We start from the raw sequence: 115343 nt of genomic DNA, 5'->3' as shown, positions 1-115343 counted from the left end.
GCGATCAAGCGGAGCATCAACATCTCAAAGCCAGAACGTGCCGTGTGCGCCAAATGCAAATCACGACGACCTATCAATAAGCTTTGGTACATCATCTGAATTTCTTCAGCGCTCACTGTCGCGGCGATATGTTGAATACGAGCAAGGTCGCCCAACTGATCCAACAAGGCACCAGGCACTTGCTGCTCAATCGCCACACGGTGCAAGACGTCCAGCAAACTGCCACAAATGGCGGAAAAGTCCGGCTGATAGTCGGCAAGCAATTCCACTCGTTGTAATACGTCAGCGGCATTCTTAGCGGCCACACTTTCCAGCAAATCCATCACTTGGGACTGATTCACCAACCCTAACATGGCCGTTACACCGGATTCCGTAATCGTTCCATTACCAAAGGCAATGGCTTGATCCGTCAAACTTAGCGCATCGCGCATACTGCCGTTCGCAGCTTGACCGATTTGCCATAACGCAGGCATATCAAAGGAAACTTGTTCGGAATTCAGCACCGTTTGTAGATAGTCCACCACTCGCTGTGGCGACATATTTTTCAGATTGAACTGCAAACAGCGCGACAAAATCGTCACAGGAAGCTTTTGTGGATCCGTCGTCGCTAATAAGAATTTAACATGCGGCGGCGGCTCTTCCAGGGTTTTTAACAAGGCGTTAAAAGAATGGGTCGATAGCATGTGCACTTCGTCGATCAAATAGACTTTAAAGCGGCCACGAGTGGGCGCATATTGCACATTTTCCAGAAGTTCGCGGGTATCTTCGACCTTGGTTCGAGACGCCGCATCGACCTCAATCAAATCGACAAAACGCCCTTCAGCAATTTCGACACAACTGTCGCACGTGCCACAAGGCTCAGGGGAAATACCATGGGTTTCGCAGTTTAAACATTTAGCAAAAATACGGGCGATGGTGGTTTTCCCCACACCGCGAGTGCCACTAAATAAATAAGCGTGATGAAGACGCTGCTGGCGCAAAGCATTGACCAACGCTTGAAGGACATGGTCTTGCCCAGCCATTTCAAGAAACGTCTGCGGACGCCATTTACGTGCTAAAACTTGATAACTCATGATAGATACTGGCTAATAAAAAGCGATTTTTTATTGTACGGCAGTCCGAGCAATTTCGAAACCATTCAAACTCAAGTTTTGCAGCGTTAAGATGGGGATAATACTAAAAATATCATTTTATAGATCAGTAGCTTAGCATTTAATCAATCGACTCACCCAGAGGCTCTGAGTGAGTCGCAGGCAATTAATTTACCTTTTGCTCATGAATTTTACGCTGGCGCTCACGCTCTAGCTCTTTTTCACGACGGTGTTTTTCCACGGCATCCATGACTTCCGCCCCAATATGGGCTTCGCCGCGCTCTTTGGCCAATTGCACTTGGCGTTCACGCTCAATAAAACGCTGGCGCTGCTCATCCGTGTATTTGTCAAAACAATGTGGGCAACTTACCCCTTGCTGGTAGCGCTCGTCTTGTTTTTCTTCTTCGGTAATCGGCATACGACAAGCATGACACTGGTCATATTGTCCTTTTTCCAAGCTATGATTTACCGATACACGGTTATCAAACACAAAACAGTCGCCTTCCCATAGGGACTCTTCTTGTGGCACTTCTTCTAAATACTTAAGAATACCGCCCTCAAGATGATAAACCTCTTCAAAGCCTTGCTCTTTTAAGAAAGCAGTAGACTTTTCACAACGAATCCCCCCAGTACAAAACATGGCCACTTTTTTGTGCTTCGCCGGGTCTAAATTTTCTTCCACATAACTTGGGAATTGACGGAAAGTGTCCGTTTTAGGGTTTACTGCGTTTTTGAAGGTACCGATTTGGTATTCATAATCGTTACGGGTATCGATCAACACCACATCTGGATCAGAGATAAGATTGTTCCATTCCGTTGGCTTGACGTACGTTCCCACCACACGCTTAGGATCGATGCCTTCAATCCCCATGGTGACGATCTCTTTTTTCAGCTTCACCTTGGTACGATAGAAAGGCATGTCATCATCGAAAGACTCTTTATAGCCAATGTTTTCTAAGCCTGGCTGTTGATCCAACCACGCCAACATCGCATCAATACCTTCGCGCGACCCAGCCACCGTACCATTGATGCCTTCGCTAGCCAACAATAAGGTACCGCGAATCCCGTTGTCTTCTAACACCGTCTGTAGCGGTTCACGTAAAGATTCAAAATGGGGCAACTCGACAAATTTGTAGAGCGCACAAACAACAACTTTAGACACTTTCTTTCTCCTATGCGGTCTGGAACGTAAAACCAGAGCAATTAAACAAGCGGCGCATTATAGAGATTTTTTCAGGACATTTCGAGTCTGATTTGCAGCTTCGAATACGGGGCGACCTAAACGATAAATAAAGTGAAAGTGATTATTGATCTGGGTCGAGAGTCTTCGCAGTGGTGTTATTAACGCGAAACCACCCGGCAATACTGTGGCGAGTGCGTTTCGCCACCTTGACCTCGTGGTAAAAATTCTCACTTAAAAACACCGCCAGCCGACCCTTTTTCGGGAAAAAACGCCCAATTTCCATATCAGGATTATGCTCGTCGTACACCACAAGCTCACCGCCATCCCCATCTTGCCAATCGTCGTTAAGATACAAAACCGTAGATAACACGCGGTTGCTTTTCCCCTTAAAGGCATCAAGATGCTTTTCGTAAAACGCGCCTTTTTCATAGCGGGCAAAGTGTGCCTCGTAATCAAACAACCCCAAGAAGAACTGACGATTCAACACAACGCGCAGCGCTTCCATTTCATCCAAAAAGGTTTTACGGGTGGGGGTTACTGGGTCAATCCATTGGATATAATCACGGCGGGCATCCAAAGCGACTTGGTGATCCTGTTTACGGCCAATACCCGCTTGCAGCATGGTGGCATTGCGAATACTTTCCGCTTCTTCCATCAGCTTTTCCGTAAACGCCTGCGAGAAAAAATCGTCCTGAATACTCCAGCCTTTGGCCTGCAAATCGTTCAACAACAAAGCAAACGGCTCAATGCGACTAAACGCAGGCAACAATTTTTCAGGTAAATCATCAGGCAGCAGCTCAGCCGCATCAAGCTGAGAAAGGGTCGTATCACAAGTCATATCAATTTCATTCGCATTAAAAACGGCATTATTGCCAAAGCATTATGATACTGTAGCACACGCCATAACACACGAATTTCGTTACCGATAAGTGACTGGTGTCATGCTTCCCAACAACATTGAGACGTGCTATTTTTCGCAGCCATGAAACAGCCTTACGTTCTTCGCGATTATCAGCAACAAGCGGTTAACGCGACCTTATCCCATTTTCGAAAAAGTGCCGATCCAGCTATCATCGTCCTACCTACCGGTGCTGGCAAAAGCCTAGTCATTGCCGAGCTCAGCCGCTTAGCACACGGTCGCGTGATTTGCTTAGCCCATGTAAAAGAATTAGTCGAGCAAAATCACGCCAAATTTCTCGCGACAGGCTTATCTGCAGGCATTTTCTCCGCTGGACTCAATCAAAAGAGCGCTACGGAAAAAACCACGTTCGCCAGCATTCAGTCTATTTCGGCTCATTTGGATGCGTTTCAACAGCCTGCTAGCCTCATCATCATTGACGAATGTCATCGTGTTGAAATGGCAGAAGACAGCCAATACCAAAAAACCCTAGCCCATTTTTTAGCATTAAACCCCAACACCAGAATATTGGGGTTAACCGCCACCCCCTATCGTTTGGGTTCTGGTTGGATTTATCACAGCCACTATCATGGTTTTGTCCGTGATGCCGTCAATACATTTTTTAAACGCTGCATCTATGAATTACCGCTCCAACATATGGTGAAAAACGGTTATTTAACCAAACCCATTCACTATGATGCAGCCATTGCCCATTATGACTTTAGCTTGCTCACCGAAAGCTTAGATGGTGAACAAGACACCGATGCCATCGCGTTAAATGAACTCATCCACAAACACCCGCGAGTCACACAAGCCATTACAGAACAGATCGTGCAGCTCAGTCAGGATCGCCAAGGCGTAATGATTTTTGCTTCCACCATTGAGCACGCCACCGAGATCGTAGGCTATTTAAAGCATCTAGAACACAAGCAAGCAGACACGACAAAAGAATCGTCCATTGCTCTCATTACAGGTAAAACCCCCAATAAAGAGCGAGACAGATTAATCAATGAATTCAAAGCCAAGCACATTAAATATTTGGTGAACGTATCGGTACTGACTACAGGGTTCGATGCCCCCCATGTGGATGTGATTGCCATTTTACGTCCGACCCAATCCATTAGTTTATTTCAACAAATTGTCGGCCGAGGCTTGCGCTTAAGCCCAGGCAAAAAAGACTGCTTGATTTTGGATTACACCAACAATAGCTACAACATTTTTCAACCTGAAGTGGGCGAAAAGAAACCCACCAAAGACTCAGAAGCCGTCTTAGTACATTGCCCTGAATGCGACTTTGCCAACATATTTTGGGGCAGAAAAGACAGTGAGGGCAATATCATTGAGCATTTTGGACGTCGCTGCCACGGCTTGATGGACACACCCCATGGCGAAGAAGAATGCACCTATCGGTTTACCTTCAAACGTTGCCCACACTGTAATGAAGAAAATGACATCGCCGCACGCCATTGCACCCACTGCCATGAGCGATTGATCGATCCAGACGATCAGCTGCGCAACGCACTCAACTTAAAAAATAACAAGGTCCTACGCTGCTCCGGTATCACACTCACCTTATTAAAGGCTGAGCAAGCCATCAAAGTGACCTACCACGATGAAGACGGCAGCACGCTCAGTGAATCTTTCTTTTTTAATCAGAAAAAATCCCGACAACGCTTTAATGAGCAGTTTGGCCGACGTATTGCCAATGGCACTCATCCATTGACGTTTGACACGCCAGAAGACGCTATCAAATTTGAGTCCTACTTTCCTGCGCCAGATTTTGTCATCGCCAAGAAGCAGAAAAATTACTGGCAAGTCAGTGAACGGTTATTTGATTACCAAGGACCATATCGAAAGGCAAACGAGCCCCACTAACCCGCCTTCTTTTGTGCATTTTTAAAAGACACATCAAAGGGCAAGTTTAAATTACTCAAACGCTCAATCGCTTTAACACCCAACACACCAGAAGGCAGAGCATCAAACAACACCATGCAAAAATTCGCGGCCATATTTTCGGCAAAAATGACGGCCGTTTTTTCATCGACACCCACGGACTTAAAGCGCCGAGTAACCCCCTCCGTCATCACTGACAGTTGTTTACTGTGATAACCTCCATGGGCCAAACTATCAAACAATGCCAAACGGGCAAACTCAGAGTACTGATCATAAAAAACAAAGAGAACTTGGGCCATTTGCAGCAAGTAATCGGTTGGGGATTGAGAATGTGTTTGTGCGTCCGCGGCCTCGCGAAGGGCAACGTCCATTTCGTCGAAGAAAATATCTTTTACTAGGGAAAGCTTATCAGGGAAGTGAACAAATAAGGTGCCAACAGACACACCAGCCTGAGCGCTTAAATAACGCGTGCTCGTATTTTCTATGCCATTGTCTAAAAACGCTTGTTTGGCGATACGTTTAATTTTGGCGCGAGTATTGGCCTTTTGAGTTTGACGCAAGCTCACAAAACATCCCTCTTGATATCAGTATGTTTTGGAGTTTATCCTGTCCCAATTATGAACACGAGTCTATTTTTCACTCAAAAGACCACAAAGATAATTTTTCACTTAACTTTTAGCTTTCGTCATTAATTAATAAAACGCAGCCGCTGCATTTGATCGGGATTAAGACTCGCCGACAACGAAGACATAAACCTAACAATGCGCTTTGCATTGACACCAAAATCCCCCTTGCCAACACGGGAACAAGAACGCATATCCACGCGAGTCTTGCCATTTTTTGTCGTCATAAGGCGTATCACCACATCATCACGAAAACCAAAAATAGGCGTTCTTGCCGTCGCTTCGATTAACCCCACTTCCGGATAGGAGGCAACCAGAAGCCAATCGTTATCCAACACCAACTTTAGTGCTTTTTGAAACACCACGCTTTTGCTCTTGGTGGTGAAAAGAGGCTTCACATTGGGATAAAACTTTTTCTGAATACTCGCCCACTTTTTATTATATGAAAGGCTATTCTCGCCAGCGTGTCGCAAAAAATCGACATTTATATAGGCAGGAGGTGTCACCGTATCGGTCGTGATATCGTTAATTTCAGGCAACCCAGAGCGTTGCACGTAAAAAACAATCCACATGGTGCTGTATAACACCGTTAGTACCAGCACCAAATAAAAGAAACGGGTCGTCGCGGCATTGCACTCTTTACGACAGACGATCAAGGAAATCACCGCCAACAAAGACAATACAAGAGAAGCGATGACACTCTTTTTTAATAATGCAAACCCTGTTACAGGGTCAAAAACACCCACTCTAACACCAGCGATGGATATAAAAGCTAAGCAACCAACCAACATCAGGAGTACGTATAACACGGGCGAGATGTAGCGACTCATAAAATACTCAGACAAAAGATATATACCTCACACCTTAGCCTGCTAACGCCGCCTCGAACAGAACAACCCTTAACCTTTAATTCTTATTCCTCAATTTTTGCTTATTTTTCGTCAATATATACGCAAATCATAGCAAAGAACGTCGCCTAGTTATTGATTTTCAATGACTCTGTCGAAAAATACGCTAGAATAACGCCCTCAAAAAATCATTCGCATCTGTGCAAATTAACAACAAACTATGCCCTTAAAACACCCTCCCCACTGTGTTGATAGACTCCGTCAACAATGTCAGCAAAACGCGATGCGCCCTTTCATCGCTCGTGGCTCTAACGCCACCCGCTGCCCCTCCTGTTTGATGGCGGAATTTGCCTGTTTTTGCCAGCATAGAAAGACCAGTGAGGCTCCCTTCCAGTTTATTTTGCTCTTCCATCGTGACGAGATACATAAACCAACCAACAGCGGTAGACTGATTGCCGATTTGTACCCCAACGACACTCAAGCCTTTATTTGGGACAGAACACAGCCACCAGAATCTCTTATTAAGCAACTTAAAGCCGCCCAAGGGCATTGCTCCATCTTGTTCCCCAACACCCCTACCGCGCAATCACAAAATCGACAACCCCAAACCTTACCACTGCCTACTCCGCCAGAGGGCAACAAACACACCTTTATTGTGCTAGATGGCACTTGGAAACAGGCCAGTAAAATGTTTCATCAAAGTGAATGGTTAAAAGCCGTTCCCCACCTCGAAATCAACAGCGAAGCGCAACGGTCTTTTTTAGTCAGGCACTCCAGCCACCGCATGCAATTTGCCACCGCCGAAGTGGTCGCTCTACTGATGGACAGTCTCGGACACCAACAGGAGGCAACCAATCTATTAGCCTATAACGGCCTCTTCAATACCCATTGCCTTAACAGTCGAAAACGAGGCAACGAGAAGACAGGCGACTTAACGGCGTAATAACAAGGTCGCCATGCCATCAGAATGAAATTGTACCGCTTGATTTTTTTTGCGTCCCACGAGAATCGGACCATTATCCAAAAATAGAAAAGCCTTCCAAGTACGTTTAAATACTGCCCAAGGCATTTCGAACACTAACTCGTTATGACAGCAGAAAAAGACTTTTGTCTCCTCTCCCCAAGTAGCAACATGAGCCAGAATCTCCTCGGGCAATTCCTCCTCTGTGGAGTCCCAACGCTTTTCCCATGCCACTTTCTCCCCTTGTCGCTCAGCTTGGTTCGGCCAGTCTTGCTCCGTGAAATGATCGGGGTGAATTTGGTTATCACTAATATAATCACGCCACACCGACGCCGCGCCTTGCTCATCCTGCAAGCGAATCTCAGCAAGATCCTGAGCCGTGACTTTTGGGTCTTCGCGCTTAAAAATCCAATTTTTTGAAAAACTGTCTAACGATGTGTATGCCATTATTTCCTTCGCAAACCGTGAATGATGAAAAAAAGTAACCAAATAGATGAAAAAGGATCGTTTGTTCGTAACCGCATCCCCCTCTATTATTATAATTGTTGTAATAAAACAACATTTTGAAGCAAGAGCACGAACAAGTGCTCATCAAAAAATACTTAATAAGGAGTACATTATGGATTCTCAAGAACAATACGAAGCACTATTAAAATCATGGGGCTTTGAAGACCGCAGTGTAGAACGCCAAGCGCGTCGTGAAAAAATGGTTCGTGCAGCAAAAGTTGTTATCGCTTTCTGCAAAGATATGATTCTTCACGCTCGCAAACCACGTTCTCACGCAACAAGCCACTAATGCTGAACGGCACATTGAAACAAATAATAATACTTAGACCCAATTTTCGGGCAACAGTATAACCTATTTGATACATTTTAAGGGGAGAAAAACAATAAAACCCCCTCCCTTCCTCTTCGTTACCCTCACACCTTTTATCTTAACCTTACACCTTCTTTCATACTTTGAAATTCGCTATCATCCAAGCTCACACATAACCTAAATTGTTTTTTTATGACTGAACAATACAAAGCCATTCTTTTTGACTGCGACGGCGTCATCGTTGATACAGAAAACATCTCTAACCAAATATTAAAAAAACAATTTGCCCGCTATGGCCTCATCGTTGACGATGCCATGCTGCACGAGCGCTTCTCAGGCTATAGCAGCAAGAAGAACATTGAGACAGCCGAAGAAATGCTTGGTAAGGCTTTACCAGAGTCATTTGAAAGAGACTTCAGAGAAGAGTTTCAAGACACCATTAACCATCATTTAGAACCTATTGATGGGGTACGTCAGTTATTAAGCAAAATAACGGTACCCATCGCCATGGCGACAAATGCGCGACGGGATGAAATGGAGTTCAAACTCCACAAAATTGGCCTAGCAGAACGCTTCGCAACCCGTTTTAGTTTTGATGATGTGGCCAATGGCAAACCTTTTCCCGACCTCTACCTAAAAGCCGCCGCGGCATTGGGGGTTGCCCCAGAAGATTGCATTGTCATTGAAGACTCCATTGCCGGAATTACCGCAGGGCGAGCCGCCGGTATGCGTGTTTTTGCCTTTAGCGAAACACTATCCGCTGACAAACAAACCGCCGCTGGCGCAACGGTTTGTTTTGATACCATGGAAGAACTCGAAAAGCTGCTCGGTTTGCACTAGCTTGGCGGCGATTATTGCTCACCAAACCAGCAACAAGACCGACTAGCTCATGGATTTTAATTGCTTTAGCAGACTCTTTGGCAACTCTTTAATAGTAAGAGTGCCAGTGTCTGCATCAAAGTGAACCGTCTCACCAAGCAGATCACTGTCAAAACTCATGGTGAGTGCTCTTGAACTCCCTGAAAGGCGCGTTAGTTTTTTCAACCCAGCCTTCTCGACGAAAATCTCTTTTTCCATTTTAAAACTGTCTGAATCAGCGATTTCCAAAAACTTATTGGCCTGTTCTACGGAAAAGCGCGTTTCCACTTCATGGGCAATGTCCTTAATCTCCAACGGCTCCCGCTCTTCCGCTTTGCTTTGACAATGCTCTGACACCACACGCTTAAAATCATTTGCCTGCTTCGATGGCAAGCCTTCAGATTGACAAAACGCCGAGGTCAGATCCACCAGCTTGCGGGTTTCTTTGGCGGCTGCCTTTGGCTCATCGCAACCAATAAATTGTGTAAAATACTCACTTTCAAATTTAGGGGCCCGACCAAAACGAAAGGCAATGTAGCGCCCTTCATCCTCTGCCTGCCAGGCGCTAAGGTTAATGCGTAACGCCATATGGAGCTTTTCCATTTCAATTTGTTCTACTTGCGACAAGCTCAAATCCGCCCCGAGACCAATGCCTTGCTTGCGCTTTAACAAGACAATGTATAAAAAATGCGTGTCATGCAGCTCATAATGGTTAAACCACAACAACCCGCCTTCCGCTTCTTCAACATTTTCTAAATACTTTAAGTACTCGGCCGCACACTCCTTAGAAAAACCAGCAAAATCTAGAAATGCCTCGTCTTTAAAGTGCTTCGTCAGCAGCGCTGGCAGCTGTGATCCCTCCTCACTGCCATGTGGATTCGAAAAGCGCCCCGTATTCATTCCGGAGCGATTAAACAAATTAGTAACCTGTTCAGAGAGCGCTTGGGCCTGCATATCGACCGGATTTTCATTAGGACGCGCAATCAATATTGCTTTTCGCTCACCTTCATGCTTTTGAATTTCATGAACAATTAAGTTGGTAATAGACACCAGCAACCTCTTACGTTTAGTATGAATAGATTATGACCACGCCTTTAGAGAAGGCAATTCAACACCGATAGCACGACTTATGATCAAACCTAAAAGCACAAAGAAAGACACACGCAAAGAGATTGATTCTCTCGTCGAGGAATTTATCAAAGCTAAAGGACAGATCCAGCAAGTTGAAATGGGAGAATCTGGTCTTGTTGATGGCAAGTATAACACGAGCCATATAGGCTTTACCGAGCCAAAAAAAGAGCGTACACCACTAAATCACATTGTGGCCGCTTTAGATGAGCGCAAACACCCAAAACACAAATCATCCAGCATTAAAAAACGTCCTAAAAAGAAAATCATCTACGATGATTTTGGCGAACCGATACGCTGGGTATGGGAAGAATAGTGCAAATATTTCCCGCGAGGTGTTCTTCATTGTCCAATACCTTTATTATATCGATATATCTCAATATGGGCATCTTAATAGAGACCAACAAGGAGCACTCATGTCAGTACGATATCTACACGCCATGATCAGAACCGACAAGCCTGAAGAAAGTCATACCTTCTACACCCAAGGTCTAGGCCTTATTCAGACTCGCCGCATGGACAGTGAAAAAGGACAATTTTCGCTTATCTATTACGCAACAGAAAAAGGGGCACCGGAAGTGGAGCTCACTCACAACTGGGACGATCGAACCTATAGCGGCGGCGATCAATTTGGTCACCTTGCTTTTGAAGTAGACAATATCTATGACGTCTGTGCCAATTTGCAGTCCATGGGTGTCACCATCTTGCGCCCCCCACGGGATGGTCACATGGCATTTATCAAAGACCCGAACAACATCTCCATCGAGCTATTGCAAAAAGATGGCAGCCTTGAACCCGCAGAGCCTTGGTTATCCATGGAGAACACTGGTTCTTGGTAACATTCCTATTTGAATAAACAGCCTGATTACAAAACATTTATTTTGATTACATTCGATTACAAAAAATGTTTTGTAACAGGCCTTCACTACATTTGCACTACAGTCCAGCCCACCTAAATCTCCTAACCTGTATAGAGTCAGAAGTTGAGCAGTGCTTTTTCTTCTAGAAACAAACCAAGAGAACACTCTCAAAAAATATGAGCCTAGTCATTTAGGAGACTCTAATGGACCGCTATCGTTTTATGACGCTTTGCGTCATAACCAGCTTATTTACTCTTGCACAGAATGTCTTTGCTGAGACAGATACTAAACTGTTCCCCAAAGATAGTACCTATAACAACAATGCCAGACTTTATAGCAGCGCGATTCAAACAAGACTCAATGACCAAGATGGAGATGGTGTCATCAATGCTCGCGACCTATGTCCGAACACACCACCCAATGCCGTGGTTAACAACGATGGCTGCTCGATTCAATCCTCTAAACTGCTCACCTTAGACATGAAAGTCCTGTTTGATTCAGGTAAAGCGATTGTCAAACCTAAATTTTATCCGCAAGTCAAAAGACTGGCCGACTTCTTGAAAAAATACCCGAAAAGCCACGTCAAAATTGAAGGCTACACAGACAATGTTGGCAACCAAGTATACAACTTAAACCTATCTCAACGACGGGCGTCTGCCATCGCTGATGTATTGGTCAACACTTTTGGCATTTCACCCGCTCGAGTGGAATCCATCGGATACGGTCAGAGCAATCCTATTGCTTCTAATAAAACAGCGGCAGGAAGAGAGCGTAATCGCCGGGTGGTTGCCGAAGTCTTCGCGAAACAAAAAGCTAATAGCGTTCGCTGGAACATCTACAGCGTCGATAAAAATCAAAATACCGCTTTTAATACAAGAAATTAGACACGTCAGCCACCTTTTAGACTTTGCGAGCTGCTAAGGGCATGACCATAACCACCACATAAAAAAACAACAAGCGTTATAAAGGCGGTTAAGCCTTTATAACGCTGTGTGTTATCCCTCTCTACACAATCCACCCATAACTCAAAGACATATCTTAAAATCTACTTAACCAAGAGAAACAAAGTTACCTCTCCCTTACTGACGATAATCATGCTTGCCCCCCTCGACTTTTCTTTAACCACTTGTTCAAAAGATAACCTTTAGAATAAGTGACGAGAGCAAAAAGCGCGTCTATACTACTTCTTTGCGGTTTCTTTAGTTTTTTGTTTCTAGTAGGTTGTCATGGTCAAAGCATGTTGTTACCAAAAAACCATATCAAACAATAAAGATATAAACAAAATTTATATCATATTATTACCCATCTTCACTATCATCATGATGCTATCGTCGCCAAGTGCCGATGCAATGACCGTCCAAGCGGTTTATGACTCTCCCTCTAAAGACACCACCCCCATTTTAGAACTGGGTCTTCCAGAGCACACAACCATTCTTTCTATGGCCGATATTGAAAGCTTGCCGATATACAAAACGGACAACATGACACATTTTGACGGCCCCTCCGGGCAATTCTATGGTGTCTGGCTGAATGACCTGTTAGCAAAATACCATCTTGAGAATGCGCCGCGACTACGCTTTACGGCACTGGATGGTTACGAAGTGTTTATCGATCAAGCAAACCGCGAAAAACGGCAATATTTTTTAGCCACTCGATTAAATAACCGCCCCATTACAACCGACAACCTAGGCCCATTGATGCTTCTGATCCCTTATGATCTCAACCTACCAGCCACCCAAGCCGAATCTAAAAGCCGCTGGATTTGGGCCCTTCATACCATAATCGCCCAATGAAAATAGCCACTTCCGCAAAAAAAATGCACCTTATTGTCTGGCTGATTTTTATTTTCTTTTTAATTCTGTGTATTGGATCCTTGTCTTATTTCCAAAAACAGTCACGCCAATTACTGGGGTCTAACTTTACCGCGCTGGTCATTGATGTAATGCAGGCAGAGGAAGACTCTCACTTATTAAAACGCGCCCTATTACAACTAAAAAGCAACAGCCCCTATTTTGAAATTAACGACCTAAAAGCGATTCGTTTAAGGCTGCAATATCGCTTTCCAATCATTGTCAGAAAAATGCAGAACAGCTCATTTGATCCGAAAACTTACATGCCTTATATAAAAAAGCTGCAAATGTTAAAAGGTTTGCTGCCAGAACTCGCTAATCGCATTGAGACCTACCAAAAAGACCCAAGCACCAAAGTATCCCTTGTCAGTTTATTAACAACATTTGATGTCAATATGAGCTTTGCCTATAACGAATTACATACCATGATTCAGGTCAATTCGGACATAGAGCGCCGTTTAAAAAACAAATTGACCATGCTGATTTGGGGGTTAGTCTTTGCGTTCCTTTGCACGCTATTTGCCCTATGCATCGCCATTACTCGTTTATATTCCAAAAGAGAAGAGCTCACCATACAAAGCAACGTGGACCATCTTACTCAATTACCCAACCGGCGTTTTATTGCAGAAAAGACCCAAGAGATTCTATCCGAAGCCCCGGATTTTATTGGTCTCGCCATTTTAGACCTTGACCACTTCAAAAAAGTGAACGACTTATTTGGTCATCCAGCGGGAGACGAAGCACTCAAAGCCATCGCCAACCTCCTCAAGCAACACATCACGGCCCCTCATGTTGCTGCACGCCTTGGTGGCGAAGAGTTTTGTATCTTATTTACCAATATTTCAGAAAGGAAAGCCAATGCCATTTGTGAAGACATTCGACAGGCCGTCGAAGAAAACAACATCCCAATCAACAACACCACCACCCACGTAACCATTAGTATTGGCCTGTATTGCCAAGCCACACCTTGTTACGGTCAAGCCTTTCGCCATATCTACCAGCTGGCCGACAATGCTCTCTATCTAGCGAAGAAACAGGGAAGGAACCAAGTCGTCATGTTTCAAAAAGAAGTAATGGATCACGCTTAACCGCGCCCTCTCTAAGTAAAGAGAGAAACAGCAAATCGACCTTGACAGGAAAGTGAATCGTTACGATTCACTTCTAACCATGGAAAAACAGCATAAAGTTAAGCATAATACTGCCCATAAGGTCAGGGTTCTTGCTGTATGGAAGCAGAATAACGAACGTAGAGAGACCTTTACACGATGTCACGAGCGGCGCCAAGACGCAGCAAAAACAGACGAGAAAGCGGAGTTTATCGCTATAAATGAGCATTTTGAGTCTGTTTTTAACAAAGTATTGGCAAGCGCAATAGTCGTGCAAAAGTCTCGTAGATTTTTTAAATGGCACTCCCCCCTAATGCCAGTAACATGCCAAGCAAACACTAATACCCGATGGTAATACATCCAGTATTAGCGAACGTGCTTGAATTTCATAACTTATCAGTGGAAAGACTATGCTTCCGATATTTCACTTTATCTTTGCGTTATTGGTTATCTTTGCCTTAGCCGCACTAGTCAGTTACGACCGTAAAAAGATCCGTTTTCAATACATCGCCCTCATGATTATTATTGAGCTTGCCATTACCTGGTTTCTGCTCAACTCATCATACGGCCTAGCCTCTATTCAAAGCGTTGCCACAGCGTTTGAGAAATTGATGAAATTTGCCGGAGAAGGCACCGACTTTGTCTTTGGCAATATGAACAAACAGGGGTTGGCATTTGTCTTTATCAACGTGCTTTGTCCTATCATCTTCATCTCCGCGCTCATTGGCATTTTGCAGCACTTTAAAATCTTGCCTTGGATTATTCGCATCATCGGCACCATTTTGTCCAAAGTGAATGGCATGGGGAAACTGGAATCCTTTAACGCCGTTAGCCCATTATTGCTTGGTCAATCAGAAAACTTCATTGCCTATAAAAGCATTTTGAGCAAACAGTCACCGCGTCGCATGTACACCATGGCAGCAACCGCCATGTCGACCGTGTCCATGTCCATCGTAGGGGCCTACATGACCATGCTAGAACCCAAATACGTGGTACTGGCACTCATTCTTAACCTCTTCAGCACCTTCATTATTCTGTCCATTATCAACCCATACCGCCCACACGAAGAGCCAGAACCCGAACTAAACGACATGCATGAATCGCAAACCTTCTTTGAAATGCTTGGCGATTACATTCTAGCGGGCTTCCGTGTGGCCATGATTGTCGCGGCCATGTTAATTGGTTTTATCGCCTTAATCGCCCTACTAAACGCAATATTTAGCAGCCTCTTCGGCTTAAGCTTTCAAGACATCATGGGCTACCTGTTCTACCCACTTGCTTGGGTCATCGGCATTCCCGCACACGATGCGTTGCAAGTTGGCAGCATCATGGCAACCAAACTGGTGTCCAACGAATTTGTCGCCATGTTAGAAGTGCAGAAAATTGCTTCACAACTTGAACCCCGTAGCCTTGGCATTCTGTCAGTCTTCCTGGTTTCCTTTGCTAACTTTGCCTCCATCGGCATTGTGGCTGGCGCGATCAAAGGTGTCAGTGAAGAACAAGGTAATGTGGTCTCTCGCTTTGGCTTCCGTCTTGTTTACGGTGCAACGCTAGTGAGCTTGTTGTCTGCTGCTGTGGTGGGCGCGATTTTATAATCGCCCATAATAAAGACACAAAAAACCATTAAAAAAGAGGTCAAGCGACCTCTTTTTTTTGATAAATACATTATGGAATTTACAGATAAACAGAGCGTTTACCTATAAGAGAGCTGACTCAGCGCTAGAATAAACGCACTAGAACGAGAACACGATTAGAAAGACACGCACTCAGGTGAATCCACACGCATCACAGACTCTTGCTGAAATTGCTTTCTGTACAAATTACGCAACGCTTCAATCTTCTTATTACTGGCTTTGTCATTGGTAGGATAAATCAGCATCAGCGCACGACTGTCTTCTTTCGCCACCTTACCGTCATTTCCCAACCATTGGCCTTTCGCCGCAAACACCGTTAAACCATCACGAAAACGCGGTGTGACTTCTTTATCAACAAACCCTTGCCACTGAGCCTCAGTAACCACCCCGCCCGCAGGACGACTCATACCAAAATACAAGGTTGTCTGCTGCATTTGATCACCTACTGTACACGCCATAGTGGGCGCCGCAGACGCCTCTTTAGAACCCATCTGCGCACAGCCAGACATACTCAAAACCGCTACCGAGAAAACACCAACCACCACACTACGGCGAAAATAAGACTTCTTCATACTGTTTACCTTTTAGCCAAATACAAAGCGCCCGAAAACGCCAACAACGAAAATAAGAGACCTTACCGTTCCGTCGAAAAGCCACCCACTAAGAAATGAATTTGAGGAGCATTTTACTGTAAACCGTATAAAATTTGCCAGCAATAAGGAAAACAGAGAAAGCCAATAGCAAGCTCCCTGCTCAAGCACCACATCTTGTCCAAAAATAAAAATGAAGCCTAAGAGCACTTTACGGTAGAATAAACAAAAGTTTGCCAGCATTAAGGAAGAGCATGATCCCTAACTACCAAGACTGCATGAGGCCTTTTTTGGAAGCCGTCAACAATGCATCGGATGCGGAAGTAAAATTAAGAGACATCATTACGGCCATTAGTGATCATTTCCAACTTTCAGAAGCGGAACGCGCTGAACCTTTGCCCAGCGGCAAACAACCCATCATCGACAATCGTGTGGGTTGGGCACGCACCTATCTGAGCAAAGCAGGTTTAATCGAGAGCCCACGCCGCGCCCATTTTCAAATTACTCAACGTGGATTAAACGCCCTAAGCGACCCAAACGCAGAGATTAATACCCAATATTTAAAACAGTTTGAAGAATTCATCGACTTCACTAACACCAGTGCGAAAACAAACGATGCCACACCACTAGAACAACAAAACGTCGACGCCAACGACACCCCCGACGAAGTATTGCGTAATGCCTACAAAACCATCAACGACGCCCTCGCCCAAGATATTCTAGAGCGCACTCGCAACGTCACGCCGGCTTTCTTTGAACAACTGCTTATCAATCTACTGATTGCCATGGGTTACGGCGGCACAGAAGAAGGCACAGCCCACGCGCTGGGCAAGTCAGGAGACAATGGCGTAGACGGCGTTATCAACCAAGACCCGCTCGGCGTAGATCAAATCTATATCCAAGCCAAACGTTATAAACAAGGCAATAACATCAGCTCTGGCGACATTCGCGACTTCTTCGGCGCACTCAACCTAAAAAATGCTCAGAAAGGTATTTTTATCACCACTTCAGACTTTACCACCTCAGCCGTAGAAACCGCCCAACGCCTGAATACACGCATTGTTTTAATCAATGGAAACGAACTCGCTAAGCTTATGTTGCGGTACAATATCGGCAGTCGAAACGAACAGACCTTACAGATCAAAAAGATAGACGAAGAATTTTTTGACCAAGTTTAAACCGTCATTGCAACAGCATAAGATTAAGGGCACTCAAGATGCTATTGGACAATAAACTCAATATCACTGACCAAATAGAACTCTCGAAAGCAGAGGAAAAAATCAGTAAGCAAAAAGCCAAGCAGCTATTTGACTCCAATGACATAGAAAAAATTGAGATTGGCACCTTTAAAGGCCTCGCCTATATCCATGCCTACTTGTTTGAGGATATCTACCACTTTGCGGGTAAAATTCGCGAGGTTAATATAGCCAAGGGAGGCTTCCGCTTTGCCCCTCTGATGTATTTAGAGCCATCACTCAAACACATCGACGCCATGCCCCAAAGTAATTTCGATGAAATCATCGAAAAATACGTCGAAATGAACATCGCCCACCCATTTCGAGAAGGCAATGGCCGCGCTACCCGCATCTGGCTTGATCTTATACTCAAAAGAGAAATCCAACAGGTCATCGACTGGAATGCCGTCGATAAAGACGATTACCTTTCTTCCATGCAGCGCAGCGTCGTCAAAGACGTTGAAATTAAAGTATTACTTAAACAAGCCCTAACCGACAAAATCCACGACCGTGCGTTATTTATGAAAGGTATAGACGTAAGTTACTACTACGAAGGCTACAGCGAGTTTAAGACCGAAGAGCTATAGCAACAGAATTTTTGACATTTAAATTATCACGCACTTATTAGAAGACCTATATGAACAACCAAGAACAGGAATACTTAAAAGAGTTAGAGAAAAAACTCTGGAACGCCGCCGACAAATTGCGCGCTTCACTAGATGCTTCACAATACAAACACGCTGTACTTGGGCTGATCTTCGTTAAATACGTGTCTGATGCCTTTACCATTCGTCAGGAAGAGATCAAAGCCGACCTTGCCAACCCTGAACACGAATACTACCTAGACCCAGAAGGCTTTAGCGCGGAAGAATTGGCCGAAGAAATCGCCATCGAGCTAGAGCAGCGGGACTACTACACCGAGAAAAACGTCTTTTGGCTACCAACCGAGTCGCGTTGGTCGTTCCTTCAAGATAATGGCCCAGTGGTAATCGGTGGTGCAGATCTAGAAATTGACGGCAAAACCAAGAAAATCACCTCAGTCGGTCACTTGATAGACAATGCCCTAGAGGGCATTGAGCGCGAAAACAAAAAGCTCAAAGGCGTACTGAACAAACATTACGCTCAGCTGCGAATTGATCAAGCCAAGCTTAACGAGCTGATCAACCTGATTGCCACCATTCCGTTTAACCACAAATCGCTCAACAGCAAAGATATTCTTGGTCATATTTACGAATATTTTCTGGGGCAATTTGCTCTAGCAGAAGGTAAAAAAGGTGGTCAATTCTATACACCCGCTTCCATCGTTAGCTTAATTGTAGAAATGATCGAGCCCTTCGAAGGTCGCGTCTACGACCCTGCCATGGGTTCCGGTGGCTTCTTTGTGCAATCGGAAAAGTTTATCGAACGTTATGCCAATCAATACGATATCGACCCGATCACGCAAAAACAGAAAATTTCCATCTACGGCCAAGAGTACAACTACACCACTTGGCAACTGGCGGCCATGAACATGGCGATTCGCGGTTTAGACTATGACTTCGGTAAAGAGCCAGCCAGTACCTATACCAATGACCAGCACCCCGATTTACGTGCTGACTTTATCATGGCGAATCCCCCCTTCAATATGAAGGAATGGAACACGGGCGTAGACGACAACGACCCACGCTGGAAATACGGCACGCCACCCGCTGGTAACGCCAACTTCGCATGGCTACAACACATGCTACATCACCTAGCGGCGGATGGTTCCCAAGCCCTATTGCTTGCCAATGGTTCGATGAGTTCCACCACCAATAACGAAGGGGAAATTCGTAAAGCGCTGATCGAAAATGACCTTGTGGAGTGTATGGTCGCCCTACCCGGCCAGCTCTTTACCAATACACAAATCCCCGCCTGTATTTGGTTCCTCACCAAAAACAAAGGTATGCGTACCGACAAAGCTGGACGCAAACTGCGTGATCGCTTGGAAGAAGTGTTATTTATCGACGGCCGTAACCTTGGTTATATGAAAGACCGCGTACTACGCGACTTTACTTGGGACGACATTCGCAAAGTCGCCAATACTTTCCACGCTTGGAAGACCACCAAGGATGGTGGAAATATTGAAAATGCAGGAGCAATAAGCGACGAGGGAAGCGACCTTACACCCTATTCCGACATCGCCGGTTTCTGTAAATCCGCAACGCTCGCAGACATCCAAAAGCACGATTACGTTCTCACACCAGGCCGTTATGTGGGCGCAGCGGATGTGGAAGATGATGGCATTCCCGTTGCCGAGAAAATGGCCAACCTGACTCAAAAACTCAGCGAGCAATTTGCCGAATCCGCCAAGCTAGAAGCGGAGATTAAAAAGAACCTAGCGGGGTTGGGTTATGAGTTGTAACTGGCCTACAGTTCGTTTAGGAGACTACATTGATTCATGTCTAGGAAAGATGTTGGATCAGAAAAAGAATAAAGGAACATTTCATAAATATCTTGGTAATAGCCACGTTAGGTGGGGAGTATTTGACTTAAAAGATCTTCCAGAAATGAGATTCGAAGATGCTGAGCATGATCGTTATAGCCTCAAGAAAGGAGACCTTGTTATATGCGAGGGCGGTGAACCTGGCCGTTCTGCGATTTGGGAATGTGATGAAAGCATTAAAATCCAAAAAGCTCTACATAGAGTGAGACCACACGATTCTCTAAACAACTATTATCTATTTTATTGGCTCTTAGATGCGAGCAAATCAAGTAAACTTGAGCCATATTTTACAGGTACAACGATCAAACACTTGACGGGGAAAGCATTAGCTAGCCTTCCAATAGAGCTACCTCCAATTGATGTTCAGAAAAATATCGCTAAGGTGTTAAAAAGCCTAGATGACAAAATACATTTGAATACTCAAACCAACCAAACCCTAGAAGAAATTGCGCAAGCCATCTTTAAATCATGGTTTGTCGATTTCGATCCCGTCAAAGCCAAAATGAACGGCCAGCAGCCAGTCGGTATGGACGAAGCCACAGCTGCACTGTTTCCAGATAAGCTTATTGAAAGTGAGCTGGGACTGATACCGGAGGGGTGGGATGTCGGCACTCTTGGTGATGTAGCTCAGTATTGCTCATCGCGCATATCTATGGAAGATGTTTCCTTAGAAAACTATATTTCAACAGAAAATATGCTTGCTGAGAAAAATGGTGTAACCACAGCATCTAAGTTACCTACCGCGAAAATGATAGCTGAATATAAGACTGGTGACATTCTTGTTTCAAATATCCGACCCTATTTTAAGAAGATTTGGTTGGCTGAAGGTAATGGTGGCCGCTCAAATGATGTCCTTGGGTTTGAACCGAAAGCTGCAAACACATCATTATTCCTGATGAATTTGCTCTACCAAGATTCGTTTTTCGAGTATATGACGAGAACTGCCAAAGGTGCAAAAATGCCTCGTGGCGACAAGACTTCGATTATGAATTGGGAAATGCCAATCCCATCTGTAGAGCTTCGTGAGGCATTTTCAACTATCGTCGATAAATTTTACAAACTGATTAATCAAAATCGTGCTCAGAATGAATCGCTGGAAACACTTCGCGATACACTACTTCCTAAGCTTCTTTCCGGTGAACTTTCATTAGACCAAGCTCAAGAATTGACCGAGGTATCACCATAAACACCCGAGTTAAGATGATTATTAAAATCTTAAGAGATAACCCCGATCAGAAGTTTACCGCTTGGGAGTTAGCAAATCCCGCAGAAATAGCGGAGAACATAGACTTTCACCACTATGTTACGCAAGTTGGCATCTACACCCAAACAGGTACAATCACAGAACAAGCTTGGAACCAATAGAACTAATTATAAAAAGGATTTATATATGTACGAAAGCTTACTTGTTAACATCAGTAAATATGCAGCAAGCGACAAAAACTCTCCTATTGAAAACTTCATAACAGAAGCTTTTGCTTGGTTATTACGTAACGACGATTCAGTAAGAGAAGCCATCGCTACGTTCTTACACAACAAATCAAAAGAACAAAGTTTAGAAATCCCACTCGTTGGAAACTCAGGGCGTATTGATACCCAAGTTAATTTCAATGGTAAGTATCCAGATATGTGCTGGGAGTCTAAAGACCATTCTTTTCGCATTATTTTTGAACATAAGATTTGGTCAGAGCTTCACGATAAGCAGCTAGATAACTACCGTAAGTATGCCGAAGAAAAATTCTACGAAGCTTATGCTCTTGTGCTGATCACTGCTCATATAGGACAACACAAACAAAGCCCAGATTTAGCGCTATGTTGGTATCAAATCGCCGAAGAAATCGAAAAAGTCACAGACGGTAATGACAAGGAAAAATGGGTTCGAGGAGAGTTTATCAACCTTTTAAAAAGTAATGGGTTAATAGATATGTCACCGATCAATCCCCTGTCTATCTCCTACTACAACGATGTAAAAAAACTAGATAAGCAGCTCTATGATATCGCCATAAGAACGGCAAACAAAAGCTGGCCCATCCAGCAATTAGCTGATGAACATATTTCATACAATAAAATAGCACTTCAACGTAAGGTAGGTATAAACGAAAGGATCGGTAGGTACGATGCTTGGGGCCGTATTGGCTTAGAATTTAACAATGTCACTGAAGAATACGAAGAAGGAGGTTGGGCTCCCGGATTCTTCTGCGGTTTTGTCATTGATGATGAGGATCACTGCATAAATGACCTTATGTCAACAGAGCCATTAGCCGTTTTAATTATGGACATTGATGAACCGCTACACCCAGCAATGAACTCTAATGTTTATTATAAGTCCTTAGTTAATGAACTCATTTTACCTAAGGGTTGGCATTTTAGTGACCGTACTACTAAAAATAAGAACGAAAACCCATGGCACCCTCTTATTATTTATCAAGGTCTCACAGACTTTATTGGTAATGCGACCACACTTGAACAACAAAGTGACATATTTTTCCAGCAGATGACAGAACTCCAACAAGCGCTACTCAATTGCGCGTCTTTTGTCGCTTTCTGTAAAGACATGCATCGCCTGTATGGGGAAAAACAATAATGATCAACGAAGATCAATTAGAACAGCTGTGCCTTGATTGGTTTAAAGAGCTTAACTACCAATATGTGAATGGCTATGACATCGCGCCCGATGGCACTTCTCCTGAACGAGAAGACTTTCAGCAAGTCACTTTGCGCCAGCGTTTCATTGATCGACTGGTAAAGCTAAACCCTTTTGTGCCTTACGATAATCTAATTGAAGTCGCTAAAACGGTGGCGACCCCGGAAACACCTATCCTCATTAAAAACAACCGTATCTTTCATAAGTATTTGATCGAAGGCGTGCCGCTTGAATATTCCATTGAGCAAGATGGCGAGCAGATTACCAAGCATACTCATGTTCGCTTGATCGACTTTAATGAGCCAGATAACAACGAATTCTTAGTCGTTAATCAGCTCACCATTACAGGGACTAAAGGCAACCGCCGCCCGGATATTGTCGTGTTTATCAATGGTCTGCCAATGGCGGTGATCGAGCTTAAAAATCCCGCCAACGAACAAACCGATATTTGGAATGCTTTCAACCAGCTGCAAACCTATAAAGACGAAATCTCAGACTTATTTGTCTTTAACGAAGCCTTAGTGGTAAGTGACGGTTGGGTGGCACGTGTTGGTTCTCTTACCGCGAATCAAGAGCGTTACTTACCTTGGAAAGCCATCAATAACGAAGACGATAAACCCTTATTAGAGTTTCAATTGGAAACCTTAATACGAGGCTTTTTCAAACCTGAGCTTTTGTTGGATTATTTACGATACTTTATCTTGTTTGAGAACGATGGCGACAAAGTAATCAAAAAGATTGCTGGCTATCATCAATTCCACGCTGTTCGTGCAGCGGTTAAAGCAACCGTCATCGCGGCAGATAGCCAAACGGGGCTTGGTGAGCGTCGCGCCACTTACCTTGAAAAAGTCAAACCTGGCAGCCGTAAAGCGGGAGTGGTTTGGCACACTCAAGGCAGCGGAAAAAGTATTTCCATGGTGTGTTATGCCAGCAAATTGTTACAACAGCCCGAGCTTAATAACCCAACGCTTGTGGTAGTAACGGATCGTAATGATTTGGATAGTCAGCTCTTCAACACCTTTTCCATGGCAAGTGAAACCTTAAAACAAATGCCACTGCAAGCCGATGGACGCGACGAATTGCGTGAATTGCTATTAGACCGCCAATCCGGTGGCATTATCTTTACCACGGTTCAAAAGTTCTCATTATTGGAAAAAGAAACCGAGCACCCAAGGCTCTCTGAACGCTCAAACATTATTGTCATTTCAGATGAAGCCCATCGTAGCCAATATGGTAACAAGGCGCGTTTAGTCGATGTAAAAGACGAGAAAGGTGACGTCATCGGCAAGCGCTATGTTTACGGTTATTCCAAGTACATGCGTGATGCCCTACCCAATGCATCCTTTATCGGTTTCACTGGCACACCAATTGATAAAGATGACAAGGACACTCGAAGTGTCTTTGGTGATTATGTTTCGATTTATGACATTCAAGATGCCGTAGACGACGGCGCGACTGTGCCTATTTATTATGAATCACGTTTAGCGAAGCTTGATATCAATCAAGACAAGATAGAAGCACTGAACGATGAAGTGGAAGACGAAATCGGTGAGGAAGAAGAAACCGCTAGCCGAGAGAAAATTAAATCCCAATGGTCTGCTCTCGAAAAACTGGTCGGTGCGCAACCGCGCATTGATGCAGTAGCAAAAGACCTTGTGGAGCATTTTACCACTCGCTGCGAAACCTTCCCTGGTAAAGCGATGATTGTTGGTATGAGCCGTGAAATCTGTGTCGATTTATACGATGCCATTATTAAGCTTAAACCAGAATGGCACGATGATGATCCCAATAAAGGCGCCATTAAAATTGTCATGACAGGCTCAGCATCGGATCGCCAGAAGATGCAGGCCCATATCTATGATAAGAAAACCAAAAAGCTCTTTGAAAAGCGCTTTAAAGATACAGACGATGAGCTAAAACTCGTCATTGTGCGGGATATGTGGCTTACTGGTTTTGATGCGCCTTGTTGTCACACCATGTACATCGACAAGCCAATGAAAGGCCATAATCTGATGCAGGCCATCGCCCGTGTAAACCGCGTTTTTAAAGACAAACCCGGTGGCTTAGTAGTGGATTATCTCGGCATTGCCAACGACCTTAAAGATGCACTAAAAACCTATACCAATAGCCAAGGTAAAGGCCAGCCTACCGTTGATACCGCAGAGGCGTTCGCTTACCTAGAAGAGCGCATAGATATTATTCGCGGTATGTTTGCCACACCGTCTGATAACGGTGCGGTATTTACCTACCTCAACCAGATAGAAAGCCCCCTACTGCCTCTGTTACTGGGAGCCGTCAACCATATATCCGGTTTGAGCCACACTAACCGAGAAGGCAAAGAAGTACGTGACGGAAAGCGCCGCTTTCTTGATGCAATGGCACAGCTAAACAAAGCTTATTCCTTATGTAATACCCTTGACGAAGTCGAGCCATATAAAAGTGAAATTGCCTTTTACGGTGCCGTTAAAACGGCGTTTTTGAAGCACTCGAATGTGGATCAAAAACGCAGTGATGAATTACGTAATTCGGCCCTTCGCCAGATTTTAAATAACGCCATTGTTGCAGATGGTGTGGACGATATTTTCAAAGCGGTTGGTTTAGACAAACCCAATATTAGCTTGCTGTCTGACGAGTTCTTAGAAGACATGAAGCACATGAAAGAGAAGAACCTCGCCGTTGAATTATTAGAGAAGCTTCTTCGGGATGAAGTCAAAGCCAGAATGAAAACGGACAAAGTACAAGAGAAAAAGTACTCTGACCGGATCATGGCAACCCTTCAGAAATATCATAATCGCAGCATCGAAACCGCTCAGGTCATTGAAGAACTGATTCAATGGGCGAAAGAAATGCAAGCTGATGCTGAGATGATGAAGAAAATGAATCTAACGGCTGATGAAATCGCCTTCTATCGCGCCTTAGTTGCCAATGAAGCCTCTGTCAGAGAATTAGGTGATGACAACTTGCGCAAACTCGCTATTGAGCTCACACACCAGCTAAGAAAATCAGCAACGGTTGATTGGTCGAAACGAGACAGCGTTCGCGCTCGTATGAGAAACCTCGTACGCCGTCTGCTGCGTCGTTTTAAATATCCGCCAGACAGGTCTGATGAAGCCATTCGTTTAGTGCTAGAACAAGCTGAGGCACTGTCCGACAGCTGGGCTTAATAAAGAGTATATGGAAGGCATGAGTATCATAATTCCTCTAATAGCCAGTTACTTATTCTTCGTTGGTTGCCTGGGCACTTTCACTTGGCTTGGAATCGTCATTTATTTAAAGAAAAAATGGCTCTCTGAACTAGAAGATATATTGGATAATGGCTGTCGAACTTTCAGCAGTTTAGGCTTATTCTTTGCCGGACAAGGCGTCCTTCAATACGCCACGGTGTTCCTATGCCGCTTTCACGCCAAACGCTTCGGTATGTTGGAAAAAAGAAATAAGGTGCCTAAACATATCCAGCGATGGTTTATCTTTGCTTTTTGCTGGTTAATGACAAGTGGCCTACTTATGTTTGGCTCTGGTGCGGTTTTGCAGATTTACTCTTAAGCTTATTAGTTTGCGCCTTTGGATCGCCAATCCAATACGCTGAGGTCAGTGGCTCAATCACCCAAATCACACTAGTCATAGAAAAATCCAACGGTGAATGATGAGTTTCTGCTTTCTTCCCTAGGCCAGCATGGGTATGCTGGTAAGCAAAAATAAATTGGGATCCGCTGTACCACTTTAAGGATTGATAATGACCGCTTTGTTGAGCTTCTTCACTACCCGCATTCACTCCAATGCCTATATCTTACTGATTTTATGCACTCTGTTTTGGGGTGGGAATACCATTGCAGGCCGTCTGGCGATTGCTCAGGTCTCACCACTGTCCGTGGTGTCTCTACGCTGGCTGATTGTCAGTGCCGTGATGTGGTTATTTTATGGCCGTCAGGTACGTCAGGAATGGCACATAATACGCCCCCATTTGTTAAAAATGATACTGATGGCGACCTTGGGCTTCACCTGCTTTAACTCCCTGTTTTACATTGCCGCTTACCAGACCACCGCCATTAATATTGGGATCATTCAAGGCAGTGTGCCAGTATTGGTTCTACTCGGAGCCATGTTGCTGTTTCGGGAAAAAGTCCATCTTTTGCAGGCAATTGGCATTATTCTCACTTTACTGGGAGTAACTCTAGTGGCCACCCAAGGTCACTTAACCAAGCTGTTAGAACTGTCCATTAATCCGGGGGACGGCTATATATTGATAGCCTGCCTCTGTTATGCCATCTACACTCTGGCCCTACGTAGTAAACCAAACGTCTCCGCCATGGTGTTCTTTACGGTTCTGTCCTCTATCGGTGCGATCACGGCGCTGCCCGCGCTGGTCTATGAAATAGCCACTGGAGCGGCTTACTGGCCCACTCCGAAAGGCTGGCTGATTGTGTTGTATATTTCGTTCTTTCCCTCTCTGATTTCTCAGGTATTTTTTATGCGTGGAGTGGAGTTGATTGGCCCCGCCAGAGCCGGAGTGTTTATTAATTTTGTGCCGATTTTCGCCCCCATTTTAGCGGTACTACTGCTACACGAGACATTCCATTTTTACCATGCTATCGCCTTGGCCATGGTGTTGGCAGGGATCTGGCTGTCGGAAGGCAGAAAAAGAGCAGTCAAATAGACTTACCGAGACTTTAAATTTACCTTACCAGCATCACCCAGATGCCCGCCAACACAAAGCTTATCAGGGTAACTGGCACGCCAATGCGGGCAAACTCGCCAAAGCTAATATGAATATCATGGGCTTTGGCTTGCTCGATCACAATAATGTTGGCCACGCTGCCGACGATCAGCAAGTTACCCGCCAGGGTACTGAAAATAGCCAGACTGTAGAGCAGATGATCCGGCCAATGCCCCATGGGCAATAGCAACATGACCCAAGGAACGTTACCGATGGTATTACTTCCCACTAGGGACAGGCCCGCCAGCACGGCGGTATGATCAATATTCATCGCACTGAGCAGATGCTGAAAGTCGCCAGCTAGCACCGGCGCATTGGCCAAGGCACCGGTAACAATAAACAAACAGGTAAAGAGCGCCAGTAGCTGCCAGTCCACCTGTTGCAGCAGACGCTCGGTTCCAAGCTTTCGGTTAAGCAGTAACAACGCCACAATCAGTAAGGACCAGCTCCCTCTATCTTCTACGAAAATAAAAATCGCAATGAGCGCTATGGTTGCCAACACGGCTTTCAGCAACAGACGTGGCTTAAGCTGACATGGCTGAGACGATTTGTGTTCTCTTGGTGCAATCGCGTGGTTGGCATCCATGAACCTAGAACGGCTGATCACCAGATACACCACCCCCATGGCTAACAAGGCCGGTACAATACAGCGCCCTACGAAGGTCAGAAAATGCAGGTCCCCCACATGGGCGATCAGCAAATTTTGCGGATTACCAATCATGGTGGCCACCGAGCCGGCGTTGGCAGCACAAGCTAGAGCGATTAAATAGGGTTTGGGGTCCAGCCCTCTTTCCAGTAGGCCTCGAATCAACACTGGCGTGGTGGCCCACACCACCACATCATTCGTCATTAAAGCGGACAACACGCCGGCGATGACAATGACCACACCTAATAGATAACCGGATGATAAAGGCATATGTGTGATACGGTCGGCCACCCAATCAAAGAAACCACTGGCGGCGTACTGACCGGACAACACCATCAGGGTAAGTAACACCGCTAGAGTGGAAAAGTCGATCGATTCAAGGGCCTGGGAGCCGGATAAGGCCTGTGTCACCATCAACACCACGGCGCCGATCATAGCAACACCCGTACGGTTAATGGCAAAACCCGGCCAGCGGCCCAGGGCCATACCAAGATAAACGGCAACAAATACAGCGATAATCAGGCCATTCATTGGTGGTTCCTTAAACAAAAAGTGTTAGTAAATTAACCTGTGGTGTATTTGCATGACAAAACGAACGTTAAAAGGAATATAAACGCCCTAATTTCTTCAACCCCTCCCCTTAAATAAGGGAGGGCTGGGAAGGGGTTATAAGGGTTCAATGCATTGGCTTTGCTTTATCGTTTACGAAAACTGTTTAAATGCACCATGGGGTTAGCAAATTCATAAATTGTGGAAGAGCATATCACTGATTCTCTTAGCAACGTATGAGTCCGTGACAATTTCGTGAACACACGAAATAGAGGATGACTAAGCCATCCAAGCCGCATCTTGACCCCCCCGCTAAAGCCGTGAAGTCTTCATTAAATATTTACAAAATATTCGTGAAACATTCGTTAAATATTCGTTAAATATTCGTAAAGAACCTCGTTCTAATGATTCTTTAACAAAAATGGAGTATTTTATACATCTCTTCACAAGTAATCCGAATACATTAAGGATATTAATAACATGGCCAACCCTATCCCCTTACGAGATAGAAAACAAACTCTCGAACTGGATCGTTGGCTCAAAAATCAGGCTAAAGCCGTTAAAAATCCGCTTAATATCGCCATCACGCTGGGTAGTGTTAATGGCTTTTTCTTAATTGCTCAATGCTGGCTGTTGGCTCATGTACTGAACGCCACCGCCATCGAACACCAACCTATTATGGCCGTTTGGCCGTATTTGGCTGGGATTGTTGGAGTATTTTTTGTTCGCGCCCTCCTCAATTACGGCAACCAACGATTCACTTTTGAAGCCGCTGCTCGGCTGCGTACGGATCTAAGGGCCAAGCTCTTCCATCATATTCATCATTTAGGGCCAGCATGGAGCCGAGAGCAGCGCTCTGGTGCTCGTGCAACCGAGTTGGTAGATGGTGTCGAGGAACTAGAAAAGTACTTCAGCCTATATTTGCCACAAAAGCAGCTGGCTATCATTATTCCTGTGGCTATTTTAGTGTTTGTCTTTCCATTTGACTGGGTCTCTGGGCTTATTTTGGCCATTACCGCCCCCTTGTTACCCATCTTTATGATTATCATAGGAAGTCAAACAGAAAAGCTGAATCGCCAACAATGGCGTAGCCTGACACGTATGGGCGCCCACTTTTTTGATATGATTGAGGGCCTGACCACACTCAAGTTATTCAACGCGGCCCAAAAAGAAGCCCGCTTTATAGGTCAAATAGCCGAAGATTACCGTCTACAGACTATGAAGGTGTTACGCATTGCGTTTCTCTCCTCCATGGTATTGGAGTTCTTTGCCGCCATTAGCATTGCTATGGTCGCTGTGTACGTTGGCTTTCGGTTGATGTACGGCGATATCCATTACCTTAACGGTATTTTTGTCCTATTACTTGCGCCCGAGTTTTACCTACCTTTACGTAGCATGGGCACTCAGTTTCATGCTCGAATGGACGCATTAGGTGCCATTGAACCCATCATTGAGCTCCTGAATACTCAAGCCCCTACTGAGCATAACGGTAAACTTGAGTTGTGCTTGGAGCAGGCGCCGAATATTACCTTTTCCAATCTCGTGTTTGCTTATCCAAAACGAGACCCCGTTCTTTGCGGTGTCAATCTTACTCTGCCAGCCAGTAGTCGCACGGCGATTATTGGTGTGAGCGGCGCGGGGAAATCCACGTTAGGACAATTGCTGCTGGGCTTTTTGAATCCGACGCAAGGTGACATCATGGTTGATGAAACTCCCTTAGCACACATTGCCCCAAGCAGTTGGTATCAGCATGTATCATGGTTACCTCAAAACCCCACCTTATTTCATGGCACTATTGAAGAAAATATTGCCCTATCGCCTCGTTTAGAAGGTCACGAGACCGCTCTAAAGCAAGCAGCAGAGAATGCACACGCATTGGACTTTATTAATCGCCTTCCGCAAGGCTTTCAGACCATTGTAGGAGACCGAGGACAAGGCCTATCTGGTGGCGAAATCCAACGAATTGCCTTGGCTCGTGCGTTTTACAAAGACGCGCCTGTCGTACTGCTTGATGAGCCTTCGGCCAGTTTGGACCCTCATAGTGAAACCCTGATTACCGCCGCCATCGCGAGGCTAGCGGTTGGGCGCACCCTACTCACCATTGCTCATCGGCTAACGACTATTGAGCAGAGTGATCAAATTGTGGTGTTGGACAGTGGAAAAATCATCGAACAAGGATCGCACGATGCATTAATGGCGTTAAATGGAGCTTACACAGAGCGCTATAACCAGTATCGCAAGGCCGGATTATGAAGCGTAAACGCAATAATAGAGAGCTCCGCTGGCTTATTAACATCAGCCGTCCCTACCTTGGTTGGATGATGGCTGGGGTTTTGCTTGCCACCACTGTGATTCTTGCCAATGTCGCCTTGCTTTCTGTGTCTGGCTGGTTTATTACCGCCATGGCAATTAGTGGCCTGACAGGGGCTGCAATCAATTATTTTACTCCCGCCGCCGCCATTCGCGGGTTAGCGATTTTACGAACTGCGGGGAGATATCTTGAGCGATTGATTACCCATGAAGCGACGTTTCGCTTGCTTGCAGGGTTACGCCAATGGTTTTTTGAGAAACTGGAACCTTTAGCGCCAGCACGACTTCAGTATTATCAAGGAGGCGATTTATTAAGCCGCATACGCGCCGATATTGATAGTTTGGAAAATGCTTACTTACGGTTATTCACTCCCTCTTTAGCGGCACTGCTTGCTAGCTTTTTAATGATCATGTTCCTTTTGTTTTGGAGCCCGACCATTGCTCTAACGAACCTTATAGGGTTATTGATTGTTGGCATTGCGCTACCTTGGGCTGCCCTGCATTTAGGAGCAAACAGCGGTCAGAGAATTGTTGAAGCAAGATCTGTGTTGCGACAACGCGTCAGTGAAACCGTACGAGGCTTGGCCGAAATAACGCTCTATGGCGACAGCCAACAACGTATCGACAGTATTCAACAAGAGAACAAGGAACTGGTTGCACCTCAAAGGCAACAAAACCGCATTAATGCCAGCAGTACCTCTTTGAATGGACTTTTCAGCCAATTGACTTGGCTGGCAATGATCGTCATTGCCATTCCCTTGGTACAAAGTGGGCAGCTGGATGGACCAGAACTGGTCATGCTGGCTTTTTTTGGTATGGCCAGCTTTGAAGCGGTTACCACTTTGCCCGCCGCTTTTCTTGCTCTAGGCGAGACTCGAAGTGCCGCACGGCGCATTTTGGATCTAGTCGATGCAGAACCTGCGGTAAGCGACCCTATTGAGCCTTGTGCAGCCCCTGAGCAGTTTGATATACAATTTGATGCTGTTTGTTTTAGTTATCCGCAAAACACACAACCTGCACTTCGCGAAGTCAGCTTCCATTTAAAGCAAGGAGAAAAGCTGGCGATTCAAGGGGCAAGTGGTTCAGGTAAAACCAGCTTGACACAACTATTGCTGAAATTTTGGGCGGCCGATAGTGGACAGATATCCATCGGCGCAACGAAGCTAGAAGAGCTAACGGGCGACACGGTCCGTAAGCTCTGTTCCGTCGTTTCTCAGCAGGTTCATTTATTCAACACCACTCTGGCAGCGAATTTACACCTTGCTAAACCCAATGCCACCCATGAGGAATTGGTTGAGGCTTGTCGTGCCGCAGCGATTCTTGACGATATTTTGGCTTTGCCTGATGGGTTTGATACCGAAGTAGGCGAAGCGGCAACACGTTTGTCCGGTGGACAAATCAGGCGCATCGGCATTGCTAGAGCCCTTCTTAAAGATGCTCCTATTGTCATTTTGGATGAACCCACAGAAGGCTTGGATGCGGCAACAGAACAACAAGTAACCCAAGCGTTGGCGAGATTATTGCAGGGTCGTACAGCCATTATCATTACGCACCGTCCGCAGTTACTGACACTCGCCGATCATCGCTTGATGATGGATAACGGCCGTATCGTCTCGTAATTTTACTTTAAATTGCGATGAGTATATTTAAGAAAACAAGTGACTTTTTAAACGTTGAATAGAAAACTTTATGAATATAATATGAATTATAGTCATAAGGTTATATCCGTATCGTATAATAAGTCTATACAGATTTTACATTTGCTCTGGTTTTAATATGACCAATGCACCCTTATACACGCTGCCTCAGGACAGTTTTTTAGCTTCCAACTTTTGGAGAAAAAAATGATAGATCCATCTCTCATGACTGACCTTGCAAGACTTGATTTTGCTTGGATCACGTCAATGCATATACTTTACCCGCCGTTGACCATAGGTTTGGCCACCTTCCTATTTTTTAGCGAATGGCGTTGGCTTAAAACCAATGATGATGAATGGTATCGACTGACGCGTTTTTTTGAAAAACTCTTCATCATTAACTTTGGGGCAGGTGTCGCCACAGGGATTACCATGGAAATGTCTTTTGGTATTCTCTTTGCGCCCTTTTCTCAGGCGGCTGGGCCGTTTTTTGGTAATATTCTTGGCTATGAGACCATTACCGCCTTTATGTATGAGGCTGGTTTCATCGGGCTAATGATTTTTGGCTGGGGCAAAATCGGCAAGAAGATGCACCTTTTCGCGACATTTAACGTGGCGTTTTCTTCTATGCTGTCTGCCATGTGGATCTTGGTGGCCAACTCTTGGATGCAAACACCTACCGGTGTTCGCCTCGAAAAAGGCTTATATGTAGTTGATAATTGGACACACGCCATTTTCAACCCTAACTTCTTGACTGCATTCCCTCACATGCTGGTTGCATGTCTTGAAATTGGACTCTTCTTTGTGGCGTCTATTTCGGCTTGGATGGTGTATAAAGACCGTCACGCCAAAATGTTTATGCGTACTTTGACGGTCTCCATTATGGCATTGGTAATTGTCGCGCCATTACAGGTCTTCATGGGAGACACTCTAGGACGGACCGTCGCGAAATATGATCCAGCAGCCTTAGCCGCAATGGAAGGACATTGGCATACTTACAATGCCGATGGCAGCCCAAATACAAGCTGGAATGTCATCGCTTGGCCTAATGAGGAAAAAGGAACAAACGATTTCCAAATTTCCATTCCCCATGTTCTTAGCCTACTCGAAGACCATAAATGGGTCAGTACGGTGCCAGGTCTTGATCAATTTAAGAAAGCAGATCGACCTCCTGTCGTGATTCCATTTTACTCCTTCCGCATCATGGCTGCGGCTGGAGCAGCACTTATGCTAGTGGCTTTTTGGGCACTCTATTTGCGCATACGAGGACAATTCACCGCAGAAAGACTAAGACGTCATCCTTGGTTTTTACGTATTGTTATCGCAAGTTCTATCCTACCTTATATTGCCGTTTGGACGGGATGGTGGACTCGTGAAGTCGCACGCCAACCTTGGATTATCCATGGATTGATGCGTACCTCCGAAGGGGTAAGCCAAATGAGTATTGTCGCAGAAATCGTTTGGTTTATTGGTTTTATGCTCTTCGATGTTCTCGTCTGGTTTGGGGCTTGGTACTTCTTCTCCAAAGTAATCCGTAAAGGTCCTGATATGAATAGTAAGGTTATCCATGGCGTCACTCCAGAACCTATGGTCTTGGGCGATATGCCCAGTAAAGAAGACGTGTCTGAAGGAAAACCTTTGTTTGAGCGGCCTACCCTCTAATCGATATAGAAGAGAATTAATATGCAACATATTATGGATATTACAGACGGCAACCAGTGGATAACCCTTCTTTGGTGGGCTCTAATTGGTCTATTTGTCGTGATTTACATTATTCTTGATGGTTCCGATCTGGGGGCTGGCATCTATTCTTTATTCCATTCGGACAGTAAAGAAAAAGGTGACATTATGGCCTCCATGGCAGGGACTTGGGATGCCAATGAAACCTGGCTGGTGATTGTAGGGGGCGCGCTTTTTGGCACCTTCCCTATGGTGTATGGTTCGGTGTTCCACTATTTAATGATTCCTCTGATGTTTGTGCTTTGGGGGATCATCATCCGAGCCGTGTCTTTGGAGTTCCACCACTACTCAAAAACCAGTAGAAAATATTGGGATTGGGGCTTTGGGATTGGCAGCCTAATGGTGGCATTTTTTGCGGGCGTTGCCTTAGGAGCATTCCTGCAAGGCTTCCCAATGACGAAAGGCGAAGTACCTACATTTGGTGGTAGTTACTTGGAGTTCTTATCCCCATTTAGCCTTTGGACTGGGGTAACCGCAACGATTGCCGCATCACTGGCAGGCGGCGTTTACATTCGTGCTCGTTTTGATCGAGAAAGTGACACCTACCATAAAGCCTTAAAATGGACCAATTTGATGTTCTATCTAGCATTAGTGGCCATTCTTAGCACCGTCATCTGGACATTCGTTCAGTTTCCATGGGCTAGAAGCAAATGGTCTGGACCTTTCTGGTGGTTTTTTGTCCTCTCTGGTGCTATGGTCCTTTTTGCCACTTGGTCGATGCGTCGTGCATCACATCAAAGACGAGATGTGGCGGCTATGGTTTGGCTCGCAATCATTGTCTTCATTAACTTTGCTATCATGATGATCACGATCTTCCCTTGGTTTGTACCGAATACCATAACGATTTTCGATGCGGCTAACCCATCCAACTCAACGGGTGCGTTTACCTATTCGATGCTGTTCTTTATCCCCGTTATGCTTTCGTACAATTTCTATCAAGCTTGGGTCTTCCGTGCTCGTCTTGGCAAATTGGCAGGCTATGGTGACCACGACTAATGTAACGGTAGGGAGGCTATTCTAATGGCCTCCCGATCATCATCTCCTAGCATACAGGCGTTATGGCGATTACGCGCCATGGCGCTGTTTTTGATCGGACCTGCCGCTGGGATTATTCTTGTGCAATGCATCTTCGGGCTACCCGTGGTTCTATGGTGGTCCGCTGGTGGCATGAGCCTATTCATGTTTGCTATTTTCTTTACCCTGTTTTTGAAAGAGCGTACTTTGATTGTCAATCAAACCAAAGACAAGCAAACGAAAGCCAACTAGCAAAAACAAAGCGTCACATAGGCGTTTCTAATAAAGAACTTATCAATCAATAATCCATAAGCGAATAACGTGGATGGATCAAATCAACACTTCCTCATCCAGCAAATAGTGACCAAGATTAATTTGGTTACTATTTTTTGACCAAACTAGCTTTGGTCAAAAGTTTATGCTTTGATAGTCTATCTGAAAAGCCATTAGATTAGGTTTTGCCATATAAGAGGCTGTCGTAGGAGGAGAATTCGATGACATCACTCAACAGTATTGAAACAGCCAATGATGCTACCTATAGTCTGAGTACAGGCGGTGTTGTCACAGGAGACATCGTCAATTCCAGCGCCCTATCGGATGCAGAGCACCAAGCGTGTTTGCAGCAAATTGAACAGACGATTACTGTTTTACAAGAAACCTTCCATGCCCAAGGCGATGTGTTTCGCGGCGATGAATTTCAGGTGTTTGTCCCCAGCCCAAAAGAGGCCCTACGCTGCGCAGTGCTATTAAGGCTCACCCTGATGAAAACCGTTAAAGGTGCGGATGCCCGTGTCTCTGTAGGCATTGGTGGCTATAAACAGATCGAAAGCGAACTGAGAAAAACCGCCAAGGGCGAAGCCTTTCAACTGTCTGGCAGAGCGTTAAAAGACATGAAAGAAGAGCGGCTCAAAATCTCTTTGTCGACAGCCCATAATATGAGCCCCAGCGATGAATTATTGGTACGCTACTTAGACTCTATTCTCACTGGACTGAGTGAAAAACAGGCTGAAGTCTTGTTCCCTCGCCTCCTCTACCCCGACTTAACTCAAGATGCGTTGTCAGACAAAACAGGCATTCATCGCCGTTCACTCGCCTCACGGTTACAACGGGCGAATGCCACCTTGATACTAGACACCTTGGCGGTATTAGAAACTGGCTTATAAAGGAGATTGGGATGCTTCAGGTCGATGGTTTGTCTGTGTTGCTTATGTTGTTGCTCGGTCATGTGCTTGGCGATTTCTTTTTACAGCCCGATTCTTGGGTGAAAGATAAAAACGTGCGCCAAGGCCGCTCGCGCTCTTTGTATTGTCATGCCCTTGTTCATGGGGTGATTGTGTTGCTAATCTTGGCATGCGCGACCACTACCAGCCTCTCAGCTTCATTCCTTATCGGTGTCATCGTTGCCCTCGCCCATGGTGCAATCGATTACGCAAAAATCAAAATAGGCCGAGGTTTTCGCTGGTTCCTGCTTGACCAGTTTCTCCATGTCGTCACCCTTGTGTTCGTATGGCTCTATCTATACGAGAACGCGCTTTCGCAACTCACCATGCTCGCGGATAAAGTCGATTACAACCACTTTTTCCTTATCACCTTAGCTTATGTAATGATGCTCAAACCTGCCTCTATTGTGGTCGGTGAGATTCTGTCTAAATGGTCGGCGGATTTAAACACCACCGGCGCCATCACCCATGACAAAAAAACAGAATCCTTAAGTAACGCTGGCCAATATTTAGGTTACATTGAGCGCGTGTTGGTCCTGACCTTTGTGTTAAACGGTCAATACACGGCGGTTGGCTTTGTGCTCGCGGCTAAGTCCATTTTTCGTATGGGGGACCTACGGGAAGCCCACGATAGGAAGTTTACCGAATACGTTATGCTGGGCTCGTTATTTTCCATGAGCATCGCTTTATTTACTGGCTTTGTGATAGCCAAGCTATTGCCCTGAACGGTCAAGCCCGACCATTACTCCACCCTACTCAATACTGAAAATCAATAATCCCTAGAGAAAATTTCGTAATTGAAGCCACCGCTCAAAAAAACAATGATGAAGATGAGATAAGAACAAAAAATTCATCAGGAGTTCAACATGAGCGAGATCTTCCAAAACATCCCTTTTATACAATACGAGGGGACCGAGTCACATAATCCTTTTGCTTTTAAACATTATGATGCCAAAAGGGTCATCATGGGCAAAAGCATGGCGGAACACCTAAGAATGGCAGCCTGTTATTGGCATAACTTCTGTTGGTCTGGGAGCGATGTGTTTGGTGCGAATACCTTTGACCGCCCTTGGAATAAGCCGTCTAATCCAATGGAGGCTGCCAAGCTAAAAGCGGATGCAGCCTTTGAGTTTTTTAGCAAACTGGGTATTGGTTACTACAGTTTTCACGATGTGGATGTCAGTCCAGAAGGATCGTCTCTAAAAGAATACATTCGTAATTTTTCCGAGATGGTAGAAGTACTACAAGCCAAACAAGAAACAACGGGCTTAAAGCTGTTGTGGGGCACAGCCAATGCCTTTTCTCATCCACGCTATATGTCTGGCGCGGCCTCTAACCCAAACCCAGACATTTTTACCTATGCCGCAACACAAGTCTTTCATGCGATGAATGCGACTCATGCCCTTAACGGTGAAAACTACGTGTTATGGGGTGGCCGCGAAGGCTACGAAACCCTGCTCAATACCGACCTAAAACGAGAGCGGGCTCAGTTGGGACGCTTTATGCAAATGGTGGTCGAACATAAACACAAAATAGGCTTTGCTGGCACTTTACTGATCGAACCCAAACCCGCTGAGCCAACCAAGCACCAATACGATTACGATACCGCCACGGTTTATGGCTTCCTAAAAGAGTTTGGGCTTGAGAAAGAAATCAAAGTCAACATTGAGGCCAACCATGCCACGCTGGCGGGCCACAGCTTCCACCATGAAATCGCCACCGCTTGTTCATTGGGGATTTTAGGCTCGGTGGATGCCAACCAAGGGGATGCGCAACTAGGCTGGGATACCGATCAATTCCCAACCAGCGTGGAAGAATACACCCTAGTCACTTATGAGATTCTCAAAGCGGGAGGATTTAAAACCGGTGGCTATATGTTCGACACCAAACTGCGTCGCCAATCCACTGACCTTGAAGACATGTTCCACGCACACATTGGTGCCATGGATACCCTCGCCTTGTCTCTGCAACGTGCGGTGAAGATGATCGAAGGGGAAACCCTGTCTAAGCTTGTTGAGCAACGCTACGCCAAGTGGAACGACACACTCGGCAGCGACATTCTCAGTGGCAAGCTCTCGCTACAAGATCTTGCCAACTACGCCGTTGAACATGATCTCGACCCTAAACCTGTCTCGGGCCGTCAGGAGATGCTAGAAAATATGGTCAATGGTTATATTTATCCTTAATTAGAAAGCGTCCAGCACGATTTGTGTGTTAAACATCGTGCTGGATCTCTTTTAAATAATAAAAAAAGAAGACGACAACTATGACTCTTTCCGTAGCGCAACCAAAAGATACGATTCTTCCTACCTACTCTCATAAATTGTCTGTGATTGAGAAAGTGGGCTATAGCCTTGGCGATTTAGCGGCTAACTTGATTTTTCAGACATTATTAACCTTCTTGGCTTTTTTCTATACCGACGTTTATGGCATTTCGGCAGGAAAAGCCACGGCCATTATTGCCTTTGGCGGTATGTTTGGTGCCTTTTTTACGCCCGTCATGGGAATCATTGCAGACCGTACACAAACTCGTTGGGGAAAGTTTCGGCCTTGGATTTTGTGGACATCCATTCCTTTTGGCGCGGTGGCTTTGTTAGCCTTCAGCACCCCCGATTTCGGAGACAATGGTAAAGTGATTTACGCGTTTGTCACGTATATTGCTCTCTTAATGATCTACGCTGCCAACAATTTACCTTACTCCGCATTGAGTGGTGTATTGACCAGCCGTATGACGGAGCGCAATAGCTTATCGTCTTACCGTTTTGTCGCCGTTATGGTGGCGCAATTTGTTATTCAGGTACTGCTGTTACCATTAGTACTCATTCTAGGCGATGGTGACAAAGCCACAGGCTTCCACAATACCATGTTATTGTTTTCCATCGTCGGTACCATTTTCTTTTTGATTACCTTTGCGACCACCAAAGAACGCATTCTTCCCGTTAGTACGAAAAGAAATGCCATTTTGGTCGATGTTACCGATCTCTTTAAGAATATGCCTTGGGTGATTATGTTGTTGGTCACCATATTGATTTTCATCACGCTTGCCTTAAAAGGTGGCATGTATATTTATTACTTTGAGAACTATCTTAACGAAGCTCAATTGACTTTATTTTTACAGAACATTGGATTTAATGATCTTATTACCAATCTAAATCATGTACTCAATACTCTCGGGTTATCGTCATTTAAGTGGCCTAAAGATGCTCCAACCTCAGCTTTCAGTGTGTTTAATGGGGTTGGCATTATCATGATGATCGTTGGTATTGGCTTTTCCAAAAAACTGGCGGACACCTTTGGCAAGCGTAATGTCTTCGGTAGCGCCCTGTTTCTTTCCACCTTATTTGTTTTAGTGTTCAAATTTCTCTCTGCAAATAGCATTGGCTTGGTGTTTCTTTCTCAAATACTCCATGGCTTTTTCTATGGCATTACCATCCCACTGCTTTGGGCGATGATTGCCGATGTTGCTGATTATTCTGAATGGAAAAACAACCGACGAGCAACCGCCATTATTTTTTCTGCCATGATTCTTGGCCTAAAAGTCGGCTTAACCATTGGCGGCTCTTTAGTGGCTGGGCTTTTAGCGCATTACGGCTACGATGCATCTCTTCATGTGCAAAATGCAGACACCATAGAAGGCATTAAAACCGCTGTCAGCCTGTTTGCCTCGCTGCCCTTCTTTCTTGCGGTTGGCTGCTTAGCTTTCTACGGCATAAATAAACAGGTAGAAAATCAAATCGAAGAAGATTTGAATGCCCGCCGTCGATCCGCTCAATAACGACTGTTTTGCTTTACCAACAAGGATGAATCATGTCTGAAGAACAACTTGCTCCAGAAATCGTTGAAGACTTAAAACAACGGGCGCTATCGCAGCCCCTCGTTGAACACATCTACACGGCGGACCCATCCGCTCATGTGTTTGACGGAAAAATCTATATCTACCCTTCCCATGATATTGAGGCGGGCATTCCATTTAATGACAATGGCGATCATTTTGGTATGACAGACTATCATGTTATTTCATTAGATTCGCCACAAAGCCCAGCCGTAGACAATGGTGTTGCTTTGGATGTAAAAGACGTACCTTGGGCTAGCCGACAAATGTGGGCCCCCGATGCAGCCCAAAAAGATGGCCAGTATTACCTCTATTTTCCTGCCAAGCGTGATAACGGCCTTTTTCAAATTGGTGTGGCCATCAGTAATTCACCAAAAGGCCCATTCAAAGCGGAACCAGAAGCGATTCCAGGCAGTTATTCGATTGATCCGGCGGTATTTGAGGACGATGACGGCCAATACTATATGTACTATGGCGGGATTTGGGGAGGACAATTACAGCACTACAGAAACAACCAATATAGTGTGGAGTATGATGAGCCGACGGATAACAGTCCGGCTCTGTGCCCAATTGTAGCCCGCTTAGACAGCGATATGACTTCCTTTGCGGAGACACCACGTCATCTACAAATACTGGATGAAGACGGTGAGCCATTACTCGCGCAGGACCATGATCGTCGTTTCTTTGAAGCCTCTTGGATGCACAAACATAACGGCAAATATTATTTCTCTTATTCTACGGGGAATACCCATTACATCTGCTATTCCATTGGAGACAACCCGTATGGTCCCTTTACCTACGCAGGTAGAATTTTAAACCCCGTGATTGGCTGGACGACTCACCATTCCATCTGTGAGTACTACGGACAATGGTATCTTTTTTACCATGACTCCGTGCTGTCAAAAGGCATTACCCACTTGCGCTCCATTAAAATGACCCCTTTAACTCACAATGACGATGGTAGCATTGAGACCATCACGCCTTACCGCTCAGAATAAGCTTTGACTCCGCTTTCTTTATAGCCAAAGGGTTATAGAGAAAGCGGATCGAATGCCACTTAACGTCGCCTTTACTCCTTAGCAAGCCGCGACAACACGTGATATTTCAATCCACCCAAGTTACGCTTTTTCATCATCAACAAGGATTTTAAATCATGTATTTATGAAGCTATTGCCTTGGTGATACCAGTGGCGCATAGCAAATCTCCCGGTACGATTATTGTTATTAGAGGGCGCTGACCTTGATGTCTCGTCAAGCAGTTATTCAAAACGCAAGCATCATGCCTGTTACATTGGAAGGCGCTAAACGGTTGGATTTGCGAGAGTTTAGTTTAGTCGAGCGTACGTCAACTTGATCTTTGTTGATGAACATGGGAAAGTTTGATGATCGAAATTAATGTCTCTCATCCTCTCGCAGCAATCGCTGCGTACAACAAAAATAATAGGAGAAAGCATGAGCCATTCAACCCTGCCCCCCGTAGTCGAGCCCTTTATTAGAGCCATGCAAGCATATGAAACGAGCCCCCCAACACCCGCAGACCTCCGGCGTTATCTACGTTTCTCTGACGAAGATGCTCGTATTTGGTTCGATGATCAGAGCATGGTTATGCTGCGCTCTACTGCATTCGGAGCATTACGCCATGAGCTGATTGAGAGAGTGGGGGTCGAGGGTGCTAAATGTATCATGATGCGCATAGGCTACTCGGCTGGCTCTCTGGACGCTGAAAAGCTTGGCGTAGTATAAAAACGCTAAGCTTTTTTGATTATATAATTATAATATTATTTAAAATCATTATTTAAAATCATTATTTAAAATCATTATTTAAAATCATTATTTAAATAGGATTTAGATATGTCATGGAGCACAGATCTATTATTTTTGATTACCGTTTTACCATTAATTTTCACTCCTGGCCCTGATATTATGTATGCCATATCTCAAGGCTTATCAGGTGGTTACTCTAGCATGATGAAGGCAGTATGCGGGCTGTTGTTAGGTTACTCTGCTCACGCTGTACTATCTGCATTTGGTGTTGCCGCTATTGTCGCCGCTTCACACACATTGTTTACTATACTCAAATGGGCTGGAGTGGTTTATCTGTCTTATTTGGCATTTCAAATGCTGAAATCGGCCTGTACCGCTAAATTGGTTACTGATGTGCCTAAATCGCCACCGGCTTCCTTATTCCGTGGTTTTCTCACCAGCTTTCTAAACCCCAAAGGCCTTTTGGTGTATTTGACTATCCTGCCACAATTTATGACCTCCCATAACCATATTGTATTCCAATCTTTAACTCTCTCAGCCATATTCATTATCTGTTGTGCCTTTGCTTACAGTGGTATTGGACTGATAGCAGTTAGAGCCACTTCGAGAAAACAGATGTCAGATAAATCTCGCAGAGGGCTAGAAGCGGCGTCGGGAGGCCTCTTAGCCATCGCTGCGATAAAAATGGCGTCTTAGTATTACCCTACTCCTTGGCAAGCCGCGACGACACGCGATATTCCCCTGGTGTCATGCCAAGGTTTTTCCTTGTGACTGTGTACATGTATTGCACGGAAGGGTAACCACAAGTGCGGGCGATTTCATCAAAGGGCAAATCGGTAGAAGTGATCAGTTCACAGGCGCGGTAAAACTTGGTCATGTGCAGCTGTTCATGCATAGAACAACCTATTTCTTCGGTAAAGCGGGTTTCTAGGTTGGTACGGGAGATGCCCACAAAGTCGACGACTTGTGCAACTTTCACCCCTCGACAAGCATTATGACGAATGAAGTGCATCGCTTGCATGACAAAAGGGTCTTTTAACGCACGAAAATCCGACGACTGACGATCTTCTATGCCCACAGGGCTGACCACCACGAGCGCCTTTTCAGCGGCGTATCCTTGCAGATTTCGATGCAGTATTTTGGCCGCCTCGTAGCCCATTTTCTTACAACCCTGCTGCACCGATGACAAAGCCGTACGGTTTAAATATCTGGCCATGTTTTCGTTGTCTATGCCGACCACCGCCACTTCTTCAGGTACAAGAATATTCAGGTGATCACAGGCTTGTAATAGATGACGGGCACGGGAATCCGTAACAGCAATGATGCCAATGGGTTTTGGCAAGCTCATCAACCAGCCTTCTAAATCCTGCTGGGCGCTTTGCCAACACTCCGCCGAGGTACAAAGCCCCTGATACACATAAGGCTCAAAGCCATCCGCACTGACCTGCTCAACAAAGGCGTATTCCCGCTCATTGGACCAACGGGTGAACGGGGTACTCGGTACGCCGTAAAAAGCAAACTGAGGCAAACCTTTGCGCTTTAAGTGGTCATAAGCCAGCTTGACCAAGGCTCCATTATCGGTCGCCACATAGGGAAAACGTGGATAGTCTTCTTTGTGATGGTAGGAGCCTCCCACGGCGACCGTCGGAATTGTTGTGTCCTTAAGGAGTTCTTCCACTTCTGGATTATCAAAATCAGCAATAATTCCGTCTCCTTGCCAATTTTTTAAACCATCTAAGCGATAACGAAAATCGTCTTCAAAGTACACGTCCCAATCACATTGAGCCGCTTGCAAATATTCGCCAATCCCTTCGATTACTTGTCGGTCGTATACCTTATTGGCATTGAACACCAAGTTAAGTCGATAACGTTTTTCAAACATATTCCATCTCTTATTTTTATTAACGTCGGTGATAGATAGTTGAATTTCTCAGCTAAAGCAAACTTATAAGAGTCCTTTTACTCCTTGATATAAAGACTGAAAACGAGCCCGTTTTTCCTCGTATTGATCCAGCATATGAACACGAGGTTCATAACGTTTTATCAATTCCGGCTGAAAGCAAACCTCATGAACAGACGCCAAACCTTGCACGCCAAGGGCCGCTAAACGGGCCGCCCCTAAAGACGGGCCAACATTACCCCCTTGTCGGTAATCCATGGGCACAGCCAATATATCCGCCAGCAGTTGCAACCAATAGGCACTTTTTGCCCCACCACCAATCACATCAATACTGTCCCCAATACTTTGTACCGAGCGCACGGCATCCAGACCGTCCAGTAAAGCAAAAGTCACGCCTTCTAATACGGCATTGACCAGATCCAGCGCTTCAGTTTCGTGAGTCATCCCCCAAAACACGCCTTTGGCATTAGGGTCATTATGGGGCGTTCGTTCGCCACTCAAATAAGGTAAAAACGTTACTGGGCGAAAAGCCCCTTGATGCGCTTCTAGGGCTTGAAATGCCGCAGGCACACTCGTAAAACCTGTGAGTTTTGCGACCCAGTCCATACAGCTGGCAGCACTTAAAATCACCGACATAGTATGCCATGTATTGGGTAACGCATGCCCAAAGCTGTGAAGCGCCATTGCAGGGTTCGCCGTAAAACCATCACTCACAGAGAAGATCACCCCAGAGGTACCCAGAGACAACATGGTTTGTCCCTCTGACACCACGCCCATGCCCACCGCGCCGGCGGCATTGTCACCTCCTCCAGCGACCACGGGCACCACGGGTAAAGACCAACGCTGGGCCAAGGTTTTATCCAACTCTCCGGTGATTTCTGGCCCTTCAAATACCTTTGGCATCTGCTCTACTGTAAGACCCGTTGCTGCCAGCATGCGCTCACTCCAGGCTCGCTGCTCCATGTCTAGCCAAAGGGTGCCTGAGGCATCCGACACATCTGTGGCAAATTCCCCTGTCATGCGCAGGCGCAAATAATCTTTGGGTAATAATACCTTCGCGGTTTGTTGGTAAATCTCCGGCTCATGCTGTTTAACCCAAAGCAATTTCGGTGCGGTAAAGCCCGGCATGACTAGATTGCCAGTAATCCCCTGAACATCGGGACAATGTTGCTGTAATCGTTGACAGGCTTCAAAGGCACGACCATCGTTCCATAAGATGGCGGGCCTTAGCACCCTATTGTCTTTATCTAGCAAAGTGGCTCCATGCATTTGCCCCGACAAACCAATGGATTTAACCTCCTGCAAATTATGTTCAGCCGCCAGAGCCAGCATGGCGTCATCAGTAGCCTGCCACCAAGCCTCTGGGTTTTGCTCAGACCATAAGGCGTGGGGTCTTGAGACACTTAATGGGGCGGAGTAACTGGCGGCGACACGCCCTGCTTCTGTCAATAAAATCACTTTAACGGCGGAGGTACCAAGGTCGATTCCTAAATACATAATTGTGCTCTCTTCTCAAATAGTTAAACGTGGCTTAGCGGGCTTTTTTGGTTTTTACATCCAGCCAAACGGCCAATAATAAAATCGCCCCTTTTACGATCAATTGCCAAAAAGTTGGCACATCTAACATACTCATGCCGTTATCCAAGCTCGACATAATAAGCGCCCCCATAATGGCACCGAAGACGGTACCAACTCCGCCCGCTAAACTGGTTCCGCCAATCACACACGCGGCAATGGCATCCAGTTCTGCCATGTTTCCTGCCGCTGGCGAGCCTGCCCCTAATCGAGAAGTTAAAATTAAGGCGGCCACCGCCACCATGATGCCATTTAGCCCAAACACCAACATTTTAGTGCGCTCAACATTCACACCAGACATACGTGTCGCTTCGATATTACCGCCAATGGCATAGACTCGACGACCGAAAGCCGTACGTTTGGCAACATAGGTCAGGATTATGATCAAACCACCCATAAGCAAAATAGGCGTTGGAATGCCCCGGTAATGGTCCAAAATAAAGACTAAAGCCAATAGTGCCACCACCATGGCAATGGCTTTGCTGTATTCAAACTTGGCGGATTGATTGCGCACACCGTGCTGTTGTTTAGCCTTACGACGCGAATATACTCTAGCTAATAGCCCCAAACATAATAGGCTGACCACGCTGATGCCCCAGCTAAATGGGATATAACTTTGACCAATCACAGACATGGCGCTGGATGTCGGTGCCACCGTCACGCCATCGGTAAAACCAACTAGGACACCACGAAAAGCCAGCATGCCTGCCAAGGTCACAATAAACGATGGCACCCGTTGATAGGCAACCCACCAGCCGTTAAATAGTCCCAGAAGCAAACCGATTCCCAAGGTCAACAAAATGGTGAGCGCAATGGGAAAGTGAAACCAAACATCGAAAATCGCGGCAATACCGCCCAACAAGCCCATCATGGAACCGACGGACAAATCGATTTCCGCACTGACAATAACAAACACCATGCCAATCGCGAGTACGCCGACAATGGCCGTTTGACGCAGTAAATTGGAAATATTACGAGGAGAAATAAAAGACCCATCGGTCATGATGGTAAAAAACACGACAATAAACAAAATCGCCGCCACCATGGCGAACAGCTGTAGCTGGTTGGTTTTTATTTTTATAAACATCCTAGGCACCTTCTTTGATAGCACAATTCATAATGATTTCTTGAGTTAACCCTTGGTGATCAAATTCCCCTTTTAATTTCCCTTCGTGCATAACCAACACGCGATCACTAATACCGATCACTTCCGGTAACTCAGACGACACCATGATGATGGACACGCCCTCTTTCACCAGTGAATACATCAGCTTGTAGATTTCGTATTTCGCCCCCACGTCGATGCCACGTGTTGGCTCGTCTAAAATCAAAATCTTGGGATGGGTTAACAGGCATTTGGCAATGATGGCTTTTTGTTGATTGCCACCGCTGAGATGTTTGATGGCCAGTTCAGGAGAGGCCGTTTTGACCTTTAAGCGAGCAATGTACTCTTCTATGTCTTGATATTCTTTGTCTTCATCCACGCCCCCAAACACTGAGCTGAAATGATTCGCCTTGTAGTTATCCAATACTGACAAGGTCATATTGCGTCCAACACTCATAATAGGAACGATGCCGTGGCGCTTGCGATCTTCTGGCACCATGGCAATGCCCGCGGCTAACGCACTACGCTGGGAACGAATCTGTTTTGTCTGCCCCTCTAGCTCAATGCTGGCTCGATACTGACCGTTATAGCAGCCATATAAGCACTGCATTAACTCGGTTCGACCGGAACCAATTAAACCAGCAATACCCAGAATTTCCCCACGATGCAGTTCAAAACTGACCTCATCAACTTGCGGTCGCGAGGCGCCAGCTTGTATCGCAGTAGCATTATTAACTCGTAATACCACCTCACCTATTTCATGGCCCTCACGGGGAAACAGCTCCTCTAGCTGACGTCCCACCATCATCGCGATGATGTCATGTTGCGTTAGCTCAGAAGCCGCCTTGGTGGCAATGTGATCGCCATCTCGAATCACCGCCACCCAATCAGACAACGCCAACACCTCATCCAATTTATGGGAAATGTAAATGCAGGCAATCCCTTGGGCTTTCAGCTCACCAACAATATTGAGCAAAATGCGAATATCAGCACTGGTCAAAGAGGACGTCGGTTCATCTAAAATCAACAGTTTGACGTTTTTATTCAGTGCCTTGGCAATTTCGACTAACTGCTGTTGGCCCACACCTAGCTCACGCACTAAGGTATCGGGTTGTATATCTAGCTTCACGCGCGCTAATAGTTCACTGGCGCGATGATGCATGGCCTCGTCGTTCAAACGTGCAAACGAACCGATCTCATTGCCTAAAAAAATATTCTCCATCACGGAAAGTTCTTGGACCAGCGCTAGTTCCTGGTGAATGATTACAATACCTAGAGCTTCGGTATCTCGAATACCGTTTGCCTGAATAAGCTTACCTTGAAAATAGATCTCGCCTTCATAGGAACCATAGGGCCAGACACCACTTAACACTTTCATTAAGGTCGACTTGCCCGAACCATTTTCACCGCAAACCGACAATACCTCGCCTTCTCCAAGGGTTATGCTGACACCGTTTAACGCCCGCACACCGGAAAAACTCTTCACTATATCGCGCATATCCAATAGGGGTTGTTTCATATCGACACTCTCTTGAAAGCAAAGGCGCCCAGATGAGCGCCTTATTATCAATAAATTAAGGGTTGTAAACGTCTTTATGAGAATGGAAGCCGTCAGCAATAACGGTACTGTCGATGTTGCTCTTATCCACTGCGATAGGAGTGAGCAAGACGGAGGGCACGTTCATTTTGCCGTTATTCACTGTGCCAGTGGTTTTGATTTTTTCACCTTTTGCCAGCTTCACCGCCAACTCAGCACTGATGGTCGCTTCTTTTTTAATGGGCTTATAAACCGTCATGGTTTGCGTACCAGCGACAATACGACGCACTGCAGCTAAATCGGCATCTTGACCGGAAATCGCCACTTTGCCCGCCAAGCCTTGTGCATCAAGTGCTTGAACCGCTCCGCCCGCCGTTGAGTCATTGGAAGCAACCACCGCATCAATCTTGTTATTATTGGCGGTTAACGCATTTTCCATGATATTCATTGCTGCTTGCGCCGACCATCCGGTGGCCCATTGATCTCCGACAATCTTGATATTGCCATCATCGATAGACGGTTGAAGCACCTTCATTTGTCCTTCACGGAACATTTTGGCGTTATTATCCGTTGGGGAGCCGCCTAGTAAGAAATAGTTGCCTTTAGGAACACGATTCAACAAGGCTTGCGCTTGCATTTCCCCCACACGAACGTTATCGAAGGACACATATAGGTCAACATGAGCAAACTTAATCAGTCGGTCATAGGCGAGTACTTTGATGCCTGCCGCTTTGGCTTCAGAAAGAACACTGCCTAGCACTTCGCCATTTTGCGGTACGATCACTAGGACGTCCACGCCCCGTGAAATCATGTTTTCGATTTGAGAGATCTGGGTAGTGGCACTGCCATTGGCAGATTGGGTATATACCTTAGCTCCTAAGGATTCCGCTTCTGTGGTAAAAAAATCACGGTCTTTTTGCCAACGTTCAAGACGCAAGTCAGACATCAGCAAACCGATCTTTTCACCTGCCGCCATCACTGGCACAGAAGCAACAAGGCAACTGGCAATCAAACTCATAGAAAGGATCTTTTTCATCGTCTTCATTCCTTTTATTTTTATTCATTGAAGGATCTCCATAAGAGAGTAAGCAGACTGTAAATTGATGCTTTCACGAGAAGTATTATCTTTTTTTGTTTTGGTTTAGCGTTTTTACAAAAAAGCCCTTTGAGAGGATTTTCAAAGGGCTTAAAGATGATGTGTGTCAATAACAACACTGACATTAAAAGAGGATAGATCTAACCTGGCAATAAAGCTCTTACCGCCAAGAACAACACAGAAGGCCCTAAAAGGCAGCCCAAAGCAGTATAGAAAGCCGCCGTTAAACAGCCATAAGGCACCAGCTTCGCATCTGTTGCCGCCAATCCGGCTGCCACACCGCTCGACGTGCCCATTAGCCCCCCAAAGATCACTGCTGTTCTCGGGTTATTAAGTTGAATAAGGGGAGCAACAAACGGCGTCACCACCATCACTAAAATAGATTTAACCAAACCGGCGGCAATGGAAAGCGCCATCACCTCGGAGCTAGCGCCAATAGCCGCTCCTGTCACCGGGCCCACAATATAAGTAATCGCCCCCGCGCCAATGGTTGTGATGCTAACGGCATCTGTATAACCAAACGCCATGGCAATGGCTGCCCCAGCGATAAAGGAAGAAAAGATGCCAAAGAAAAGTGCCAATACGCCACTTTTCCCTGCGCGTTTGATTTCTTCTATTTTGACGCCAAAACCGGTCGCGACAATAGCAAAGTCACGCAGCATCGAGCCACCCAGCAAACCAATCCCCGACAACAGGGGAACATCCACCACCCCTTTGTGCCCACCCGTAAAGGCACCACTGAAGTACGCCATGGTTAAACCTAAGAGAATCGCGATGGCGGAGCCATGAACCCGTCCACGGGTGAACTTTGCGGACAGCCAGTAAGAAAACCACATGGTCAAACCGATTACGGCAAAACCGACGATTAAGCTGTATTTTGTGCTAACTAACAATAAAGACTCAAACATAGTGTCACCTTAGACGCGGTCAGTAGAGGGAGACGAAATGGACGTTGACGCTTGCGTCTTCTCTTTGCCCATACGATCAAGCACTGGCACCAAGGCAAAACCAAGGACAACCGCCGTCACACCTGCACTAATTGCCATGGCACCGCCACTAAAGGCACCAAATACATTCTGCTTTGCCGCCATCGCCACCACGACGGGAATATACACCGCACTCCAAAATTCAACACCCTGTTCCGTTTTTGGATCGATCACTCCTTTTTTATTGAGATAACTGCCAGACAGAATCAATAAAATCATCGCGATGCCGACACCCCCAACATTAGCAGGAAGGCCCAATAAGTGCCCTAACACCTGCCCAATGCTAATACCAACTAACGTACAGATTGCTAATAACGCCACTCCATAAATAATCATACTGCTCTCCAATTTTGTAATTTTTGTTTTACTGGATAAAAAGGTTTTCTTTTTCGCTACCCTATCTTGAGTCCATTACCGTTTATCTTTGCTTTCTCACTCCATTTACTGTCTTCCTCCAAAACATAAAGTATTCAACTTGGTATTTTCGACGCTATAACACACACCCTGACGAAGCGTGTTACGAAACAAACTGGTTAATGTGCTCCCTGGCGGCATTTCAATGGCTTTGGTCACGCCGCGTTCGACGAGCATTTCGCAGCTATCATGCCAATGCAGTTGTTGCGCCATATTAAGCGCTAGATCTTCCTTTATGGCGCCCGCTTGTTTGATCACTCTGGCTTTGGCGGCGCTGACATAACGTACAACAGGCTCGTCTAGCTCGATGTGCTGAAATGTTTCCAACAACTGCTGAGATTCCGCACTGAGTAAAGGACAATGTGACGGGACGGCCACATCAAGCAGCGAGCTGGTCCCCGAACCTTTTTTACGAACCCTCTCCGCCGCTTGTTTGAGTGATGCTTGATCACCAGCTAACACAAATTGCTTCGGAGCATTTAAGTTCGCTAGATAAATACGTTTGCCCTGATCTTGGAGTGCTTCTACCACCGCTTGCACTTGTTCAAACACCGTACCTGTGATGGCGAGCATGCCATAGCCAGACGGATAAGCGCTTTTCATTAATTCTCCACGCGTTTTCACCAGAGATAGGGCATCCGTAAAACGCAAACAGCCAGCCACAACGGCGGCAGGATAGGCACCAATAGACAAACCCAAAACATAGGCGGGTGTGATGTCATTCGCTTGCAGGTAACGACCCCAAGCAACCCCACAGATAAGCAAACTAAGCTGTACATTCACCGTGTCTTTTAATGCCTCAGCAGAATCTAGAGCGCCTAACGAAACGCCTAACCCCTCTTCCGCTTGCTCAATCACCTCCCTCACTTGTGGATGCTTGGGTAAATGTTGCAGCATCAATGGCCGCTGCGCCCCCTGCCCGGGAAAAGTAAATACCGTGGTCATAAGCTCACCTCTTCTCGCCAAGGATCTCTCACCAAAAAGGGGCCAGTTTCCGATTTCAGCAATACCGTTTGACTCTGCCCCGCCCACTCCAATAACGCGATGGCCCCCGTGGGGGTTTCGATTTGAATATCCAAGCGACAGGGTAATTCACCGAAGTTTTGCCATATGTCCCGAGCGCAAGATTTGGTTAATGGCTCAGGGGATTGGATCACTAAATCAAGATCACTGTCCGCGTGTATTTGCCGCTCTCCTGTCGCTAACTCATGGCCAAGGCTGCCCGTTATTCCCCATGATAAATCGTATCCATCCAGCACTGGGGCGACGCTTGCCAACGCCTGCAACACGGGCATGGTGAATCGATCCGGATGCTCCATCCAAGCTTGCCGTTTGGTTATGTCATAGGGGGTGACGCTTGATTGCACAGCAGCCACAGACGCATAGGCGGCGCAACGCTGGCGTTTATTGGCACCACGCACACCAACGGCAATCAACTTGGTTGTTGCCATTTTTTCGCGGCGCACGACAACAGGGCCATTTCCCTCGGTTACCCAATAAGGCAAGCCCTGTGTTTCGTCTTTGGCAATCAACGAAGAACGATCAAGCCAAAGTAAATCGTGCGCCTGCCAAGTCATCATTTTGATGCCGCGCCTTTCCATTGGGCACGAAGCCGTTCACGTACCAAACGGGATGCCCCTCGATTTTCCCCTTGCAATCGCTTGGTGATTTGGGTGTCACCACCAAGTTTTTTCACCGCTTGAACCAATTGTCTTTGTACTAACTCAATGTCTTCAGGTGAGGGAGCAATGGCACTGCTAACATCGATAAAGTGGTCGATAAGCCCCAAGGTGGCAAAGCTTTTAAGATCGTAAGCCATAGGTGGTACGGTTTTGGCCAGCTCGTCCAGCGCGTCTTCCGAGCGCATAGTGATGCGTGCGGCGGCCGCTTTGCCCATGGCATGCACCATGACACCTGAGTCATTCAACGCCAAAATACTATTGGCCTGATAACCGTGTGCTAAAAATGCCCCCGACATGGCTTTCCCCACTAATAGAGAAATAACCGGATGGCCTGCTTGCCTCGCTTGGGCGTAAGCGGATACCGCACCAGCCAAGGCTTGATGAATGCCCAATGCTTCTTCTCTACGCCCATAAGCTTGGCTAGGCACATCAACGATAGCGATAATGGCCGATTTATGTACTGGCTCAACCGTCGCTTCTTGCGACACAATATGGCTAACCGCCTCTGCTAAAGCCCAGCCTTCTAATAGCCCCACTTCCCCATGACGTGCTCGCGGATAGCGATTATGGGCATCGGGCTGAATCAACAATAGAGAACAGGTTCGTCCGGACAGCTCACCCTCACCAATCAAAAGAGAAGGCACCGCACCTTCTTTGACGGTCATTTGTGCTGCGAGCAAATCAAACCAAATACGGCCTCGATGGGATGCCAACATATTCATAGGGACGCCTCCTTAGACAAGATCGCACGGGCCATTTCCGCTGTTATTTGTGAGCGGGTGTCCACCTTTTTCAGTCGATCTAAAGAGGATTGAATTGCTTCGCTACGAAATGCCTCCGGCACACCTTTACTCAGGTATTCTTGGACTTTTTCGCGCACTTCCATGACATCCGAGTCAATAAAATCGTCAATCAAGCCCGTTGCATCGCGTTGTTCGCCTCCTGTTAATCCCCAAATAAAGGGGCGATCCTGAGAGTCGTACTCGCTAACTCCTGCTTCTTGCTCAATCACCTGAGGCCCATTCAAACCAAGGCGACCTTCGCGGGTCATTAATAGATAGCTACATAAGCCTGCCGTAATAGACATGCCGCCAAAGCAACCCACAGGACCTGTAATCAAAGCGACAACTGGCTGGAACTGACGCAAGGCAACAATCGCCGATTGAATTTCAGCAATCGCCGCCAAGCCTAAGTTGGCCTCTTGAAGCCGCACGCCACCGGTTTCTAATATCAGTACTGCTGCAATGGATTCCCCTGCTTGATTCGCCTCGACCGCTAACTCAAGTGTGCCGGCTATTTTTGCCCCGGCCACTTCCCCCAAGCTACCGCCCTGAAAACTGCCATCGACGGCGATGGCAACCACCGATTTTCCATCGATCGAACCGCGAGCCGTCACTACACCATCATCAAACTGCGGCACTATACCTTGCATTTCTAACCAAGGAGAGGTGACACGATCGAACGGCGTCACCATTTCCTGCATGGAACCCGCATCCAGTATGTGTTCAACGCGTTTTCTCGCACTTTGCTCAACAAAACTGATGGCCAATCTTGGATCATTTCCATTACTCATAAGACAACTCCTTGGCTAAGGCTTGCTCTAAAGCCTGCTCTAGACGCAAACGAATCACCCCCGGTGTGGCAGAAAAATCATGGATATCCATGCGCATCGCAGGTAATGGATGTGCCACTTCAAGACGCTCAATGATGCTTAACCAACGTTGCTCCCCCTGCTCAGCGGATGAATGGATATAAATCTCCGCTTGGGGCTGATCGCTGTTGTCGATCATGACTTCTAGGTCTCCTGATCCCACATAGCCAACTAGGGCTCGATCAATTGGCACGTTACGGGCCGGACGAGTAAAATGAAAAGTATTCATAGAAGCTCCTAAATTAGTGGTTCGCTTGATGTTTGAGCAGGCTGTCGATCAAACAGACCATCGATAAAAAGCGTGGCAGCCAGTAAATCCGCAGCCCCACCAGGCGAGGCATTAAATGACAAGAGTGTGTGTTCTAAATCGCTTAGTAACTGACGACCCAACGAGGTGCCTACACCACCCGCATTCAGCACGGCACTGGCGCCTTGCTGCATCGCCTCTAATCCTTCAAGCCCTGAACGAGATGCTACACAGGTGTCTGACAGTCTCGTCATGATGGCTAATAGCCCATTGAGTTGTGCATGGGATTCGCCATCGCCTCGGGCTCGACTCTGTAACAACATGGGTAAACCAAGTTCTTTCACATGGGGAAACCCTAATTGGGCCTCTTCTTTGGCGCCGGATAGACCATATTGGTGACGTACCTGTAAACCATTACTTAAATAGACTGTATTAAGGCCTGAGTCTGGTAGCATCGCTAAGTGCGCAGCATGACCAAACAGCTCATCAAGGGTGTTGGCTTGCGTTGCCGATGAGACCAATAAACCCAGCGCCCAAATAGCGCCTTTATGGGTATTAACGCCGTTTGTTTCTTGTAACATGGCCTTTTCAGCATCTCGCCCAATGGTGCCAATATGCCGACGTAATTCAGGACCTATGGGGTATGCGAGCGCCTTATCCGCCATTTCACAAAAGTAAGGTTGAAGACAACGGGCCGATGTTAATAACAGGGCCATGTCCATATCCAAATGGGCACCGGAACCGCGACGATCCACCAACGCAGGTTTAGGCGTTAGCGTGGCTTCTTGCACTAATGCGTTGTAAGCAAGGTGAGCAAGATTCGCCGCGTCAAGACGCCTTAATGAGATCCCAGTTACGGCGTCAATACCTTGCTGTGTGTCTTTTTTTAAATAGCTTCCCATTACCAGCTCCGGAATTTTGCAGGTGGCTTATAAAGCCCGCTTGACCAAGTTTCCAAATCCGCAATACTGGAAGCCGCCAGTAAATCTCGACTGGCATCACTGCACCTGATCCCTAAATCTTGCGGGTAAGCAACCAAACCATCGCGACGTAATTGCGCGGTCACTTCCGGGTCTTGGCTGAGTCCAAGTGGTGTTACCCCCGCCACAGCGGCAATCATGGCTCTTCGTTGTTCCAAGGATTGGGCTTTGTATACATAAGCAATCCCTTCCTCGGTCAGTACATGGGTCACATCACTGGCATAGATCATCACTGGCGCCAAGGGCATGCGGTAATCTCGGGCCATTGCCAAGGCATCTAGCTCATCAACAAAGGTCGATTTACTACTGTCTTGGTAAGTTTCCACCATCTGCACCACCAGCTTGCGGCCTTTTGTTAGCAAGGAATCGTCTGCTTTCATATCCAGCCATGCGGGGGAGGAATGACGACGACCGCCAGGGTCATGGCCCATATTCGGTGCCCCACCAAAGCCAGCTAAACGTCCGCGCGTTACGGTAGACGAATTGCCATCCCCATCGATTTGCAAGGTGGATCCTATAAACATATCCACCGCGTACTGCCCTGCTAGCTGACAAAAAGCACGGTTGGAGCGCATAGAACCGTCTTTTCCGGTAAAGAAAACATCTGGCCGCTGGGCAATGTAATCTTCCATGCCAAGTTCCGTACCAAAGCAATGCACACTCTCGACCCAGCCAGTTTCAATGGCGGGGATCAAAGTCGGATGAGGGTTCAACGTCCAGTGGCGACAGATTTTGCCTTTTAGCCCTAAGGACTCACCATAGGTTGGCAGTAACAATTCAATCGCCGCAGTATTAAAACCAATGCCATGATTAAGGGATTGCACTTGATGTTTTTCGTAAATGCCACGGATCGCCATCATGCCCATCAATACTTGTAATGGCGTAATTAAGCGTGGATCCCGTGTAAAAAGAGGTTCGATAAAGAAAGGTTGATCGGCCTGTACAATGTAGTCTACCCAAGAAGCTGGAATGTCCACTCGGGGTAAATCAGAGGCATCGTCAACGATCTCGTTGACTTGAAAAATCACGATGCCATCACGAAAGGCCGTTGCTTCCACCAAGGCAGGCGTGTCTTCTGTACTGGCCCCTGTGTAGATATTACCTAGTTTGTCCGCCTTAAAACCCGCTAACAGCGCCACATTGGGATTCAGATCAACGTACAAACGCGCATACAGCTCAATATAGGTGTGTATTGCTCCCACCTCTAAAAGGTCATCTTCCATCAATTGACCGATGCGTAGGCTTTGTGGGCCAGAAAAAGAAAAGTCTAATTTACGCGCGATACCCGCCTCAAAAAGGTCCAAATGTTCGGGACGGCTGACGCTGGGCATAATCATATGCAGATTATGGATTTTTTCGGGAGAGACGCTCGCTAAAGAGCGAGAAAGAAAATCGGCCTGTTTTTGGTTATTCCCCTCCAGCACCACCTTATCGCTCGGTTTTATTAGTCGTTCCATGGCGGCGACTATGTTTGATGTAGGAATGATAGAACCGTCGACTAGATCACTCAGTTCTAACATACGACTTTCTTTGTTCTGACGGCGACTGAACCAATTGCGTTCAGAATCAGTGTTCATTTGCATCGCATTTCATCCTGTTTTTTCTTTTACAGTATGAAGGAAACACGATGCCATCAATCAAGCTGCTTGAAGCTTCATTACTCTCATGCTAATAATCGTTTAAAAAGCCCACGCAGAGCCGACTCTCTTCCCTAGAACACTCTTTACCGGATTTAGGATGCCTTATGTTCGATGAAATGATCACATTGAAAAAGCTGGAAATTTTTCTCACTTTTATGAAAGTAGGCACCTTGTCTGAAGCCGCCAACCAATTGCAGCTAAGCTCTGTCAGCGTACACAGAGCCATTCACTCCTTAGAGGAAGGCTTAAAATGCCCTTTGTTTCGCCAAGAAGGACGCCTGCTGACGCCGCTGCCCAGCGCCAGAGTGCTGGAAGAACGAGTCACTCAAGCGCTCAATGATTTACAAGATGGCATTACCAGCACCCGGGAAGTGGCGGGCATCTATTCCAATCAATTTAAGTTAGGTGCTTTATACTCGCTGACCATTAATACCTTGCCGCAACTGATTGCAGGGCTAAAACGACGCAAAAGTGATTTAAATATAGAACTGTCACTCGGATCAAATTCCTCTTTGCTAAGTAAACTGAGGAACTTCGAGCTCGATGTCATCATTGTTTCGTCGGAAAAAACATTGGAGGATGACGAATTTACCTCTCTGCCCTTGTTTGAAGATGAGCTGATGCTGGCGGTCAGTCGTGATTCGCCTCTTGCCAAGCAGCGCAGCATCAAGTTAGAAACGTTTCAGAACGAAAATTTTGTCACCCTTTCAAGTGGCTTTGCTACGGCAGAGGACACCAAAAAAGTGTTCCAGCGTGCCAGTATACAGCCCAATGTCGTGATGGAAGTAGGCGATATATTCTCGCTAATGAGCATGGTCAGTGGCAACGTTGGTTACGCCATTTTACCGCGCCGCGTAGAACATGTTTTTGATAATAAAATCAAACTCTTGTCGATAGAAAATATGCCAGACATGAAGCAACACGTGGTCATGGTGTGCCTTGCCAGTCGAGAACGAGATCCACGTATTCTCAATTGCATCGTCGAATGTCGTCATTATGCGAGAAACCATAAACGTTAAGACGGCCAGAGAGCTAAGAGCCTAGTTAAGGCCCTCTAGCCGATCACTTAAAACAGCTCGCTAAAAGCCAATACAGCGGATGGAGAAACAGGACGACCATTCACGTAAAAAGCGCGCTGTTCATTCTCTGGTAGCGTAAACTCTATCGTATTGTAGGCAGGCTCCCATTCTCCTTCCCGTATGAGCGTTAATGCTATTCTCTCCAGATCACAGGTTAACGTCATGTTGAGTTGTAAATACTGGCCAGATAGATAGTTTGTCGATACGCCATCATCATCAAACACTGACAGCTCACGCTGCCCAGCCCCTTTAAAAGGAAAAATAAGCAGCTGACGCTGGTTATCTTGCGCCGCATCAACGTGGGCAATGCGGCGGCTGGTGGGTATCACACTGCCTGCCCGGGCGAGCAAAGGTATCTCTTCTAACGCGGCTGGCAAGGTAATTTCTTGTCCACCGGCGAACCAGGTTTGACGGTGAAAGTCGTACCAGCCCTCACCATTATTTGGCAGATAAACAGGCCGCGTTCTTTGGCCTTGCTCCACAACGGATGCCACTAATAAGTCTTCACCAAGCAAAAAGTCATCGCATTCTTCATAGGTACGCGCATCGTCTTCATGGTCCAAAAAAGTAGGACGTAGGATAGGCTCATGCTGTTGATGAGCTTTCCAGAGTAGATCATATAGGTACGGCATCAGACGATAGCGCAGCGCCATCGCCTCACGAATAATCGCCGTCACTTCTGTATACATCCAAGGTTCATTTACTGTTCGGTCATCGTTCCAGGAATGGATAGTAAAGCGTGGATGCATGACGCCATTTTGTACCCAACGGACAAACAATTCTGGATCAGGCCGATCACCAGAAAAGCCACCCACATCGTGGCCTATGTTGTACAAGCCAGAGAGACTCATCCCAATACCCATTCGTATGTTGTAACGTAACGTCTGCCAGTTGGTGCGGTTATCGCCAGTCCATGTTTGCACATAACGCTGCATACCGGGGCAACCAGAACGGGAAATTAAATAAGGACGTAAGGTAGGAGCAAACTCTGTTTGAGCTTCATACGACGCGCGCATCATTAATAATGGCTGTAATGGGCGAATCAGCTTAATCGGTATCGGCTTGCCAAAGCCAACACAGCGAGCATGTCCATCCCATACTTCGTATTCGTTGTTGTCATTCCAAGTGGCATCAATACCCTTTTCAAGCAATTGCTCGGTCACATTTTTCTTCCACCACTGAATCGTGTCTGGATTGGTAAAATCCAAATGTGAGCCAGAGTCATCCCAAAACTGGGAAGATTCAGGTTGGTCATATTCGGAATCTTGAATAAAAAGTTTTTGCGAAGCCACTTCCGCAAATCGTGGGTGATCCTGTAGCAAACAAGGTTTGATATTTGCGGCTAATTTAAGACCAGCCTGATGAAAGTCTGAACTCAACTTCAGAGGATCAGGCACTTTGCTGGTGTTCCAGTTGAACACATAGCGCTTATTACCAATCGACGTATAACCGGATGAAAGCTGAAAGGAGTCACAGGGAATACTGTGATGATCACAATGCTGAATAAAATGACCCAGTTGCTCTTGGGCATTCTCAGCATCCGTATAAAGCATGGTCGAGCCACTGTAACCCAGACTCCATTTAGGTCCAAAAATGGTCCGCCCCGTTAAATTCACATAGGTTTTAGTGACATCGACCACTTTCTGAGCAAACATAAAGTAGAAATCTAAGTCACCTTCTTCTGCATGATAACTGCGGTAGTAACCATGGTAGTTGTCTAGTTCATTGCCAAGATCAAACCAACTGGTGGACAAGTTATCGTAGAAAATCCCAAAGCTTGCCTGCTCTGTTTTGGTAATGTAGAACGGAATATGCTTGTACAGTGGATCAGTCCGCTTCGCATCGTATCCCATGGCATCGATATTACGCATTTGATAACGGGAACCATGACGGTTCAAGTTCCCCGTTTTTTCCCCTAACCCATAGTATTTTTCAGATAAATCACGCGCCATATAATGGTGAATGTCATTACTTCGAACACCTAACATATAAGCGCCACTGTGACGGTCTGACGCTAGATAATGCCACTCACCCACATCGTCAGCGTATTCCCAGGTCAGCTTTAATGGTTTCGACAAGGTGACACGCAGCGATGCAGTGGAAATCCTGAGCTGATTTTCTAACTCATCCACTTGGAAGTCTGGACAGGTAAAATCTTCGGTACTCATGCGGTCGCGCCCTTGCCAACCTGTCTCACTGTCGTTTGGTGCAACACACCAACTACGCTCTAACTGTAAAGCGTTATTTTTCTTTAATAACACCCGAAACACGTTCGATTCTAGAACAAATACATGCAATACGTGCTTGTTCTCGCATTGGATATCGATTCGATTATTTTTTATCTCAATAAGTTCCCAATGATTAATTGGCTTCATATATTGCCACTCCAAAACGTCATAAATAAGTGCCTATTGATAACCAAGAAAGAGTTTAGGTAAAAACAAACTGATCTCAGGAATAAAGGTCACCAACAGTAAGGCAATCACCAATAAAAAGAAGAAAGGTAATAATGGCTTGATTACCTGATTAATTTTTACGCCACTGACCGAACAGCCAACAAAAAGCGCACTACCAACAGGGGGAGTACAAATACCGATGCAAAGATTAAAGGTGAGAATGATTCCAAAATGAACAGGATCGATGCCTAGGCTTTTTGCAATAGGAAGAAAGATAGGCGTAAAAATCAATAACGCTGGTGTCATATCCATAAATACACCAACAATTAACAATATCAGATTGATAATAAGTAAGATAACAATCGGATTATTTGACAGTGACAATAGTCCATCACTAAAAGCATAAGGAATCCCGGCATCGGCCATGGCCCAAGCCATCGACATGGATGCACCGATCAACAACATAATCATTGATGTTGTCATCACCGATTCCATAATAATGCTAGGAATATCCTTAAGGGACACCTCGCGGTAGCAAAATGCCAGTAATAAGGAGTACACCACTGCAATTGCCGACGCCTCCGTGGCAGTAAAGACCCCACCGACGATGCCGCCCATAATGACAATAATCAAACCTAAACTGGGCAGCGCCCTAAGCGTTACGCGTCCTGCTTCCTTAAGTGAGATGCGTTCTGCTATAGGATAATTATTTTTCTTCGCCATAAACATGGCGACGACCATCACGCTCAACCCCATCAATATGCCTGGGATATAACCCGCTAAAAATAACGCGCTGATTGACGTGCCACCAGAAATCAATGAATAAACGATCAAGGCATTACTGGGTGGAATAAGCAGCCCTGCTGGGCTAGAAGTGATATTAACAGCGGCTGAATATACTGGGTCGTATCCGCTTTTTTTCTGTATTGGTGCCATAGTGCCGCCAACAGCAGCGGCAGCGGCAACCGCCGAACCAGAAATAGAGCCAAACAGCATATTCGAAATCACATTCACATGGGCAAGTGAGCCAGGAAGCCGCCCGGCAATCACTTTGGAGAATTCAATTAAGCGCAAAGCCAGCCCACCCCGATTCATAATGTTTCCGGCCAGAATGAAAAAAGGGATCGCCAGCAGCGTAAAGTTATCCATTCCAGTGGCGATCTTTTGAGAAACCACAGACAGAGCAGGGCCAAAAGGCAATGAAACCGAAATGGCCGCAAGAGAGGCAAGACCAATGGAAAAAGAAATGGGGACACCAAGTGTCAATAATAAAAAGAAACTACCAAAAAGCGTTAATGCAATTAACCATTCCACGTTTATTATCCTTATTATTATGTTTTATGATATGAGAAAACTTTATATAAGAAAATTATAAAAGCCTTTTAGGAAAAGGACGCTGTCCTCTCCTCAGAAATGACACTGACTGAATCCGCCACAAGATAACAAACCATACACAAACCACTCACAGGGGTTGCCATATAAACCCACCCCATTTGAATGCCCATTACCGGTGAAATTTGACCGAGCGTGAGACTTTTATAAACCAACGACCCGCCGCCGTAGACCATAACCACACCAGCAAATACCAGACAAAAAGCATTGATGAGCAATTGAAGCAGATACTTCTTTCGCCCAGTAAGCGTTGAGACCATAAAATCCATTGCTAAATGACGTTTCCTGCCTAACGTCACGGCCGCCCCGAGCAGCCCCACCCACACAAAGAGATAGCGTGCTAGCTCATCGGTTATTGTACTTGGCGCTCCTAACACGTAGCGGGAAAACACCTGCCACACCACACAAACCACAAGTGCAATACTGAGCAATACACACACTTTGGATAACATCCAATCCATGACACTGATAAGTTTCCCCATAATCACTAACCTCGATTCAACGCTCATAAAAAATGAGACTTAATTAGATGTATGATGTATAATGATCGAATGTGGGTGGTAGGTCAACGACTTTGTATACCACCCCAAATAGGGAAAAAGGGAAAAGAAACCGGGAAAAAAATAGGTTGGATAAACGGTGTGTTCAAGAGGCTCACCTACGTTTGTCCTGCACTTCGGTGCGAGTATTTGTCTAAAAACAAATACAACCAACCTCAGCAAATACAATAAAACTAACTTGTGAGGAATAAAGAAATGCAACTAAAACAAGGTGTCAGATTAAAAATAAGTGCGGCGGTTCTATTCAGCGGCTTACTCTTCTCAACCTATAGTAGTGCAGAAACACTCAAGCTCAGTCACAATGCCAATGTTGACGCCCCTATCAGTAAAGCCTTAAATTTCTTCGCCAAAAAAGTAAATGAATATACCGATGGCTCTGTCAAAATCCGTATTTTTCCCAATGGTCAGTTAGGCACACAACAAGAATCCATGCAGTTATTGCAATCTGGCGCACTAGCAATGGTAAAAACCAACGCCAGTGAATTAGAGTCCTTTGACCCAATTTACGCAACGTTTGATGTTCCTTACTTATTTAAAACCAGAAAACAATATTACGAAGCCTTAGAAGCAAAAAATATCGGTCAAAAAATATTAAACTCTTCAAGAAAATATGGCTTCATTGGTGTCGCGTATTTTGACAGTGGTGCTCGTAATTTCTACACCACCAAACCCGTGCACTCCCCGGCTGACTTAAAAGGCATGAAAATTCGTGTACAACCCAGCCCAAGCGCCATTGAAATGATCAAACTACTAGGCGCTTCCCCCACGCCATTACCATTTGGTGAACTCTATACCGCTTTACAACAGGGGGTTGTTGATGGAGCCGAAAACAACATTGGCGCTCTGACCACTTATCGCCATGGTGAAGTCGCTAAATATTACACACTTGATGGTCACACAATGATCCCAGACGTTCTGGTCATCAGCACTCAGGTATGGGATGGTTTGTCAAAAAGTCAGCAGGAAGCCATTCATAAGGCAGGCATGGCCTCAACCGAGTTTATGAAGAAACTTTGGACACAATACATTGCCCAACAAACCAAGATAGCGAAAAAAATGGGCGTGCATATTATTAAAGTCGACAAAGGTCCGTTTATCAAAGCCGTTGCACCTATGCATCAGGCCGCACTCAAAAACCCTCAGATTGCCCCCTATATCAAGGCCATCGACGCCCTACCTGAATAAATTTCTATCGGCCATTCAGCAAGGCTCTTCTTGATTGAAGAGCCTTGCTAATACCCAATTTTTAGACATTTCAAAGCTATATAATATGTAAAATCAAGATAAATGGAATTTTTAATATAGGCTACGAATTTTCCCTGTATTCAGTAATAAGTGAGGATCATTTTCTCTCTTACTTATTAAAATTCCACTACTCAAACTGCCTCCATGCTTGCCATCTTCTAGTGTATAAACATGAGGATTATTGATTTTAATTCCTGCTTCTTCATGCAAAGATATCAACTCCATAAGCCGTTCTGGTGTCGAATAACGAACCAGTGGCAAGCCAGTTATAAACAATGAGGTATCAGCAGTTCGAATAAATTCAAGATGGACTCCCACCTCATCGTCAACCAAATTTTGAATACTTGCTAATTGTTCAAGCACGTTATCTACTTGATAGTTAGCTTGTAAGTAGGTCAATGAATCATCTTTTTTAAGAGCATGTAGAGTTGAATGATTCCAGCAATACTCCATTATAGTATGTTGATTGGCCTGCATTTGGGCTGCCGTTTGACTCCATGCTACTCGTCCTGACATTTCTTTAAGCAACTGTAACATTGGTTCTTGTGAATTTGCCGATATGATAGCGATTACTAGACATTCAGAGGATTCTAGATTCTCCTTCGCTTCTCTAAAATAGGAAGCACTACTAGAATCGAATACCGCTATATTACGTTTATCTATGGCGATACTATGTGCCAGCTCTTTAGCAAAAGATACAGCGTTTTCTAACCCGTCAAATGCGAGCATGAATTCATCCCATTGGTTTGCTGGCGCAAGCGCCACTTCAAGTTCAACCAAAATACCATTGGTTCCATAGGTATGATGAAAGTTGAGGACTTCCTTTCCTCGCAATTCGATAACTCTTGGGGGATTTTCCAAAGTCATGATTCTTACACCAAGGATATTACCTGCTGCAGCAATAGGGCCATAATTAATTGATCCTATCCCTCCGAAACCACCAGCAAACAGCCCCCCAAATGTCGCCATTTTATAAGTAGATGGCATGCAACGTAGCTCCCAACCGGACTGGCGAGCGAACTCTTCCAAAATGCCTAATTTCATTCCTGGTTGAACACTTGCCACGCCATCCTTTAACCAATTCAGCTGATTAAATTCCGTCATATCAATAACGACACCACCACTTAATGGCACCGATTGACCATAATTCCCTGTTCCACCACCTCGCACAGTGACTGGAATACTAAGTCGAACAGTTTCGCAGATGAGTTTTTTAAGGTCATTTTCATTTCGAGGGCGCACAATCAAATCTGCTTTTTTATCCGCAAGTTGTTTCTTTAATAAAGGGCTAAACCAGTAAAAATCCTTTGATAGACGTTTAATATGAATAGGTGATGTTAGCCAATTTAATTCAGGTAATGTGTTTTGCAACGCTAGAATATGTTCATTTTTCATCATTAGGAGTACTCATATTAAGCATAATAAATGGTTTAAAAAATGTAGAAAACAAAAGATTAGTTTTCACTTTCGTGCCAGTGACCTATGGTTATTTTAGATAGAACAGACATAACAGAAAATAACACAACCCCCGTAAGAGATATCAAAATCAAAGCAGCAAACATTCGTGGAATATCAAGCTGATAACCTGATTGTAAAATCTGATAGGCCAGACCAGTATTGCTTCCTCCCGTTCCAGCAACAAACTCTGCCACAACAGCCCCCACCAAAGATAAACCGCTGGCAATTTTTAGTGCAGCAAAAAAATACGGTAAAGCGGAAGGAATGCGTAATCGCCATAATACTTGCAGGCGACTAGCCTGCCGTAATTTAAAATAGGCCAGTAAATTTGGTGAAACACTACGAAGTCCCAATGTGGTATTCGAGATAATAGGAAACAAGGCAACCAAGGTCGAACAGACAACTAACGCTAACACAGTACTTTTGATCCAAATAATAATTAATGGCGCAATAGCAACAATTGGTGTGACCTGTAGTAAAACAGCGTATGGAAAAAAAGCCGTTTCTACCATTCGACTTTGAACAAAGAGAAAGGCAACACCACACCCAACAACCGTCGCCATAAAGAACGATAGCAAAGTAATTTTCAAGGTAAACAACAAAGATGCCCCCAATACCCCCCAATCCTCATATAAGGTGGTTAAGGTCACTAGCGGAGATGGAAAAATATACTCAGGAATTTTTCCAACTGTCACTATGATCTGCCATAACAGCAATAGTACGAGTGCCATTATCCCTGGAATAAATATCCTACGAACTTTTGGCCGAGATAGCCAAGGACGTTTCTGCTTTAGCTCTGCTGATATCATAGCTCTTCTCCTTCTGATGCATTCACAAGACAGTCATGCAATTGCATTGCATATTCAGTAAAACGTGGTTGCATTCGAAACTCAGCTTTACGGGGAAAGGGCTCTGTAATTTTTATATTGGCGACAACACGTCCTGGTCTAGCAGCCATCACGATGACCCGTTGAGATAAAAAAACCGCTTCATGAATAGAATGTGTAACAAAGATAACTGTTAAGCCAGTGCGCTGCCAAAGATCCAACAAATCGCTATCCAGCTTAAAACGCGTTATCTCATCTAATGCGCCAAAAGGTTCATCCATTAATAGGAGATCTGGTTTAATCACTAGCCCTCGAGCAATAGATACCCTCATTTGCATGCCGCCAGACAACTCTTTCGGTAGCGCTTCTGCAAACTTTTCTAAACCGACAAGTTGCAATACTCTTTCAACTCTATCATCGGCCTCTTTGCCCTTTATACCTTCTAGTTCAAGAGCTAAACGCACATTCTTTCGAACACTATGCCACGCCATTAAAGACGCCTCTTGGAATACAAAAGACAATGTTCGAGCATTACTAGCAAGCTGATTTACTGGTTTTCGCCATAGTAAAAGTCGACCATCAGTAGGTGCTTCAAGTCCTGCAATCATCTTTAGCAAAGTGCTTTTGCCACAGCCAGATGGACCTAATAAAGTAACAAACTCCCCTTGTTTAATTTTCAAATCTACTGGTAACAGAGCTCTCGTCCCATTGCTATAGACCTTGTCTGTAGAGAGTAGCTCCACCGCTGGAGACACATCATCATATTGATGATGGCTGGTTGTTTGCTGATCGTCTTTTCCCTCTACTATTTTCATTGCTGAAAGTATACTCATGGCATCACTCTCACAGCATTGACAAACTGAGTGGTATATACCTTAGACAAGTCCACATCTTTGGCTTTAAACAAACCATTCTCGACAGCCATATCCCATGTTTTTTTCATTCGGGCATTCGTTATAACACCAATGCCTTTTGTTTTAGCATCACCACCTTCAACAATTCCGGAGCTCTTCATAATTTTTATGGCGTAGTCAATTCTGTCATCTGTCATATTAGGATTTGCTTTCTTAATCAGAGCATTGCCTGGATTCGGTGATTTAAGATATGATTTCCAGCCCAGCATAGATGCCTTAATAAAGCCTGCAATTTCTGTGGGGTGTTTTTCTATAACATCAGTACGACAAGCAATAGAATTACCATAAGGAGGATAACCGTCTTTGCCAATTAAGAAAGTATGAAAATCCAATCCTGCTTTCTTCATTGCATAAGGTTCCGATGTCATATATCCCTGCTGAGCCAATGTTTTATCAAGTGCAAAAGGCTGAATATTGAACGTATAGGGACGACTCATCGCATCGGTAAATCCATACTTTTTCTTCGCCCATGGCCACCAACTAGAGTAAGAACTACTAGCAATCAGAATTTTATGCCCTTTTAAACCACTCAGCTTATTAATATCACTGTGAGTAATAATAACGGTTGGATCAAATTGAAAACTTGTTGCGACTATTTTTACAGGAATACCTCTTTTCTCTGCCATCATCACCCCAATATCGTCAACAATTGCACATTGAGCTTTATCAGCCGCAAGTAGCTGTAGATTATTAACTTGAGGGCCACCCATACGAATAGTGACATCTAATCCTGCGTCTTTATAAAAACCTTTTGCAAGAGCTTGATAATATCCACCATGTTCAGCCTGGGCATACCAGTTAGTAATAAAGGTGAATTTAATGGGAGCAGCCATTAAATTTGGCACATAGAAAAAAGCAGACATGACAGCTGCAACTGAAAACACATCGCATAAAGATTTCTTACTTATTTTATATAAACTCATGGTTGTCTCCCGATTTATCGTTATACAGTAAATAAAGTTGAGCCTACTTATGACGCTGAATGTGACCCTGAAAGTGACCTCTTCCCCAAGAAACCTGTTGACGTTTAATCCAGTCAGCTTGATAAATTTCTGTAATAACTTGCGCCCATTGGCAGCCTAATTGCTTGAGTAATATCTCGCCCTGCTCTAGGGTTGCTCCAGTGGGATCACCAATGACGCCAGAAGGCCCAAAATCGTAACTTGCCCATGCTGCAGCAGGTCTACCAGTGGTTAACGTAGGACAAGGAAATGGAGGAGGATAACTGGCTTCGGCTCTTTCCATGTGAACTGAGTCGGGATCCAGCGCCATCATAATGGCTGTTTCACCATGACCGGCGTGCATAGAAAGCTGCTTTTCTTCATCAGAGAAGAAACTGCTATCATGATCGACACTCCAAGCAGATCGGGCAATCACCATATAATCACCATGCCGCAAGCGAAGTTCACGAGCGGCCATTTCTAGTGGCTGAGGTTGTCCACCATGAGCGTTAACCATAAGTAACTTTCGAAATCCTGCACGATAAATCGATTCACCGATTTCTTGCACCATATGCAAAAGTGTTTCGCCATTTAGTGTCACTGTACCTGGAAAATGAATATGCTCATCCGATTTTCCGTAGATAATGGCTGGGATGCCATAAGCAGGAATATTATTGGGTAGAAGAGACAATGCTCTACCAACAACACCCGATGCGACAGTTGCATCGACAGAACATGGTAGATGTGGTCCGTGCTGTTCAATTGCTCCTACAGGTAAGACAATGACGATATTCTCTTTATCTTCTAATGCGTCTATATCAACCCAGCTTAGATAAGGAAGAAAACGCTTTTTTGGGGTATATCCATGTAACATAAAACACCTCTACTCGTTAATGAGCCATACAACTTTCACTGTTTAAATAGGTAAATAAGCGGTAGCTTCCACTTCAATCAAAATATCATCACTAGGTAACATGCCACTCACCTCAACCACCGTTGAAATGGGAGATTCATCTAGAAAAAATTGCTTACGCACTTGACTGTAATTCGGAAAATGATCCAAGTTTTTGAAATACTGAACCAACTTAAAAACATTTTTAATATTGCCTCCCTCACGGATCATGTGTTGGTTTATCGCATTAAGTACATACCAGCTTTGCGCCAAAATTGGACCTTGCTTGAAATCAGTTGAAAACTCGCCAGTACGACCAATTAAATCAGCAGCTTCTCTGGGAATGTCATCAAACCCCTTAACAATAATTTGCGATTTGGGATCAACCGCAATGACACCTGAAAGAAACACAAAGTCTCCTATTCGTTTACTAGCTGCGTATTTGGCTAATGGTGCGCCGTTAGTCTCTGCATCTTGATTTTGCATCATTTACCTCTTTACCTTGATTTAAAATGGGTTTAGAAACTCGTTAAAAAATGCTTCATGGCTGCTCATCAATAGACCTTTTCGCATAACATAACGAGTCATATCAGTGGGCCAGCTCAGACTATTTTTTGTATTAAAAACAATTAAACTAGCCTCTTGTCCGATCAAGTTAAAAGGCGTATCTGTCACACTATTTAACCAGTCTGATCGGCAAATAGACTGAGACCAAAAATCAAATGCATTTTCTAAATGGCCACTATAAACACCGAGTTGAAGCGCTTTCACTGGGTCATATTCTCCCAATGTACAAAAAGCATCTTGAACATTATCTGTAGCTATCATGGTAGGAATATTTCTTTGAACGGCTTCATTCACTAGCGTCAAGCCACGGTGTCGTGGCGTTCTACCAGCTTTGGCATCTTGCAATAATAGGTTCGTCGCTGGTAACGCAACTAAAGTGATAGGATGCTTGGCAACTCGATCCAACAATGCCAGAGCATTAGATTCATTGGCGCTACTCAGAGCACATACATGACCACAGACGATCCGCGAACTAAATGTCTGAGTGTCGAGAATGTCTAATAAAGAAGAAAAGCCTTTAGGCTGATCGGTGAGTTCTTCATCAATATGAAGGTCTAACATTAGACCATCATCAGAAGCCGCTTCTACTAAGTTCGCAATAGCTGATTTATCAAAGTTGCTGCTGTGTATAAAACCGCCAATTAGGCTATCTTCAGAGAGCCTAATAGTATTTGCTACTTTTTGACTCCATGCTTTATTCGCAAATAAGGTAAGAGGAATAAGAGCCACTCTTTGAAGCCGAATCCGAGATTGCCATTTTTGGGCTAAATCGCCCAACACTTTCCAAGCCATTGGTGTCTCTTGTGAGATCCAATCAACATGAGTACGCAAACACACCACACCACTTCGATAAGCTTGTTCAAGTGCCTTTTCAGCACGATAAAATAAGTCGCTATAAGACCAGTGCTGCCGATCCGATTGCATTGCATCAATCGCATTTAATAGACCCGGTTTTAGTCCACCTAGTCGGTGTGTCGTAAAGGTCTTATCTAAATGAACATGCGCCTCAACCAGACTAGGTAAAACGAGACGTCCATCTAAATTCGTTCCTATATCTTCTTGTTTAGTCGGGTTGATACTCTGAATAATACCCTCAGCGAGAGCAATGGTAGCTAAGATAGGGGCTGCCTCATTCATTGGCCAGTCTGGAGATAAAAGCCACTTAGGAAGTCTTGCGTGAGTAAGGCATTGATCCATAATCACAACTCCAAAGTAATACGAGAGGAGTCACAGCCTGCACAGCACAAAGCGATATATTCTTCGCGCTCTTCCGACTCAAGACACTCATCACGGTGTATTGGGCTGCCATTACTCCAACGAACAAGACAACTACCACAGACACCTTGTTCACACACACTTTCGACATGGATACCTGCGTTACGTAACGCACTTATCATGGTCATACCTTTTTCGACCACAACACGCTTATTACTTTCGCTTAGATACAACTCAAATGTATTATTTTCAGATTCAAGAATCTTTGCCGCAAAACGTTCCTCATGCCAATGAGCTGAGGGCAAAAACGCACACTGATTTTTCGCCTCAATCATCATGCCTTCTGGTCCACAGCAATAAATATGCATATCTTCCGGTAATTTTTTTAAAATTTCCGATAGGTCAAATGAATCTCGTCCCTTCAAAAAATAATGAGTTTGCCAAGATGCGTTATGCAGAACATCAGAAAACAGCAGCTGATCTTTGCTGCTAGCGCAAACAATGAAGGTAAATGGCTCTAGTTTAGCGCTGAGGCTATAAGCCATCGATAGCATCGGCGTCAATCCAATGCCACCCGCTATCAATAGATGATGAGAAGCATGATCAGCTAGTGGGAAAAAGTTTTTGGGAGGGCTAATGTAGAGTTCACTTCCTACATCTACTGAATTATGCATTGCCTTAGAGCCACCCCGCCCAATATTTTCACACTTAACAGCAATACAATAATAAGAAGAAGCGAATGCAGGATCACTACATAATGAATAAGAACGAGTAAATTGGGAAGAAATTTGCACATCGATATGCGAGCCTGCCGAGAAGAATGGCAAGCAAGCAACCTCTACTGGCTCAAGCTTATAAAGGGCAGTATCTTTTGTTAAAAACTGGCGCAGACTAACTTTAACTTTTATCTTTTCATTTAATTTCATAATAGACCAAATGGTTTGTCCAATCGGTCTAACATAAGCACTTAACGTGCCAAAGTGAATTCTGTTTAGAGAATCACTTGGCCAAGAGAATTAGAAAAATAAAAAACAAAAGAGACCAAGAGCAGTCAGCGCTAATGGTTATTACAGTCCGCAACCTGCGAGAATAAGCGCTGTCACTTCATTTATTAGCTTCTCTTGAAGAGAGTATTCCTCCAAAGAAGTCGACATAACCAGCTCTACTTGAATTCTATAGTCAGCGTAATATTGAGTTAACGCCCAGATATTCATCATTAGTAAACGTCCATCTAAAACTCGGATTTGACCCCTTTCCACCCATTCGTCAATTACCTTTACATTCAACTCTGTATCTTTCAATGCTTTGGGCCAGAAGGGTTCTAAACGCTCTCCACCGGATAGTATTTCCATGGTAAAGACCCGAGACAACTCTGGATATTCCAAAGCAAACTTTAGTTTCACATGAATATATTGCTTTAAAATATCAGTCGGTGTTTGATTACTTTCCTTTAAGTTCGCAAACTGGCTCCATGCCTTAAATAATTTCCCAAGCACTTGATTATAAAGATCTTCTTTATCTACTATATAATAGTGCAACTGGGATTTTCTCAAACCTGCACGCTTTGCAATAGCTTGAGTAGAAGCTCCCATGAATCCATGTTTACTAAACTCGAAAATAGCAGCATTGATAATGTTTTCCTGTATTTCTTCTCGAGTCAATTTAGACTTTTCAACACTAATACTTTGACTATTTTTTTCCACTGTCGCACCACTCTGGTTCTAACTGCTCAAATATTGCACAAACTGTGCGCACTACTACGCTAAATTCAATAATAAACCAAATCAAAAGAGTTCCATTTTGGTCTACGCAATTAACAGTATCAAGTTTAAACACAGCTTGTAGATAAATTTTCAGCTAGTACTAGAGCACTTTGATCTTTTATATGTGTGTGCCAATCAACCCACATTGGTAGCTATAACCCTAGTCAACGTCGTCCTTTCCTTAGTATGGCATGCTGGATTCTCTCGACACTGAATCAACTCTCTCAATGTTTGTCTATCGTACCCATTATCAGCCACCACAGCTTCTACCTTTGGTGACGCTAATATAAATGATTAAAAGAGCTTGGCTATCAGATAACTGAAAATAGACCAGCGGACCGCCCGCCAATATCATCAACAAGGCTCTGCACCACGTAATAAAAATGGCTTAACAACATTCATGCTAAGCCATTTTTATTCATTTAAGTGGTTTTAAGAAACCATTACTTGTCTAGCAATGACGGATTCTTCATCCATTTAATCAAAGTAAAGCTACAGCATAGAATAATCAATGTGGCGGGTAAGCCACCGAGGTTTGATAACGATTTAATTCCAGCCACCCCAACTGTACTGACCATGATCCAAGCCACTAAACCAATGATAGCCCCCCACAAGATTTTGATTGGCATGCCAGTGCCCTCTTGGGACTCGACATTAAATCCTTTGACACATAGGTCACCAATGGCATCGGTACTTGAATCTGCAGCAGTAACGTAGGAGATAAAAGAGATAAATATCAATAGTAATGATGTCAAAGATCCAAAAGGTAACTCACCAAAAATATGGTAAAGCAGTTTCTCAATTCCTCCCGAATTTAAAATAGTATATAGACTGCCATTACCGTGTTGATCCATAAAGATCGCCGTTCCCGAGAAAACCGAAATCCACAAAAGGATAAATAAACTAGGGAAGATAACATTTACTTGGATAAACTCACGCACAGTGTAGCCACGGGCAATTTTTCCTAAAAACATGGCTGTAACTGGCGCCCAAGCAAACCAAACTGCCCAGTAGAATACACTCCAATAATGTGGCCAAGGGTCATTGGCTGCTTGACCAGTGAACAAACTTAAACGGAAGAAGTTTTGCAAAAATGCGCCCAGCCCTTCTACTCCAATACCCAATATGTAAAGCGTTGGGCCACAAATTAAGGTGAAGACAAATAACGCAATCAATAACCAAAAGTTCACCATGGACAATCGAGCGATGCCTTTGATCAACCCCCTCGCAGCGGACAATACAAAGGTAATCACGATGATCGCAATAATAATGCCTAACGTGAGTGCATTTTTTTCTATAGGTAAAAATTGACTCGTACCACCTAACAAGGTCAACGCCCCTGTTCCCAATGAAGATGCCATGCCCACGACGAGAGAATAAAGTGCGAGGGCATCAATCACATCACCCATTCGGCCCGTTACATACTTACCAAAGACGGGACGTAATGAGCTACTGATGGAGTAAGGGAGTTTTAGATTGTGAAATGCCAGAGAAAAGATCAATGCAGGCACACCATAAATTGCATAAGGTGTTGGTCCCCAATGCAAAAACATCGCAGAGAAAGCAAACAATACCGCATTTGGGCTATCCGGTTTTATTCCCCAGCTTTCTGGTGGCGAATGCAAATGATAAAGCGGCTCGGCGGTGGTCCAGAACAGTACGCCCACAGCCAACGTCGTACATAGCACAATCATAAACCAGCGAGACTTGCTGAGTGTTGGAGTGGCACTCTCCCCACCAATTCTGACATTACCCAGTTTCGAAAAATACGTAATGGCAATCAATACCAGTAGATAAAAGCTTCCCAAACTAAATAACCAGGAAAAGTGCGATAGCACGAAATTGTTGGCTACCTTGGTGTATTGCATAAATAGGTCTAAATTTACCAAGCTGAAAATTAACGCGCCAACCAAAATAATAAAGGTTGGAAAAAAGACCAGCGGCCGTAGTGATTTAAGCATAAAAAAATATCCTCACAGTATTAATCGATTAAACACCCGTTCTCTTGATGGTTTCGTCAAACTCTTTACTGAAAATGAGTTCGTCATCATGAAACGCTTGCCAAGTGCTAGTAATGTAAAAATGATCATGGTCACAACGCATGTGATAGACGCTTTTTAGACCTGTCCACCAGCCTTCTCGGCCCATTTTTAAATCGAATGTCAGTTTGGATTCCGCGCTAAGAGGGTCGTCTGAATGAATGGTCTGCCACTGGCTCATGGCCAAATCAATCTCACTGTCGCAGGAGTTAAAATGTTGGCGACCAAAGTCGTCGTGTGTTTCTAGTGTCACCAAGCCTGTTTTGTAATCCTGATGAACAATGCGCCGACTGCTTGATGGGCGAAGTGATTCGCCATCAAATGACACGGCCTTGTCATAAGCAGGCGGTTCAACTTCTGTGATTAAGTTTTCTCGATATGGTATTTCGATGCCGCTTTGTGCTGACTCTAAGGTAATCGTTGCGCGATCTGCAGAAGGCCAAATAAGTGGCCAACATGCTGTAGAGATCGACACTCTTAAACGGTGACCGATTGGTAGTTTATAAGCAACATGATTAATTGGTACGGCGATTTGGTAAAGCTCTCCTGGAATGAGCTGCTCGACAGATTCGTGGTTGTCTCGATGCGTTAAATTCAATACGCCAAAGCTGATGCGTGTTACCGCACCATCGGGATGGACATCACAGATGCGTACCGCGAGATTAGCTGTCGGTTTATCGCTGCGAATCGCCAAGTTCGCTATCACTTGACCTGCAATCGCCAGATCTTCTTCCAGAGGCAAGGTGTCGAAACAGAGAGAGCCCGCATCATCAGAACGCTGATCTGCGGGTTGCTCCATCTCCAAACGAATCCCCACGCAAAGACGCCCTCCATTAAGGCCAACCGTTTGTGGTGAACAGATCTGTTGAGCAAAAGTATCCTCTTGGGGTTTTTCAAGTAGCTGTCCATTTGTCGTGTAGAGCGTTTTATAGCGAGTTTGTGGTGAAGGCCAAACAGGTTCCGAAATCCATTGTCCAGGACGCTGTTTGTAGTCCCCTTGGGGACGAACACTGTCCTGCATGTAGTAGGTTAATACAGGCTCATCATCAATACCATTTTCCATATCTTTCAACCATCGATCCCACCAGCGAACAGACTCTTTCACATAATCTATTTTAGGGTTCGGGTAAGCGATGTTGGGGTATTTGTGTGCCCATGGGCCAACTAGACCTTTGCGAGGCACACCTAAGTTCTCGAGTAAGCTAAAGACCGTATTACGATAGTTGTCTGCCCAACCACTCATCGCATAGACTGGGATTTTTATATCACGGTAGTTTTCGCACACTGAACCGTGCTTCCAATAGCTATTGCGTACTTGTTCGGTTAACCAAGTCTTCGCTAAAAACGGCATATTGTTCAAACGATCTAACCATTGATCTTTCCAAGCTTCGCCCACCAACTTGGCATCCGGCGCTCGCCCTTGTGCGTACGCCCAGAAAAACGCAGCCCAATCTAAATTGTCGTTCAGCAAGCAACCACCCATGTAGTGCACATCAGTAGCGTAACGATCATCCGTTGAACATTGAGTAATAATGGCTTTCAGCGCAGGTGGATTAAGAGCTGCGACTTGTAGTGAGTTAAATCCTCCCCAAGAAATACCGACCATGCCAACACGACCACTACACCAAGGTTGATCAGCAAGCCAAGCAATAATATCAACACCATCTTGCAGCTCTTGCTCGGTATATTCGTCGGTAGTGTGTCCTTCTGACTCGCCACAGCCGCGAAGGTCTACGCGAACACAGGCGTAGCCATGTGCAGCGGTTTGTGCCATGGTAATTTCATCTCGAACGATGGTTCCATCATTTTTCCGGTAGGGAAGAAATTCAAGAATGGCGGGGACAGGTTGCTGATCGGCATTGCTTGGTAACCAAGCTCTATAGGCTAACTTCGTACCATCTGGCAGTGCCAACATAGCATGATGTATGTGTTTGACGTTCGGCATGATATTCCTTCGTTTTATTTGTCATGTATATCCATATTAGGAAGCAGAGATAGTAAGTAAAACGCTATTTTGTTAGTCTCAATTGAACTAAAAGTTCAGGATAGATACATCCATGGCGATTAAAAACCGAACGATTCCTTCTTTGAATAGCCTGATTTTGTTTGAAGCATCCGCTCGTCTTGGCACGCTAACCAGCGCCGCTAATGAGTTGTGCGTTTCACCTACCGCTGTTAGCAAACAGATCAAGCAACTGGAATCTTTCCTAAATACCAAATTATTTATTCGTAAAAAAACAGGTTTAGAACTGACACAAAAAGGAAAAAATTATTTAAAAAGTGTTAATCAAGCATTAACTTTGTTAGCAGAAGAGTCACAGAAAATGGACGATCAAGTATCTCCTTTGCCACTAAATTTAGAAATTGGCGCTTGTTTTAGTCACTTCTGGCTGATTCCACATTTAGATGATTTTCGAGACAAATACCCAGATATTATGCTTAATATCAGCATCAATAATGAGAGGAATATGAGTGAAGTAAAAAGCGATGAATACGATGTCTCATTTTATTATGCTTCGTTAAATACTACTCATAAGAACAATTTTTTATTGTTTAACGAGCGAATGTTGCTGGTATGCAGCCCTGCTTTCTTGGCCAAAAGACCTGAAAGTCGTCATTTAAATAATCTTTGGCAGCAACCTTTGCTTGGTCTTAAAGATGCACCAGGCTTTTGGGAAAACTGGCAGACTTGGGCCAGCCTATTTGGCATAGACTATCAACAGCCACAAAATGAGATTCAAATGGAAGATCAAATTGCCGTTGTCCATGCCGCGATAAACGGCGCAGGCATTGCTTTAGCGTGGGATTGGCATGTGAAATCGCTACTCGATGATGGCAGCCTGATCGCTCTCACCCCAGCGGTGGAATGTCATAACAATGCCTTCTTTCTAACGTGTGCCGACAATGCTAATCGATACAGTTCAGGCTGCTTTATTGATTGGGTGATGGAGCAGGTAGAAGAACAAAAAACTATTACTCAAACCTTTACAGACATTTGAGTGCTTTGCCCAACGATAAGAAAGCGTTTGACTGTAATTTACAAACTCTGCCTTTTTCTATTTGTTACAATGGTGGAAATATCACTAAGAAAGAGGGTTTTATGGCTAGTGTTGGATTTTTAGGTTTGGGCATTATGGGTAAAGCGATGGCGTTAAATTTACTCAACGCCGGATTTGATGTGACGGTTTGGAATCGCAACCCAGAAAAATGTACTGAATTAGTCGTTAAAGGTGCCCATCAAGGTATCTCACCGAAAGACGTTGCAGCGAACTGTGACATTACCTTTGCTATGGTCTCAGATCCAGACGCCGCTTTGGCACTTTGCCAAGGGCCAGATGGAGTTGCTGCTGGCATTGGCTCAGGTCGTGGCTATGTTGATATGTCGACCGTAGATGACGGCACATCAAAAACAATCGCTCATTTAATCACTCAAGCAGGCGGCCGCTTTTTAGAAGCCCCCGTGTCTGGTACCAAAAAACCCGCCGAAGACGGTACGTTAATCATCTTAGCGGCGGGTGATCAATCCCTGTATGACGATGCTAAACCCGCTTTTGACGTAATGGGTAAAATGTCCCCCTATCTTGGCGAAGTCGGCCAAGGGGCTAATATGAAACTTGTGGTGAACATGATGATGGGCGGCATGTTGAGCATCTTCAGCGAAGGTCTGTCTTTAGGCCAAAAAGCAGGATTAGACGGACAGCAGATTTTAGACATCCTTGATGCTGGCGCCATGGCGAACCCCATGTTTAAAGGCAAAGGGGCCATGCTGTTGAATGAAGATTACACTACCAGCTTTCCGCTTAAACACATGCAAAAAGACATGCGACTTGCGGTTGCGTTAGGGGATCAGCTTGATCAGCCTCTGCCAACGGCCGCTATTGCCAACGAAGCTTTCAAACAAGCCATGAAAGCAGGTTTTGCGGATGAAGACATCGCAGCAGTTTATAAAGTGGTAAAATAGACACGGCTTGAAAACAAGTTAAACGTAAGAGGAAAGCTTCAAACGCTCTCCTCTTACTCTCTTTATCTAGGCATTTGCCGTCACGTTCACCCTTGGCAAATCTGACCCATCATAATAATTAACGTAAAAGGTTAACCCCTCACCTGTGTAGGTAATTGACTCCCCTGCGGTAACTCTTTTATCAACAACCGATTTCTTGTTTTGAAAAATAGCAAAGTTAGCCGTCCCTTCTGCTGAAGGATCTAACGTTAGTGTCAACGTTGTAGCATCAAAAAACGATGCGGTAAATAGTGAGTGTTGAGTACTCGTATCTAAGGCCAAACGTGCATATAACTGTCGGAAGGATGACATATGATATTCCTTTGTTGTGTATTTGAGTGAAACGTAAGCCAATTATCTGACCCAAGTGGAAAGATAAAAAAAACATCACCATCACTCAATTACACGGGATTACATGAGATCATCCTTTCCTAGCCAACGATGCTAAAATTCTCCACCAATCAGCCCGCTTTTCTAACCAAGGTTAAAATGTCATAGCTGGCAACCAGCTCATCGCGCTGGTTGGTGACTTGAACGTCCCACACCACGACACCTTGTGGCTCACCTTTAGGACTTAACTTGCCTTGATCGATTTTGCGTTTACAGGTTAAGCGCGCACGAATAGTGTCGCCCATTGGAACAGGTGTAATAAAGCGCAACGTATCCAAGCCATAATTCGCCAATACAGGGCCTTCGCCCGGAGAGACAAATAAACCCGCGGCAGCGGATAACACAAAATAGCCATGAGCAATACGCTGTTCAAACTGAGAATCTCGTGCGGCAATATCGTCGAAGTGCATATAGAAATGATCGCCAGACAAGCAGCCGAAGTTTACGATGTCGGCTTCTGTGACCGTACGTCGATGAGTCAATAGAGACTCGCCAATGCGAAGGTCTTCAAAATAACGACGGAAAGGATGCACATCGGTCTCATAGGTCTCGCCACCACGAACGTACTCACCCGTTACGGCGGATAACATGGTCGGTGAACCCTGAATAGCAGCACGTTGCATATAATGTTTTACACCACGAATCCCGCCCAGTTCTTCGCCACCACCAGCACGTCCAGGGCCACCATGTTTTAACATAGGCAATGGCGAACCGTGTCCGGTGGATTCTTTTGAGGAGGCCTCATTCAAGATATGCACTCGACCATGATACGCCGCCAGAGCAGGCACCACTTGTCTGGCAACATCAGGGTCTTGTGTGACTAAGGTTGTGACCAAAGAGCCTTTACCGCGCGCAGAAAGCGCAATAGCGTGATCAAGATCTTTATAAGGCATTAACGTACTAATCGGACCGAAGGCCTCTATGTCGTGCGCTCCGCCTTCGGCATCTGGGTCATTACTCAGTAGCAAGGTAGGTTGTACAAACGCCCCCTTTTCAGAGCCGTTGCCAAGACATTCAAAAGAGGCATTATGACCATAAACAACCTGACTGCTTTCTAACAACAGGTTGAGTTGAGATAACACATCCTCTTTTTGCTCAAAAGACGCCAATGCACCCATGCGTACCGAGTCTAAATGGGGATCACCAATCGACACTTTGGCAAGACGTGCGGTTAGAAGTTCAGATACCGCTTGAACTTGATTCTCAGGGATCAAGACACGACGAATCGCCGTACATTTTTGCCCCGCTTTCACGGTCATTTCCCGCGCCACTTCTTTAACAAAAAGATCAAACTCAGGACTGTCGGCTGATACGTCCGGCGCTAAGATGGCGCAGTTCAGTGAATCCGCTTCGGCGTTAAAAGGAATACCGTTATTAATTAAGTTCGGTGTGGCTTTCAACTTGGCGGCAGTGCTTGCAGATCCGGTGAAGGTCACCACATCTTGCCCCTCCAAACGATCCAACAAATCGCCGGTACGACCTATTACCAGCTGTATACTGCCCTCCGGCAATACACCAGACTCTTGCATCAGGCGCACACACGCTTCGGTCAAATAGGAAGTGGATGTAGCAGGCTTAACAATACAGGGCATCCCCGCAAGGAAATTGGCAGCAAACTTCTCTAACATGCCCCAAACAGGGAAGTTAAAGGCGTTAATATGTACGGCCACACCGTGTCGTGGCACCAAAATATGGGAGCCATAGAACTGTCCTTCGCGACCTAACGGAAAAGCATCGTCTTCATGAATCAGGTTACCTGATGGCAATTCTCGTCGCCCTAAACTCGCGTAGGTAAATAATGTCCCCGCACCACCTTCAATATCTACCCAGCTATCAGTACGAGTGGCACCGGTTAATAAGGAAATCGCGTACAATGACTCTTTGTGTTCGAGTAAATATTTACCTAAGTCTCGTAAACAAGACGCCCGGCTCTGAAAGTCCATCGCCATCAAAGCAGCGCGACCTTTGCTGCGAGCAAATTCCAGTGAACGACCAAAATCAATGGTTTCAGCGTGTGTATGATAAATCGTTTCACCGTTAACGGGGCTAACTAGCGCTTGTCCAGCTTGGTTACCTAACCACTCGCCTGCAATAAAACTTTGTAAGATAGGACTTTGGCTCATAGTGTTCTCTCTCCATCGGTGGCGTAGTACCACCGTCATCTTTGTTATTATGATGTACTGATCGTATTGTTCGCTTGTTAATTGTCTTTATGCTTTCTATGCAATCAGACGAACGATCAAGCTGAATTAGATTTGGTCAAAATCCAACACAACCTTTTTGGACACAGGGTAAGACTGACAAGAAAGCACGTAACCGGCTTCCACTTCGTAGTCTTCAAGACCAATGCTGATGTCCATGTCCACTTCGCCTTCAACCACCTTGCATTTACAGGTAGAACATACGCCTGCTCGACATGAAAACGGCAGGTCGGCACCGTGCTCGTTGCCCGCATTCAGCAAGTTCTCGGTATTTTGTTTTAGGTCAAAAGTCATCCCATGACCATCACGAATAACGGTGATTTCTGACGTATCCGCATGGGCGGCAGCCTGGGCACGTTTTTCTCGTTTGCGCTCATTGCCAGCGGCAGCAAACAGTTCAAAGTGAATGTTTTCCTCTGGCATGCCTAACGTTTTCAAGACATCCTGAACGGTTTCTGTCATGGATTGAGGACCACAAATAAACGCCCCTGTTAAAGCTTTCACATCCAGCCAACGATCAAATAGAACACGACATTTATCCGCATCAATATGGCCGTTATACAAATCGATATCCTGTTGTTCACGGCTCAATACGAAGATCAAATTCAAACGATCCATATAAGCGTTTTTGAGATCGGCAAGTTGGTCTCGGAACATGGTAGAAGACGTGGAGCGGTTACCATATAACAGGGTGACTTTACTGTGCGGCTCAGTGGCCAAGGTGGTTTTCGCAATAGACAGAATCGGAGTAATACCGCTGCCTGCGGCAACCAATAAATAGTCGCCATGACGAGCGGGATCAAGCTCTGAATAAAAATGCCCTAACGGCGGCATGACCTCAATAACATCACCTACTTTAATCGAGTCATTCGCAAACGTAGAAAACAGTCCATCAGGTACGCGTTTAATGGCCACCCGCATTTCATTATCGTGAACACCACTGCAAATGGAGTAAGAGCGACGCACTTCTTGACCATCAAGATGAGTGCGTAATGTTAAATACTGACCTTGTTTAAATTGGTAGGCCTTTGCTAAATCCGCAGGGATATCAAAAGCTAGGGAAATAGAATCCCGCGTTTCACGGCGTAAATCTGAAACAGTAAGTGGGTGAAATTGATTCATCTGTGTCTCCACGGCCAAATTATTGTTATCTATGGCTCAAATGCATTTAAAATAGTCAAACGGTTCTAAACAGGACTTACAGCGATATAACGCTTTACAGGCTGTCGAGCCGAATTCACTGATTTGCTCCGTGTCTTTGCTGCCACAATGTGGGCATTCAACTTGTGTTATTCCCGACAACAAAGAGCGCTTATTTGAGCTCCCAACTGGGGGAGCGATGCCGTATACTTTAAGGCGATTTCGACCTTGTTCGGTAATCCAATCCGTTGTCCAAGCAGGGTCTAAGCGCTGGGATACTTTCGGATGAGCAAAACCCGCTTCTTGCAGCGCATCCCGTATCGATGTTTCGATATATTCCGTCGCGGGACAGCCTGAATAAGTTGGTGTCACAACCACCTTAAGGTGCCCATCAACCCAACTGACGTCCCGCACGATACCAAGGTCCATGACACTCACCACCGGCACTTCTGGATCCATTACCTCTTCCAGCACCTTGTAGGCTTGCTGGATATCGGCCTCGCTCCCAGAACGACCCTGTTGGTCGGTGGTAATTAACTCACCAGCTCGCATCGGGATAAGCTCGTTGTAAGAATTGCATTTCTGCTAATAAGATGCCCAAATGCTCAGTATGCATGCCTGTTCGCGCACTCAAATAGAAAGTGCTTGGTGCATCAGGAACCGTCAAGGTCGCTTTAGCGAAGACCTCATTGACTGTCGCTAACCATTGCTCAGGCAGCTCGGCAAGGGATGGGATATCACCCGACTCAGCTAAAGCCATCTCAGTAGCGTTTTTCTCAACCAACTCAACAGTAAAACGCCAAACCGTATCGATCGCTTTTTCCATGCGTTGATGGCTTTCGTCAGTACCGTCTCCTAAACGCTCAACCCATTGAGAAGAACGACGCAAATGGTAGATCACTTCTTTTAATGACTTTGTGGCAATCGCTGAAATGCGCTCGTCTTTTGCGTCTTTCAGTATTGTCAGTAGGTGAAATTGCCAAGCGTCATAAAAAAACTGCTTTGTCATGGTGACGGCAAAATCACCATTTGGTTGTTCAACTAATAACAAGTTGCGGAACGCACGCTCATCACGACGAAACGCTAATACATCGGCATCGGTGCCATCGTTGATGCGCTCAGCCGCATATTCATACCAATTGCGCGCTTGGCCTACCAAATCGAGCCCAACGTTCATCATCCCCATTTCTTCTTCAATAGCTGGGGCGCGGCCTGTCCATTCACACAAGCGCTGGGCTTGGATCAAGGCGCTGTCGCCGAGGCGCAGTAAAAACTCGGTTAATTCATCGTACTGTGTCATAACCACCTCACATATGTCCGACTTCATCGGGCAATTCATAAAAACTGGCATGACGGTAGACTTTGTCTTCTGCTGGATCAAACAAAGGCTCTTTCTCATCACTCGCCGTTGCCGTAATGGCGGCGGATGGCACAACCCAAATACTCACACCTTCATTGCGGCGTGTGTACAAATCTCGTGCATTTTCAATGGCCATTTCAGCATCGGCTGCATGCACACTGCCCACATGCTTGTGATTAAGACCGTGCTTACTGCGGATAAAGACTTCAAAAAGTGTCCATTCAGACATGGTAAATACCTCAAATTCGTTAGGCTGCAGCCTGTTGTTTTTGTTTTTTGTTGGCATGAGCGACCGCCGCTTCACGTACCCACGCTCCGTCTTGGATGGCATTTCGGCGTGTTTCCAAGCGTTCGCGATTACAAGGCCCATTACCTTTCAGTACCTCGTAGAACTCTTCCCATTGGATTTCTCCAAAGTCGTAATGACCGCGCTCTTCATTCCACTTCAAGTCTGGATCTGGCGCTGTACAACCCAATATTTCTAACTGAGGAACCGTCTGATCGATAAAGCGTTGACGCAGTTCATCATTGGTGTGACGCTTGATTTTCCATGCCATGGATTGGGCTGAGTTTGGCGACTCCGCATCACTTGGACCAAACATCATTAGCGATGGCCACCACAAGCGATTGATTGCGTCTTGCACCATGTCTTTTTGCGCTTGCGTGCCGTGGCGCATCATATGCAAAAGGATTTCGTAACCTTGGCGCTGGTGGAAACTTTCTTCCTTACAAATACGAATCATGGCACGTGAATAAGGACCATAGGACGTACGCTGCAACACCACCTGATTGACAATAGCAGCACCATCGACTAACCAACCCACGGCTCCCATGTCCGCCCAATTTAAGGTGGGATAGTTAAAAATACTGGAGTATTTAGCACGACCGGAATGAAGCTTTTCGATCTCTTCATCACGATCTGCGCCCAAGGTTTCCATTGCGCTATACAGGTACAAACCGTGCCCGGCTTCATCCTGAATTTTCGCCATCAGTTGCAATTTACGTTTCAAGGTTGGGGCACGTGTGACCCAGTTACCTTCTGGCAACATTCCCACAATTTCTGAGTGAGCATGTTGTGAGATTTGACGAATCAAGGTCTTACGATAGTTATCTGGCATCCAGTTTTTTGCCTCGATTTTAATCTCGGCATCAATTTTTTCCTGAAAGGCCCTTTCTTCTGGCCCCATTTCAGCCAAGGATTTTACCGCTTTCACCCCTGTTTCAACTTGTTGTGCATACATACAAACCTCCGCAAAGTCGTAGCAATGAACTCTATTGCTTTCTTATAAGAATACATTAACGACACAATAAAACAATATTTTTTTAAATTAATGTATCATAATTATCGATAATAAAGCCTCTTCCTTCCTCAAAAGAGGCAACTCTCTATTATCAGACAAGAAAAAGATCGTTAAGCGGATGCTCGCTCATCATAAACATGTTTGGCCTTACCCTCTGAACGAGCAATATTGCCTATTTCTCTGAGCTTAACATTGATACTGATGCCCACAGACGACTTCACGTGATGGCGCAGCTGATTGATTGCGTCGTTGATTTTTTGCTCATCAAAATCCGCACATTCAGGACGCAGTTCAACATGTACATCCATACCATCCATATTCCCTTTGCGATACAGATGTATTTCGTAGTTCTCTGAAAAATGATTTACTTTAATCACTTCTTCTTCGATTTGCGTTGGGAAAACGTTCACCCCACGAATAATCATCATGTCATCGCTTCTGCCAGTAATTTTGTCAATGCGGCGCATGCGACGAGCAGTACCGGGTAACAAGCGAGTTAAATCTCGTGTGCGGTAACGAATCATTGGCAGAGCTTCTTTACTGAGGCTGGTAAACACCAATTCGCCCATCTCACCATCTGGCAATACTTCACCCGTATTTGGGTCAACAATTTCAGGGTAGAAATGATCTTCCCAGACCGTTGGTCCATCCTGACTTTCTGCGCATTCCATCGCCACCCCTGGTCCCATAATTTCCGACAAGCCATAAATATCCATGGCACGGATACCGGCTCGCTCTTCAACTGAACGGCGTAACTCATGCGTCCACGGCTCAGCACCAAAAATACCTAGGCGTAGCTTAAGGTCGAGGGGATCAATACCTTGCTTTTCCATTTCATCCAGCAAATTCAACATATAAGATGGCGTCACCATAATAACGTCAGGCTGAAAATCTTGAATCAGACGCACTTGCTTTTCGGTTTGCCCGCCAGACATAGGGATTACCGTGCAACCAAGACGCTCGGCACCATAATGTGCCCCCAAGCCCCCAGTAAACAAACCGTAACCATAGGCATTGTGCAAAATATCTCCTTTGCGTCCGCCCGCAGCACGGATTGAGCGAGCCACAATATTGGCCCAATTATCGATGTCATTTTGAGTGTATCCAACGACCGTTGGTTTACCCGTTGTACCACTTGAGGCGTGAAGGCGAACCAGTTGATTCACTGGTGTGGCAAACATCCCGAACGGATAGTTATCACGTAGATCTGATTTGGTAGTGAAAGGAAGTTTGGCAAGATCGTCCAAGGTTTTAATATCATCTGGGTGCAACCCCAACTGATCAAAACGTTGTTTATACATAGGAACATTGTTATAGGCATGATTCACCGACCACTGCAAACGCTCTAATTGATGGGCTCGCAACTCATCAATACTAGCAACTTCCATTGGATCAAGTTGATCTGGATTAAACTGGCTACGAATATCCATTGTTACACTCTCTCTATTTATTATTTTTAGAATTCAGTCTTCACGGTTGCATTCACTCTTGGTAATACAACCTCATGATTTTGACGTCTAGATTCATTCAGTTTTTACGACTACGGCGTAGCCCACAACGCCGCGACGTCACGAACAGAGCCTTAATTTAAGCGCTCAATCACCATTGCTATCCCCTGTCCTACACCAATACACATAGTGCACAAGGCATAACGCTTTTGTTTGACTTCCAACTCATTCAACGCCGTTGTAATCAGTCGCGCACCGCTCATTCCCAGTGGATGACCTAATGCAATGGCACCGCCGTTCGGATTAACTCGAGCATCGTCATCGGCTAAACCCAGTTCACGCAATACCGCCAAGCTTTGCGATGCAAAGGCTTCGTTTAATTCAATAACATCCATATCTGCTAAGGTAAGACCGACTTGTTCGAGCACCTTTTTAGACGCCGGAGCGGGACCGATTCCCATAATGCGCGGCTCAACCCCCGCCGCCGCCATACCTAATACTCGTCCACGGGCTTTTAATCCGTAGGCCTTAGCGGCCGCTTCACTTGCCAACAATAAAGCACAAGCTCCATCATTCACACCCGACGCATTTCCTGCGGTAACGGATCCGTTGCCATCTTTTCGAAAAGGCGTTCCAAGCTTCGACAATACTTCTAAGCTGGTGTCTGCGCGAGGATGCTCATCCTGACTCACTACGACTGGGTCACCTTTACGTTGTGGAATAACCACGGGCACAATCTCTTGCGATAAACGCCCATTCTCTTGAGCGATTGCGGTTTTTTGCTGACTACGCACCGCAAACAAATCTTGATCAGCACGGGAAATGCGAAAATCTTCCGCTACGTTTTCAGCGGTTTCAGGCATAGAGTGGACGCCATATTGCTCCTTCATCAGCTTGTTCACAAAGCGCCAGCCAATGGTCGTGTCATACATTTCTGCTTGACGAGAAAAAGCTTGATCCGCTTTTCCTACAACAAACGGAGCGCGCGACATGGACTCCACACCCCCGGCAATCATCAATCCCGCTTCGCCAGCACGAATGGCTCTGGCCGCCGCGCCAACCGCATCCATACCAGAACCACACAAACGGTTTATCGTCGAGCCTGGCACATTGTGTGGAAGCCCTGCCAACAAGGAAGACATGCGCGCCACATTGCGATTGTCTTCACCAGCCTGGTTCGCACAGCCATACAAGACATCATCAACTTTTGACCAATCCACTGTCGGGTTTCGTTCCATGAGTGTTTTAATAGGAATGGCCCCCAAATCGTCTGCCCTGACTTTAGAAAGCGCACCACCGTAACGTCCGATTGGCGTACGAATAGCATCAATAATAAGCGCATCAGTCATTTACGTTCTCCTGTGAAAGTATTTCACCTTTAAGGCGGTAAGATTTACCGTGAAATAGAGCGATCAATTGATCTTGTTGGTTATGAATCTCGACATCGTAATTTCCGGTACGGCCACCACGACTTTTCTCATGACATCTTGCTGTCAGCACATCCCCTTGAAAAGCGGGAGCGACGTAATCAATGGAACAACCAAGGGCGACGGTCGGTTGGTTGTAGGTATTACAAGCAAACGCAAAGGCCGAATCCGCCAAGGTAAACATATAGCCACCATGACAGGTTTTATGCCCTTGCAGCATAAAGTCTTGCACGGTCATTTTGACCAAAGACTCGCCAGGTGCCGAATCCAGCAACTCAATGTTCAGATGTTGTGTTGCCACATCACGGCGATAAAGTTCCTGAGCGCACTCTTTTGCTAGCCCAAGTGCATCGGTTTGAGTATCGTTATTTGTTTTCATAAAACCCTCTCCCTTGATCTGACAATCGTTTCAACAGTAGAGAGGTACGGTAACGATCTTCCCCGTAAGAAGATTGCAAGGCATTAAGCACCTGCTGGACACGGTCAATACCAATCCGATCAGCCCATACCAGCGGCCCTACCGGATAATTCACACCGTAGCGCATCGCGTTATCGACCCCATCCACACTGGACACACCATTTAATACAGCATCCGCTGCTTCATTCGCCAACATGGCAACGGTGCGCATCACCACCAAAGCAGGAGAATCCGTTATCTCGGAAACCTTAATCCCTGCAGCAAAGAACGCATCCACCACCTGCTGAAAAACGTCATCTGGCGTATTGTGAGCACGAGATAAAGCAAGATGTGTTGTCTTTTGATAATCCAAAGCCAGATCCACCAGCACCAAATTCTCTAGCGACTCGCTATTGGCTCGCTCGCTTGCCATGCGTCCATCGGTCAATACCACTGTCGCATCGCCGATTTTTAAAGCATTAAGCGCTGATGAAGGGTCTTGTTCGATGGTAATGCCCGCACCACTGAGACGCATAACTAATGCAGACAGAGCATCAAGGTTCCCCATAGCCACACATGAAGGCGCAGGATGATGGGAAGGAGGAACACAATGCGGCTCAGGTTTTACCGCACCTTCTTTATAGGAGTAAAAACCTTCGCCACTTTTACGACCAAGGTAACCGGCATCGACCAGATCTTTTTGAATCAAGGAAGGTTGAAAACGAAAGTCACCATAATAAGCATCAAAAACCGAACAGGTCACAGCATAGTTAACATCTTGACCAATTAAATCCGTCAGTTCAAAGGCCCCCATTCGAAAGCCTCCAGCCTCGCGCATTAAGGCATCTAACGTCGCACAATCGGCTACCTGTTCTTGTTTCAGTCGCAGACTTTCTGCATAAAATGGACGTGCCACTCGATTAACAATGAACCCAGGTGTCGATGCCGCATACACAGGGACTTTCCCCCAAGCGGCCGCTGTATCAAATACCGTTGTCGCGATCTCTTTCGAGGTAACCAAACCTGAGACCACTTCCACCAACTTCATAATCGGGGCGGGGTTAAAGAAGTGCATTCCCACCATACGCTCTGGATGTTTCATTCCCGCTGCTAAACGGGTAATGGAAATAGACGAGGTGTTTGTCGCTAAAATACATTGCGCAGAGCAAATAGACTCTAGTTCCGCAAAGACCGCTTGCTTCACGTCCCTATTTTCAACAATCGCCTCAATCACTAGGCCAGCATGTTCAAAATCCGCTAATTCATTTGCCACTTGTAGGTTGGCGACTGTTTGCTGAACTTGCTCTAGGGTGAATTTTTTACGCTCGACTAAGCGGTTCAGTTGCTTTTCAATGGAAGCGATGGCTTCTTTTGCAGCATCAGCACGATTATCATAAAGCTTCACAATATGACCTGATTGAGCTGCTACTTGGGCAATCCCAGCGCCCATGGCACCAGCCCCAATCACACCAATCATCATTGATTTGTCTAAAGCCGCCATCATTATTCTCCTTTAAACTCAGGAGTACGTTTCGCCATAAAAGCAGCCACCCCTTCACGATAATCTTGGGTTTGTCCCGCTAAGCGCTGCAAATCACGCTCTAAAAGCAATTGCTCTTCTAAGCCATGATCAAATGTCTGATTTAACGCCCGCTTAATATAAGCCAACCCTTTTGTAGGTTGCGTCGCCAAATGCTGAGCCAGGGTTAAGGCTTCTTGTCGAAGTAATTCATCATCCACAACGCGGTTGACTAATCCCATTTCCAACGCGGCGTCGGCGCTGACAGGTTCACCCAATAACGCCATTTCTTTTGCCTTTGCCATCCCTACTAAGCGCGGTAAAAACCAAGTACCACCCGAGTCTGGAATCAGCCCAATTTTGCAAAACGCTTGGATAAACTTGGCTGAACGCGCCGCAATAATCAGATCACAGGCTAGAGGAAGATTAGCACCTGCCCCCGCCGCAACACCGTTCACCGCGCAAATAACAGGCATAGGTAAGGCTTGAATGGCTTTAATCAGAGGATTGTAAAATTTCTCGATCGAGAGACCTAAGTCGGGTGCATCAGCAGTGGGATCCACATTGCGATCAGACAAATCCTGCCCGGCACAAAATCCTCGACCTTCCCCAGTCAAAACCAAGGCACGAACCTGTTTATCACTCTTAATTTGTTTAAACGCCTCACGCACCTCTAAGTGCATGGCCTCATTAAAACTATTAAGTGATTTAGGACGATTCAGGCTAAGCAGTGCCACACCCGAGTCCACTGAATATAAGATATGTTGGAAGCTCATTAAGATAACGCTCCTATTATTGTTGGACACTTTGAACACGGCGTGGTGCAAAGGCCTCTTCTAAATTATTGACCCGTAAATTTGGCAGAACGTTTTTCTAAGAAAGCAGCAATGCCCTCTTCACGGTCTTTGGTACCAGCCAATACCGTAAAAGCATGCCTTTCGAAACGTAGACCCGTACTGAGGTCTGTCTCCATGCCTTTTAGTATGGACTCTTTCGCAAGACGTAATGCCAATGGACTTTTTTTAGCAATCTGGGCAGCGACTTCCATCGCTCGGGTAAGGGTTAATTCTGGTTGGGTAATTTCACTAATAAGACCTGCCTCTTTTGCTTGAAGCGCGTTAATCGGCTGGCCTGTCAGCACCATTTGCATGGCAAGGGATTTACCGACAGCACGTACAAGGCGCTGGGTACCACCAGCTCCGGGCATGATGCCTAGATTAATCTCTGGCTGACCAAATTTGGCATCGGTTCCGGCGATAAGAATATCGGCGTGCATTGCGAGTTCGCAGCCCCCCCCTAAACAGTAACCATTAATGGCTGCAATAAGAGGTTTAGGAAAACGGCTAATACTTTGCCAACTTTGTTGACGAGGGTCCTTTAGAATCCCCACCATATCTCGCTCGGCCATTTCTTTTACATCTGCCCCTGCCGCAAACACACGGGCAGAACCAGTTAGTACGACAACTTTCACTGACTCATTCGCTTCAGCTTCTTCTAATGCCAGCGCCAACTCACCCAGCATGGCGGTTGTCAATGCATTTAGCGCTTCAGGACGATGCAACTGAATTTGCTGTACACCATTGGCCGGTGAATGAACATCTAGCATGCTATATAGACTATTGGACATTTGACCTAACTCACTATTTGTTTAACGCACGGTTTATTTTTTTATTTGTCAGCCTTAAAGACGCGATACATTGATCTAAGTCATGATCAGCCATTATAAGATGGACCAAAAAGAGACACAGTTCAATGTTTTTTTTAATTTTTTTTGTATCACTTAAAGGATGTTCAAAAATTTCTCAATAAAGCATTAAAAAACAATAAGTTAAAGATTAAAAAAAGATAAAATTGATTTTTACCAACTGATTACTCGGTAAAAAAACCAAAATTTAGATTAGATTAAGACACAATATTTGTATAAAATTCCAAATAGTTGAAGTATTAAACAGATAGCCAATACCAAATACAAAAAGAGACAAATACAAAAGAGAGAAAAACGATGGCCTGTTACAAAATTGATGGTGTTACGCCTGTAGTTCACCCAACCGCTTATGTTCATCCTACTGCTGTTTTAATTGGTGATGTTATTATTAAACAAGGCTGTTATGTTGGCCCAGGCGCCTGCTTAAGAGGAGACTTTGGCCGTATTACCATGGAGGAAGAATCTAACTTACAAGATAACTGTGTTGTTCATGGGTTTGCTGGCAGTCATACCATCATCGGCAAACATGGGCATATTGGCCATGGCGCTATATTGCATGGTTGTGTTATCGGTGAAGACAGTTTGATCGGTATGAACGCCGTAGTGATGGACGAAGCGAACATTGGACCAGAATCTATTGTCGCCGCAGCGGCCTTTGTTAAAAGTCGTTTTTCTTGTGACGCTCGCTCACTGCTAATGGGCAGTCCAGCAAGGCTCGTCCGACAAGTCGGCGATAAAGAGTTAAAATGGAAACAAACCGGAACGCAAGAGTACATAGACCTGACCACTCGCTGTTTGGAGTCTATGGTTGAGTGTCATCCCTTAACCGAACCTGAAGCCGATAGACCCAGCTTGAAAACGGGCCATCATAAGCCAAAAAATAATTAGCTTTACTCTTAAGGCACCATTTCAGAGAATGGTGCCTTCAATCAAACGATACTCATAGCCTGTCTCAATGAATGAATTAAAAACACTTAACACTCTACTGAAGCGTTTTCAAAACCAAAAACCTATTAGAGCCTCCTCTTTAATTATTTCTCTGTATGGTGATACCATCGAGCCACACGGCAGTACCGTTTGGTTAGGTAGCCTAATCAATGCCCTGGAACCGATAGGCATTAGCGAACGTTTAATGAGAACCTCAATTTTTCGACTGACGCAGGACGGTTGGCTAGAGAGTGAAAAAGTCGGCCGTAAAAGCTATTACCGCTTAACGACGCAAGGACACAGAAAATTCGAGCAAGCTTTTCAGCGCATTTATAGCCCGAACATACAAACTTGGAACGGTTCATGGCTACTCATCATTGGCAGCCATCTCAACCCTGATGAAAAAAAGCAACTAATGGATGAGCTTCAATGGCAAGGCTTTGCCACGTTTTCCACGCAACTGATTGCCAGCCCATGTTGCGACAAACAAACCCTCAAAGCGATTTTGCTCTCCCTTAATCTAGAAGAGAAAGTCATTGTCTTTGAGGCCTCATCAAACACTCAGTTTAGCAACAAACCGATACAAGAATTGGTTAGAGACTGCTGGAATCTGGATGCTCTCAGCCAACATTACCAAGAGTTTATCGAATTATTTTTACCGGTTTGGCAAGAGCTTTCCGAGCTGGATATACTTGACCCGCAGTCTTGTTTTTTAACGCGAACCCTACTGATTCATGACTACCGTAAACTCTTGCTAAGAGACCCGCATTTACCAAGAGAACTTCTCCCAATAGACTGGGAAGGCAGAGCCGCACGTCAGCTGTGCCGAAACATTTATCGCAAACTCACGCCAGCAACGGAAAAATGGATTGAGCACAATCTAGAGTCCGTTCACGGGCCATTGCCAGAAGCTAACGCTTTATTTTATGAGCGTTTTGGCGGTCTTAACATCTAACACGCCCCGGTCATACAGGGCATCAGATAATAACGCCCTGTATGATATTCATTGCCTTGCTACTTTCCCCACTGTTCAATCGTTTCAACAAAATGACTCAGGAATGCGTTCGCCTGATAGGCATCTAATGCCCTATGATCAATGCTAAGGGAAACATAACATTTGGGACGAATGACCATGGTGTCCAGTCCATCTATCTCTTCAACAACCACCCTTTTTTCCAGCTTACCAATGCCCAAAATCGCCACCTGGGGCTGGTTAATAATAATGGGGGCCGCCAACAGGCTACCACTGACTCCATGATTGGATATGGTAAAGGTTCCTCCTTTCATGTCCGCTGGGGTCAACTTACCCTGTCTGGCGCGCTCCGTTTGCTGTTGCAGCAAGGTAGCCACTTCAAACAGTTTCTTCATCTGTACCTGCTTAATAACAGGCACAACAAGTCCATCATCTCCCAACGCGGTCCCCACTCCGATGTTAATGTCTTCCAATACTTCTAAGCTTTCCTCATGAAATCGTGAGTTGATAACAGGGACTTTTTGGATGGCCTGGGCCGCAGCCACCACAAAATACGCGGTAAAGGTCAACTTCACACCCGCTTCATCAAAGCCCATTTTGCACAGTTTCCTGTGCTCTATAACGGCCCCCATATCCATTTCAAACACACTGGTGACATGGGGCGAAGTACGCAGCAGGCTGTCCACCATATGATTGGCAATGGCTTTACGCATGGGCGTATGGGGAATCATTTGGCTCTTTGCTTCGCTATTGTTACCTGACGAGATGGGAGAATCTGAATCATCGGCCCCCATAGCAGGTTTTTCATTGATAAAAGCCAGAATGTCATTTCGAGTCACCCGCCCCCCCATTCCTGTACCAGCAATTTGCTCTATATTGAGATTATGCTTTCTCAGTAACTTTCTAACCGCTGGACCAATAAGATGACGCCGATTTTCTTTTCCTCTTACACGCCCTGCTAATTTAGGCGCTGCGGCATCCTGTGGGCGGTCTTTGTTCGAATGCTCAGACTCAGCAGAATATTGCTCGCTGGTTTCCAACTCGCTACCTATGGATTCGCTGCTTTTCTGTTTTTGATCTTGCGTCAGACCACTTTCTAAATTGCCACAGTCTAAATAGCCACTTTCTAAATAGCCAAATATGGTTTTTTCACCCACCTCTTCACCAGGGGACACAAGCATTTTGTCTATCACCCCATCCTGCTCAGCACACACCTCCATTGCCACTTTGTCGGTCTCAAGCTCAAGGATGGGCGCTCCTTTTGTCACATGCTCCCCTTCTTTCACTAGCCATGTAGACAGGGTGGCGATCGTGCCTTCCAGCGTGTTATTCGGCAATGTAATCTCAATTGATTGATTCATAGCATCCCCTCACACTTCAATTTGGCTTTTCATTGCGTGAGCAATGGTGTCTTCATTGGGAAGTGCTCGATCTAACAAGCCACTATTATGAGGGCTGGGGATATCGGGCATGGTCAAGCGTTTAATGGGTGCATCCAAAGAAAAAAACAGCTCATCCGCAATCGTGGCGGCGATTTCAGCCCCAAAACCAGCGGTTTTATTATCTTCATGAACAATTAGACAACGTCCCGTTTTTTCCACAGATTGAAACACTGCCTCCTTATCCCAAGGCTGAATGGTTCTAAGATCAATCACCTCAATTGCCATATCCAAACCCTTTGCCGCCTTTTCACAGCGCTCTACCATCGCCCCCCAACAGACAACCGTTAGAGCAGTTCCGACTAGAATTGTCCTCGCTTTGCCAAACGGAATTACATAGTCATCTCCAGGATATGGTCTACGGGACCAGCTATTATCCAGCAAAGATCGATGCTCAAAGAAAATGGTTGGATTGTTGTCTCTTAGGGCATAGCGCAACAAACCCACCGCGTCTTCGGCATTAGAAGGCATGGCAAGTTGCCAACCCACTTTATGCGCCCATTCCACTTCGTCACTCATGGAGTGCCATGGGTCACCTCGACGTGCAAACCCTCCGGGAATTCGAACAACCATGGGCGCAGCAAACTGGTTATGGGTACGCCAGCGCATAATTCCCGTATCGGACAGTTGCTCTGCAGCTGGTTCAGCGTACTTACGGAACTGTATTTCCGGCACCGGCATCAACCCATTCAGCGCCATCCCCACAGAACGCCCAATAATCCCTTCTTCAGATAAGCTAGTGTCAAACACTCTGGCGTCACCAAACTTTTCATTCAGTCCTAAGGTTGCACCGTGCACTCCTCCTTTTGGTCCAACATCCTCACCAAAGACAATCACTTTGGGGTTAGTAGACAATTCATAATCCAGTGTTTTACGAATGGCTGTGATCATATTAAGACGGGAACCCTCAGGTTTGGGTTCTTCACTATGATCAGGAAAACGATGACCATCCGCTGCCAACCCGCCTCTAAGTTGCACCTGATCTTTTTCCGCGTAAACAAAGCGAGTCAATTGCTCTGGATCCGGCTGTGTACGCTGCTTCGCCCGCTCAACGGACTCACGAATCTCTCGATTAGACTGTGCTTCTAGCTCTTCCCATTCCTCCAAACTCATCAGGTCGTTTTTTAGTAGATAGCGTTTGAGTTTAGGGAGCGGATCTCGTGCTTGCTCTTCAGCAATAAAATCGGCCGTTTTATAGGTTTGTGTGTCCTGGAAAGTATGCCCACATAGACGAGGCACTTTCAGCCTTAATAAACAGGTACCTTTACCGGAACGGACATAATCCACGGCTTCTTTTATCAGCAATGGCGTCCGTTGCGGGTCTGTACCATCACCATCGATAATTTTCAGGTTTTTATAAGAACGTAGGTTAGCGACTTGATCGCCACCTGGGGTTTGCACCCCTTGAGGGACAGATATACCGTAACCATTGTCTTCAATATAAAACAAATGCGGCAAATGATTGGTGGTTGCAATATTCAATGCCGACCAAAAACCGCTGGTTGACATGGAGGCATCCCCTCCCATGGAAACGCCAATGGCCCCCGTATAACTAAAATCTTTTAATTGATTTTTACGATAAAGAATGGACTGTGCCCAACCAGAGATCGGCGTGTATTGCGCCCCGACGCCGCCACACATAGGAAACAGCATGGCACCATTTCTATTGGCATTGGGAAAATTACATACCACGCCAATGTCTCTTCCATCACTGTAGCCTCCGGCTTTGGCCATTGGGGAAGCAACAACATCATCTAAATGAATGCCAAGGCTCATTACAAAAGGTCTAGACCGATAATAGCCGGTTGCCCCATCGTGAGGATGGGTTAGCAGAGAGCCTAACAAAATCTGGGCAAAATCGTGACCACGGGCAGAAAACTGATTAAACACCAGCTTTTCAGGCACCAATTCTTTCTCTTCAATCTCATCAAGGGCTCGCGATTGCAACATCAATCGGCTGATATGCCTCCAATCGACAGCAGGCTCACTTTTAGGGGGACGCTTTGTGCGGGTAGCTTCTCTCAATACTTGATTCATAGTCGTACACCATTTTGTTGGCAGCTTTTCAGCTTTATTGTTATTGGTATGATGTAGTTAATGTTATCGATACTTCAGCGAAATTATCTTTCTTAATTGCTGAGCTTTTGCCAAACTAAGCAATATCGTTTCTCCAAATAACAATAAATGGAAACATTCTTATGCTTGATAAGTTTGATATCAGTATATTAGCCGCTTTACAAAAAGACGGACGCTTAAGTAACAAGGAGTTAGCCGAGAAGATTGGTCTCTCGACCGCGCCATGCTGGCGACGCTTAAAACGTTTGGAGGATGAAGGCTATATAACCAACTATACGGCTGAGTTAAACGCCAAAAAAGTGAACTTGCATGTGATCGCTTTTGCTCAAGTGTCAATGGACAACCATCACCCAGAAACCTTGGCCCCCTTTTTGACAATTGTACGGGAATGCCCAGAAATACAAGAATGCCATTCCGTCAGCGGTGATTGCGATTTCCTGTTAAAAATCATCACCAAAAACTTAGACAGTTATGACGAGCTGTTAAGTAAAAAGCTGCTCCAAGCCAAAGGCGTGCGCTCCGTCAACACCATGTTTTCAATGAAACAGCCCAAAATCACCAGAGAATTTCCTTTGAGCTTATTTCCCATCAGTGAACCGACTTGACGACCCACTACTGCCATTTTGATTGCCAAAAGCGCTTGGCGATAGCACCTTGGATGTTGTACTGTTGACAGTAATGGAGCCCCATATTGTTGGATTTCTCGTCATTGAGCTTTCGTCGAGCCATGAGCAGGTTCAATAATGACCCGGTAAGGTCTATCAAATAACAATAATGAAGAAGACCTTTGTGTGAAATCGCGGACGAAGCCGCCGTGCAAAGGTCTCATAAAGAAACTCCAATGAGGTCTAGATGAAACCACTTCTTCAATCTCATCATAATCACTTGCCCGTTGAGGTGTTTGCTTCTGAACTCCATCAAGTCTGCGGATTATTTAACATAGAGCCTCAATCCAGCTCGAGTGTTATTAATGGTGGCATAACAACAAGGCACTTTGGCGCATTTGAGGCCGCGATTGTTGATGTTGACTCTGTGCATATAGAACGGGATAAAGCATCCATACGCCAAGACCCTGGGGAATACTTTTTCCTATTAATACAAGATTCAGGATACAGCCAGGTTCAGCAAGGGAATAATTCTGTGGGGTTACGTCCTGGCGATATGTTTCTTGTCGATTCCGTCAAACCGTCTCTTTTTCGATACGATTATGGCCAATCCCGTCAAATATCGTTTCATATTCCCCGTGAAGAAGCCATACATCGCTTTGGTAATGTCGATTGTGGTGTAAACATCTCGCGGGATGATCCTCTTTGGCTTGCCATATACTCTGTTCTAAAGAAAATGGTTGACTATGAATGTATGGATCAACAGCATCTGGGCGAAGCGTTTATTAGCTTAATCAGCGCCTACCTTCATACTAATCATCGGGTTGATCATGCAGAGCCAAGTGAACAGTTACTGTCAAAAGCCTTAGCGCTCATTAACCGCCATTACTTAAATTCAAACTTTTCTCCACGGGAAATCGCATCTCATCTGAATATTTCCGAACGAACATTACAACGACATTTTCAAGTGTTAGGTGAAACCCCCAAACATAGAATTATCAGTTCACGACTGGAATATGCCTACAAGCAGCTTTGTTTACGAAAAGACGGTTTACTGAATGAAAGCATTACGGATATAGCATTACGTTCTGGATTCAATGATTTATCCTACTTTTATCGCGAGTTTCGCAAAAAATACAACATGCCTCCCAGCTTGATGGAACAATGACGTAATCGTCCAATACGGTTGGCGGATAAATCCAAGCCCCCTATCAAGAAGAGTTTTTATGATCTTAGTTAGTCGCAATTTTTAATGCACCGAGTCACTAGAGAGAATAAAAACAATGAATAGTTCCGCTTATAATGTAACCAAAAATACGCCTTTTGAAGTGTTTAATCCTTCTACAGGTGAGCTTATCGGTCATGCACCGAACATGGCCAATGATGAACTAAACGCCGCCGTAGAATCAGCCAAGTCCGCCTTTGTTTCATGGTCGTCATTATCGGATGAGGAGCTTCAAAAAAACTGTCTTGCTGTCACTCAAGCGATACAAGATCACTCCGAAGAGCTGGCTAAACTGGTCACACTGGAGCAAGGAAAACCTTTGAATGGTCTAGGCTCTCGTTGGGAGATAGGGGGTGCCGTCGCTTGGGCAGACTATACATCGAACCTTTCTCTTCCTGCTAAAACCTTACAAGATAACCAAGACGGCAAAGTTGAGCTATACAGAAAACCTCTGGGTGTTGTTGGCTCGATTACCCCTTGGAATTTTCCAGTGATGATCGCCATTTGGCACATAATGCCCGCCTTAAGAACTGGTAACACGGTGGTTATTAAACCCTCCCCAAGTACACCGCTATCCACCATTCGTCTCATAGAAATCATGCAAGAAGCCTTACCTACAGGTGTTGTGAATGTTGTCACAGGTGACGACAAAACATTTAACCTAGGTGCTGCCATGTCTGCCCATCCAGATATTAGAAAAATTGTCTTTACTGGTTCCTGTGCAACAGGTCAGAAAGTCATGCAGTCTGCAGCAACCACCATGAAGAGACTGACCCTAGAATTAGGGGGCAATGACGCCGGCATCGTCTTACCAGATGTTGACCCTAGCGCCATTGCAGAAGGGTTATTTTGGGGTGCTTTTATTAATAATGGTCAAACTTGTGCGGCAATGAAACGATTGTATGTTCATGAGTCTGTTTATGATGCGGTATGCGAGTCACTTGTTGCATTTGCTAAAAATATACCCGTCGGTGACGGCATGGATGAAGCCAGCATATTAGGGCCAATCCAAAACAAAGCGCAATTTGATAAAGTGTCTCAATTAGTTTCTGAAGCCAAAGAATGTGGGAAAGTGTTATTAGGGGGCGATCCAGGTGAAGGCCTTTTCTTTCCACCCACTATCATTGCCGACTTACAAAATGGCGACTCTCTAGTGGATGAAGAGCAGTTTGGACCTGCATTACCCATTATAAAATACTCGAATATTGATGATGCCATTCGTTCTGCTAATGATAGCCCTAATGGCCTTGGCGGTTCCGTCTGGTCATCTGATATTGATATGGCAAAGAAAGTCGCTGCTCGAATGGAGTGTGGCTCTGTTTGGATTAATAAACACGGCGCTATTCAACCCAATGCGCCTTTTGGTGGCGTGAAATCCTCTGGTTTCGGCGTCGAGTTCTCAGAAGAAGGCTTAATGGAATACACCGATATCCAAGTTATCTTTAGCTGATTTCGGTTGCCTTGCCATCCATAGGGTATGACTGAATGATCAGCCCTATGGATCATACTTTTTAAAATTATGTGCTAAGACCTTTGCATACACACCAGACTGCAGTACTCTATAAAAGGTCTTTTTTAAAATAATAATAATCGAGAGTTAAACATGAAAGATAATTAATAATAAAATATCTCATTCAGCTTGAGTATTATTAAGAATTGGTATCCGCTTTTTAAACCGGAAAACCACAATAAAAGAATAATAACAAATTGGTTATCCAATATGATTGAAAATTATAGCATTGCTAAAATCAAGTCAAAACAGCCTTGGTTTGTCCTTTGTGCAGCCGAAGAGTATTCGGTCAAAGTATCTAACATCCCCTTTGTGTCGCATTTTTATAGCTTTGAGTCCGCATCATCAGAAGTTACTAATGCCATTCCAGATGGTTGTATTGATATTTTATTTGATTGTGACAGCTCTAAGCCAAAAGCAACCGTTTGTGGAACAACACTCGGAGCAGAAGCGGTGGAATTCACCTATAAACATCGTTATTTTGGCGTCCGATTTTCTGCAACCTCTACACCTAATTTCCTGAGCCTTTCGGCGTCTGAATTAGTCAACCAAAGGCCAGAATTTAAAGATATTGCTCTTAAAATAAATGACTTATTTGAACAAGTTGCAAGCCAAGACTCTTTTACTAATCAAGTTCTATTATTTTCCAAATTTTTAATAAAACATGGCATTAGAAATCATTCAAGTCTTTCAAAACAAGTTATTCAATACATTTTCGTTAATAAAGGGAATGTTCAAATAAAAGAATTAGAAAACATAACAGGGTATACTTGTCGCACAATACAAAGACAATTTTTATTAGACACAGGCATGACGCCTAAAACATTCTGTCGCATTGTTCGAGTTCAATCTGCTTTATATGAGATAAATTTAAATACCCATACAAAACCTTCTGAGTTAGCCTATCGACTAGGATTTTCGGACCAAGCACATTTTACGCGCGAATTTAAATCACTGACGAATACAACACCAAACCATTACGTTAACCGAATAGAAGAAAGTATGTATTTAGAAAAAGTTAAATTTTATTAATCATTAAATTTCTTGTAACTATCTTGTTCAAATTGCAAAATTACAGCACTTATTATGAGTGCTGTAATGCCCAGAGAATTTATTCCACTACTTCTATGAAACAGACAAAGGTCACCATTATTTTTCATGGGTAAATAGACGTAAAAAACCTATTTTATTTTCCAACGCTCTAAAAATAACCATATTAAGTTGTTTTAAATAATCTTTTAATAGCCAAGTTAGTATAAAAGCAATGCATGACACCACGATGGAACCAACAATATCGAAGGGATAATGAACACCACAAAACACCCGAGCTAAACCACCTATTACGCCGAGCACCAAAAGAATTTGACCAATATGTCGAGTCTCAGTGTAAGTAAAAAGCCCTAATGCGACTGAAACCATCAAGGTTGTGTGGTCTGATGGCATTGACGTATCAGGCAAATGAGGAATTAGTTCTGTACCAAGATGATTCATAAACGGTCTTGGATGAAAATAAAACAAAGCAATTAAAAAATTAATAGAAAGCCCTATCAACATGGTATAGCCAGACAGAAAGGCAGCATGACGCCTCTTCTTTTGAAGAGAAGGCGAAACGTTATTAAAAAAACCTAACCACATCAGTACTAAGGCGAAAAGAATGGGAAGATATTCTGCCAGAATTTCCATTAATTGATCCAAAATAGCGTTTGCCCCCGCAAAATGGTTAATCATTAAAAATAGAGATTGGTTTAAATGTTCCACTTTATCGCCTCAGAATAGAATACAGTAAAAGCATGTTGACTATGATCGGTGTGAGAAGTTATCAAGGCTTTCCTTAAGGGGAACTTAAGTCTTAACAAATATGAAAATAAAGATTTTTCTTCCTACACAACTTTCTCAGATGAATTTTTATTAATTTTTCGCTATTTCACCATGATAATGATAGGACGACCTATTTTGAAAAGTGTTGGGAGGATCTCATTTTGCGTTTACTCATTGTAGAAGATGATGAATTTATTGGTGATGGTCTGCTCAGAGGGTTACGTCAAGAAAACTTAGCGGCGGATTGGGTACAAAGCTCTAAATTTGCGATAGCCGCTTTAAAAACAACAAACTACAGCATATTGTTACTCGATCTTGGGTTACCCGATAAAGACGGCTTATCACTGCTAAAAGAGTTACGACGGGCGAACAACTCAATTCCCGTTATCATTATTACGGCTAGAGACGATGTTTCCTCCCGCGTAGGCGGACTCAATGAAGGTGCTGATGACTACTTAGTAAAGCCCTTTGCGCTAGAAGAACTCATCGCACGCGTTCATGCTGTCATGCGCCGTAAAGTCGGACGCAGCCAACCCGTTTTAGCCGTTGGCGAATTAAAGCTAGACTCTGCTCACCATCTTGTCTGGTTTCGAGATGAACCCTTATCCTTATCCGCTAAAGAATTTGCGCTCTTGCATGAGCTTATGCAAGAGCCAGGCAAAGTCATTTCAAAAGAAACCCTCGAAGAAAGTCTTTATGGCTGGGATCAAGAAATAGGTAGCAATGCGATTGAAGTACATATTCACCATCTCCGTAAAAAAATTGATTCTAAAATTGTTAAAACAATACGAGGGGTTGGTTATCGAATTGGAGACATTCATTGAGATCACTTCGCACCAATCTGCTTATTTGGTTATTACCTACAACTTTCCTAGTCGGTGTTCTGGCAAGTATTGGCACGTACTGGGGGGATTATCTGACCCTAGAAAATACATTAGATGATCAACTTAAATACATCGCTCATCATGTAAACCTAAGCAATTCAACTGACTCTATCAGTCTAAAACAGACATTATCTTCAAAAGCTCACGACCATGAAGATCAAGACGACGAGGTCATTTTAGAAGTTTGGGAAAATAACAAACGGCAATTTGCTTCACATCCATCAATCGACTTTGCTCCCCCCACCCGAACAGGCATTATGAACGAAACTGTCAATGGTAAAGTCTGGCATACTTTTGTCATGAAAAGTGACAACAAATGGATTCTTATTGCTCAAGCTCAGAATCTTCGTTTTGAAACCTTAGCCAGTTTGTCGATTAACCTTTTTTGGCCTGTACTCGCCATGCTTCCATTACTGGCGATTTTTTTGTGGTTCGGTATTGGTTACGGGCTAAAACCTTTGCGACATATTAGTGAAGAATTAAAAAGCCGCAACGCTAAAAGCCTAGACCCAATCATTCCTGCTCGGCCAGTGAAAGAAATACAACCGTTCATACAAGCCTTGAACGATTTACTAGAGCGCTTGCAACAAACGTTCATCCAACAAGAGAGATTCATTGCCGATGCAGCTCATGAGTTACGCACTCCTATTATGGGACTCAGTGTAGAAATGCAAGTCATGGCACGTGAAACCGACCCCATCAAACAGCAAAAATCGCTTATTCAATTACAGAAAAGTATCTCTCGACTTTCTCACCTTTCTGAGCAACTACTTACACTAGCAAAGATTGATCCAGAAAAGTCAGCTCAATCCCCCGAAGAGGTTGAGCTGACTAACTTATGTAAGTTGATTATTACGGACTCAGTCAATGCAGCAGAACGCAAAAACATTGACTTGGGCATGGGGAAACAAACAGCAGCCGTCATTATGGGGTTCCCTGACGATTTGCGCATTTTGATTAGCAACCTCATCGATAATGCTATTCGCTACATACCGGAGAATGGCACCATCGATGTGTCAGTCTACAAAGAAAAAGGGGAGGTCATTTTAGAGGTATCTGATAATGGTCCAGGCATTCCAGAAGCTGAACGCCTCAAAGTAACTGAGCGTTTTTACCGAGGGAAGCACCCTAAAATTCATGGCAGTGGATTGGGAATGAACATAGTAAAAAACATTTCTGACAATCATCATGCGGTACTAACGCTGACAGACTCAGAACAAGAAACGGGATTGTGTGTCAGAGTGACTTTTAAAGGTCTATAGATCGTTAAGGTTTATTTAAGCCTTATTGCCCTATTGTATAAATATAATTCTTTAAAATCCTCCAAGGAGTGAACATTCCGATTCATATAGTTCTAAGAGACCTTTGCACGATGTCACGAGCGACGCCAAGACACGACAAAAACAGACGAGAAAGCGGAGTGTATCACTATAAATGAGCATTTTGAGTCTATTTTTAACAAAGTATTGGCAAGCGCAATAGCCGTACAAAAGTATCTCTAAATATTAACAAAAATTAGGGGGTATCTAATGAATGTTATTCAAAGAATTCACCAGCTTGATGTTTTCGTTTTTTCTTGGTTTATGGCTAGAAAAAATGGCAAGAGACGACCCTGTAACAGATTCTGTGTAACTGCCATTTAGTTAAGGTGCTTTTCGAGACGCTCCTCGAACTCAATAATAAATCGACTCATTGCTTGGCGCCAGTTCTGAATTGGCATCGTCCATTTCTTACTGGCTTCTTTAATGGCAAGGTATACCATTTTCCTCGCAGAATCATCGCTTGGGAAGACTTTACGTTTTTTAATGGCTCTACGGATAACACTGTTCAGGGACTCAATCGCATTCGTTGTGTAGATCGCTTTTCGGATATCGTCAGGGTAATTAAACAACGTATTGAGGTGATGCCAGTGATTGCGCCATGATTTGGTAATTTGCGGGTATTGATCGTCCCAGATGTCGCCGAAACGATCTAACTCTAGCAAGGCTTCTTCTTCCGTTGCGGAGCGGTAAACTTGCTTTAAATCCGCCGTCACTGCTTTATAGTCTTTCCATGATACATATTTCAATGAGTTGCGTACCATGTGTACGATGCACAGTTGGATGTTAGTTTGTGGGAAAACAGCATTGATGGCTTCTGGGAAGCCTTTTAGACCATCAACACAAGCGATGAGAATATCTTCTACGCCGCGCTGCTGAAGCTCAGTGAGGACGTTGAGCCAGAACTTCGCACCTTCGTTCTCCGCAATCCACATGCCCATGAGTTCTTTATGACCTTCAGTGTTGATACCGAGTGCCAAGAAGATCGATTTATTGATGACGCGTTTATCTTGGCGGATTTTCAACACAATACAATCAAGATACACAATGGGGTAGATGGCATCCAAAGGGCGTGCTTGCCATTCAGTCACTTGCTCAATGACCGCATTGGTAACGCGTGATACCAGTGTTGGAGATATCTCGGCACCATACCATTCATCGAAGGCATTGACGATGTCTCGGGTACTCATGCCTTGCGCATAGAGCCACAGGATTTTATCGTCCATAGAAGTGAATCGGGATTGGTGTTTTTTGACCAGCTTGGGTTCAAAAGAGCCTTCTCGGTCACGAGGCGTATCCAGTTCAAACTCACCATCTTCCGTCTTAATACGCTTGCTATTCTTGCCATTACGACTATTGGTTGAGGTGGACTTTTGATGTCTCTCGTAACCCAGATGGTCATCCATTTCTGCATTCAATGCCGCTTCAACGGTAATCTTCTTCAGCATTTGGCTAAATTCGTTGAGATCCTCAGGCGTTTTAATTCCCTTGGCGGCTTCTTTTGCGAACGCTTCAAGTTCTTTTTTGTTCATTTGCATCTACCTATCCTTAATTCTTAATAGAATATGTTGTGGTAGGCAGTTACACAAAATTAGTTACAGTCTCCAAGAGACTGGCAAGAATTGGGCGATTTATTTCATTTAGCGCAGATGGTCCGCTCTACGTTGTGACGGATATTGTGTTATGGCATTTCCATTACCGGCTATTAGCAAGCATCATTGCATTTGGATTTGCACTTGAGCGTTGCTTATATTTTGCTATCAAACTAGGTTTTAAACGAAATCGACCTGCCGACACACTGAAGAATTTCCACAGCTACATCACGCCATCGGATAAGTTTTCATTTCCTTCTGGACACACCTCCGGAGCGTTCTTTGTAGCCTACTGCTTGGCACAAGCTTTTCCATCGTATTATCTGCTCTTTTATATATGGGCTACTCATGTGGGATTGTCTCGGCTGCTACTTGGGGTTCACTTCCCTACCGATACATTAATGGGCGCCTTGCTTGGTGTCGGTTGTGCTGCGTTGATGGTAGCGTTACTTCATGGCATCCTGCCATATTGACTACGGTGATAAATCCCCATATCACTATTTTAGCCGCGAAAAACACTAAACTTTCATGATCACATTAGCGCCTCCTTATTAAAGGTGACCTAATTAAATCAGGTCGAAGACCCATTGTGAACTCAGATTTACGCTATTACGGCTAAGGAAAGTACAAACATATCCTCTTGTCTCAGCATCTGGATAAAAGCTTGCTATTCGCGGCAGGCAAGAATGTGAATGGTGGGCCTATTGACGAAGAAGCTTAACAAAGAATATGAGTTTTTAGACCATGACCTATGAGACTTAGACGACTTATTCTCACCTTCCCTTGCTAATTCGGATGCCACAAAGCAATCTAGGTAGATTAGTCCAAAATGAAAACAAGCTTTCTATACTGTTTACGCGTGGTAATCTGCATAAAAGGAGCAGTGACCTGTAAATAAAAAAACACCTCACTGACACAGAGAACATTAAATCAAATAGGTTGGCTAAGGGCCTTGAGCGATTGCCCCATAATTCTTGAATCTTCCTCCTTATCTCCGGCCATTAATTTCGATGTAACAGAGTCGAGCTGAGTTTTCCACCACCATGTGATAGCGTTGCCAACGGCGTTTGTGAAAACGCGCAAAGGCTTCTTCCTTGAATATATGCGGAATCAAGGCTTCAATATCCATAGTTCCCCCTACGCCAGGTCCCATGATAAGGCTTTTTCAACCAAACTAGATAAGCTTCCATCGTGCAAAAAACCTAAACTGTCGGCCTTTTGAGTATCTAACTCAGGAAAAGAGCCAAACAAGCGTTCAATATTTTCATTTGCTTCGTAACGCACAAGATCATTCGCCGGTTGCTGGAAGGTTTCGCCAATTGCAGCGGTTAACTCTGCCATGTTAAAGCACAAAGTAGGCAAAGTAATGGCACGGTTGCTTCCTAATCCATTGCTATCAATGGATGCCGCATGAAGTAAATTATCGATGATATTAGGCAAAGATGAAGCCCAGGTTCTGGCTTGTGTAGACATAGGACAAACAAAGGAATTCCCTTTCGCAACTTCACGAATAATGTCGCTTAGAAAAGCAGACAATTGCCCTGTATTTGCAGGAGGTCTAGCCAAAACCCCGGGTAAACGAAGTGAACGTCCATCCACCCAACCTCGTCGACTAAAATCATTAATCAACACTTCACCAATCACTTTATGAGCGCCGTAGCTCATTTGAGGTTTAAGCTCAGTCGCATCCGTTACCTTGTTAGGCATAGAACCAAATACCGCAATGCTACTGGCAAACACAAACACGGGGGCAAAGGATGAAATGGCTTGCGTCTTAGCAATATCCAAAAGCGCTTCTGTCGCGCCAATATTGACGCGACGAGCCAGCGCTTCATTTTGTTCCGCCATGCCACCAGGAATACTCGCCAAATGAAAGATCGTATCGATTGTCTCTTGCACAAGAATATCTCGTAACCATCTCTCATCGGATATATCACCACTATGGCACTGAATATTTGCAGCGTTTAAGCAATACCTCAGTAACGACTCGTCGAATGCTCGATCAATTAAGACCAACTTGCCAACGGCCCTGCCCACTAACATCCCCTTAGAGAGCAACCTTTTGGTTAAAGCAGATCCGACAAAACCATTTGCTCCGGTAATCACAATATTCATAGGCATATTCTTCTTAACGGTTGGCGATAACAGTTTGCTCGATCACACCGAATGGCCCGTCGCGGCCATCATCAAATTTGGCCTGCATACGAACTTTGTCACCAAACTTCATAAACGACGTTTGGATTTCACCCAAATCGATTTTCTCAATCACTCTGCGCTCAGCAATACACGCAGAGCCTGCCGCGCGAGACTGATTCGATACGGTGCCAGAACCTACAATGCTACCTGCCGTTAATTTACGGCTACGCGCTGCGTGAACAATCAATTCAGGAAAAGAAAAATTCATCTCACTACCATGGGGTTCGCCAAAACGCTGGTCGTTCCATTGCACGCATAAGTGCATATTCACTCGCCCATTATGCCAAGCATCACCCAATTCATCTGGAGTAACAGCAACAGGCGCGAAACTGGATGATGGCTTCGCCTGAATAAAGCCGAAGCCTGTGTTCATTTCACGTGGTCCTAAGGCACGCAAGCTCCAGTCATTAATCTGTACGATCAAACGAATAGCTTGTTCTGCTTCTTTAAGCGTAGCGGCCATTGGCACTGAGCCTGTGATCACACCAAACTCCCCTTCAAAATCGATACCGTCCTGTTCACTTGGAATCACAATATCCACTGTCGGCCCTTGAAAATCATCACTGGCACCTTGATACATAACAGGGATCGTGTCGAAGTCAGGGATTGGGTTTGTATCAAACGCCTGCTCCATCAACTTGCCATGATTTAAAAAGGCAGAGGCATCTAGCCATTGTGAGGTACGTGGTAACGGTGCAAGGCAAGTCTTTGGGTCAAAATCAAACGCAAAGTCCACTTGACCAGCATTTAATAAATCGTATAAGGCTTTTAAATCGACTTCGGTTTCTTGCCAATTGTGCAGCGCGCTAAGTAAATTCGGCGCGATCACCGTGGCATCCACGGCTCTGGTTAAATCTTTAGAAACCACAATAAGGCGACCATCCAAGGTGCCGTTCGCAAGTGTTGCTAATTTCATTTTTTACATCCTACATAGGGTTAATCGGTTAGCTGTTTTTGCAAATCTTCGTCATATTTACCATCGATAAGCACAAAGAGAATGCGGCACATTTTGTCTGAGCGATTCGCCCAAGCGTGGTTTGTCCCACGCTGAATCACCACACTGCCGGGCTTTAATAGCGCTTCGCCATTGTCGACAATAAGGGTCAACTCACCTTCAATGACAATGCCATAGTCAATGGATTGGGTTCTGTGCATCAGAGGATGTGGGGAATTGGCTTTCACCGTGGAGGCTTTTTCGTCCCCTACCTTAGAAAACATTTCCGCCATTTTGCTGTCGCCATGTTGTAAAAATTCTTCTGTATCAGGCGGAATATCCACAAAGCGCAAACGCGTGCCATTGGCCGGCGGAGGCAAAACCACAGGTCTAAGCGTTGGGTCAGTCTCGGCGTGGGCCACTTGGGCAGGCGTTGTCGCCGTACTCCACACTTCATGAAAACGCGTACCGGGTACCGCCTCTAAATCCATCACAGTTTTTAGCGTGTCATTTTCTAAAATGACCGCTTTACCGTTCTCGTCATGACCTGTAACAACACGATAAATATCAGGAAAGCTCATCATTATTCCTTAAAAAAAGACAGCACTCACGACTGCGCTTCACGCTGTCATATGGCGTTAAATAGGTTGGCTAAGAGCAATGAGTGATTCACGCATAATTTGCGAATGTTCAGCTTTGTCACCATCGTGAATTTCGATTTCACATAAGCGAGCAGAGTTCTCGACCACCATGCGACAGCGTTCCCAACGACGTTGATGAAATTTTTCAAGTGCTGTCTCTAGAGAATCATTAACGGCAAGTTCATCGGCTAACACAATGCCACTTTCTATGCCGATACCAGCGCCAGAAGCTAAATGAGGTGTAGTGGCGGCAACCGTATCACCAATCATGATAAGGCGGCCTTTATTCCAAGGCTGTTTCACCAGAAGGTTTGCTAATGGGCGGTAATCGATATTGGCTTCTTCCTTGAATATATGCGGGATCAAGGCCTCAACCGTTGGATTCGGGAATTGCTTCATCAAGGAAGCAAGCACCTCGGGCCAAGTCTCTCTGTCAATGTGCTCCTTAGTTGGACGATCTTCCGTAATAAACATATACATATGCGTCTCTGATACTGGATTAACGCCCAATTTCAGATGATGTCCCATCCACATGGTGACTTGATTGATACTCTCTGGGCGCGGCATAATGGCACGCCACACACCTTGGCCTATGTATTCAGGCTCAGGTACTTCTGGGAAATACTCTTTACGAACACTTGAATGCACGCCATCCGCCGCAACAACAAGATCGTATGCGCGAGTGCTACCATCGGTAAAAGCTACTTCGATGCTGTTATCCGTTTGCTTGATATCCGAATAGGTGCAACCTAAACGCACATCAACGCCCGATTCCAAAACGGCTTTCGACATAATGCGAGCCAGTGTTGGACGGAAAATACCGCCACTGCCACCGACCTGAGAGCCTGCTGGGCTTGGTGTTGGTAATTCCATCAACAAAGGGCCGTGAGCCAAATGAATTGCCACACCATTGGTGACGCAACCTTGTTTCACCACTTCATCATAAAGGCCCAGATCATCCAGCGCTCTCATGGAAGCGCCATTAATACTGATACCTGCTCCTAACTCACACCACTCTGGATCAATGTCCACCAGATCCACCGCAATCCCATGACGCCGTAATTTTATTGCCACCGACATGCCTGAGAACCCACCACCAATTACGAGAACTTTATCTACCACTGCCATTATCGACTCCTTATTTATTGTTTTTATTGAATTTTATTGAATTTTATTTATTTTTATTAGAGTGTATTAGCCAAACATTGCCCATTTGGTCTATTTCAGTTATGACTTTTTCAAGCCGTTTGCCTTTGCATGGTCCTTGTATACAGAAGCCACTTACTGGTTCAAATAAAGCCCCATGGGCATGACACGCAATGTACTGTTTAGAAGCATCCATATAGGCGTCTTTGCGCCATGCCATGGGAGCGCCATCTATATGCGGACAGGCATTTTTCCAGCCATAAACTTGCCCAGCATGCTTAACGATAAAGATCTGATCATTACCATCGTCATTTAGGAAAAAGCCTTTTGATTGCCCTTCTTCAATATCGCTCAGTTGGCAAAGCCATTTTGCTTGGTTATCCATTTATGCTGTCTCCTTCCCTTGCACTTGATTACTGTTAGAGAATTTGGGCTTCAACAAAAATGCGCGAGGGCCGATAGCAGAATTAATGCCCCTAACATGTTCCAAATGAACATAAAGGCCAGTAGCAATCCCATGTCCGATTGGAATTTGATCGGGCTAGCAACATTTACGTCGCTTAAGTAATGAATGGGAACAACGCAGTGTTCGCCCCCTTAATTCACTATTCACTCTTCATAATCCCCTTTTGGCGTGCTGACTTGCCCCGGAGCCCACTTATTACGGTAACGCAACAAGAAGGCCTGAGAGTTGTCCGCACTAATTGGTGCAGTCCGTGCCTGCCAAGTTTTATCATGCAAGTCCATGTCTGCATCCATCTCAATATGACAAGCAAATGGACTGTTGAAATACCAAAACCAGTTTGAACCAAAGATATGACGGCCTGGCCCCCAAAAGGCTTGATACCCTTTCTCAATAAAGCGAGAGCCGTTTTGCATGACTTCTGTTGGCCCCGCAAAATGGAAAGTGAAATGCTCTACGCCTTTCATAAATTCTGGGGCGCCAATAAAGAAATGTGTGTGGTGATCCAACGTCCCAGCAGGTTGTAAGAAAGGCCCCATGCCTTCAAAGCGATCTGTACATCGAAAGCCTAAACGTTCCACATAAAATGCTTCCGCTTTCTCTGGGTCTGATACAAAGTACACGATATGGGACAAAGTGCGCGGGTGAATCTGTTCTGCGTTCACATTAACGGCATTCTGGTTTACGGGACGTTGCAAAGGAGACCCAGGTGCATTGGATATTTCTCCCGTCAAACTCATGGTTTTTCGTTTGGTTACTTGAAAGCCAATAACAAAACCCATGTCGTCTATGGATTCGATGGAACCATCAGCAAAGCTTGTTACCTCTCGATCCTTACTCAATTCTGTACGAATCGCCTCTAAATCCTTCTCATTGGCCACACCCATGACGGTTTTGCGCATCATACAGCCGTTACCTACACTTGGCGGTAAACTCTGATCGGATGCCTCCGCGAGTACAACACAGGTACCATCTAACGCCTCAAAACGGCCGCCTTTATCAGTCACATCAACAGGGATAAGTCCGTAATCTGTTAAAAAGGTTGCGCACGAAGCAATATCTTCCACTGCAAAAACAATGCTCTCTAAACCTACTATATTCATCTCTTTCTCCAAACAAGGTGTTAGGCGATATGCCCATATAAAAATTCTGCGATCCTATCAGCAATGTATGCGCCAGCATTGACTGAGTGATCAAAACTAGAGTGTTTAACATCGCCTTCACGAGCCTTCAACTTTCGGTCAGATGATCTGTGACCTTGCAAACACTCCCTCACTTAGCGAATACCTTGTCTAGCAAGACCCCGCCCTGTGAAGGTACTAGTCGGCATGCGCTGAACTGGTTTGTTCTGGAATTTCTTATCGTTTATCATATTGGCCACATAGGCTTCTCCAGAAAGCAGATTGTAAGAGCCAGCAGGAAGACAACGTGATTTTTCCCATTCGTAGCCCACATAAGCACCAATAGAGGCCGTTTCAGAAATCGGCACATCAATCGACACTTTTCCTGTTGGGCGAACAGTTTCTTTGAATGATGATAGACATCGTCGTACCAAGCAGCAGCACTGATTCGCGCGCCATAATCTTTATAGGACAAGTCAAGTTCAGACAATAAATCCAAGCGATTAGAAACTAATCCTCTATGAAAGTTATTGTCGCCGTCATTAAGATTGATTGCGGTTTGACCTTGGGTTAAGCCAGGTGAGGAATTTTTTAAGCGGTAAGCAGCACTGTATTTCACCGTATTATCCAAACTAAGTCTTAAATCTGGATTACTAGTCGTAATCTCAAATCCATAGGCAGTGGATGTCGTAGAGATAATTGCAAGAGCGATTGCCTTCGCTCTAAATGGAGTCGTATTTAGTGTGTTCACTTGTTCTTCCTTTTTGCTAGGGTTTTATTTTTATTTTCAAGAACAAGCCAAAATGTAAGCGACTCCAACCTTTTAGAAAAATCCTTTAAATCATATCGACCATTCGATAGTATCGAATAATTAAAATAACAATATCGAGAGAGCTGCCATGCGTTTTAAAAAACTGGATCTGAATCTACTGGTCGCGCTAGACACGCTTTTAACTGTAAAAAGTATTACCAAAGGTGCAGAACAACTAAATATGAGCCCTTCTGCGTTAAGCAACTCACTGTCACGCTTAAGAGAATATTTTGAGGATGATTTGCTGACCCAGATTGGTCGAAAAATGGTAATCACTCCACTTGGAGAAAGTCTGAAGGTCCATGTTAGAAACGCACTAAATAACATTGAAAGTACGATCTTAGTTCAGCCGACGTTTAATCCACAAACGACCGACCGTATATTTAGTCTGTTTTGCTCCGACTATACCCAAACGGTTCTAGTACCTCATGTACTCGAATTAGCCGGAAAGCTAAAGAGTTCAGCACGTTTTGAATTTTTACCTCAGGTAGATAACCCACACGAACACTTAGAGCGTGGTGAGGCGGATTTATTAATCATCCCAGCCAACTTTGTGTCTAAGGATCACCCAAGCGATGTTCTTTACGAAGAAAAGTTTGTTTGTGTGGTATGGGCAGACAGCCAGCTTGCCAAAAACGAACTGACATTTGAAGAATACGCAAAGGCAGGCCACGTCTTAATGCGCCCTGCTGCAACGAAAAAAGATTACTTCGAAACTACTTTTGTCCAAAAGTACAATATTAAACGTCGATTGGTTGCGACCACATTCAGTTTTTCTGTGTTATCAGGTATGGTTATCGGGTCAGAAAATATTGCGACCGTTCACCGACGCTTGGCAGAAAGAATGGCAAAAGCGTGGCCACTAAAAATCCTCCCCCTGCCTTTTGACATGCCGCCAATGCAACAATGCATCCAATGGCATCAATATAGAAATAACGATGAAGGCTTAATCTGGTTCAGAAAAATACTAAAGGACGCTGCTATCAATATGGATAAAGACTAAAAGATAACAAAGAGTTTTTATGCTATGAGTAAAACTCTTGTTTCATCATTTGCTTTATCTTCTTCACCGGAGTTTGAGATGATAACAGGCGCAGCGTTTGTGCCATTTTGGGCACGGTATGCGTTAAATACGTTTTAAATCCATCCTCGCCCATCACTGGATATTTCAAACCTGTGTTTCGGGCAACCACCGTGGCAGACAGATCGTACTTCGCATCCTTGGCAATCCGCACTTATATTAAGAAGTTTATCTTGTCCAAAGGCGAGGTTTTGCGGCAGGTTTACTAGCTCAATAAGTTGGTTTTCGTTGACGTTACCAAGCTTATGCTCTGGATACACATAATGGTCACATGAATACACATCACCGTTGGACTCCATCGCTAAACCATTACCACAACTCTCACTGAATACACAGGCTCCGGGTCTTCCGGCAAGCTGACTCATGGTTTGCTCAAAATTCATGACAACGATTTTGCCTAGATCATTTTGAATCCAATGTTCAAATATCGTGTTCAGAAACTTGCCATACGCCTTTGCAGGTACCGACCATTCTGCCAAGTTAGACTTCGGTTGGATTAGGATCAAACCATGACTGTCTGGCACGATGGCTTTGCGCTCCACTAAGGGAATAAACTGCATATATTGGCTGCCTATTCGTTTTAAGAAGTTATAGACATTCAAAGGGCGCTTTACATTTTCGGCATTCACCACGGTCAAAGTATTGAAATCGACTCGATGCTTTTTGAGTAGAGACAAGCCTCTCAGGGTGTCATCAAAGGTGCTTTGTCCTTTTCGCGACAGACGATAAGTATCATGGCTGATTTTATCACCATCAATAGACACACCAATTAGGAAGTTATGCTTTTTCAGAAAAGCCACCCAATCATCATCGAGCAAGGTGGCGTTTGTTTGAAGTGAGCTGGTGATGGCTTTCACACCACGATATTTGTCCTGCAGGGCGACAACCTCTTCGAAAAAGCCAACCCCCAAAAGCGTTGGTTCCCCGCCCTGCCAAACAAATTCGATCAAATCACTTTTCTGAGAGTAAATTTGACTGCGAATGTAATTATCCAGCGTGGCGTCATTCATTCGCCAAGCCCTCTTTCTATCTGGATAAAGGTGCTCTTTTTCCAAATAGAAACAATAGGTACAGTCAATATTACAGACAGAACTACTTGGTTTGGCCATCACGCCAAAGCTGTCAATTCGATTCATATCACTCTCTCACGAGGTTTTAACGACCATTATACGAAGCCGCTTGCTCAAGTACTTTATTTTTCTTCACGTACTCTTGGTAATCTGCTTTTAACACTTCGACTAATTCTGGATGTTGGCTGGCAACATCTTGCGTCTCACCACGATCCTTAGTGATATCCTACAAGGCAAAAGGCACATCTTTTCTAAACACTGGTTTGCGGCCTAATGACGGCTGCTGAGCCAGTTTCCACTGGTCACGCACCACATAACTTGCTCCCATCAATTCATCCGCAAGCACAGTGCCTTTCTTATAAATGTGTGAGAAGCTCGTATTTTCTTTTAACTCTGGAAGAAAAGAAATACCCG

107 protein-coding genes and 2 pseudogenes (2 of these 109 cut by a window edge) are annotated in these 115343 nt (G+C 45.0%); 44 read left to right on the top strand and 65 right to left on the bottom strand.

Annotation, left to right across the window (positions count from 1 at the left end; genetic code table 11):
- The 3 genes from dnaX to AC0VYG_RS10485 all read right to left on the bottom strand — a co-directional run.
- Nucleotides 1–1073, bottom strand: the 5' portion of a protein-coding gene (gene dnaX, locus AC0VYG_RS10495) for a DNA polymerase III subunit gamma/tau (RefSeq protein WP_475432223.1). It extends 1171 nt beyond the left edge of the window; the window shows 1073 of its 2244 coding nt (coding positions 1–1073); the start codon lies at nucleotides 1071–1073; its stop codon lies off the left edge, out of view.
- 184 nt (nucleotides 1074–1257) lie between these two features.
- On the bottom strand, nucleotides 1258–2253 hold the full coding sequence (gene trhO / locus AC0VYG_RS10490) for an oxygen-dependent tRNA uridine(34) hydroxylase TrhO (protein ID WP_475432222.1): 996 nt from the start codon (nucleotides 2251–2253) through the stop codon (nucleotides 1258–1260).
- A 142-nt stretch (nucleotides 2254–2395) separates the two neighbouring features.
- Entirely contained in the window at nucleotides 2396–3112 is a 717-nt protein-coding gene (locus AC0VYG_RS10485) for a 2OG-Fe(II) oxygenase (RefSeq protein ID WP_475432221.1), read from the bottom strand.
- Nucleotides 3113–3256: 144 nt separating this feature from the next.
- Here AC0VYG_RS10485 and radD point away from each other — a divergent pair, with 144 nt between their 5' ends.
- Nucleotides 3257–5047 (top strand): DNA repair helicase RadD, encoded by a 1791-nt coding sequence (gene radD / locus AC0VYG_RS10480; RefSeq protein WP_475432220.1) that lies wholly within the window; start codon nucleotides 3257–3259, stop codon nucleotides 5045–5047.
- Here the strand turns inward: radD and AC0VYG_RS10475 are convergent.
- Both AC0VYG_RS10475 and AC0VYG_RS10470 read right to left on the bottom strand, forming a co-directional pair.
- Nucleotides 5044–5631 carry a TetR/AcrR family transcriptional regulator gene (locus AC0VYG_RS10475; protein ID WP_475432219.1) on the bottom strand — a complete coding sequence of 196 codons (588 nt, stop codon included), beginning with the start codon at nucleotides 5629–5631 and terminating at the stop codon, nucleotides 5044–5046. The two genes, radD and AC0VYG_RS10475, sit on opposite strands and share 4 nt — an antisense overlap.
- A gap of 122 nt (nucleotides 5632–5753) precedes the next feature.
- On the bottom strand, nucleotides 5754–6518 hold the full coding sequence (locus AC0VYG_RS10470; RefSeq protein WP_475432218.1) for a DUF1499 domain-containing protein: 765 nt from the start codon (nucleotides 6516–6518) through the stop codon (nucleotides 5754–5756).
- Nucleotides 6519–6819: 301 nt separating this feature from the next.
- On the opposite strand from AC0VYG_RS10470, the gene AC0VYG_RS10465 reads away from it, so the two are divergent.
- Nucleotides 6820–7479, top strand: coding sequence for a tRNA-uridine aminocarboxypropyltransferase (locus AC0VYG_RS10465; RefSeq protein WP_475432217.1), 660 nt, complete (start codon nucleotides 6820–6822; stop codon nucleotides 7477–7479).
- Here AC0VYG_RS10465 and AC0VYG_RS10460 read toward each other — a convergent pair.
- On the bottom strand, nucleotides 7468–7944 hold the full coding sequence (locus AC0VYG_RS10460) for a DUF2947 family protein (RefSeq protein ID WP_475432216.1): 477 nt from the start codon (nucleotides 7942–7944) through the stop codon (nucleotides 7468–7470). The genes AC0VYG_RS10465 and AC0VYG_RS10460 overlap by 12 nt on opposite strands.
- Before the next feature lie 172 nt (nucleotides 7945–8116).
- Between AC0VYG_RS10460 and AC0VYG_RS10455 the strand changes: the two genes are divergently transcribed.
- The gene (locus AC0VYG_RS10455) at nucleotides 8117–8293 is read left to right on the top strand and encodes a hypothetical protein (protein WP_475449909.1); all 177 of its coding nucleotides are present in this window, start codon (nucleotides 8117–8119) and stop codon (nucleotides 8291–8293) included.
- 213 nt (nucleotides 8294–8506) lie between these two features.
- Entirely contained in the window at nucleotides 8507–9154 is a 648-nt protein-coding gene (locus tag AC0VYG_RS10450) for an HAD family hydrolase (protein WP_475432214.1), read from the top strand.
- 42 nt (nucleotides 9155–9196) lie between these two features.
- Here AC0VYG_RS10450 and AC0VYG_RS10445 read toward each other — a convergent pair whose 3' ends face one another.
- The gene (locus AC0VYG_RS10445) at nucleotides 9197–10222 is read right to left on the bottom strand and encodes a nucleoid-associated protein (RefSeq protein WP_475432213.1); all 1026 of its coding nucleotides are present in this window, start codon (nucleotides 10220–10222) and stop codon (nucleotides 9197–9199) included.
- 79 nt (nucleotides 10223–10301) lie between these two features.
- On the opposite strand from AC0VYG_RS10445, the gene AC0VYG_RS10440 reads away from it, so the two are divergent.
- The 6 genes from AC0VYG_RS10440 (at nucleotide 10302) to AC0VYG_RS10415 (ending at nucleotide 15711) form a co-directional block, all read left to right on the top strand.
- The gene (locus AC0VYG_RS10440) at nucleotides 10302–10616 is read left to right on the top strand and encodes a hypothetical protein (RefSeq protein WP_067017540.1); all 315 of its coding nucleotides are present in this window, start codon (nucleotides 10302–10304) and stop codon (nucleotides 10614–10616) included.
- A gap of 100 nt (nucleotides 10617–10716) precedes the next feature.
- Nucleotides 10717–11139: a VOC family protein gene (locus tag AC0VYG_RS10435; protein WP_475432212.1), complete on the top strand. Its 423-nt coding sequence runs from the start codon at nucleotides 10717–10719 to the stop codon at nucleotides 11137–11139.
- Nucleotides 11140–11363: 224 nt separating this feature from the next.
- The gene (locus AC0VYG_RS10430; protein WP_475432211.1) at nucleotides 11364–12044 is read left to right on the top strand and encodes an OmpA family protein; all 681 of its coding nucleotides are present in this window, start codon (nucleotides 11364–11366) and stop codon (nucleotides 12042–12044) included.
- Nucleotides 12045–12386: 342 nt separating this feature from the next.
- Nucleotides 12387–12953, top strand: a complete 567-nt coding sequence (locus tag AC0VYG_RS10425) for a hypothetical protein (RefSeq protein WP_475432210.1) — start codon at nucleotides 12387–12389, stop codon at nucleotides 12951–12953.
- Entirely contained in the window at nucleotides 12950–14098 is a 1149-nt protein-coding gene (locus AC0VYG_RS10420) for a GGDEF domain-containing protein (RefSeq protein WP_475432209.1), read from the top strand. The genes AC0VYG_RS10425 and AC0VYG_RS10420 overlap by 4 nt, the downstream gene beginning before the upstream one ends.
- 428 nt (nucleotides 14099–14526) lie before the next feature.
- Nucleotides 14527–15711, top strand: a complete 1185-nt coding sequence (locus tag AC0VYG_RS10415; RefSeq protein WP_475432208.1) for a NupC/NupG family nucleoside CNT transporter — start codon at nucleotides 14527–14529, stop codon at nucleotides 15709–15711.
- A 155-nt stretch (nucleotides 15712–15866) separates the two neighbouring features.
- On the opposite strand, the gene AC0VYG_RS10410 is transcribed toward AC0VYG_RS10415, so the two are convergent.
- A complete protein-coding gene (locus AC0VYG_RS10410; protein WP_475432207.1) occupies nucleotides 15867–16322 on the bottom strand; it encodes a DUF3574 domain-containing protein in 456 nt (151 codons plus the stop codon).
- Between the two features lie 272 nt (nucleotides 16323–16594).
- On the opposite strand from AC0VYG_RS10410, the gene AC0VYG_RS10405 reads away from it, so the two are divergent.
- The 8 genes from AC0VYG_RS10405 (at nucleotide 16595) to AC0VYG_RS10370 (ending at nucleotide 27337) form a co-directional block, all read left to right on the top strand.
- Nucleotides 16595–17518 carry a restriction endonuclease gene (locus AC0VYG_RS10405; RefSeq protein ID WP_475432206.1) on the top strand — a complete coding sequence of 308 codons (924 nt, stop codon included), beginning with the start codon at nucleotides 16595–16597 and terminating at the stop codon, nucleotides 17516–17518.
- Nucleotides 17519–17556: 38 nt separating this feature from the next.
- Nucleotides 17557–18162 carry a protein adenylyltransferase Fic gene (fic, locus tag AC0VYG_RS10400; protein WP_475432205.1) on the top strand — a complete coding sequence of 202 codons (606 nt, stop codon included), beginning with the start codon at nucleotides 17557–17559 and terminating at the stop codon, nucleotides 18160–18162.
- Nucleotides 18163–18212: 50 nt separating this feature from the next.
- Nucleotides 18213–19958 carry a type I restriction-modification system subunit M gene (locus tag AC0VYG_RS10395; RefSeq protein ID WP_475432204.1) on the top strand — a complete coding sequence of 582 codons (1746 nt, stop codon included), beginning with the start codon at nucleotides 18213–18215 and terminating at the stop codon, nucleotides 19956–19958.
- Entirely contained in the window at nucleotides 19948–21225 is a 1278-nt protein-coding gene (locus AC0VYG_RS10390) for a restriction endonuclease subunit S (protein WP_475432203.1), read from the top strand. The genes AC0VYG_RS10395 and AC0VYG_RS10390 overlap by 11 nt, the downstream gene beginning before the upstream one ends.
- 204 nt (nucleotides 21226–21429) lie before the next feature.
- The gene (locus AC0VYG_RS10385) at nucleotides 21430–22623 is read left to right on the top strand and encodes a hypothetical protein (protein WP_475432202.1); all 1194 of its coding nucleotides are present in this window, start codon (nucleotides 21430–21432) and stop codon (nucleotides 22621–22623) included.
- A complete protein-coding gene (locus AC0VYG_RS10380; protein ID WP_475449908.1) occupies nucleotides 22623–25847 on the top strand; it encodes a type I restriction endonuclease subunit R in 3225 nt (1074 codons plus the stop codon). The genes AC0VYG_RS10385 and AC0VYG_RS10380 overlap by 1 nt, the downstream gene beginning before the upstream one ends.
- A 19-nt stretch (nucleotides 25848–25866) precedes the next feature.
- Nucleotides 25867–26226 carry a hypothetical protein gene (locus tag AC0VYG_RS10375; RefSeq protein WP_475432199.1) on the top strand — a complete coding sequence of 120 codons (360 nt, stop codon included), beginning with the start codon at nucleotides 25867–25869 and terminating at the stop codon, nucleotides 26224–26226.
- Nucleotides 26227–26416: 190 nt separating this feature from the next.
- Nucleotides 26417–27337 (top strand): DMT family transporter, encoded by a 921-nt coding sequence (locus tag AC0VYG_RS10370; RefSeq protein ID WP_475432198.1) that lies wholly within the window; start codon nucleotides 26417–26419, stop codon nucleotides 27335–27337.
- Between the two features lie 19 nt (nucleotides 27338–27356).
- Here AC0VYG_RS10370 and AC0VYG_RS10365 read toward each other — a convergent pair whose 3' ends face one another.
- Nucleotides 27357–28574 carry an ArsB/NhaD family transporter gene (locus tag AC0VYG_RS10365; protein ID WP_475432197.1) on the bottom strand — a complete coding sequence of 406 codons (1218 nt, stop codon included), beginning with the start codon at nucleotides 28572–28574 and terminating at the stop codon, nucleotides 27357–27359.
- A 498-nt stretch (nucleotides 28575–29072) separates the two neighbouring features.
- Here AC0VYG_RS10365 and cydD point away from each other — a divergent pair, with 498 nt between their 5' ends.
- From cydD to AC0VYG_RS10305, 12 genes are all read left to right on the top strand, one after another.
- The gene (gene cydD / locus AC0VYG_RS10360; RefSeq protein WP_475432196.1) at nucleotides 29073–30845 is read left to right on the top strand and encodes a thiol reductant ABC exporter subunit CydD; all 1773 of its coding nucleotides are present in this window, start codon (nucleotides 29073–29075) and stop codon (nucleotides 30843–30845) included.
- Complete coding sequence (gene cydC, locus AC0VYG_RS10355) at nucleotides 30842–32521, top strand: thiol reductant ABC exporter subunit CydC (protein WP_475432195.1); 1680 nt, start codon at nucleotides 30842–30844, stop codon at nucleotides 32519–32521. The genes cydD and cydC overlap by 4 nt, the downstream gene beginning before the upstream one ends.
- 225 nt (nucleotides 32522–32746) lie before the next feature.
- Nucleotides 32747–34201, top strand: coding sequence for a cytochrome ubiquinol oxidase subunit I (locus AC0VYG_RS10350; protein ID WP_475432194.1), 1455 nt, complete (start codon nucleotides 32747–32749; stop codon nucleotides 34199–34201).
- 21 nt (nucleotides 34202–34222) lie between these two features.
- Nucleotides 34223–35275, top strand: coding sequence for a cytochrome d ubiquinol oxidase subunit II (gene cydB / locus AC0VYG_RS10345; RefSeq protein ID WP_475432193.1), 1053 nt, complete (start codon nucleotides 34223–34225; stop codon nucleotides 35273–35275).
- A gap of 24 nt (nucleotides 35276–35299) precedes the next feature.
- Complete coding sequence (locus AC0VYG_RS10340) at nucleotides 35300–35545, top strand: hypothetical protein (protein WP_475432192.1); 246 nt, start codon at nucleotides 35300–35302, stop codon at nucleotides 35543–35545.
- 242 nt (nucleotides 35546–35787) lie between these two features.
- A complete protein-coding gene (locus tag AC0VYG_RS10335) occupies nucleotides 35788–36456 on the top strand; it encodes a hypothetical protein (protein WP_475432191.1) in 669 nt (222 codons plus the stop codon).
- Between the two features lie 11 nt (nucleotides 36457–36467).
- Nucleotides 36468–37238: a DUF3307 domain-containing protein gene (locus AC0VYG_RS10330; protein WP_475432190.1), complete on the top strand. Its 771-nt coding sequence runs from the start codon at nucleotides 36468–36470 to the stop codon at nucleotides 37236–37238.
- A 141-nt stretch (nucleotides 37239–37379) separates the two neighbouring features.
- Complete coding sequence (gene xylA / locus AC0VYG_RS10325) at nucleotides 37380–38699, top strand: xylose isomerase (RefSeq protein ID WP_475432189.1); 1320 nt, start codon at nucleotides 37380–37382, stop codon at nucleotides 38697–38699.
- Between the two features lie 80 nt (nucleotides 38700–38779).
- Nucleotides 38780–40288: an MFS transporter gene (locus AC0VYG_RS10320; RefSeq protein ID WP_475432188.1), complete on the top strand. Its 1509-nt coding sequence runs from the start codon at nucleotides 38780–38782 to the stop codon at nucleotides 40286–40288.
- Between the two features lie 32 nt (nucleotides 40289–40320).
- On the top strand, nucleotides 40321–41343 hold the full coding sequence (locus AC0VYG_RS10315) for a glycoside hydrolase family 43 protein (protein ID WP_475432187.1): 1023 nt from the start codon (nucleotides 40321–40323) through the stop codon (nucleotides 41341–41343).
- Between the two features lie 454 nt (nucleotides 41344–41797).
- Complete coding sequence (locus tag AC0VYG_RS10310) at nucleotides 41798–42088, top strand: XylR N-terminal domain-containing protein (RefSeq protein ID WP_475432186.1); 291 nt, start codon at nucleotides 41798–41800, stop codon at nucleotides 42086–42088.
- A 108-nt stretch (nucleotides 42089–42196) separates the two neighbouring features.
- Nucleotides 42197–42805, top strand: coding sequence for a LysE family translocator (locus AC0VYG_RS10305; protein WP_475432185.1), 609 nt, complete (start codon nucleotides 42197–42199; stop codon nucleotides 42803–42805).
- A gap of 7 nt (nucleotides 42806–42812) precedes the next feature.
- On the opposite strand, the gene AC0VYG_RS10300 is transcribed toward AC0VYG_RS10305, so the two are convergent.
- From AC0VYG_RS10300 to mdcA, 14 genes are all read right to left on the bottom strand, one after another.
- Nucleotides 42813–43991, bottom strand: coding sequence for a XylR family transcriptional regulator (locus tag AC0VYG_RS10300; protein WP_475432184.1), 1179 nt, complete (start codon nucleotides 43989–43991; stop codon nucleotides 42813–42815).
- 63 nt (nucleotides 43992–44054) lie between these two features.
- A complete protein-coding gene (gene xylB / locus AC0VYG_RS10295; protein ID WP_475432183.1) occupies nucleotides 44055–45506 on the bottom strand; it encodes a xylulokinase in 1452 nt (483 codons plus the stop codon).
- A 34-nt stretch (nucleotides 45507–45540) separates the two neighbouring features.
- Complete coding sequence (locus AC0VYG_RS10290) at nucleotides 45541–46671, bottom strand: sugar ABC transporter permease (protein WP_475432182.1); 1131 nt, start codon at nucleotides 46669–46671, stop codon at nucleotides 45541–45543.
- A gap of 1 nt (nucleotide 46672) precedes the next feature.
- On the bottom strand, nucleotides 46673–48208 hold the full coding sequence (locus tag AC0VYG_RS10285) for a xylose ABC transporter ATP-binding protein (RefSeq protein ID WP_475432181.1): 1536 nt from the start codon (nucleotides 48206–48208) through the stop codon (nucleotides 46673–46675).
- 55 nt (nucleotides 48209–48263) lie between these two features.
- Nucleotides 48264–49262, bottom strand: coding sequence for a D-xylose ABC transporter substrate-binding protein (gene xylF, locus AC0VYG_RS10280; protein WP_475432180.1), 999 nt, complete (start codon nucleotides 49260–49262; stop codon nucleotides 48264–48266).
- 200 nt (nucleotides 49263–49462) lie between these two features.
- The gene (gene madM / locus AC0VYG_RS10275) at nucleotides 49463–50230 is read right to left on the bottom strand and encodes a malonate transporter subunit MadM (RefSeq protein WP_067343026.1); all 768 of its coding nucleotides are present in this window, start codon (nucleotides 50228–50230) and stop codon (nucleotides 49463–49465) included.
- A 9-nt stretch (nucleotides 50231–50239) separates the two neighbouring features.
- Entirely contained in the window at nucleotides 50240–50644 is a 405-nt protein-coding gene (gene madL, locus AC0VYG_RS10270) for a malonate transporter subunit MadL (protein WP_475432179.1), read from the bottom strand.
- Between the two features lie 105 nt (nucleotides 50645–50749).
- Nucleotides 50750–51667, bottom strand: coding sequence for a malonate decarboxylase subunit epsilon (mdcH, locus tag AC0VYG_RS10265; protein WP_475432178.1), 918 nt, complete (start codon nucleotides 51665–51667; stop codon nucleotides 50750–50752).
- Nucleotides 51664–52302, bottom strand: coding sequence for a malonate decarboxylase holo-ACP synthase (locus AC0VYG_RS10260; RefSeq protein WP_475432177.1), 639 nt, complete (start codon nucleotides 52300–52302; stop codon nucleotides 51664–51666). Before AC0VYG_RS10260 ends, mdcH begins: the two co-directional genes overlap by 4 nt.
- The gene (gene mdcE / locus AC0VYG_RS10255) at nucleotides 52299–53126 is read right to left on the bottom strand and encodes a biotin-independent malonate decarboxylase subunit gamma (RefSeq protein WP_475432176.1); all 828 of its coding nucleotides are present in this window, start codon (nucleotides 53124–53126) and stop codon (nucleotides 52299–52301) included. The genes AC0VYG_RS10260 and mdcE overlap by 4 nt, the downstream gene beginning before the upstream one ends.
- Nucleotides 53123–53977, bottom strand: coding sequence for a biotin-independent malonate decarboxylase subunit beta (locus AC0VYG_RS10250; protein WP_475432175.1), 855 nt, complete (start codon nucleotides 53975–53977; stop codon nucleotides 53123–53125). Before AC0VYG_RS10250 ends, mdcE begins: the two co-directional genes overlap by 4 nt.
- A complete protein-coding gene (mdcC, locus tag AC0VYG_RS10245; RefSeq protein ID WP_067017244.1) occupies nucleotides 53970–54284 on the bottom strand; it encodes a malonate decarboxylase acyl carrier protein in 315 nt (104 codons plus the stop codon). The genes AC0VYG_RS10250 and mdcC overlap by 8 nt, the downstream gene beginning before the upstream one ends.
- An 8-nt stretch (nucleotides 54285–54292) precedes the next feature.
- Nucleotides 54293–55204 (bottom strand): triphosphoribosyl-dephospho-CoA synthase, encoded by a 912-nt coding sequence (locus AC0VYG_RS10240; protein WP_475432174.1) that lies wholly within the window; start codon nucleotides 55202–55204, stop codon nucleotides 54293–54295.
- Nucleotides 55204–56865, bottom strand: coding sequence for a malonate decarboxylase subunit alpha (mdcA, locus tag AC0VYG_RS10235; protein WP_475432173.1), 1662 nt, complete (start codon nucleotides 56863–56865; stop codon nucleotides 55204–55206). Before mdcA ends, AC0VYG_RS10240 begins: the two co-directional genes overlap by 1 nt.
- A gap of 161 nt (nucleotides 56866–57026) precedes the next feature.
- Between mdcA and AC0VYG_RS10230 the strand changes: the two genes are divergently transcribed.
- Entirely contained in the window at nucleotides 57027–57941 is a 915-nt protein-coding gene (locus tag AC0VYG_RS10230) for a LysR family transcriptional regulator (protein ID WP_475432172.1), read from the top strand.
- Nucleotides 57942–57988: 47 nt separating this feature from the next.
- Here the strand turns inward: AC0VYG_RS10230 and AC0VYG_RS10225 are convergent, their stop codons facing one another.
- The 3 genes from AC0VYG_RS10225 to AC0VYG_RS10215 form a co-directional block, all read right to left on the bottom strand.
- Nucleotides 57989–60376, bottom strand: coding sequence for a glycoside hydrolase family 31 protein (locus AC0VYG_RS10225; RefSeq protein ID WP_475432171.1), 2388 nt, complete (start codon nucleotides 60374–60376; stop codon nucleotides 57989–57991).
- Between the two features lie 33 nt (nucleotides 60377–60409).
- Nucleotides 60410–61711 carry a TRAP transporter large permease gene (locus AC0VYG_RS10220; protein ID WP_475432170.1) on the bottom strand — a complete coding sequence of 434 codons (1302 nt, stop codon included), beginning with the start codon at nucleotides 61709–61711 and terminating at the stop codon, nucleotides 60410–60412.
- A gap of 68 nt (nucleotides 61712–61779) precedes the next feature.
- Nucleotides 61780–62271, bottom strand: coding sequence for a TRAP transporter small permease (locus AC0VYG_RS10215; protein WP_475432169.1), 492 nt, complete (start codon nucleotides 62269–62271; stop codon nucleotides 61780–61782).
- Between the two features lie 273 nt (nucleotides 62272–62544).
- Here AC0VYG_RS10215 and AC0VYG_RS10210 point away from each other — a divergent pair, with 273 nt between their 5' ends.
- Nucleotides 62545–63534: a TRAP transporter substrate-binding protein gene (locus tag AC0VYG_RS10210; protein WP_475432168.1), complete on the top strand. Its 990-nt coding sequence runs from the start codon at nucleotides 62545–62547 to the stop codon at nucleotides 63532–63534.
- A 111-nt stretch (nucleotides 63535–63645) separates the two neighbouring features.
- On the opposite strand, the gene AC0VYG_RS10205 is transcribed toward AC0VYG_RS10210, so the two are convergent.
- The 11 genes from AC0VYG_RS10205 to AC0VYG_RS10155 form a co-directional block, all read right to left on the bottom strand.
- The gene (locus tag AC0VYG_RS10205; protein ID WP_475432167.1) at nucleotides 63646–64992 is read right to left on the bottom strand and encodes an FAD-binding oxidoreductase; all 1347 of its coding nucleotides are present in this window, start codon (nucleotides 64990–64992) and stop codon (nucleotides 63646–63648) included.
- Nucleotides 64993–65048: 56 nt separating this feature from the next.
- Complete coding sequence (locus AC0VYG_RS10200) at nucleotides 65049–65861, bottom strand: ABC transporter permease (protein ID WP_475432166.1); 813 nt, start codon at nucleotides 65859–65861, stop codon at nucleotides 65049–65051.
- Entirely contained in the window at nucleotides 65858–66712 is an 855-nt protein-coding gene (locus tag AC0VYG_RS10195; protein ID WP_475432165.1) for an ABC transporter ATP-binding protein, read from the bottom strand. The genes AC0VYG_RS10200 and AC0VYG_RS10195 overlap by 4 nt, the downstream gene beginning before the upstream one ends.
- Nucleotides 66709–67716 (bottom strand): ABC transporter substrate-binding protein, encoded by a 1008-nt coding sequence (locus AC0VYG_RS10190; RefSeq protein ID WP_475432164.1) that lies wholly within the window; start codon nucleotides 67714–67716, stop codon nucleotides 66709–66711. Before AC0VYG_RS10190 ends, AC0VYG_RS10195 begins: the two co-directional genes overlap by 4 nt.
- 43 nt (nucleotides 67717–67759) lie before the next feature.
- Nucleotides 67760–68608 (bottom strand): creatininase family protein, encoded by an 849-nt coding sequence (locus AC0VYG_RS10185; protein ID WP_475432163.1) that lies wholly within the window; start codon nucleotides 68606–68608, stop codon nucleotides 67760–67762.
- Nucleotides 68609–68650: 42 nt separating this feature from the next.
- Nucleotides 68651–69115 (bottom strand): RidA family protein, encoded by a 465-nt coding sequence (locus AC0VYG_RS10180; RefSeq protein ID WP_475432162.1) that lies wholly within the window; start codon nucleotides 69113–69115, stop codon nucleotides 68651–68653.
- Nucleotides 69116–69133: 18 nt separating this feature from the next.
- Entirely contained in the window at nucleotides 69134–70390 is a 1257-nt protein-coding gene (locus tag AC0VYG_RS10175; RefSeq protein ID WP_475432161.1) for an amidohydrolase family protein, read from the bottom strand.
- A 2-nt stretch (nucleotides 70391–70392) separates the two neighbouring features.
- Entirely contained in the window at nucleotides 70393–71334 is a 942-nt protein-coding gene (locus tag AC0VYG_RS10170; protein ID WP_475432160.1) for a PDR/VanB family oxidoreductase, read from the bottom strand.
- 141 nt (nucleotides 71335–71475) lie between these two features.
- Nucleotides 71476–72111 (bottom strand): TetR family transcriptional regulator C-terminal domain-containing protein, encoded by a 636-nt coding sequence (locus tag AC0VYG_RS10165; protein ID WP_475432159.1) that lies wholly within the window; start codon nucleotides 72109–72111, stop codon nucleotides 71476–71478.
- A gap of 503 nt (nucleotides 72112–72614) precedes the next feature.
- On the bottom strand, nucleotides 72615–74132 hold the full coding sequence (locus AC0VYG_RS10160; protein ID WP_475432158.1) for a BCCT family transporter: 1518 nt from the start codon (nucleotides 74130–74132) through the stop codon (nucleotides 72615–72617).
- A 28-nt stretch (nucleotides 74133–74160) separates the two neighbouring features.
- Nucleotides 74161–76155 carry a CocE/NonD family hydrolase gene (locus tag AC0VYG_RS10155; protein WP_475432157.1) on the bottom strand — a complete coding sequence of 665 codons (1995 nt, stop codon included), beginning with the start codon at nucleotides 76153–76155 and terminating at the stop codon, nucleotides 74161–74163.
- Between the two features lie 112 nt (nucleotides 76156–76267).
- Between AC0VYG_RS10155 and AC0VYG_RS10150 the strand changes: the two genes are divergently transcribed.
- Together AC0VYG_RS10150 and AC0VYG_RS10145 are read left to right on the top strand one after the other, a co-directional pair.
- Nucleotides 76268–77209: a LysR substrate-binding domain-containing protein gene (locus AC0VYG_RS10150; RefSeq protein ID WP_475432156.1), complete on the top strand. Its 942-nt coding sequence runs from the start codon at nucleotides 76268–76270 to the stop codon at nucleotides 77207–77209.
- Between the two features lie 101 nt (nucleotides 77210–77310).
- Nucleotides 77311–78171 carry an NAD(P)-dependent oxidoreductase gene (locus AC0VYG_RS10145; RefSeq protein ID WP_475432155.1) on the top strand — a complete coding sequence of 287 codons (861 nt, stop codon included), beginning with the start codon at nucleotides 77311–77313 and terminating at the stop codon, nucleotides 78169–78171.
- A 66-nt stretch (nucleotides 78172–78237) separates the two neighbouring features.
- On the opposite strand, the gene AC0VYG_RS10140 is transcribed toward AC0VYG_RS10145, so the two are convergent.
- The 13 genes from AC0VYG_RS10140 to paaF all read right to left on the bottom strand — a co-directional run bounded on the left by AC0VYG_RS10140 (nucleotide 78238) and on the right by paaF (nucleotide 91020).
- Nucleotides 78238–78522 (bottom strand): hypothetical protein, encoded by a 285-nt coding sequence (locus tag AC0VYG_RS10140; protein WP_475432154.1) that lies wholly within the window; start codon nucleotides 78520–78522, stop codon nucleotides 78238–78240.
- A gap of 149 nt (nucleotides 78523–78671) precedes the next feature.
- Entirely contained in the window at nucleotides 78672–80723 is a 2052-nt protein-coding gene (paaZ, locus tag AC0VYG_RS10135; protein ID WP_475432153.1) for a phenylacetic acid degradation bifunctional protein PaaZ, read from the bottom strand.
- A gap of 126 nt (nucleotides 80724–80849) precedes the next feature.
- Nucleotides 80850–81923, bottom strand: a complete 1074-nt coding sequence (gene paaE, locus AC0VYG_RS10130) for a 1,2-phenylacetyl-CoA epoxidase subunit PaaE (RefSeq protein ID WP_475432152.1) — start codon at nucleotides 81921–81923, stop codon at nucleotides 80850–80852.
- A 36-nt stretch (nucleotides 81924–81959) separates the two neighbouring features.
- Nucleotides 81960–82493 (bottom strand): 1,2-phenylacetyl-CoA epoxidase subunit PaaD, encoded by a 534-nt coding sequence (gene paaD, locus AC0VYG_RS10125; RefSeq protein WP_475432151.1) that lies wholly within the window; start codon nucleotides 82491–82493, stop codon nucleotides 81960–81962.
- Nucleotides 82480–83241, bottom strand: coding sequence for a 1,2-phenylacetyl-CoA epoxidase subunit PaaC (paaC, locus tag AC0VYG_RS10120; protein WP_475432150.1), 762 nt, complete (start codon nucleotides 83239–83241; stop codon nucleotides 82480–82482). Before paaC ends, paaD begins: the two co-directional genes overlap by 14 nt.
- A gap of 7 nt (nucleotides 83242–83248) precedes the next feature.
- Complete coding sequence (paaB, locus tag AC0VYG_RS10115) at nucleotides 83249–83530, bottom strand: 1,2-phenylacetyl-CoA epoxidase subunit PaaB (RefSeq protein ID WP_199476753.1); 282 nt, start codon at nucleotides 83528–83530, stop codon at nucleotides 83249–83251.
- Nucleotides 83531–83549: 19 nt separating this feature from the next.
- Entirely contained in the window at nucleotides 83550–84542 is a 993-nt protein-coding gene (gene paaA / locus AC0VYG_RS10110) for a 1,2-phenylacetyl-CoA epoxidase subunit PaaA (protein ID WP_067017220.1), read from the bottom strand.
- A 170-nt stretch (nucleotides 84543–84712) separates the two neighbouring features.
- The gene (gene paaK, locus AC0VYG_RS10105; RefSeq protein ID WP_475432149.1) at nucleotides 84713–86032 is read right to left on the bottom strand and encodes a phenylacetate--CoA ligase PaaK; all 1320 of its coding nucleotides are present in this window, start codon (nucleotides 86030–86032) and stop codon (nucleotides 84713–84715) included.
- A 152-nt stretch (nucleotides 86033–86184) separates the two neighbouring features.
- A complete protein-coding gene (gene pcaF / locus AC0VYG_RS10100; protein ID WP_475432148.1) occupies nucleotides 86185–87399 on the bottom strand; it encodes a 3-oxoadipyl-CoA thiolase in 1215 nt (404 codons plus the stop codon).
- Nucleotides 87392–87856: a hydroxyphenylacetyl-CoA thioesterase PaaI gene (gene paaI / locus AC0VYG_RS10095; protein ID WP_475432147.1), complete on the bottom strand. Its 465-nt coding sequence runs from the start codon at nucleotides 87854–87856 to the stop codon at nucleotides 87392–87394. The genes pcaF and paaI overlap by 8 nt, the downstream gene beginning before the upstream one ends.
- Nucleotides 87843–89378 carry a 3-hydroxyacyl-CoA dehydrogenase PaaH gene (paaH, locus tag AC0VYG_RS10090; RefSeq protein ID WP_475432146.1) on the bottom strand — a complete coding sequence of 512 codons (1536 nt, stop codon included), beginning with the start codon at nucleotides 89376–89378 and terminating at the stop codon, nucleotides 87843–87845. The genes paaI and paaH overlap by 14 nt, the downstream gene beginning before the upstream one ends.
- Nucleotides 89378–90169 (bottom strand): 2-(1,2-epoxy-1,2-dihydrophenyl)acetyl-CoA isomerase PaaG, encoded by a 792-nt coding sequence (paaG, locus tag AC0VYG_RS10085; protein ID WP_475432145.1) that lies wholly within the window; start codon nucleotides 90167–90169, stop codon nucleotides 89378–89380. The genes paaH and paaG overlap by 1 nt, the downstream gene beginning before the upstream one ends.
- 65 nt (nucleotides 90170–90234) lie before the next feature.
- Entirely contained in the window at nucleotides 90235–91020 is a 786-nt protein-coding gene (gene paaF, locus AC0VYG_RS10080) for a 2,3-dehydroadipyl-CoA hydratase PaaF (RefSeq protein WP_475432144.1), read from the bottom strand.
- A gap of 375 nt (nucleotides 91021–91395) precedes the next feature.
- Here paaF and AC0VYG_RS10075 point away from each other — a divergent pair, with 375 nt between their 5' ends.
- Both AC0VYG_RS10075 and paaX read left to right on the top strand, forming a co-directional pair.
- A complete protein-coding gene (locus AC0VYG_RS10075) occupies nucleotides 91396–91986 on the top strand; it encodes a phenylacetic acid degradation protein PaaY (protein ID WP_475432143.1) in 591 nt (196 codons plus the stop codon).
- A 67-nt stretch (nucleotides 91987–92053) separates the two neighbouring features.
- A complete protein-coding gene (gene paaX / locus AC0VYG_RS10070) occupies nucleotides 92054–92980 on the top strand; it encodes a phenylacetic acid degradation operon negative regulatory protein PaaX (RefSeq protein ID WP_475432142.1) in 927 nt (308 codons plus the stop codon).
- Nucleotides 92981–93039: 59 nt separating this feature from the next.
- Here the strand turns inward: paaX and AC0VYG_RS10065 are convergent, their stop codons facing one another.
- Nucleotides 93040–94359 carry a dihydrolipoamide acetyltransferase family protein gene (locus AC0VYG_RS10065; protein ID WP_475432141.1) on the bottom strand — a complete coding sequence of 440 codons (1320 nt, stop codon included), beginning with the start codon at nucleotides 94357–94359 and terminating at the stop codon, nucleotides 93040–93042.
- A gap of 9 nt (nucleotides 94360–94368) precedes the next feature.
- The gene (locus AC0VYG_RS10060; RefSeq protein ID WP_475432140.1) at nucleotides 94369–96474 is read right to left on the bottom strand and encodes an alpha-ketoacid dehydrogenase subunit alpha/beta; all 2106 of its coding nucleotides are present in this window, start codon (nucleotides 96472–96474) and stop codon (nucleotides 94369–94371) included.
- 161 nt (nucleotides 96475–96635) lie between these two features.
- Between AC0VYG_RS10060 and AC0VYG_RS10055 the strand changes: the two genes are divergently transcribed.
- From AC0VYG_RS10055 to AC0VYG_RS10040, 4 genes are all read left to right on the top strand, one after another.
- A complete protein-coding gene (locus tag AC0VYG_RS10055) occupies nucleotides 96636–97118 on the top strand; it encodes an Lrp/AsnC family transcriptional regulator (protein WP_067017185.1) in 483 nt (160 codons plus the stop codon).
- 247 nt (nucleotides 97119–97365) lie between these two features.
- Nucleotides 97366–98286, top strand: a complete 921-nt coding sequence (locus tag AC0VYG_RS10050) for a helix-turn-helix domain-containing protein (RefSeq protein WP_475432139.1) — start codon at nucleotides 97366–97368, stop codon at nucleotides 98284–98286.
- Between the two features lie 115 nt (nucleotides 98287–98401).
- Nucleotides 98402–99793 (top strand): aldehyde dehydrogenase family protein, encoded by a 1392-nt coding sequence (locus AC0VYG_RS10045; RefSeq protein WP_475432138.1) that lies wholly within the window; start codon nucleotides 98402–98404, stop codon nucleotides 99791–99793.
- Nucleotides 99794–100063: 270 nt separating this feature from the next.
- Complete coding sequence (locus tag AC0VYG_RS10040) at nucleotides 100064–100885, top strand: helix-turn-helix domain-containing protein (RefSeq protein WP_475432137.1); 822 nt, start codon at nucleotides 100064–100066, stop codon at nucleotides 100883–100885.
- 117 nt (nucleotides 100886–101002) lie between these two features.
- On the opposite strand, the gene AC0VYG_RS10035 is transcribed toward AC0VYG_RS10040, so the two are convergent.
- Nucleotides 101003–101611: an undecaprenyl-diphosphatase gene (locus AC0VYG_RS10035; RefSeq protein WP_475432136.1), complete on the bottom strand. Its 609-nt coding sequence runs from the start codon at nucleotides 101609–101611 to the stop codon at nucleotides 101003–101005.
- Between the two features lie 221 nt (nucleotides 101612–101832).
- Between AC0VYG_RS10035 and AC0VYG_RS10030 the strand changes: the two genes are divergently transcribed.
- Nucleotides 101833–102495: a response regulator gene (locus AC0VYG_RS10030; RefSeq protein ID WP_475432135.1), complete on the top strand. Its 663-nt coding sequence runs from the start codon at nucleotides 101833–101835 to the stop codon at nucleotides 102493–102495.
- Nucleotides 102492–103817, top strand: coding sequence for an ATP-binding protein (locus tag AC0VYG_RS10025; protein ID WP_475432134.1), 1326 nt, complete (start codon nucleotides 102492–102494; stop codon nucleotides 103815–103817). Before AC0VYG_RS10030 ends, AC0VYG_RS10025 begins: the two co-directional genes overlap by 4 nt.
- 377 nt (nucleotides 103818–104194) lie before the next feature.
- Here the strand turns inward: AC0VYG_RS10025 and AC0VYG_RS10020 are convergent, their stop codons facing one another.
- Entirely contained in the window at nucleotides 104195–105406 is a 1212-nt protein-coding gene (locus AC0VYG_RS10020; RefSeq protein ID WP_475432512.1) for an IS256 family transposase, read from the bottom strand.
- 134 nt (nucleotides 105407–105540) lie between these two features.
- On the opposite strand from AC0VYG_RS10020, the gene AC0VYG_RS10015 reads away from it, so the two are divergent.
- Nucleotides 105541–105939, top strand: coding sequence for a phosphatase PAP2 family protein (locus AC0VYG_RS10015; protein ID WP_475432133.1), 399 nt, complete (start codon nucleotides 105541–105543; stop codon nucleotides 105937–105939).
- Between the two features lie 515 nt (nucleotides 105940–106454).
- On the opposite strand, the gene AC0VYG_RS10010 is transcribed toward AC0VYG_RS10015, so the two are convergent.
- From AC0VYG_RS10010 to AC0VYG_RS09970, 9 genes and pseudogenes are all read right to left on the bottom strand, one after another.
- A complete protein-coding gene (locus AC0VYG_RS10010) occupies nucleotides 106455–106595 on the bottom strand; it encodes a hypothetical protein (protein WP_475432132.1) in 141 nt (46 codons plus the stop codon).
- Nucleotides 106596–106603: 8 nt separating this feature from the next.
- Nucleotides 106604–107581, bottom strand: coding sequence for an NAD-dependent epimerase/dehydratase family protein (locus AC0VYG_RS10005; protein WP_475432131.1), 978 nt, complete (start codon nucleotides 107579–107581; stop codon nucleotides 106604–106606).
- Between the two features lie 13 nt (nucleotides 107582–107594).
- Nucleotides 107595–108578, bottom strand: a complete 984-nt coding sequence (locus AC0VYG_RS10000) for a fumarylacetoacetate hydrolase family protein (protein ID WP_475432130.1) — start codon at nucleotides 108576–108578, stop codon at nucleotides 107595–107597.
- 20 nt (nucleotides 108579–108598) lie between these two features.
- The gene (locus AC0VYG_RS09995; protein WP_475432129.1) at nucleotides 108599–109180 is read right to left on the bottom strand and encodes a cupin domain-containing protein; all 582 of its coding nucleotides are present in this window, start codon (nucleotides 109178–109180) and stop codon (nucleotides 108599–108601) included.
- 54 nt (nucleotides 109181–109234) lie between these two features.
- Complete coding sequence (locus AC0VYG_RS09990; protein ID WP_475432128.1) at nucleotides 109235–110365, bottom strand: FAD-dependent oxidoreductase; 1131 nt, start codon at nucleotides 110363–110365, stop codon at nucleotides 109235–109237.
- A 43-nt stretch (nucleotides 110366–110408) separates the two neighbouring features.
- Nucleotides 110409–110768, bottom strand: a complete 360-nt coding sequence (locus AC0VYG_RS09985) for a Rieske (2Fe-2S) protein (protein WP_475432127.1) — start codon at nucleotides 110766–110768, stop codon at nucleotides 110409–110411.
- A gap of 224 nt (nucleotides 110769–110992) precedes the next feature.
- Nucleotides 110993–111949, bottom strand: a complete 957-nt coding sequence (locus AC0VYG_RS09980) for a VOC family protein (RefSeq protein WP_475432126.1) — start codon at nucleotides 111947–111949, stop codon at nucleotides 110993–110995.
- 173 nt (nucleotides 111950–112122) lie between these two features.
- On the bottom strand, nucleotides 112123–112335 hold the full coding sequence (locus tag AC0VYG_RS09975) for a hypothetical protein (protein ID WP_475432125.1): 213 nt from the start codon (nucleotides 112333–112335) through the stop codon (nucleotides 112123–112125).
- A gap of 57 nt (nucleotides 112336–112392) precedes the next feature.
- Nucleotides 112393–112718 (bottom strand): annotated as a pseudogene (locus tag AC0VYG_RS09970) (DUF1302 family protein); the annotation flags it as partial.
- A gap of 148 nt (nucleotides 112719–112866) precedes the next feature.
- On the opposite strand from AC0VYG_RS09970, the gene AC0VYG_RS09965 reads away from it, so the two are divergent.
- On the top strand, nucleotides 112867–113781 hold the full coding sequence (locus AC0VYG_RS09965) for a LysR family transcriptional regulator (protein WP_475432124.1): 915 nt from the start codon (nucleotides 112867–112869) through the stop codon (nucleotides 113779–113781).
- Between the two features lie 134 nt (nucleotides 113782–113915).
- Here the strand turns inward: AC0VYG_RS09965 and AC0VYG_RS09960 are convergent, their stop codons facing one another.
- Nucleotides 113916–114995 (bottom strand): anaerobic sulfatase maturase, encoded by a 1080-nt coding sequence (locus AC0VYG_RS09960; RefSeq protein WP_475432123.1) that lies wholly within the window; start codon nucleotides 114993–114995, stop codon nucleotides 113916–113918.
- Nucleotides 114996–115155: 160 nt separating this feature from the next.
- Nucleotides 115156–115343 (bottom strand): annotated as a pseudogene (locus AC0VYG_RS09955) (sulfatase-like hydrolase/transferase) (it continues 1294 nt past the right edge of the window).

The organism is Marinomonas sp. 63XJN7_7_ISO-PGPR-S23-202 (genome assembly GCF_056173505.1).
The sequence above is the reverse complement of the archived record's forward strand: the minus strand, read 5'-3'. Positions and strand labels throughout refer to the sequence as shown.

Bases quoted from the DNA above. Each gene is read 5' to 3' on its own strand.
- AC0VYG_RS10430 (WP_475432211.1), top strand. From the start codon at position 11,364: ATGGACCGCTATCGTTTTATGACGCTTTGCGTCATAACCAGCTTATTT.
- AC0VYG_RS09985 (WP_475432127.1), bottom strand. From the start codon at position 110,768: ATGGATAACCAAGCAAAATGGCTTTGCCAACTGAGCGATATTGAAGAA.
- AC0VYG_RS10335 (WP_475432191.1), top strand. From the start codon at position 35,788: ATGACATCACTCAACAGTATTGAAACAGCCAATGATGCTACCTATAGT.
- AC0VYG_RS10060 (WP_475432140.1), bottom strand. From the start codon at position 96,474: ATGAATCAAGTATTGAGAGAAGCTACCCGCACAAAGCGTCCCCCTAAA.
- AC0VYG_RS09980 (WP_475432126.1), bottom strand. From the start codon at position 111,949: ATGAATATAGTAGGTTTAGAGAGCATTGTTTTTGCAGTGGAAGATATT.
- AC0VYG_RS09960 (WP_475432123.1), bottom strand. From the start codon at position 114,995: ATGAATCGAATTGACAGCTTTGGCGTGATGGCCAAACCAAGTAGTTCT.
- AC0VYG_RS10485 (WP_475432221.1), bottom strand. From the start codon at position 3,112: ATGACTTGTGATACGACCCTTTCTCAGCTTGATGCGGCTGAGCTGCTG.
- AC0VYG_RS10195 (WP_475432165.1), bottom strand. From the start codon at position 66,712: ATGAGTATACTTTCAGCAATGAAAATAGTAGAGGGAAAAGACGATCAG.
- paaE (WP_475432152.1), bottom strand. From the start codon at position 81,923: ATGAATCAATTTCACCCACTTACTGTTTCAGATTTACGCCGTGAAACG.
- AC0VYG_RS10340 (WP_475432192.1), top strand. From the start codon at position 35,300: ATGGCCTCCCGATCATCATCTCCTAGCATACAGGCGTTATGGCGATTA.
- AC0VYG_RS10410 (WP_475432207.1), bottom strand. From the start codon at position 16,322: ATGAAGAAGTCTTATTTTCGCCGTAGTGTGGTGGTTGGTGTTTTCTCG.
- AC0VYG_RS10290 (WP_475432182.1), bottom strand. From the start codon at position 46,671: ATGTTTATAAAAATAAAAACCAACCAGCTACAGCTGTTCGCCATGGTG.
- AC0VYG_RS10055 (WP_067017185.1), top strand. From the start codon at position 96,636: ATGCTTGATAAGTTTGATATCAGTATATTAGCCGCTTTACAAAAAGAC.
- AC0VYG_RS10420 (WP_475432209.1), top strand. From the start codon at position 12,950: ATGAAAATAGCCACTTCCGCAAAAAAAATGCACCTTATTGTCTGGCTG.
- AC0VYG_RS10305 (WP_475432185.1), top strand. From the start codon at position 42,197: ATGTCATGGAGCACAGATCTATTATTTTTGATTACCGTTTTACCATTA.
- cydD (WP_475432196.1), top strand. From the start codon at position 29,073: ATGGCCAACCCTATCCCCTTACGAGATAGAAAACAAACTCTCGAACTG.
- AC0VYG_RS09995 (WP_475432129.1), bottom strand. From the start codon at position 109,180: ATGATGAGCTTTCCTGATATTTATCGTGTTGTTACAGGTCATGACGAG.
- AC0VYG_RS10075 (WP_475432143.1), top strand. From the start codon at position 91,396: ATGGCCTGTTACAAAATTGATGGTGTTACGCCTGTAGTTCACCCAACC.
- AC0VYG_RS10155 (WP_475432157.1), bottom strand. From the start codon at position 76,155: ATGCCGAACGTCAAACACATACATCATGCTATGTTGGCACTGCCAGAT.
- AC0VYG_RS10390 (WP_475432203.1), top strand. From the start codon at position 19,948: ATGAGTTGTAACTGGCCTACAGTTCGTTTAGGAGACTACATTGATTCA.
- mdcH (WP_475432178.1), bottom strand. From the start codon at position 51,667: ATGACCACGGTATTTACTTTTCCCGGGCAGGGGGCGCAGCGGCCATTG.
- paaH (WP_475432146.1), bottom strand. From the start codon at position 89,378: ATGATGGCGGCTTTAGACAAATCAATGATGATTGGTGTGATTGGGGCT.
- paaK (WP_475432149.1), bottom strand. From the start codon at position 86,032: ATGGATATTCGTAGCCAGTTTAATCCAGATCAACTTGATCCAATGGAA.
- AC0VYG_RS10170 (WP_475432160.1), bottom strand. From the start codon at position 71,334: ATGAAATTAAATGAAAAGATAAAAGTTAAAGTTAGTCTGCGCCAGTTT.
- AC0VYG_RS10010 (WP_475432132.1), bottom strand. From the start codon at position 106,595: ATGGATATTGAAGCCTTGATTCCGCATATATTCAAGGAAGAAGCCTTT.
- cydB (WP_475432193.1), top strand. From the start codon at position 34,223: ATGCAACATATTATGGATATTACAGACGGCAACCAGTGGATAACCCTT.
- paaC (WP_475432150.1), bottom strand. From the start codon at position 83,241: ATGACACAGTACGATGAATTAACCGAGTTTTTACTGCGCCTCGGCGAC.
- AC0VYG_RS09965 (WP_475432124.1), top strand. From the start codon at position 112,867: ATGCGTTTTAAAAAACTGGATCTGAATCTACTGGTCGCGCTAGACACG.
- paaB (WP_199476753.1), bottom strand. From the start codon at position 83,530: ATGTCTGAATGGACACTTTTTGAAGTCTTTATCCGCAGTAAGCACGGT.
- AC0VYG_RS10285 (WP_475432181.1), bottom strand. From the start codon at position 48,208: ATGAAACAACCCCTATTGGATATGCGCGATATAGTGAAGAGTTTTTCC.
- AC0VYG_RS10200 (WP_475432166.1), bottom strand. From the start codon at position 65,861: ATGATATCAGCAGAGCTAAAGCAGAAACGTCCTTGGCTATCTCGGCCA.
- madM (WP_067343026.1), bottom strand. From the start codon at position 50,230: ATGTTTGAGTCTTTATTGTTAGTTAGCACAAAATACAGCTTAATCGTC.
- mdcC (WP_067017244.1), bottom strand. From the start codon at position 54,284: ATGAATACTTTTCATTTTACTCGTCCGGCCCGTAACGTGCCAATTGAT.
- paaX (WP_475432142.1), top strand. From the start codon at position 92,054: ATGAATGAATTAAAAACACTTAACACTCTACTGAAGCGTTTTCAAAAC.
- AC0VYG_RS10150 (WP_475432156.1), top strand. From the start codon at position 76,268: ATGGCGATTAAAAACCGAACGATTCCTTCTTTGAATAGCCTGATTTTG.
- AC0VYG_RS10140 (WP_475432154.1), bottom strand. From the start codon at position 78,522: ATGTCATCCTTCCGACAGTTATATGCACGTTTGGCCTTAGATACGAGT.
- paaA (WP_067017220.1), bottom strand. From the start codon at position 84,542: ATGTATGCACAACAAGTTGAAACAGGGGTGAAAGCGGTAAAATCCTTG.
- AC0VYG_RS10040 (WP_475432137.1), top strand. From the start codon at position 100,064: ATGATTGAAAATTATAGCATTGCTAAAATCAAGTCAAAACAGCCTTGG.
- AC0VYG_RS10260 (WP_475432177.1), bottom strand. From the start codon at position 52,302: ATGATGACTTGGCAGGCGCACGATTTACTTTGGCTTGATCGTTCTTCG.
- AC0VYG_RS10160 (WP_475432158.1), bottom strand. From the start codon at position 74,132: ATGCTTAAATCACTACGGCCGCTGGTCTTTTTTCCAACCTTTATTATT.
- AC0VYG_RS10050 (WP_475432139.1), top strand. From the start codon at position 97,366: ATGAAACCACTTCTTCAATCTCATCATAATCACTTGCCCGTTGAGGTG.
- xylA (WP_475432189.1), top strand. From the start codon at position 37,380: ATGAGCGAGATCTTCCAAAACATCCCTTTTATACAATACGAGGGGACC.
- AC0VYG_RS10375 (WP_475432199.1), top strand. From the start codon at position 25,867: ATGAGTATCATAATTCCTCTAATAGCCAGTTACTTATTCTTCGTTGGT.
- paaG (WP_475432145.1), bottom strand. From the start codon at position 90,169: ATGAGCTTCCAACATATCTTATATTCAGTGGACTCGGGTGTGGCACTG.
- AC0VYG_RS09990 (WP_475432128.1), bottom strand. From the start codon at position 110,365: ATGGCAGTGGTAGATAAAGTTCTCGTAATTGGTGGTGGGTTCTCAGGC.
- paaF (WP_475432144.1), bottom strand. From the start codon at position 91,020: ATGTCCAATAGTCTATATAGCATGCTAGATGTTCATTCACCGGCCAAT.
- AC0VYG_RS10230 (WP_475432172.1), top strand. From the start codon at position 57,027: ATGTTCGATGAAATGATCACATTGAAAAAGCTGGAAATTTTTCTCACT.
- AC0VYG_RS10000 (WP_475432130.1), bottom strand. From the start codon at position 108,578: ATGAAATTAGCAACACTTGCGAACGGCACCTTGGATGGTCGCCTTATT.
- paaI (WP_475432147.1), bottom strand. From the start codon at position 87,856: ATGAAAACAAATAACGATACTCAAACCGATGCACTTGGGCTAGCAAAA.
- xylB (WP_475432183.1), bottom strand. From the start codon at position 45,506: ATGTATTTAGGAATCGACCTTGGTACCTCCGCCGTTAAAGTGATTTTA.
- AC0VYG_RS10215 (WP_475432169.1), bottom strand. From the start codon at position 62,271: ATGGGGAAACTTATCAGTGTCATGGATTGGATGTTATCCAAAGTGTGT.
- AC0VYG_RS10425 (WP_475432210.1), top strand. From the start codon at position 12,387: ATGGTCAAAGCATGTTGTTACCAAAAAACCATATCAAACAATAAAGAT.
- AC0VYG_RS10190 (WP_475432164.1), bottom strand. From the start codon at position 67,716: ATGAGTTTATATAAAATAAGTAAGAAATCTTTATGCGATGTGTTTTCA.
- AC0VYG_RS10205 (WP_475432167.1), bottom strand. From the start codon at position 64,992: ATGATGAAAAATGAACATATTCTAGCGTTGCAAAACACATTACCTGAA.
- AC0VYG_RS10145 (WP_475432155.1), top strand. From the start codon at position 77,311: ATGGCTAGTGTTGGATTTTTAGGTTTGGGCATTATGGGTAAAGCGATG.
- radD (WP_475432220.1), top strand. From the start codon at position 3,257: ATGAAACAGCCTTACGTTCTTCGCGATTATCAGCAACAAGCGGTTAAC.
- AC0VYG_RS10465 (WP_475432217.1), top strand. From the start codon at position 6,820: ATGCGCCCTTTCATCGCTCGTGGCTCTAACGCCACCCGCTGCCCCTCC.
- AC0VYG_RS10330 (WP_475432190.1), top strand. From the start codon at position 36,468: ATGCTTCAGGTCGATGGTTTGTCTGTGTTGCTTATGTTGTTGCTCGGT.
- xylF (WP_475432180.1), bottom strand. From the start codon at position 49,262: ATGAAAAAGATCCTTTCTATGAGTTTGATTGCCAGTTGCCTTGTTGCT.
- AC0VYG_RS10320 (WP_475432188.1), top strand. From the start codon at position 38,780: ATGACTCTTTCCGTAGCGCAACCAAAAGATACGATTCTTCCTACCTAC.
- AC0VYG_RS10460 (WP_475432216.1), bottom strand. From the start codon at position 7,944: ATGGCATACACATCGTTAGACAGTTTTTCAAAAAATTGGATTTTTAAG.
- AC0VYG_RS10450 (WP_475432214.1), top strand. From the start codon at position 8,507: ATGACTGAACAATACAAAGCCATTCTTTTTGACTGCGACGGCGTCATC.
- AC0VYG_RS10415 (WP_475432208.1), top strand. From the start codon at position 14,527: ATGCTTCCGATATTTCACTTTATCTTTGCGTTATTGGTTATCTTTGCC.
- AC0VYG_RS10020 (WP_475432512.1), bottom strand. From the start codon at position 105,406: ATGAACAAAAAAGAACTTGAAGCGTTCGCAAAAGAAGCCGCCAAGGGA.
- mdcE (WP_475432176.1), bottom strand. From the start codon at position 53,126: ATGAATATGTTGGCATCCCATCGAGGCCGTATTTGGTTTGATTTGCTC.
- AC0VYG_RS10175 (WP_475432161.1), bottom strand. From the start codon at position 70,390: ATGGATCAATGCCTTACTCACGCAAGACTTCCTAAGTGGCTTTTATCT.
- AC0VYG_RS10315 (WP_475432187.1), top strand. From the start codon at position 40,321: ATGTCTGAAGAACAACTTGCTCCAGAAATCGTTGAAGACTTAAAACAA.
- AC0VYG_RS10045 (WP_475432138.1), top strand. From the start codon at position 98,402: ATGAATAGTTCCGCTTATAATGTAACCAAAAATACGCCTTTTGAAGTG.
- AC0VYG_RS10395 (WP_475432204.1), top strand. From the start codon at position 18,213: ATGAACAACCAAGAACAGGAATACTTAAAAGAGTTAGAGAAAAAACTC.
- AC0VYG_RS10250 (WP_475432175.1), bottom strand. From the start codon at position 53,977: ATGAGTAATGGAAATGATCCAAGATTGGCCATCAGTTTTGTTGAGCAA.
- AC0VYG_RS10385 (WP_475432202.1), top strand. From the start codon at position 21,430: ATGTACGAAAGCTTACTTGTTAACATCAGTAAATATGCAGCAAGCGAC.
- AC0VYG_RS10440 (WP_067017540.1), top strand. From the start codon at position 10,302: ATGATCAAACCTAAAAGCACAAAGAAAGACACACGCAAAGAGATTGAT.
- AC0VYG_RS10310 (WP_475432186.1), top strand. From the start codon at position 41,798: ATGAGCCATTCAACCCTGCCCCCCGTAGTCGAGCCCTTTATTAGAGCC.
- AC0VYG_RS10180 (WP_475432162.1), bottom strand. From the start codon at position 69,115: ATGATGCAAAATCAAGATGCAGAGACTAACGGCGCACCATTAGCCAAA.
- madL (WP_475432179.1), bottom strand. From the start codon at position 50,644: ATGATTATTTATGGAGTGGCGTTATTAGCAATCTGTACGTTAGTTGGT.
- mdcA (WP_475432173.1), bottom strand. From the start codon at position 56,865: ATGCAAATGAACACTGATTCTGAACGCAATTGGTTCAGTCGCCGTCAG.
- fic (WP_475432205.1), top strand. From the start codon at position 17,557: ATGCTATTGGACAATAAACTCAATATCACTGACCAAATAGAACTCTCG.
- cydC (WP_475432195.1), top strand. From the start codon at position 30,842: ATGAAGCGTAAACGCAATAATAGAGAGCTCCGCTGGCTTATTAACATC.
- AC0VYG_RS10005 (WP_475432131.1), bottom strand. From the start codon at position 107,581: ATGAATATTGTGATTACCGGAGCAAATGGTTTTGTCGGATCTGCTTTA.
- paaZ (WP_475432153.1), bottom strand. From the start codon at position 80,723: ATGAGCCAAAGTCCTATCTTACAAAGTTTTATTGCAGGCGAGTGGTTA.
- AC0VYG_RS10225 (WP_475432171.1), bottom strand. From the start codon at position 60,376: ATGAAGCCAATTAATCATTGGGAACTTATTGAGATAAAAAATAATCGA.
- AC0VYG_RS10435 (WP_475432212.1), top strand. From the start codon at position 10,717: ATGTCAGTACGATATCTACACGCCATGATCAGAACCGACAAGCCTGAA.
- AC0VYG_RS10065 (WP_475432141.1), bottom strand. From the start codon at position 94,359: ATGAATCAATCAATTGAGATTACATTGCCGAATAACACGCTGGAAGGC.
- pcaF (WP_475432148.1), bottom strand. From the start codon at position 87,399: ATGACTGATGCGCTTATTATTGATGCTATTCGTACGCCAATCGGACGT.
- AC0VYG_RS10380 (WP_475449908.1), top strand. From the start codon at position 22,623: ATGATCAACGAAGATCAATTAGAACAGCTGTGCCTTGATTGGTTTAAA.
- AC0VYG_RS10370 (WP_475432198.1), top strand. From the start codon at position 26,417: ATGACCGCTTTGTTGAGCTTCTTCACTACCCGCATTCACTCCAATGCC.
- AC0VYG_RS10300 (WP_475432184.1), bottom strand. From the start codon at position 43,991: ATGTTTGAAAAACGTTATCGACTTAACTTGGTGTTCAATGCCAATAAG.
- AC0VYG_RS10210 (WP_475432168.1), top strand. From the start codon at position 62,545: ATGCAACTAAAACAAGGTGTCAGATTAAAAATAAGTGCGGCGGTTCTA.
- paaD (WP_475432151.1), bottom strand. From the start codon at position 82,493: ATGCGAGCTGGTGAGTTAATTACCACCGACCAACAGGGTCGTTCTGGG.
- AC0VYG_RS10185 (WP_475432163.1), bottom strand. From the start codon at position 68,608: ATGTTACATGGATATACCCCAAAAAAGCGTTTTCTTCCTTATCTAAGC.
- AC0VYG_RS10240 (WP_475432174.1), bottom strand. From the start codon at position 55,204: ATGGGAAGCTATTTAAAAAAAGACACACAGCAAGGTATTGACGCCGTA.
- AC0VYG_RS10365 (WP_475432197.1), bottom strand. From the start codon at position 28,574: ATGAATGGCCTGATTATCGCTGTATTTGTTGCCGTTTATCTTGGTATG.
- AC0VYG_RS10350 (WP_475432194.1), top strand. From the start codon at position 32,747: ATGATAGATCCATCTCTCATGACTGACCTTGCAAGACTTGATTTTGCT.
- AC0VYG_RS10455 (WP_475449909.1), top strand. From the start codon at position 8,117: ATGGATTCTCAAGAACAATACGAAGCACTATTAAAATCATGGGGCTTT.
- AC0VYG_RS10470 (WP_475432218.1), bottom strand. From the start codon at position 6,518: ATGAGTCGCTACATCTCGCCCGTGTTATACGTACTCCTGATGTTGGTT.
- AC0VYG_RS10405 (WP_475432206.1), top strand. From the start codon at position 16,595: ATGATCCCTAACTACCAAGACTGCATGAGGCCTTTTTTGGAAGCCGTC.